Origin of the sequence: Azohydromonas lata NBRC 102462 (assembly GCF_001571085.1) — a bacterium.
In the GTDB taxonomy this organism is placed as follows: domain Bacteria; phylum Pseudomonadota; class Gammaproteobacteria; order Burkholderiales; family Burkholderiaceae_C; genus Azohydromonas; species Azohydromonas lata.
Genome location: NZ_BCTC01000015.1, coordinates 1 through 92,872 on the forward strand (window position 1 = coordinate 1; position 92,872 = coordinate 92,872).

General features: G+C 70.6%; 78 protein-coding genes, 3 tRNA genes and 1 riboswitch. Of the genes, 56 read left to right on the plus strand and 25 right to left on the minus strand.

The annotated features are described in order from the left end of the window. From ALA01S_RS07725 to ALA01S_RS07735, 3 genes are all read right to left on the minus strand, one after another. On the minus strand, nt 1–339 hold a 339-nt coding region (locus ALA01S_RS07725), incomplete at its 3' end, for a PhaM family polyhydroxyalkanoate granule multifunctional regulatory protein (protein ID WP_373862981.1). 107 nt (nt 340–446) lie between these two features. Next, nucleotides 447–932: a retropepsin-like aspartic protease family protein gene (locus ALA01S_RS07730; protein WP_066334361.1), complete on the minus strand. Its 486-nt coding sequence runs from the start codon at nt 930–932 to the stop codon at nt 447–449. Between the two features lie 289 nt (nt 933–1,221). After that, nucleotides 1,222–2,157 carry a fumarylacetoacetate hydrolase family protein gene (locus ALA01S_RS07735; protein WP_066334363.1) on the minus strand — a complete coding sequence of 312 codons (936 nt, stop codon included), beginning with the start codon at nt 2,155–2,157 and terminating at the stop codon, nt 1,222–1,224. Nucleotides 2,158–2,186: 29 nt separating this feature from the next. On the opposite strand from ALA01S_RS07735, the gene ALA01S_RS07740 reads away from it, so the two are divergent. The 6 genes from ALA01S_RS07740 to ALA01S_RS07765 all read left to right on the plus strand — a co-directional run bounded on the left by ALA01S_RS07740 (nt 2,187) and on the right by ALA01S_RS07765 (nt 10,995). Continuing rightward, nucleotides 2,187–3,326, plus strand: coding sequence for a DUF3108 domain-containing protein (locus ALA01S_RS07740; protein ID WP_066334365.1), 1,140 nt, complete (start codon nt 2,187–2,189; stop codon nt 3,324–3,326). 82 nt (nt 3,327–3,408) lie between these two features. Beyond that, nucleotides 3,409–3,678 carry a BTH_I0359 family protein gene (locus ALA01S_RS07745; protein WP_066334367.1) on the plus strand — a complete coding sequence of 90 codons (270 nt, stop codon included), beginning with the start codon at nt 3,409–3,411 and terminating at the stop codon, nt 3,676–3,678. A 190-nt stretch (nt 3,679–3,868) separates the two neighbouring features. Then, nucleotides 3,869–6,163 carry an ATP-binding protein gene (locus tag ALA01S_RS07750; protein WP_066334372.1) on the plus strand — a complete coding sequence of 765 codons (2,295 nt, stop codon included), beginning with the start codon at nt 3,869–3,871 and terminating at the stop codon, nt 6,161–6,163. A gap of 74 nt (nt 6,164–6,237) precedes the next feature. Continuing rightward, nucleotides 6,238–7,290, plus strand: a complete 1,053-nt coding sequence (locus tag ALA01S_RS07755; protein ID WP_066334374.1) for a homocysteine S-methyltransferase family protein — start codon at nt 6,238–6,240, stop codon at nt 7,288–7,290. 29 nt (nt 7,291–7,319) lie between these two features. Further along, a complete protein-coding gene (gene metH / locus ALA01S_RS07760; protein ID WP_084267321.1) occupies nt 7,320–10,043 on the plus strand; it encodes a methionine synthase in 2,724 nt (907 codons plus the stop codon). Nucleotides 10,044–10,236: 193 nt separating this feature from the next. Then, nucleotides 10,237–10,995, plus strand: a complete 759-nt coding sequence (locus ALA01S_RS07765; protein ID WP_066334376.1) for a glycine zipper 2TM domain-containing protein — start codon at nt 10,237–10,239, stop codon at nt 10,993–10,995. 71 nt (nt 10,996–11,066) lie between these two features. Here the strand turns inward: ALA01S_RS07765 and ALA01S_RS07770 are convergent, their stop codons facing one another. Beyond that, nucleotides 11,067–12,590, minus strand: a complete 1,524-nt coding sequence (locus tag ALA01S_RS07770; RefSeq protein WP_066334379.1) for a YifB family Mg chelatase-like AAA ATPase — start codon at nt 12,588–12,590, stop codon at nt 11,067–11,069. 226 nt (nt 12,591–12,816) lie between these two features. On the opposite strand from ALA01S_RS07770, the gene ALA01S_RS07775 reads away from it, so the two are divergent. From ALA01S_RS07775 to ALA01S_RS07810, 8 genes are all read left to right on the plus strand, one after another. Next, on the plus strand, nt 12,817–13,578 hold the full coding sequence (locus ALA01S_RS07775) for a TorF family putative porin (protein ID WP_084267322.1): 762 nt from the start codon (nt 12,817–12,819) through the stop codon (nt 13,576–13,578). Between the two features lie 12 nt (nt 13,579–13,590). After that, nucleotides 13,591–13,929, plus strand: a complete 339-nt coding sequence (locus ALA01S_RS07780) for a P-II family nitrogen regulator (RefSeq protein ID WP_028997364.1) — start codon at nt 13,591–13,593, stop codon at nt 13,927–13,929. A 33-nt stretch (nt 13,930–13,962) separates the two neighbouring features. Continuing rightward, complete coding sequence (locus tag ALA01S_RS07785) at nt 13,963–15,441, plus strand: ammonium transporter (protein WP_066334380.1); 1,479 nt, start codon at nt 13,963–13,965, stop codon at nt 15,439–15,441. 314 nt (nt 15,442–15,755) lie between these two features. Next, entirely contained in the window at nt 15,756–17,051 is a 1,296-nt protein-coding gene (gene gshA / locus ALA01S_RS07790) for a glutamate--cysteine ligase (protein WP_066334383.1), read from the plus strand. Between the two features lie 95 nt (nt 17,052–17,146). Continuing rightward, nucleotides 17,147–19,030, plus strand: coding sequence for a potassium transporter Kup (locus ALA01S_RS07795; protein ID WP_066334385.1), 1,884 nt, complete (start codon nt 17,147–17,149; stop codon nt 19,028–19,030). Between the two features lie 28 nt (nt 19,031–19,058). Next, complete coding sequence (locus ALA01S_RS07800; protein WP_066334387.1) at nt 19,059–20,222, plus strand: benzoate/H(+) symporter BenE family transporter; 1,164 nt, start codon at nt 19,059–19,061, stop codon at nt 20,220–20,222. Nucleotides 20,223–20,236: 14 nt separating this feature from the next. Continuing rightward, nucleotides 20,237–21,190, plus strand: coding sequence for a glutathione synthase (gshB, locus tag ALA01S_RS07805; RefSeq protein WP_066334391.1), 954 nt, complete (start codon nt 20,237–20,239; stop codon nt 21,188–21,190). Nucleotides 21,191–21,221: 31 nt separating this feature from the next. After that, nucleotides 21,222–23,105, plus strand: a complete 1,884-nt coding sequence (locus tag ALA01S_RS07810; RefSeq protein WP_066334392.1) for an ATP-binding cassette domain-containing protein — start codon at nt 21,222–21,224, stop codon at nt 23,103–23,105. Between the two features lie 16 nt (nt 23,106–23,121). Here the strand turns inward: ALA01S_RS07810 and ALA01S_RS07815 are convergent, their stop codons facing one another. After that, nucleotides 23,122–23,844, minus strand: a complete 723-nt coding sequence (locus ALA01S_RS07815) for a hypothetical protein (protein ID WP_238455724.1) — start codon at nt 23,842–23,844, stop codon at nt 23,122–23,124. A 240-nt stretch (nt 23,845–24,084) separates the two neighbouring features. On the opposite strand from ALA01S_RS07815, the gene ALA01S_RS07820 reads away from it, so the two are divergent. The 4 genes from ALA01S_RS07820 (at nt 24,085) to ALA01S_RS07835 (ending at nt 27,353) form a co-directional block, all read left to right on the plus strand. After that, entirely contained in the window at nt 24,085–24,576 is a 492-nt protein-coding gene (locus ALA01S_RS07820; RefSeq protein WP_066334514.1) for a GNAT family N-acetyltransferase, read from the plus strand. Nucleotides 24,577–24,688: 112 nt separating this feature from the next. After that, nucleotides 24,689–25,498, plus strand: coding sequence for an HpcH/HpaI aldolase family protein (locus ALA01S_RS07825; RefSeq protein WP_066334394.1), 810 nt, complete (start codon nt 24,689–24,691; stop codon nt 25,496–25,498). Nucleotides 25,499–25,559: 61 nt separating this feature from the next. Next, nucleotides 25,560–26,405, plus strand: coding sequence for an aldose 1-epimerase (locus ALA01S_RS07830; RefSeq protein ID WP_066334396.1), 846 nt, complete (start codon nt 25,560–25,562; stop codon nt 26,403–26,405). Between the two features lie 48 nt (nt 26,406–26,453). Further along, nucleotides 26,454–27,353 (plus strand): SMP-30/gluconolactonase/LRE family protein, encoded by a 900-nt coding sequence (locus ALA01S_RS07835; protein ID WP_066334398.1) that lies wholly within the window; start codon nt 26,454–26,456, stop codon nt 27,351–27,353. 49 nt (nt 27,354–27,402) lie between these two features. Here ALA01S_RS07835 and ALA01S_RS07840 read toward each other — a convergent pair whose 3' ends face one another. Next, nucleotides 27,403–29,553 carry a protein-disulfide reductase DsbD family protein gene (locus tag ALA01S_RS07840; RefSeq protein WP_238455725.1) on the minus strand — a complete coding sequence of 717 codons (2,151 nt, stop codon included), beginning with the start codon at nt 29,551–29,553 and terminating at the stop codon, nt 27,403–27,405. A gap of 238 nt (nt 29,554–29,791) precedes the next feature. On the opposite strand from ALA01S_RS07840, the gene ALA01S_RS07845 reads away from it, so the two are divergent. The 10 genes from ALA01S_RS07845 to ALA01S_RS07890 all read left to right on the plus strand — a co-directional run bounded on the left by ALA01S_RS07845 (nt 29,792) and on the right by ALA01S_RS07890 (nt 39,177). Further along, the gene (locus ALA01S_RS07845; protein ID WP_066334400.1) at nt 29,792–30,298 is read left to right on the plus strand and encodes an ATP synthase subunit I; all 507 of its coding nucleotides are present in this window, start codon (nt 29,792–29,794) and stop codon (nt 30,296–30,298) included. Nucleotide 30,299: 1 nt separating this feature from the next. Further along, on the plus strand, nt 30,300–31,184 hold the full coding sequence (gene atpB / locus ALA01S_RS07850) for a F0F1 ATP synthase subunit A (protein WP_066334403.1): 885 nt from the start codon (nt 30,300–30,302) through the stop codon (nt 31,182–31,184). A 58-nt stretch (nt 31,185–31,242) separates the two neighbouring features. Beyond that, a complete protein-coding gene (atpE, locus tag ALA01S_RS07855; protein WP_028997348.1) occupies nt 31,243–31,491 on the plus strand; it encodes a F0F1 ATP synthase subunit C in 249 nt (82 codons plus the stop codon). Between the two features lie 55 nt (nt 31,492–31,546). Next, complete coding sequence (locus tag ALA01S_RS07860) at nt 31,547–32,017, plus strand: F0F1 ATP synthase subunit B (protein ID WP_066334406.1); 471 nt, start codon at nt 31,547–31,549, stop codon at nt 32,015–32,017. A gap of 4 nt (nt 32,018–32,021) precedes the next feature. Then, nucleotides 32,022–32,555 carry a F0F1 ATP synthase subunit delta gene (locus ALA01S_RS07865; protein ID WP_066334408.1) on the plus strand — a complete coding sequence of 178 codons (534 nt, stop codon included), beginning with the start codon at nt 32,022–32,024 and terminating at the stop codon, nt 32,553–32,555. Nucleotides 32,556–32,664: 109 nt separating this feature from the next. Then, entirely contained in the window at nt 32,665–34,218 is a 1,554-nt protein-coding gene (atpA, locus tag ALA01S_RS07870; protein WP_066334410.1) for a F0F1 ATP synthase subunit alpha, read from the plus strand. A 38-nt stretch (nt 34,219–34,256) separates the two neighbouring features. Continuing rightward, complete coding sequence (gene atpG / locus ALA01S_RS07875) at nt 34,257–35,135, plus strand: F0F1 ATP synthase subunit gamma (RefSeq protein ID WP_066334412.1); 879 nt, start codon at nt 34,257–34,259, stop codon at nt 35,133–35,135. 28 nt (nt 35,136–35,163) lie between these two features. Continuing rightward, nucleotides 35,164–36,567 carry a F0F1 ATP synthase subunit beta gene (atpD, locus tag ALA01S_RS07880; RefSeq protein ID WP_066334413.1) on the plus strand — a complete coding sequence of 468 codons (1,404 nt, stop codon included), beginning with the start codon at nt 35,164–35,166 and terminating at the stop codon, nt 36,565–36,567. An 84-nt stretch (nt 36,568–36,651) separates the two neighbouring features. Beyond that, the gene (locus ALA01S_RS07885; protein ID WP_066334415.1) at nt 36,652–37,068 is read left to right on the plus strand and encodes a F0F1 ATP synthase subunit epsilon; all 417 of its coding nucleotides are present in this window, start codon (nt 36,652–36,654) and stop codon (nt 37,066–37,068) included. A gap of 180 nt (nt 37,069–37,248) precedes the next feature. Beyond that, entirely contained in the window at nt 37,249–39,177 is a 1,929-nt protein-coding gene (locus ALA01S_RS07890; protein WP_066334417.1) for a B12-binding domain-containing radical SAM protein, read from the plus strand. A gap of 15 nt (nt 39,178–39,192) precedes the next feature. Here the strand turns inward: ALA01S_RS07890 and ALA01S_RS07895 are convergent, their stop codons facing one another. From ALA01S_RS07895 to ALA01S_RS07905, 3 genes are read right to left on the minus strand one after another with little or no spacing between them, the layout of a single operon-like run. Continuing rightward, nucleotides 39,193–39,699, minus strand: a complete 507-nt coding sequence (locus ALA01S_RS07895) for a TPM domain-containing protein (protein WP_066334419.1) — start codon at nt 39,697–39,699, stop codon at nt 39,193–39,195. Next, the gene (locus ALA01S_RS07900) at nt 39,699–40,679 is read right to left on the minus strand and encodes a TPM domain-containing protein (protein WP_066334422.1); all 981 of its coding nucleotides are present in this window, start codon (nt 40,677–40,679) and stop codon (nt 39,699–39,701) included. Before ALA01S_RS07900 ends, ALA01S_RS07895 begins: the two co-directional genes overlap by 1 nt. Nucleotides 40,680–40,686: 7 nt before the next feature. Next, complete coding sequence (locus ALA01S_RS07905) at nt 40,687–41,349, minus strand: LemA family protein (RefSeq protein ID WP_066334520.1); 663 nt, start codon at nt 41,347–41,349, stop codon at nt 40,687–40,689. A gap of 96 nt (nt 41,350–41,445) precedes the next feature. On the opposite strand from ALA01S_RS07905, the gene hemE reads away from it, so the two are divergent. Next, on the plus strand, nt 41,446–42,543 hold the full coding sequence (gene hemE, locus ALA01S_RS07910) for a uroporphyrinogen decarboxylase (protein WP_066334424.1): 1,098 nt from the start codon (nt 41,446–41,448) through the stop codon (nt 42,541–42,543). 259 nt (nt 42,544–42,802) lie between these two features. Next, entirely contained in the window at nt 42,803–44,953 is a 2,151-nt protein-coding gene (locus tag ALA01S_RS07915; protein ID WP_066334427.1) for a primosomal protein N', read from the plus strand. Nucleotides 44,954–45,582: 629 nt separating this feature from the next. On the opposite strand, the gene ALA01S_RS32635 is transcribed toward ALA01S_RS07915, so the two are convergent. Then, on the minus strand, nt 45,583–46,032 hold the full coding sequence (locus ALA01S_RS32635; RefSeq protein WP_157118810.1) for a hypothetical protein: 450 nt from the start codon (nt 46,030–46,032) through the stop codon (nt 45,583–45,585). A gap of 440 nt (nt 46,033–46,472) precedes the next feature. Here ALA01S_RS32635 and ALA01S_RS07920 point away from each other — a divergent pair, with 440 nt between their 5' ends. The 4 genes from ALA01S_RS07920 to ALA01S_RS07935 all read left to right on the plus strand — a co-directional run bounded on the left by ALA01S_RS07920 (nt 46,473) and on the right by ALA01S_RS07935 (nt 53,218). After that, nucleotides 46,473–48,521, plus strand: a complete 2,049-nt coding sequence (locus tag ALA01S_RS07920) for an ATP-dependent helicase (RefSeq protein WP_066334429.1) — start codon at nt 46,473–46,475, stop codon at nt 48,519–48,521. 280 nt (nt 48,522–48,801) lie between these two features. Continuing rightward, nucleotides 48,802–50,748, plus strand: coding sequence for a TonB-dependent receptor plug domain-containing protein (locus ALA01S_RS07925; RefSeq protein ID WP_066334430.1), 1,947 nt, complete (start codon nt 48,802–48,804; stop codon nt 50,746–50,748). Between the two features lie 20 nt (nt 50,749–50,768). Beyond that, entirely contained in the window at nt 50,769–51,296 is a 528-nt protein-coding gene (locus ALA01S_RS07930; protein WP_066334432.1) for a YfiR family protein, read from the plus strand. 2 nt (nt 51,297–51,298) lie between these two features. Beyond that, nucleotides 51,299–53,218 (plus strand): putative bifunctional diguanylate cyclase/phosphodiesterase, encoded by a 1,920-nt coding sequence (locus tag ALA01S_RS07935; RefSeq protein ID WP_066334436.1) that lies wholly within the window; start codon nt 51,299–51,301, stop codon nt 53,216–53,218. A gap of 40 nt (nt 53,219–53,258) precedes the next feature. On the opposite strand, the gene ALA01S_RS32640 is transcribed toward ALA01S_RS07935, so the two are convergent. From ALA01S_RS32640 to ALA01S_RS07950, 4 genes are all read right to left on the minus strand, one after another. Continuing rightward, the gene (locus ALA01S_RS32640) at nt 53,259–53,417 is read right to left on the minus strand and encodes a hypothetical protein (RefSeq protein ID WP_157118812.1); all 159 of its coding nucleotides are present in this window, start codon (nt 53,415–53,417) and stop codon (nt 53,259–53,261) included. Between the two features lie 196 nt (nt 53,418–53,613). Then, entirely contained in the window at nt 53,614–54,189 is a 576-nt protein-coding gene (locus tag ALA01S_RS07940; RefSeq protein ID WP_066334439.1) for a YceI family protein, read from the minus strand. Nucleotides 54,190–54,295: 106 nt separating this feature from the next. After that, the gene (locus ALA01S_RS07945; protein WP_066334442.1) at nt 54,296–54,937 is read right to left on the minus strand and encodes a YceI family protein; all 642 of its coding nucleotides are present in this window, start codon (nt 54,935–54,937) and stop codon (nt 54,296–54,298) included. Nucleotides 54,938–54,982: 45 nt separating this feature from the next. After that, nucleotides 54,983–55,525, minus strand: a complete 543-nt coding sequence (locus ALA01S_RS07950; protein WP_066334445.1) for a cytochrome b — start codon at nt 55,523–55,525, stop codon at nt 54,983–54,985. A gap of 220 nt (nt 55,526–55,745) precedes the next feature. On the opposite strand from ALA01S_RS07950, the gene ALA01S_RS07955 reads away from it, so the two are divergent. After that, nucleotides 55,746–56,351 carry a BON domain-containing protein gene (locus tag ALA01S_RS07955; protein WP_066334446.1) on the plus strand — a complete coding sequence of 202 codons (606 nt, stop codon included), beginning with the start codon at nt 55,746–55,748 and terminating at the stop codon, nt 56,349–56,351. Between the two features lie 146 nt (nt 56,352–56,497). Here the strand turns inward: ALA01S_RS07955 and ALA01S_RS07960 are convergent, their stop codons facing one another. Further along, nucleotides 56,498–60,061, minus strand: a complete 3,564-nt coding sequence (locus ALA01S_RS07960; protein WP_066334448.1) for an indolepyruvate ferredoxin oxidoreductase family protein — start codon at nt 60,059–60,061, stop codon at nt 56,498–56,500. A 138-nt stretch (nt 60,062–60,199) separates the two neighbouring features. Here ALA01S_RS07960 and ALA01S_RS07965 point away from each other — a divergent pair, with 138 nt between their 5' ends. The 3 genes from ALA01S_RS07965 to ALA01S_RS07975 all read left to right on the plus strand — a co-directional run bounded on the left by ALA01S_RS07965 (nt 60,200) and on the right by ALA01S_RS07975 (nt 62,437). After that, nucleotides 60,200–60,805 carry an Lrp/AsnC family transcriptional regulator gene (locus tag ALA01S_RS07965; protein ID WP_084267325.1) on the plus strand — a complete coding sequence of 202 codons (606 nt, stop codon included), beginning with the start codon at nt 60,200–60,202 and terminating at the stop codon, nt 60,803–60,805. A 229-nt stretch (nt 60,806–61,034) separates the two neighbouring features. Then, nucleotides 61,035–61,745 (plus strand): sensor histidine kinase, encoded by a 711-nt coding sequence (locus ALA01S_RS07970; protein WP_066334452.1) that lies wholly within the window; start codon nt 61,035–61,037, stop codon nt 61,743–61,745. Further along, nucleotides 61,742–62,437 carry a response regulator gene (locus ALA01S_RS07975; RefSeq protein ID WP_238455727.1) on the plus strand — a complete coding sequence of 232 codons (696 nt, stop codon included), beginning with the start codon at nt 61,742–61,744 and terminating at the stop codon, nt 62,435–62,437. Before ALA01S_RS07970 ends, ALA01S_RS07975 begins: the two co-directional genes overlap by 4 nt. Before the next feature lie 7 nt (nt 62,438–62,444). Here ALA01S_RS07975 and ALA01S_RS07980 read toward each other — a convergent pair whose 3' ends face one another. The 10 genes from ALA01S_RS07980 to ALA01S_RS35440 all read right to left on the minus strand — a co-directional run bounded on the left by ALA01S_RS07980 (nt 62,445) and on the right by ALA01S_RS35440 (nt 76,686). Beyond that, nucleotides 62,445–63,710 (minus strand): MFS transporter, encoded by a 1,266-nt coding sequence (locus ALA01S_RS07980; protein ID WP_157118813.1) that lies wholly within the window; start codon nt 63,708–63,710, stop codon nt 62,445–62,447. Nucleotides 63,711–63,807: 97 nt separating this feature from the next. Further along, nucleotides 63,808–65,808: a sensor histidine kinase, YfiR-like protein-associated gene (locus ALA01S_RS07985; RefSeq protein ID WP_066334456.1), complete on the minus strand. Its 2,001-nt coding sequence runs from the start codon at nt 65,806–65,808 to the stop codon at nt 63,808–63,810. Nucleotides 65,809–65,812: 4 nt separating this feature from the next. Then, the gene (locus ALA01S_RS07990) at nt 65,813–66,430 is read right to left on the minus strand and encodes a TOL_0243 family YfiR-like periplasmic protein (RefSeq protein WP_066334457.1); all 618 of its coding nucleotides are present in this window, start codon (nt 66,428–66,430) and stop codon (nt 65,813–65,815) included. Between the two features lie 3 nt (nt 66,431–66,433). Next, nucleotides 66,434–68,437 (minus strand): TOL_0244 family TonB-dependent receptor, encoded by a 2,004-nt coding sequence (locus ALA01S_RS07995; RefSeq protein WP_066334460.1) that lies wholly within the window; start codon nt 68,435–68,437, stop codon nt 66,434–66,436. 196 nt (nt 68,438–68,633) lie between these two features. Next, nucleotides 68,634–69,827, minus strand: a complete 1,194-nt coding sequence (mltA, locus tag ALA01S_RS08000) for a murein transglycosylase A (protein WP_066334463.1) — start codon at nt 69,825–69,827, stop codon at nt 68,634–68,636. A 100-nt stretch (nt 69,828–69,927) separates the two neighbouring features. After that, on the minus strand, nt 69,928–70,632 hold the full coding sequence (locus ALA01S_RS08005; RefSeq protein WP_066334465.1) for a PEP-CTERM/exosortase system-associated acyltransferase: 705 nt from the start codon (nt 70,630–70,632) through the stop codon (nt 69,928–69,930). A gap of 242 nt (nt 70,633–70,874) precedes the next feature. Further along, complete coding sequence (tlpB, locus tag ALA01S_RS08010) at nt 70,875–72,941, minus strand: transporter-like protein TlpB (protein WP_066334524.1); 2,067 nt, start codon at nt 72,939–72,941, stop codon at nt 70,875–70,877. A 58-nt stretch (nt 72,942–72,999) separates the two neighbouring features. Then, nucleotides 73,000–73,368 (minus strand): Co2+/Mg2+ efflux facilitator ApaG/CorD, encoded by a 369-nt coding sequence (apaG, locus tag ALA01S_RS08015; RefSeq protein WP_066334466.1) that lies wholly within the window; start codon nt 73,366–73,368, stop codon nt 73,000–73,002. Nucleotides 73,369–73,410: 42 nt separating this feature from the next. Then, complete coding sequence (locus ALA01S_RS08020) at nt 73,411–75,972, minus strand: MORN repeat-containing protein (protein ID WP_157118814.1); 2,562 nt, start codon at nt 75,970–75,972, stop codon at nt 73,411–73,413. Nucleotides 75,973–76,299: 327 nt separating this feature from the next. Beyond that, a complete protein-coding gene (locus ALA01S_RS35440) occupies nt 76,300–76,686 on the minus strand; it encodes a hypothetical protein (RefSeq protein WP_157118815.1) in 387 nt (128 codons plus the stop codon). On the opposite strand from ALA01S_RS35440, the gene rpe reads away from it, so the two are divergent. The 18 genes from rpe to ALA01S_RS08110 all read left to right on the plus strand — a co-directional run bounded on the left by rpe (nt 76,582) and on the right by ALA01S_RS08110 (nt 92,778). Beyond that, nucleotides 76,582–77,265: a ribulose-phosphate 3-epimerase gene (gene rpe / locus ALA01S_RS08025; protein ID WP_066334476.1), complete on the plus strand. Its 684-nt coding sequence runs from the start codon at nt 76,582–76,584 to the stop codon at nt 77,263–77,265. The two genes, ALA01S_RS35440 and rpe, sit on opposite strands and share 105 nt — an antisense overlap. 88 nt (nt 77,266–77,353) lie before the next feature. Continuing rightward, nucleotides 77,354–77,464: riboswitch (TPP riboswitch) on the plus strand. Nucleotides 77,465–77,535: 71 nt separating this feature from the next. Beyond that, nucleotides 77,536–79,401 carry a phosphomethylpyrimidine synthase ThiC gene (thiC, locus tag ALA01S_RS08030; RefSeq protein ID WP_066334478.1) on the plus strand — a complete coding sequence of 622 codons (1,866 nt, stop codon included), beginning with the start codon at nt 77,536–77,538 and terminating at the stop codon, nt 79,399–79,401. Nucleotides 79,402–79,406: 5 nt separating this feature from the next. Next, entirely contained in the window at nt 79,407–80,471 is a 1,065-nt protein-coding gene (locus ALA01S_RS08035; RefSeq protein WP_066334528.1) for an FAD-dependent oxidoreductase, read from the plus strand. Further along, complete coding sequence (gene thiS / locus ALA01S_RS08040; protein ID WP_066334481.1) at nt 80,468–80,689, plus strand: sulfur carrier protein ThiS; 222 nt, start codon at nt 80,468–80,470, stop codon at nt 80,687–80,689. Before ALA01S_RS08035 ends, thiS begins: the two co-directional genes overlap by 4 nt. A 49-nt stretch (nt 80,690–80,738) precedes the next feature. After that, entirely contained in the window at nt 80,739–81,569 is an 831-nt protein-coding gene (locus tag ALA01S_RS08045; protein ID WP_066334483.1) for a thiazole synthase, read from the plus strand. Next, the gene (locus ALA01S_RS08050; protein ID WP_066334486.1) at nt 81,566–83,155 is read left to right on the plus strand and encodes a bifunctional hydroxymethylpyrimidine kinase/phosphomethylpyrimidine kinase; all 1,590 of its coding nucleotides are present in this window, start codon (nt 81,566–81,568) and stop codon (nt 83,153–83,155) included. The genes ALA01S_RS08045 and ALA01S_RS08050 overlap by 4 nt, the downstream gene beginning before the upstream one ends. A gap of 118 nt (nt 83,156–83,273) precedes the next feature. Then, nucleotides 83,274–83,696, plus strand: a complete 423-nt coding sequence (locus ALA01S_RS08055; RefSeq protein ID WP_084267328.1) for a DUF2382 domain-containing protein — start codon at nt 83,274–83,276, stop codon at nt 83,694–83,696. A 76-nt stretch (nt 83,697–83,772) separates the two neighbouring features. Continuing rightward, on the plus strand, nt 83,773–85,197 hold the full coding sequence (locus ALA01S_RS34385; protein ID WP_066334489.1) for a YsnF/AvaK domain-containing protein: 1,425 nt from the start codon (nt 83,773–83,775) through the stop codon (nt 85,195–85,197). Nucleotides 85,198–85,459: 262 nt separating this feature from the next. Continuing rightward, entirely contained in the window at nt 85,460–86,086 is a 627-nt protein-coding gene (gene gph, locus ALA01S_RS08065; RefSeq protein WP_238455729.1) for a phosphoglycolate phosphatase, read from the plus strand. A 302-nt stretch (nt 86,087–86,388) separates the two neighbouring features. Next, nucleotides 86,389–87,864, plus strand: a complete 1,476-nt coding sequence (gene trpE / locus ALA01S_RS08070) for an anthranilate synthase component I (protein ID WP_066334493.1) — start codon at nt 86,389–86,391, stop codon at nt 87,862–87,864. An 11-nt stretch (nt 87,865–87,875) separates the two neighbouring features. After that, entirely contained in the window at nt 87,876–88,463 is a 588-nt protein-coding gene (locus ALA01S_RS08075) for an anthranilate synthase component II (RefSeq protein WP_066334496.1), read from the plus strand. Next, a complete protein-coding gene (ltaE, locus tag ALA01S_RS08080; protein WP_066334498.1) occupies nt 88,460–89,524 on the plus strand; it encodes a low-specificity L-threonine aldolase in 1,065 nt (354 codons plus the stop codon). Before ALA01S_RS08075 ends, ltaE begins: the two co-directional genes overlap by 4 nt. A gap of 35 nt (nt 89,525–89,559) precedes the next feature. After that, a complete protein-coding gene (trpD, locus tag ALA01S_RS08085; protein ID WP_066334500.1) occupies nt 89,560–90,597 on the plus strand; it encodes an anthranilate phosphoribosyltransferase in 1,038 nt (345 codons plus the stop codon). Beyond that, complete coding sequence (gene trpC / locus ALA01S_RS08090; protein ID WP_066334503.1) at nt 90,594–91,382, plus strand: indole-3-glycerol phosphate synthase TrpC; 789 nt, start codon at nt 90,594–90,596, stop codon at nt 91,380–91,382. The genes trpD and trpC overlap by 4 nt, the downstream gene beginning before the upstream one ends. 162 nt (nt 91,383–91,544) lie before the next feature. Further along, the gene (locus ALA01S_RS08095) at nt 91,545–92,267 is read left to right on the plus strand and encodes a uracil-DNA glycosylase (RefSeq protein WP_066334506.1); all 723 of its coding nucleotides are present in this window, start codon (nt 91,545–91,547) and stop codon (nt 92,265–92,267) included. Between the two features lie 107 nt (nt 92,268–92,374). Then, nucleotides 92,375–92,460: transfer RNA gene (locus ALA01S_RS08100), tRNA-Tyr, on the plus strand. A gap of 112 nt (nt 92,461–92,572) precedes the next feature. Then, a tRNA-Gly gene (locus tag ALA01S_RS08105) sits at nt 92,573–92,646 on the plus strand. A gap of 57 nt (nt 92,647–92,703) precedes the next feature. Next, nucleotides 92,704–92,778: transfer RNA gene (locus ALA01S_RS08110), tRNA-Thr, on the plus strand. The last annotated feature ends 94 nt before the right edge of the window (nt 92,779–92,872 follow it).

Genomic DNA, 92,872 nt, shown 5'->3' on the forward strand with positions numbered 1-92,872 from the left:
GGGCGTGGGCGTCGGCGCGGGGGTGGGTGTGGGGGCGGCGGGGCGGATGGTGAGCGCGTCGCGCAGGTCGCCCATTTGCACGTTCATGGTCTTGAGCGTGGTCAGCGTCATGCGCTGCACTTCCAGGGCCTGGATGGTGGCGCCGAGCATGCGGGCGTTCTGCTCCAGCCAGAACTGCACGGCGCGCAGCTCGTTGATGCGCTTTTCCAGCTCCTCGGGGTTGAGCGTGGGCGCCACCCACTGGCCCATGGACGGCATGGCCGCGCCGGCGCTGCCCACGAGCTTCTGCAGGAAATCGAATCCCGGAACGAGCTTGGAAAAATCGGGCTGTTCAGCCATGTCTTTGTCTCCCACGACGAACCGGCGATTGTGCCTGCCGGGCATGACGGATCGCGCAGCAGGAAGGTGGCGCAGGCAACGCGGGGCGGGCCGCGGCCGCGGCGCCGTCAGCGCCCCTGCAGCTCGATGCGCAGCACCCCTTGGCGCTGCTGCCAGTGCAGCCGGCCCAGCACGTCCATGCCCAGCAGCGGGCGGTCGCCCAGCCCCGGCAGGGCGGCCATGCGCAGGCGCTGCACCTGCACGCCGCCGTCCAGCGCCACGTCGGCCAGCACCACCGTGCCCATGACCTCGCCGCCGGCTGTCTGCGTGCGCACGCGGCCGACCTCGTCGAGCTCCAGCCGCCGCGCCAGCGCCAGCGGCAGCGCGCTGCTGGTGGCGCCGGTGTCCACCAGGAAATCCACCGGCTGGTTGCCTATGCGCCCGGGCCAGTGGTAGTGCCCGTCCGGCCCGCGGCGCAGCTCCACCACGCCCTCCTGCAACGTGAAGCGCGTGCGCTGCTGCTGGTTCTGCCACCACTGCACGCCCAGGAACAGCACCGCGCCCAGGAGCAGCCAGACGGTGGCGAATTTCAGGGAGCGGGGGAAATCGGACATGGCGCTGGAGGTGGCGTTGAGGGCAGGGAAGGCAAGAGCGCATCGTCCAATGTTTTGGCCGGCGCCGCGCGGGAGCCCGGCCGTCCGGCAAACGCCGGCGGGACCCGGCCTCCCGCCAGCCAAGACGCTCCGGCCTCTACGCCGTCATGCCCGCGAAAGCGGGCATCCACGAATGCCGGGATGTGGGCTTCGATTCGATCGGCATCACGCAGGGCCGGCGTTGGTGCAGGGCGGATTCCCTTGTGGAACAGCGCAATCCCGCCCCTGCGCCTCAAGCGCCTCTTGAAAATCACCCCCGGCCAATCGCCACGGCCTGCTCGATGGCGCCCAGCGGTGCCTGCCCGCGCGCGTCCAGCAGCTCCAGCCGCAGCCGGTCGCCGTGGCGCAGCCAGCCGCCGGTGGGGGCGTCGCCGGACGCTGGCTCGTGCGCGCGCAGTGCCTGCACGCTGAAGCTCGCGCCCGCCGCCTCGGCCTGTGCCGCGCAGCCCACCACGCTGCCGGCCTGCAGCATGCGCGTGTGCGCCAGCCGCGCCAGTGCCTGGCCGAAGTGCCAGGGCAGGGCCTCGGCGGCGTTGCACCGTGCCAGGCGGCGCTGGTTCCAGGTGAGCTGCAAGTCGGCGTGCAGCCGCCCGCCTTCCCAGGCCGTGCCCAGCTCGTCCGGCGTCACCGCGACCGGGCCCAGGGCCGGCGGCGGGCTGAAGCCGGCGTCCGACGCGTCCAGCGCGCGCAGCCGCCAGCGGCTCATGAGCGTGAGCAGCCGCACGCCCTCCAGCGCTTCCAGCGCCGGGGTGCCGGCGGCGATGTCGCCCGTGACCACGGCGATGCCGGCTTCGGCGTCCAGGTCCCAGCCGTCGCTGGCGAACTCGGCCACGTCGCGGGGGCCCAGCAGCGCGTCGCCCGCGCACAGCTCCAGGCGCAGCGGGGCGGGGGCGTCCGGCTCGGCTTCAGGCCGCACTGGCGACGGCCGCGTGGCCCAGGCCAGTTGAAAAGCGCGGGGCAGCGGGGCGGCGCACAGGCGCGGGTCGAAATCGAAGGCGTGGCGCACCTGGCCGCGGTTGAGCGCTTCGTAGAGCTGCTGCAGCTGCGGCGCCATGTAGTTCCAGTCGTCGAGCACCTGCTGCAGCCGGGTGGCGATGCCGGTCGCAAAATGCGCGCGTGTGAGGTCGCGCGACACCACGACGAGCTGTCCGTCGCGCGAACCGTCCTTGTAAGTCGCCAGTTTCATAGCCCTTGTCACCGTTGCGGAACCTGCCATTGTCGGCGCCGCGCCGACGCCGGGTCGCGCTGCTGCTCACGGTGGCAGGCGTGACGCTGCTGCATGCCTGGCTGCTGTTCGGCCGCGCCGGTGAACCCGAGGAAGCCTTGCCGGAGCGCACGGCCGCGGTGCCCTTCCAGTTGCAGGCCGTGCCGGCGCCCCCGCCGCCTCCGCCGCCTCCGCCTCCGCGGGCCGTGGCGCCCAAGCCGGCGCTCAAACCCAAGCCCGCGCCCAAGCCGCGCCCGGCCGAGCCGGCACCGCCGCCGGCCGAGATGGCGCCGCCCGTGGTGGCCGAGGCCGCCTCGGCGCCGGACGCGGTGCCGGACGTGCCCGCGGCGGCGTCCGCGCCGGCATCGGCCGCCGCCGAGACGGCTGTTGCCGCGGCCTCGGTGCCGCCGGCTTCCGAAGTGGCCTCCGAAGCGGCCTCTGCCCCGGCCGCGCCCGCGTCCGCCGCCTCGGACGCGCCGCAGGCCCAGCCGGCGCCGCCCGTGTACGCCACCGAGCTGCCACCGCCCGTGCTGCGCCGCTATCGGCTGGAGCGCGGCCTGCTGTGGGGCACGGGTGTGCTGCGCTGGCAGCCCGGGGCGGGACAGTACGCGGCCTCGCTCACGGGCGACGTGGCCGGCATCAACGTGCTGGACTGGCGCAGCCAGGGCGTGCTGGACGGCGCGGGCATCGCCCCCGAGCGCTACGAGGTGCGCCGCCGCGGCCGCGACGCGCAGGCCGCCAACTTCCAGCGCGACGCGGGCAAGCTCACCTTCTCCGGGCCCACCACCGAGTTCCCGCTGCTGGCCGGCGCGCAGGACCGCCTGAGCGTGCTGCTGCAGATTCCCGCCATCGTCGCGGCCGATCCGCGCCGCTTCGTGGCGGGGGCCAGCGTGCGCGTCTTCGTCACCGGCTCGCGCGCCGATGCCGACGTCTGGACCTTCAAGGTCGAGGGCGAGCAGACGGTGGAGGGCCCCACCGGGCCCCTGCGCACGCTGAAGCTCTCGCGCGAGCCGCGCAAGCAGTACGACACGCGCGTGGAGTTCTGGCTGGACCCGCTGTCGCACTACCTGCCCGTGCGCGCGCGGCTGTCCACCGCGGGGGGCGGCGAAGCGTTGGAACTGGTGCTGGAGTCCGAGGAACGGCTGCCCTGAAGCGTCTTGAAGCAGGTGCCGCGGGGCCGATGGGCTTGAAACTTGCCTCAACCACCTCAACTGCGGCCCAGGAGGTTTGAAGATGCTCATGCTCTACAACTCGGACAGTTTCGCGGTGCTGCAGTTCGATCTGCCCGCCGTGCAGGACAACGACATCCAGGCGCAAACGCGCGGCGGTTACGAAATCGTCGACAAGTTCGCCCGCAAGGAAATCTTCCTCGAAGGCCCGCTGGCCCAGCGCTTTCGCGAAGGCGTGGACCGGCTGGTCGAAACCGAGCCCACCGAGGAGGCGCTGGACGAGTTCATCGCCGGCTACACGCAGCTCGCGCAGCAGCCCGTGACCCTGCACTGAGCGGCGCACCGCCCAACGCGGGCGGGAGGCCTTCCCGCCTGCCCAAGCCCTACGGGCCCGCCGCGTGCGGGCCCGGTTTTTTGTCACATCCCACGGGCTGCGGGCTTGAAATCTTCAAGCCCATGGGGCTTGCTGGTGCGAAGGGCCTGCGACAAGATCGCGCGCACCCTGGAAAGCGCAAGGAGTTGCGGTGAGAAGTCGAACCGATGCGCGCCTGCTGCCCTCACCCGGGCTGACCGAGGCCCCGGTACTCGATCTGATGTGCTCTCAGTTCGTCCTGGCCCTGACCATGAAGCAGGCCGGGCGATTCAACCTGCGCCGCGACTGGAGCAGCCTGTTGTCGCTGGTGGGCCGCCATCTGGTGTGGCCCGCTCCGGCGCTGGCGCGGCTGCGGCAGTTCCTGGGCAGGCGCTGCCGCGACAACGAGCTCTGGCGCGGCCACGAGGCGCTCGCCGACGCGGCCTTCCTGCAGCGCCACGGCTGCTGGCGGGGCCCGTATGAGGAAGGCACGCTCTTCTTCTACATCGACGAATACATCAAGGACGCGCCCAAGGACCTGCTGGCCGTGTTGGGCGCCACCGCCGAGTGGCTGGAGCGCAGCCTGAAGAAGCAGCCCATCCGCGTGCAGCAGAACATCGACGCGCTGGCCGCGCTGCTGCAGCTCAACCCCGCGGAGCGCGCGCTGCTGCTCTACGGGACGCTCGCGCGCTACCAGCGCGACCTGCGCGGGCTGCTGGTGGAGTTCAAGGTCTCCAGCGCGCAGGAGGCGCACGCGGCCATTGCCGCGGTGGCCGGCGTCAACGAGCAGGAGGTGGCCGAGGCGCTGCGTGCCGGATCGCGCCTGGAGCGCATCGGCATGGTCGAGAACCTCATCTCCGAGCACAACATCACCGACCTGGCCGACCTCATGAAGGTCAGCGAGCAACTGCCGCCGGTGCTCATGCGCGAGTACCGCGAGCCCAGCGAGCTCATGGCCGTGTTCACCCGCCCGGCGCGGCGCACCGATCTCACGGCCGAGGATTTCCACTTCGTGGGCGACGACGTGCAGATGCTCACCGCGCTGCTCAAGAACGCCGTGGCGCAGCGCGAGCCCGGCGTCAACGTGCTCATGTACGGCCCGCCCGGCACGGGCAAGACGGAGCTGGCCAAGGTGGTGGCGCAGGCCGCGGGGCTGGAGCTCTACGAGGTGGAATACGCCGACCGCGACGGCAACTCGCTCTCCGGGCGCGACCGCTACCGCTCGCTGCAGATCAGCCAGGTCTTCCTCAAGAGCAGCGGCCACGTGGCGCTGCTGTTCGACGAGGTGGAGGACGTCTTCCCGCCCATTTCCACCGACACCGCGCAGCTCATGGCGCGGCTGGACAGCGGCGACGCGCCGCTGTCGGGCAGCGTCAGCGGCAAGGCCTGGGTCAACCAGATCCTGGAAACCAACCCCGTGCCCGTGCTGTGGGTGACCAACCGCATCGAACAGATCGACCCGGCCTTCCGCCGCCGCTTCCAGTACCACCTGGAGCTGAAGTCGCCCCCGCCGGGCGCGCGCGAAGGGCTGGTGGCGCGGGCGCTGGAAGGCGCCGCCGTGTCGCCGGGCTTCGTGGCGCGGCTGGCCGAGCGGCGCAGCCTCACGCCGGCGCAGATCCGCACCGCGGTGCGCTTCGCCCGCCTGGCGGCCAACGAGGCCACGGGCATGGAAGCGCTCATCGAGCGCCAGCTCGCCAACGCCGACCGCGCCCTGGGCCAGAGCGCCGGCAGCGCCGCGCGCGTGAGCGTCACGCGCTACGTGCTGGAACTGCTCAACGTGGAGTGCCGCTTCGAGCTGCCGCGCATCGTGGAGGCGCTGCGCCGCCGCGGCCACGGCACGCTGTGCCTGCACGGCGTGCCCGGCAGCGGCAAGACGGCGCTGGCCGAGCACCTGGCGCAGCAGCTTGGGCGCCCGCTGATGATTCGCCAGGCCAGCGACCTCATGAGCAAGTTCGTCGGCGAGACCGAGGCCAACATGGCGCGCATGTTCGAGGAGGCGCAGTCCGAGGGCGCGCTGCTGCTGCTGGACGAGGCCGACAGCTTCCTGCGCAGCCGCCGCATGGCCGAGCGCAGCTACGAGGTCAGCGAAGTCAACGAGATGCTGCAGGGCATGGAGCGCTTCGCCGGCATTTTTGTTTGCACCACCAACCTGTTCGACGACCTGGACGAGGCCGCGCTGCGGCGCTTCACCTTCAAGATCCGCTTCCATCCCTTGCGGCCGGAGCAGCGCGTGCGCATGTTCGCCAACGAGGCGCTGGAGGGCGACGCCGCGCGCATGACGGACGAGCAGCGCCAGCGCCTGGCGCAACTGGACCTGCTCACGCCGGGCGACTTTGCCGCCGTGCGCCGCCAGGTGGAGCTGTTGGGCGAGAGCTTCGAGCCGGACGAGTTCCTGAGCCAGTTGGAGAGCGAGCACCGGGTCAAGCCCGAGGCGCGGCAGCGGCGCGGCATGGGCTTTCGCGCGTGATTCACGCGTGACGTAGGCACGCCGGCGCACCCGTGCGGCGGCGCCGGAAAGGGTCCCCTTTCTACAATCGGGGGATGAACGCACCGCACTACACCCGGGGCGCCGCGCTGGCGGCGCTGCTGCCGCAGCGCATCGTCGTCATCGACGGCGCCATGGGCACCATGATCCAGCGCTGGAAACTCACCGAGTCCGACTACCGGGGCGAGCGCTTCAAGGACCACCCCAAGGACCTCAAGGGCAACAACGAGCTGCTGCAGTTCACGCGCCCGGACGTCATCCGCCAGATCCACGAGCAGTACCTGGCCGCGGGCGCCGACATCATCGAGACCAACACCTTCGGCGCCACCTCCATCGCGCAGGAGGACTACGACCTGGCCCCGCTGGCGCGCGAGATGAACGTGGCCGCGGCCCGCCTCGCCCGCGAGGCGGCCGACAAGTACGCCACGCCCGAGAAGCCCCGCTTCGTGGCCGGCGCCGTGGGGCCCACGCCGCGCACGGCCAGCATCAGCCCCGACGTCAACGACCCGGGCGCGCGCAACGTGAGCTTCGACGAGCTGCGCGCGGCCTACCGCGAGCAGGCCGAGGGGCTGCTCGAAGGCGGCTGCGACCTCTTCCTGGTCGAGACCATCTTCGACACGCTCAACGCCAAGGCGGCGCTGTTCGCGCTGGACGAGCTGATGGAGGACACCGGCGAGCGGCTGCCCGTCATCATCTCCGGCACCGTCACCGACGCCTCCGGCCGCATCCTCTCCGGCCAGACCGTGGGCGCCTTCTGGCACTCGGTGCGCCATGCCAAGCCCATCGCCATCGGCCTCAATTGCGCGCTGGGCGCGGCGCTGATGCGGCCCTACGTCGAGGAGCTCTCGCGCATCGCGGGCGACACCGCCATCAGCTGCTATCCCAACGCGGGCCTGCCCAACCCCATGAGCGACACCGGCTTCGACGAGACGCCGGACGTCACCGCGGGGCTGATGGAGGAGTTCGCCAAGAGCGGCTTCCTCAACATCGTGGGCGGCTGCTGCGGCACCACGCCGGACCACATCGCCGCCATTGCGCGCAAGGTCAGCGCCTACCGCCCGCGCGGCAAGGCCGACCCGCTGTTCACTTCCCTGGTCGCCGCCGCCTGAGCCCGCCTGAGCCTGAATCCGGACTATTCATGAACGACGCCAACATTTCCGTGCCGCCCATGCGGCTCTCAGGCCTGGAGCCCGTGTCCATCGGCGAGGGGCACCTCTTCGTCAACATCGGCGAGCGCACCAACGTCACCGGCTCCAAGGCCTTCGCCCGCATGGTCCTGGCCGGCCAGTTCGAGCAGGCCCTGGCCGTGGCGCGCCAGCAGGTGGAAAACGGTGCGCAGATCATCGACGTGAACATGGACGAGGCCATGCTGGACAGCCAGGCCGCCATGGTCCGCTTCCTCAACCTCATCGCCTCCGACCCCGAGATCGCGCGCGTGCCCATCATGATCGACAGCTCCAAGTGGAGCGTGATCGAGGCGGGCCTCAAGTGCATCCAGGGCAAGGGCATCGTCAACTCCATCTCGCTCAAGGAGGGCGAGGCCGAGTTCAAGCGCCAGGCGAAGCTGATCAGGCGCTACGGCGCCGCCAGCGTGGTGATGGCCTTCGACGAGAAGGGCCAGGCCGACACGTTCCAGCGCAAGACCGAGATCTGCGAGCGGGCCTACCGCATCCTGGTCGATGAGGTCGGCTTCCCTGCAGAGGACATCGTCTTCGACCCCAACATCTTCGCCATCGCCACCGGCATCGAGGAGCACGACAACTACGCCGTGGACTTCATCGAGGCCACGCGCTGGATCAAGCGGCACCTGCCTGGCGCCAAGGTGTCCGGCGGCGTCTCCAACGTCTCCTTCAGCTTCCGCGGCAACGAGCCGGTGCGCGAGGCCATACACACCGTGTTCCTCTACCACGCCATCCAGGCGGGGATGGACATGGGCATCGTCAACGCCGGCATGGTGGGCGTGTACGACCAGCTCGACGCCGAGCTGCGCGAGCGCGTGGAGGACGTGGTGCTCAACCGCCGCCCGGACGCGACCGAGCGGCTGCTGGCCATCGCCGACCAGGTGCGCGGCCTGGCCAAGGACGACAGCGCGCGCCTGGCCTGGCGCGCGCTGCCCGTGCGCCAGCGCCTGTCGCACGCGCTGGTGCAGGGCATCAACGAGTTCATAGAAGCCGACACCGAGGAGGTGTGGCAGCAGGTGAGCGCCGAGGGCGGGCGCCCGCTGCACGTCATCGAAGGCCCGCTCATGGACGGCATGAACGTGGTGGGCGACCTCTTCGGCCAGGGCAAGATGTTCCTGCCCCAGGTGGTCAAGTCCGCCCGCGTCATGAAGCAGGCCGTGGCCCACCTGCTGCCCTACATCGAGGCGGAAAAGCAGGCGCTCATGGCGGCCGGCAGCGACGTGAGGTCCAAGGGCCGCATCGTGATCGCCACCGTCAAGGGCGACGTGCACGACATCGGCAAGAACATCGTCAGCGTCGTCCTGCAGTGCAACAACTTCGAGGTCGTCAACATGGGCGTGATGGTCCCGTGCCAGGACATCCTCGCCAAGGCGAAGGAGGAGGGGGCCGACATCATCGGCCTGTCCGGCCTGATCACGCCCAGCCTCGAAGAGATGCAGTACGTGGCTGCCGAGATGCAGCGCGATGCGCATTTCCGCGGCAAGAAGACGCCGCTGCTCATTGGCGGCGCCACCACCAGCCGCGTGCACACGGCGGTGAAGATCGCGCCGCACTACGAGGGGCCGGTGGTGTACGTGCCCGATGCCTCGCGCAGCGTGGGCGTGTGCTCGGAGCTGCTGAGCGACGAGCGGGCCGCCAAGTACATCGCCGAGCTGGAAGCCGACTACGCCAAGGTGCGCGAGCAGCACGCCAACAAGAAGGCCACGCCGCTGGTCAGCCTGGAGGCCGCGCGCGCCAACCCCACGCCCATCGAATGGGCCGCCTACGAGGCGACGGCGCCGAAGTTCGTCGGCAAGCGCGTGTTCCGCAACCAGGACCTGTCGGAGCTGGTGGCCTGCATCGACTGGACGCCCTTCTTCCAGACCTGGGACCTGGCCGGGCGCTACCCCGACATCCTCCAGGACCCGGTGGTGGGCGACTCCGCCTCGCGCGTGTTCGAGGACGCGCAGCGCATGCTGCAGCGCCTGGTGGAGGGGCGCTGGCTGCAGGCGCATGGCGTCATCGGCCTGTACCCGGCCAATGCCGTGGGCGACGACATCGCCTTCTACGCCGACGAGTCGCGCGCCGAGCCGCTGATGACCTGGCATGGGCTGCGCATGCAGTCCGAGCGCCCGGTGATAGACGGCGTGCGCCGGCCCAACCGCTGCCTGTCGGACTTCGTGGCGCCGCGCGGCGTGAAGGCCGACTACGCGGGCATGTTCGCCGTGAGCGTGCAGGGCGTGGAGAAGAAGGAGGCCGAGTTCCTGGCCGCGCACGACGACTACTCGGCCATCCTGCTCAAGGCCCTGGCCGACCGGCTGGCCGAAGCCTTCGCCGAGCGGCTGCACCAGCGCGTGCGCACGGAGCTGTGGGGCTACGCGGCGGACGAGGCGCTGTCCAACGAGGCGCTGATCGCCGAGAAGTACCGCGGCATACGCCCGGCGCCGGGCTACCCGGCCTGCCCGGACCACCTGCCCAAGCGCGAGATCTTCCGCGTGCTGGACGCCCCGGCCATCGGCATGGGCCTGACCGAGAGCCTGGCCATGACGCCGGCCTCCAGCGTCAGCGGTTTCTACATTGCGCACCCGCAGGCGGCCTACTTCAACGTCGGCAAGATCGGCGAGGACCAGCTTGCCGATTGGGCCGCCCGCAACGGGCTGGACGAGGCCGCGGCCAAGCGCGCGCTGGCGCCGCTGCTCTGACGGCTTGAATTGGGCGGCCTGCGCGCCGCTCCGGGGGCCTGCTCCATCGAACGCCCGGCTCCGCCCGGGCGTTTGTATTTCGTTGCACATCCGCCGCCACAGGCGTCCGCCGTGGGCATGGCTCGATCGTTGCCTAGACAGGGACTGCCCTTCGGCGGTCCGGAAGAGCAAGGCAATGCAAGGGACGAACGACATGACGATGGCAAAGCCGGCTTCGCCGCTGCGCTCGCCCGCGGCGCTGGTGGGCGGCGCGGTGCTGGTGGCGGTGCTGGGCGTGGGCGGCGGCTGGATGCTGCGCGGGACCTCGTCCGGCGCGCCGGCCGCGCCCGTGGTCACGGCGCCGGGCCAGGCGCTGTCGAACGGTGTGCAGCAGGGGCAGATGCCCGCCAACGGCGCGCCGGTGTACACGCCGGGTGGCGCCAACAACGTCAACACCGCGCGGCTGGCGCCGCAGGCGCAGGAGCTGCCGGCCGACGAGGTGCAGCGTCCAGCGCCGCCGCCCGCCGCCCCGGTGCAGCACGCACCGGCGCCGGCGCCGCGACACGTGGCCCGCGCCCCGGCGCCGGCACCGGCCGTGCAGCCGCCGGTGAGCGTGGCGCCGCAGCCCGTGGCGCAGGCCGCGGTGTGCCGCAGTTGCGGCGTGGTGGAGTCGGTGCAGGCCGTGCGCCAGGAAGGTCCGGCCCAGGGCATAGGCGCCGTGGCTGGTGGCGTGCTGGGCGGCGTGCTGGGCAACCGGGTGGGTGGCGGCACGGGCCGCAAGGTGGCGACGGTGCTGGGTGCCGTGGGCGGCGGTTTCGCCGGCCACGAGATCGAAAAGCGCGTGCGCTCCGAAACGGTCTACGACGTGCGCGTGCGCATGGAGGACGGCAGCGTGCGCCGCTTCAGCCAGCAGCAGCCCGTCGCCACGGGCACGCGCGTGGTGGACGAGGGCGGCCGGCTGCGCGTGCAGTAAGGCGCGGCCGGGCCGGCCGTGCGGCGTGCGGACGAGGCCGCGGCGCGTGCCGGCGGGCTTGTCGGCCCGCCTCAGCCGGGCAAGGCGCGCCGGTATTGCAGGGCCTCGGCGACGTGGGGCACGTCCGGCTGCTCGGCGCCGGCCAGGTCGGCGATGGTGCGGGCCACTTTCATGGCGCGGTGCAGGCTGCGGCCGGACCAGCCCAGCCGCGTGGCGGCCTGTTCAATGAAGCGCAGCGCCGCGGCCGAGGGGCGCACGTGGCGGTCCAGCCCCGCGGCGTCCAGCTCGGCGTTGGCAAGGCCCTGGCGCTCAAGGGCGCGCTCGCGCGCCGCAGCCACGCGCCGTATCACCACGGCACTGGGCTCGCCCGCGGGCGCGGCCAGCAGCTCGGCCGGTTTCACGGCGGGCACTTCCAATTGCAGGTCTATGCGGTCCAGCAGCGGGCCGGAGAGCCGCCCCTGGTAGCGGGCAATGGCCTGCGCCGTGCAGCGGCAGGGCTTGCCTGTGGCGGCGAAGGAGCCCAGCCAGCCGCAGGGGCAGGGGTTCATGGCGGCCACGAGCTGGAAGCGCGCGGGGTAGCTGGCCTGGCGCCCGGCGCGCGAGAGCGTGATGCGGCCGTTTTCCAGCGGCTCGCGCAGGGCCTCCAGGGCGGCGCGCGGGAACTCCGGCAACTCGTCCAGGAAGAGCACGCCGCCGTGGGCCAGTGAAATTTCGCCCGGCTTGGGCGGCGAGCCCCCGCCCACCAGCGCCACGGCGCTGGCCGAGTGGTGGGGCGCGCGCACCGGGCGCTGGCCCCAGTGCGCGACGTTGAAGCCGCTGCTGGATAAACCCTGCAGCGCGGCGCTGGAGAGGGCCTCGTCCTCGCCCATGGGCGGCAGCAGGGCGGGCAGCCGGTGCGCCAGCATGGACTTGCCGCTGCCGGGCGAGCCGACCATCAAAAGCGAATGCGCGCCAGCCGCAGCGATCTCCAGCACGCGCTTGGCGGCGCTTTGGCCGCGCACTTCCAGCAGGTCCGGCAGCGCCGCGGCGGCCGGCGGCGTCATGGCCCGCGCGCGGGGCAGGGGCACGGCGGCGTCGCCCGGGCGCAGGGCGGCCACCACGTCCAGCAGGTGGCGGGCGCAGCGCACGTCCACGCCCTGCACCAGCGCGGCCTGCTCGGCGCTTTCCGGCGGCAGCACCAGCGTGCGCGTGCTGCCCGCGCGGCGCAGCGCCAGCGCCAGCGCGACGGCGCCGCGCACCGGGCGCAGGTCGCCGGCCAGCGACAGCTCGCCCGCGAACTCGAAGCGCGCAAGCGCCGCCGCGTCCAGCTCGCCGGAGGCCGCCACGATGCCCAGCGCGATGGGCAGGTCAAATCGTCCGGACTCCTTGGGCAGGTCTGCCGGCGCCAGGTTCACCGTGATGCGCTTGTTGTGCGGGAAGGGCAGCCCGCTGTGGCCGAGCGCGGCGCGCACGCGCTCGCGCGCTTCCTTGACCTCGGTGTCGGCCAGGCCCACCAGCGTGAAGCTGGGCAGCCCGTTGGCCAGATGCACTTCCACGCGTACTTCCGGAGCTTCAAGGGCGTCCAGCGCCCGGCTGCTGAGCACGGCCAAAGACATTCGCATCCTCCCGGCGGAGTCAAAGGGGTCGGCCCATTGTGGGGTGCCGTCAACAAGCTGTAACGCCCCGCGTGAAGGCGCACCAATGACGGGCGGCGGCCTGTTCATTCACCAGATTGGTGCGCTTGAGCATGACCGTGGATAAGTGGCCCCCGGGGGCTAACGAGAACTTCCCTGGCACGGAAGGTGCAGTTCATTGTTTGCATTTCAAATCAGCGGAGCAACCATGATCAAAAAAGCCCTTCTCGCCACGGCGACCCTGGCTTCCCTGTGCAGCCTGCCTGCGCATGCCGATGTGAGCTTCAACGTTGGCGCGGTCACTGATTACCGTTACCGCGGCATCTCGCAGAGCCGCCTGGACCCGGCCCTGCAGGGGGGTGCCGACTGGGTGCAAAGCGCCGACGGTGGTTTCTACGCCGGCGTTTGGGGCTCCACGATCAGGTGGATCAAGGACGCCGGTCGCATTGCCGGCACCGACGTGGGCAATGCCCGCGTGGAGGTTGACCTCTATGGTGGCTACAAGGGCTCCATCGTCGAGGGCCTGGGCTATGACGTGGGCCTGCTGCAGTACTGGTACCCGCGCAACAAGCTCGACCGCATCTCCGGCGCCGAGAAGGCCGACACCACCGAGGTCTATGGCGCCCTGACCTACGGTCCCGTGACGGCCAAGTACTCGCACGCGTTGACCGACACCTTCGGCAACGGCGACAGCAAGAACAGCTACTACCTGGACCTCTCCGCCAGCTTTGAGATCACCGACGGCTGGATGCTGGTGCCTCATGTGGGCCGCCAGAAGATCAAGGGCCCGGCTGACGACCTGGGCGCCTCCTACACCGACTACTCCCTGGGCGTTTCCAAGGACTTCAGCGGTTTCGTGGTCAGTGCCACCGCCGTCGGCACGAATGCCGACAAAAGCTTCTACGTCACGCCCGCGGGCAAGTTCACGGGTAAGAATGCGCTCGTGGTCGGCGTGAAGTACAACTTTTGAAAGGAATCAGCCATGAAGATGGTTACTGCCATCGTCAAGCCATTCAAGCTTGACGAAGTGCGTGAAGCGTTGAGCGCCATTGGCGTTCAGGGCATCACGGTGACGGAGGTCAAGGGCTTTGGCCGCCAGAAGGGCCACACCGAGCTCTATCGCGGCGCTGAGTACGTGGTCGACTTCCTGCCCAAGGTCAAGATCGAAGCCGCGGTGGATGACGAGGTTGTCGAGCGCGTGATCGAAGCCATCGAGGGCTCGGCCCGCACCGGCAAGATCGGCGACGGCAAGATTTTCGTGTGCCCGCTGGAGCAGGTGGTGCGCATCCGTACCGGCGAGACCGGTCCCGACGCGCTCTAAGCACGCAGTCCGACCACAAGTAGCGACAAAACCATGAGAAAACTTCTTCTGCCCCTGCTCGCCGGTCTGGCGGGCCTGGGCGTGGCCAGCGGGGTGCTGGCGCAGGACACCGCTGCCGTGGCGGCGCAAGCTGCCAGCAGCGTGGCCCAAGCGGCCAGCGGTGTGGCCGAAGCCGCCAGCGCTGCCGCCGCGGCGGCGCCGGTGCCCAACAAGGGCGACACGGCCTTCCTGATGATTTCCACGGCGCTGGTCATCCTGATGACCATCCCGGGCCTGGCGCTGTTCTACGGCGGCCTGGTGCGCAGCAAGAACATGTTGTCCGTGCTGATGCAGGTCTTCATGGTCTTCGCCCTGATTTCCGTGCTGTGGGTGGTTTACGGCTACTCCGCAGCCTTCACCGCCGGCAACCCGTTCATCGGCACGCTGGACAAGCTCTTCCTCAAGGGCGTCACGCCTGAGTCCGTGGGCGCGACCTTCAGCAAGGGCGTGGTGCTGCCGGAGCTGAGCTTCGTGAGCTTCCAGGGTGCCTTCGCCGCCATCACCGTGGCGCTGATCGTGGGGGCCTTCGCCGAGCGCATCAAGTTCTCGGCGGTGCTGGCCTTCTCGGTGCTGTGGTTCACCTTCAGCTACCTGCCGGTGGCGCACATGGTCTGGTACTGGGACGGCCCGGACGCGATCACCAGCGAGGAAACGCTGGCGGCCGTGACCAACAACGCCGGCTGGCTTTGGGCCAAGGGCGCGCTGGACTTCGCCGGCGGCACGGTGGTGCACATCAACGCCGCGGTGGCGGGCCTGGTGGGCGCGATCATGGTGGGCAAGCGTGTCGGCTACGGCCGCGAGTCCATGGCGCCGCACAGCCTGACGCTGACCATGGTCGGTGCCTCGCTGCTGTGGGTGGGCTGGTTCGGCTTCAACGCCGGCTCCAACCTGGAAGCCAACGGCACGGCGGCTCTGGCCTTCATCAACACGGTGGTGGCCACGGCGGCTGCGGCGCTGAGCTGGTGCGCTGGTGAAGCGCTGATGCGCGGCAAGGCTTCCATGCTGGGTGCGGCTTCCGGTGCGGTGGCGGGCCTGGTGGCCATCACCCCGGCCTGCGGCTTCGTGGGCGTGGGCGGTGCCCTGGTGATGGGCCTGCTGGCCGGCTTCGTGTGCCTGTGGGGCGTCAACGGCCTCAAGCGCATGCTGGGCGCTGACGACTCGCTGGACGTGTTCGGCGTGCACGGCGTGGGCGGCATCCTGGGTGCGCTGCTGACCGGCGTGTTCGCTTCGCCTGACCTGGGCGGCACGGGCATCTGCAATTACGTCAGCGACAAGTGCGGCGAGTGGGGCGGCATCGGCGCCCAGGTGTGGGTGCAAGCCCAGGCCGTGGGCACGACCATCGTGTGGTCGGCCGTGGTCGCGTTCATCGCCTACAAGCTGGTGGACCTGGTGATCGGCCTGCGCGTGTCCGAAGAGGAAGAGCGCGAGGGCCTGGACATCACCTCGCACGGCGAAACGGCCTACAACCGCTGATCCGCCGTCAGGCAAGAAGGAAGTTCGCGGGCGGCGCCTCCCGTCAGGCGCCCCCGCTCAAGAGCAGTCTCTTCGCTGCGGTTGCGGTAGCGAACTTGAGCCACCCCTCGGGGTGGCTTTTTTTATGGGCGTGGGCGGGGCTTGCGCTGTCTGCGCTCGTCCCCATTTGTCTCTTTCGCAAGCCTTTTGCGGACGGGGCGGCAATACCCTGGGGTTGCTTTTGCACAGGGCGCAAGCTCCGTGACCGGCGCACGCATGGTTGGGTATGCCGCCTGCCTAGAATCGACGGATCGAATCCAAGAAGTCACCACACCATGGTCCCGCATCTCATCACGGCGCTCAACGGGCCGATCAACGAGTTGGAACAGCGCATCCTGGAGTCGATGCCGGCCATTGAGCGCTGGTTCCGGCTGGAGTGGATGGAGCACACACCGCCGTTTTATTCATCGGTGGACGTGCGCAACGCCGGCTTCAAGCTCGCGCCGGTGGACACCAACCTCTACCCCGGCGGCTGGAACAACCTCACCACCGAGATGCTGCCGCTGGCGGTGCAGGCGGCCATGGCGGCCATCGAGAAGATCTGCCCCGAGGCCAAGAACCTGCTGCTCATCCCGGAGAAGCACACGCGCAACAGCTTCTACCTGAGCAACGTGCAGCGGCTGATGCAGATCTTCAATCAGGCCGGCCTGAACGTGCGGCTGGGCACGCTGGACGAGACCATCACCAAGCCCACCACGCTGACGCTTACCGACGGCAGCACGCTCACGCTGGAGCCGCTGGTGCGCACGCCGCGGCGCCTGGGGCTCAAGGACTTCGATCCCTGCACCATCCTGCTCAACAACGACCTCTCCGGCGGCATCCCGTCCGTGCTGGAGAGCCTGCACGAGCAGTACCTGCTGCCGCCGCTGCATGCGGGCTGGGCCGTGCGGCGCAAGAGCAACCACTTCCAGAGCTACGAGGAGGTGGCCAAGAAGTTCGCCAAGCTGCTGGGCATGGACCCGTGGCTGATCAACCCCATGTACACCCAGTGCGGGCAGGTCAACTTCGCCGACGGCACCGGGCTGGAGTGCGTGCAGTCCAACGCCGAGGCGCTGCTGGCCAAGGTGCGGCGCAAGTACAAGGAGTACGGCATCAACGAGAAGCCCTTCGTGGTGGTGAAGGCTGATGCCGGCACCTACGGCATGGGCATCATGACGGTGCGCGACCCCAAGGACCTGGAAGACCTCAACCGCCGCACGCGCAACAAGATGAGCGTGATCAAGGAGGGCCAGGAGGTCAGCGAGGTCATCATCCAGGAGGGCGTACCCACCTACGAGCGCATGAACGACGCGGTGGCCGAGCCCGTGGTGTACATGCTCGACCGCTACGTGGTGGGTGGCTTCTACCGGGTGCATGCCGAGCGCGGCATCGACGAGAACCTCAACGCCCCCGGCTCCGCTTTCGTCCCGCTGGCTTTCGCCGAGGCCAGCCACATGCCGCGCCCGGGCGAGAAACCCGGCGTGAGCGCACCCAACCGCTTCTACATGTACGGCGTGATCGGCCGTCTGGCCATGCTGGCGGCCAGCTACGAGCTGGAAGCGACCGACCCGGACGCGGAAATCTACGAGTGAGCGTGAGGCAGTGCCGCCACGGCGGCGGTGCTGCACTGCACAAGCCGGGAGACAATAAGGACTTTGCGTAACGGGCCCCCGGTGGGTCCCAATCCGTGAGCTCTTCTTCATCACGCACGCCCGCCGCCCTGGCCGCCCTCACGCTGGCTGCCTTGGGCGTCGTCTATGGCGACATCGGCACCAGCCCGCTGTACGCCCTCAAGGAAGTCTTCCACGCCGGCCATGTCGAGGTCACGCCCGCCAACATCCTGGGCGTGCTGTCGCTGATCTTCTGGACGATGACGGTCATCGTCTCGCTGAAGTACGTGCTGCTCATCCTGCGCGCGGACAACAACGGCGAGGGCGGCCTGATCGCCATGCTGGCGCTGGCCACGCACGCCGTGCGCGAGCGCCCGCGGCTGCGCCAGGTGCTGATGGCGGTGGGCATGTTCGGCACGGCCATCTTTTATGGCGACGGCGTCATCACGCCGGCCATCTCGGTGCTGTCGGCGGTGGAGGGCCTGGAAGTGGCCTCGGACAGCCTGCATCCGTTCGTGGTGCCCATCACGCTGGTGGTGCTCACGGGGCTGTTCGCGGTGCAGCGCTTCGGCACGGCCGACATCGGCCGCTTCTTTGGCCCCATCACGCTGGTGTGGTTCTTCGTCCTGGTGGCGCTTGGGCTGCCGCACGTCATAGCCAACCCCACCGTGCTGGTGGCGCTCAACCCGGCCTACGCCATCGACTTCTGGATGCACCACAAGCTGGTGGCCTTCATCGCGCTGGGCGCGGTGGTGCTGTGCGTCACGGGCGGCGAGGCGCTCTATGCCGACCTGGGCCACTTCGGCAAGCGGCCCATTCGCATTGCCTGGTACGGGCTGGTGATGCCCTCGCTGGTGGTGAACTACTTCGGCCAGGGCGCACTGCTGCTGGGCGATCCGGCGGCCATAGAGAACCCGTTCTACCTGCTGGCGCCGGAGTGGGCGCGGCTGCCGCTGGTGTTCCTGGCCACGGCGGCCACGGTGATCGCCTCGCAGGCGCTGATCACGGCGGCCTTCTCCGTGACCAAGCAGGCCATCCAGATGGGCCTGCTGCCGCGCATGCACATCAAGCACACCTCGGTGAAGGACACGGGGCAGATCTACGTGCCCTTCGTGAACTGGGGGCTGTACGTGTTCATCCTGCTGGCGGTGGCGCTGTTCGGCTCGTCCTCGCGGCTGGCCTCGGCCTACGGCATCGCCGTGACGCTGGACATGACCATCACCACGGTCATGACCTTCTTCGTCATCCGCTACGGCTGGCGCTACCCGCTGTGGCTGTGCATCGGTTCCACGGGCTTCTTCTTCGTCATCGACGTGCTGTTCTTCTCCTCCAACATGCTCAAGCTGGTGGCAGGCGGCTGGTTCCCACTGGCCATAGGCATCGGCATGTTCACGCTCATGACCACCTGGCGGCGCGGCCGCGCGCTGGTGGCCGAGCGGCTGCGCGACGACTCGATCGACCTCGAAGGCTTCCTGGAGGCCGTGTTCATGAGCCCGCCCAAGCGCGTGCCCGGCACGGCAGTGTTCCTCTCGGCCGAGCAGGGGCTCACGCCCAGCGCGCTCATGCACAACCTCAAGCACAACAAGGTGCTGCACGAGTACAACCTGTTCGTCTCGGTGCAGCACCACGACGTGCCCTGGATAGGCTTCGACAAGCGCGTGAGCGTGAAGTCGCTGGGCCACGACTGCTGGCAGGTGGTGCTGCACTTCGGCTTCAAGAACGACCCGGACGTGCCCGAGGCGCTGCAGTCGCTCAAGGGCCGCGGCGTGCCGCTGGACGACATGGACACCAGCTACTTCCTCAGCCGCGACGTGGTGATCCCCACCATTGCGCAGCAGGGCATGGCCATGTGGCGGGAAAAGCTCTTTGCCAGCATGCACCGCAACGCCTCGGCGGCGGCGGACTTCCTGAACCTGCCGGCCAACCGCATCGTGGAGCTGGGCTCCAAGGTCGAAATCTGATTCCTTTTCCGCTTCCTTTCCTGCCGCCGTGTCCCTGAAAGATTTGTCGCTGTCCGCTGTCGTGGCGGGCTTCGTGGCCGTGCTGGTGGGCTTCACCAGCTCGGTCGTCATCGTCTTCCATGCCGCCGAGGCCTTGGGTGCCACGCCGGCGCAGACGACCTCGTGGATGTGGGCGCTGGGCCTGGGCATGGGCCTGACCAGTGCGGGCTTGAGCCTGTGGTACCGCCAGCCCGTGCTCACGGCCTGGAGCACGCCCGGGGCGGCGCTGATCGCGGGCACCAGCGGGTTGACCATGGCCGAAGGCGTGGGCGCCTTCGTGGTGTGCGCGGTGCTGATCACGCTGGCTGGCGCCAGCGGCTTCTTCGCCCGCGTGATGGACCGCATTCCGCGCGCGCTGGCCGCGGCGCTGCTGGCCGGGGTGCTGGCGCGCTTTGGCTTTGATGCCTGCCTGGCCATCAAGGGCAGCCCGCTGATGGTGGGCGCCATGCTGGCGGCTTACCTGTTTGGGCGGCGCCTGTGGCCGCGCTACGCCGTGCCGGGCGTGCTGCTGGCGGGCATGGCGGTGGCGGCGGGGCAGGGCGCGCTGCACCTGGACGCCGTGCAGTGGCGCCTGGCGCAGCCGGTGTGGACGACGCCGGCCTTCAGCCTGCAGGCGCTCATAGGCCTGGCGCTGCCGCTGTTCGTGGTGACCATGGCCTCGCAGAACCTCCCCGGCGTGGCGGCGCAGCGCGCGGCGGGCTACGACACGCCGGTGTCGCCGCCGGTGGCGGTGACGGGACTGGCCTCGCTGCTGCTGGCGCCTTTTGGCGGCTACGCGCTCAACCTGGCGGCCATCACGGCGGCCATCTGCATGGGGCGCGAGGCGCATGCCGACCCGCACCGGCGCTACATGGCCGCCGTCATGGCGGGCTGTTTCTACATCGCGCTGGGCCTGGCGGGCGGGGCGGTGGTCGGGTTGATCGCGGCTTTCCCCAAGGGGCTGGTGCTGGCCGTGGCGGGGCTGGCGCTGCTGTCCACCATTGGCGGCTCGCTGGCCATTGGGCTGCAGGACGAGAAGACGCGCGACGCGGCGCTGCTGACCTTCCTCGTGACCGCCAGCGGCCTGTCCCTCTTCGGCATTGCCTCGGCTTTCTGGGGTTTGGTGGCCGGGGTGCTGGCACTGGCTGTGCAACACTGGCGCCCCAATCGCTGAAGCCCCTGCGCACCATGGATTTGCTGTTTGTCGCCGACCCGCTGGTGACCTTCAAGACCTACAAGGACACCACCTTTTCCATGATGCGCGAGGCCCTCTCGCGTGGCCACAAGGTCTGGGCCTGCGAGCAGGCCGACCTGGTGTGGCGCCGCGGCGCGCGCGTGGTGGCGCGCAGCGCCCGTGCGATTGCGCTCACGGGCAGCAGCGGCAAGGACTGGTTCGAGGTCGTGGCCGAGCAGGAGATGGCGCTGGCCGACGCGAGCGCCGTGCTCATGCGCAAGGACCCGCCCTTCGACAGCGAGTATTTCTACGCCACGCACCTGCTGCAGCAGGCCGAGCGCGAGGGTGCGCGGGTGTTCAACAAGCCCGCGGCGCTGCGCGAACACCCGGAAAAGCTCTCCATCCTGGAGTTTCCGGACCTGATCGGCCCAACGCTGGTGACGCGCGACGCGCAGGCCGTGCGGGCGTTTCACGACGAGCACCGCGACATCATCCTGAAGCCGCTGGACGGCATGGGGGGGATGGGCATCTTCCGCGTCGGCGCCGACGGGCTGAACCTGGGCTCCATCATCGAGACGCTCAACGCCCACGGCACGCGCACGGTGATGGTCCAGCGCTACCTGCCCGAGATCGTGAAGGGCGACAAGCGCGTGCTGCTCATAGGCGGCAAGCCGGTGCCCTTCTGCCTGGCGCGCATTCCGCAGGGCAGCGAGATACGCGGCAACCTGGCCGCCGGGGGCAAGGGCGTGGCGCAGGAGCTTTCCGCGCGCGACCGCGAGATCGCCGAGACCCTGGCGCCGGTGCTGGCCGCGCGCGGGCTGCTGCTGGTTGGGCTGGACGTGATCGGCGACTGCCTCACCGAGATCAACGTCACCAGTCCGACGGGCTTCCAGGAAATCAGCAACCAGACGGGCCTCAACGTGCCGGGCTTGTTCGTCGACGCGCTGGAAGCGGCCGTCGCGGCCTGAGGGGACTGCCGGGCAGGGGACAATCCGCCCCATGGCCCTGCTCACTCTCACCAATGCCCACCTCGCCTTTGGCCATGTGCCGCTGCTGGACGGCGCCGGCTTCTCCCTGGAAGCCGGCGAGCGCGTCGCGCTCATAGGCCGCAACGGCGCCGGCAAATCGTCGCTTCTGAAAATCCTGGCCGGGCTGGACAGGCCTGACGACGGCCTGCTGCAGCAGCAGCAAGGGCTGCGGCGCTTCTACGTCGCGCAGGAGCCCGCGTTCGCGCCCGGCGCCACGGTGTTCCAGGCCGTGGGCGAGGGCGTGGCCGAGGCGCGCAGCCTGCGCGAGCGCTACGAGCGCCACGCGCCCGGCGACGACCTGGACGCGTTGCAGACGCGCATCGAGCAGCTCGGTGGCTGGACCTGGGAGCAGCGCGTGGAGCAGACGCTGCAGCACCTCAACCTGGACGCCACGGCGCAGGTGGATGCCCTCTCCGGCGGCACCAAGAAGCGCGTGGCGCTGGCGCAGGCGCTGGTGGCCGCGCCCGACGTGCTGCTGCTGGACGAGCCCACGAACCACCTGGACCTGGACGCCATCGAGTGGCTGCAGGAGCTGCTCAACGCCTGGAAGGGCGCGCTGGTGCTCATCTCCCACGACCGCGCCTTCATAGACGCCGTGGCCACCCGCATCGTCGAGCTCGACCGCGGCGTGCTGCGCAGCTACCCGGGCAACTTCTCCACGTTCGAGGCCACCAAGGCGCGCGAGCTGGAGTCCGAGGCCCTGGCCAACGCGCGCGCCGACAAGCTGCTGGCGCAGGAGGAGGTGTGGATCCGCAAGGGCGTGGAGGCGCGGCGCACGCGCAGCGTCAGCCGCGTCAACCGGCTGCACGTGCTGCGCGAGCAGCGGGCGCAGCGGCGCGAGTCGCTGGGCCAGGTGCGGCTGGAGCTGGACACCGGCGTGCCCACCGGCAAGATCGTCGCGGAGCTGCAGCGCGTGGGCATGCGCTACGGCGACCGGGAGCTGATCAAGGATTTCAGCGCCACCATCCTGCGCGGCGACAAGGTGGGCCTGATCGGCCCCAACGGCGTGGGCAAGACGACGCTGTTGAAGCTCATCCTGGGCCAGTTGGAGCCCACATCCGGCAGCGTGCGCCGCGGCAGCAACCTGCAGGTGGCCTACTTCGACCAGATGCGCGGCGGCCTGAACCTCGACGCCACGCTGGCCGACACCATCAGCCCTGGCAGCGAGTGGGTGGAAATCGGCGGGCAGCGCAAGCACGTCATGAGCTACCTGGGCGACTTCCTCTTCGCTCCGGCGCGCGCCAATTCGCCCGTGCGCACGCTCTCCGGCGGCGAGCGCAACCGGCTGCTGCTGGCCCGGCTCTTCGCCCTGCCGGCCAACGTGCTGGTGCTGGACGAGCCCACCAACGACCTCGACATCGACACGCTGGAGCTGCTGGAAGAGTTGCTGCAGTCCTATGGCGGCACGGTGTTCCTGGTGAGCCACGACCGGCGCTTCCTGGACAACGTGGTCACCAGCACCATCGCCTGGGAGGGCGACGTGTCGCCGGGCCGCTGGCGCGAGTACGAAGGCGGCTACGAGGACTGGAAGCTGCAGAAGGCGCGCTCGCTGGCGGCGGCCGAGGCGGCGGCGCCCAGGCCCGCCGCGGCACCCGCGCCCGCGCCTGCCGCGGTGGCCGTGCCGGCCAAGCCGCCGCGCAAGCTGGGCTACAAGGAGCAGCGCGAGCTTGACGCGCTGCCCGCGCGCATCGAGGCGCTGGAAGCGGAGCAAAAGACGCTCACCGAGCAGCTCAGCGATCCCGAGCTGTACGTGCGCGACGCGCAGCGCGCCACGCAGATGCACGAGCGCGTGGCGCAGATCGAGGAAGAGCTCATGGCCGCGCTGGAGCGCTGGGAGGAGCTGGGCTCGCGCTGAGGCGGCCGCGCTTTCTTCAGAACCAGCCGTCCGTGTCCGCCGCCGGGTGCGAGCGGCTGACGATCAAGCCGGCCTGCAGGTACAGCGCGTTGAGCAGCCGCGACGCCAGGGCGCGGTCCATGCCCGGCCACTCGGACAGGCCGCGCAGGTTGGTCGTCTCGCGCTGCAGCCGCCGCACGCAGTTGCGCAGCAGTGGCGGGATGGGCAGCGGCCTCAAATCCAGCACCGCCGAGGCGCGGTACGCGGCGTAGCCCGCGATCTCGGGCAGCAACTGCTCCCTCGCCCCGCGCATGGACAGCTCCCAGCTCAGCAGCGGCAGCGGGTGGTAGAGGTGCAGCGCCTTGACCAGGCCGCGCTGCGGGTCGCCGGGCGGGCGCAGCACCGCGGGCTCCACGTGCAGCACCTGCAGCGCCTGCAGCCGCAACTGCAGCAGCTCCGGCAGGGGCAGCGGGCAGTGGGCCAGGCGCTGGCGAGGGAAGAGGGTCAGCGGCAGCACGCGCTCACCGTCCTGCATGTGCACCACCACGTTGCGCAGGTGGCGCATGGAGGCGGCCAGCACTTCCAGCAGCTCGGTGTGGCGGCCGTGCTCCTCGAAGCGGCGCAGGTCTTGCAGGAGCGAAGGCGGCAACTGCTGCGGATCGGCGTCGTCGAGCTGGGCCAGGTCGTCCAGGTAGCGCTTGAACGCGCTCACCCGCATCAGCTCCGGGGCACCCAATGGAAGGGTCGATTCGAAGCTCACCTGCCTTGCTCCCCCAATCCTGATGTTGACGCGGGATGTTAAGGCACCGGCCGTTCACGCTCTGCGCCATCACCGCGCCCACGGCAGAGCAAGAAACCGTCCCGCAGCGCGTTGCTGAGGCTTTGCTTGGAGCCGGAGCGGGGACGGGGTTATCTTTGTACCCCTTGCATGGATGCCGCCTGAATCGATGAGCTGCTGTTTTCCGGCGCTGCCCGGCTGCGACGCATGAATGCACGCACCATGGCGCCGCCGCAGGTCGAGCTGTTGATGCCCGACTCCCCCGAACTGTTGCAGGCCACGCGCGAGATTTTTCGCGAGTACGCCGCAGGCCTGGGCATAGACCTCTCCTTCCAGAACTTCGAGCAGGAGCTGGCCGGGCTGCCCGGCGACTACGCCGCGCCGCAGGGCGTGCTGCTGCTGGCCTTCGTGGACGGTGCGCTGGCGGGCTGCGGCGCGCTGCGGCCCCTTCCGGAAGCCGATGTGCCCAATGCCTGCGAAATGAAGCGGCTGTACGTGCGCCGTCCCTTCCGCCGCTTCGGCCTGGGCCGGCTGCTGGCGCAGGCGTTGATGGATCGCGCCACCGAGGCCGGCTACTCCAGCATGCTGCTGGACACGCTGGACGAGATGGAAGCCGCGCGCGGCCTCTACGCCAGCCTGGGCTTCGCGGACGTGCCGCCCTACTACTACAACCCCGTACCCGGCGCGCATTACCTGTGCGCCTCTCTGGACTGAGCGGGTCGTTGCGAATGCGGGCGGCCCCTGATCCGCCGGCCCGCCGCCTGCCCCCACACTGGACCGCCCTTCGTTCACAACGCCGCCCCCTGCGGGCGACAAGGAGCCGTCGATGAACAACTTCCGCCACCTGCTCAAGGCCGCCGGCGGCCATCCGCCCATCGGGACGTGGATCACCTCCGCCAGTCCCATCGTGGCCGAGGCCGTGGGCCACGCCGGGTTCGACTGGGGTCTGGTGGACATGGCGCACGCGCCGCTGGACTACATGGATCTGGTGCACCTGCTGCAGGCCATAGGCAACACCAAGATGACGCCCGTGGTGCGCGTGCCGGCCAATGAGCCGGTGGCGGTGCAGCGCGTGCTGGACGCCGGCGCGCAGACGCTGCTGTTCCCGCTGGTGGAGTCCGCCGCCGACGCGCGCCGCGCCGTGGCCGCCACGCGCCACGCGCCGCAGGGCGTGCGCAGCATGGCCACGCTCAGCCGCGCCACGCGCTACGGCGCCGCCGCGGGCACGCCGGCGCCGGTGGGCGTGATCGTGGAGCTGGAGACGCCCAAGGCGTTGTCGCAGTTGGAGGAGGTGGTGCAGGTGGACGGCGTGGACGCCATCTTCATCGGCCCGGCCGACCTTTCCGCGCAGTTGGGCCATGCCGGCCACACCATGCACCCGGAGGTGATGCGGCTCATGGGCGACGCGGCGCAGCGTTGCCGCCATGCGGGCATCCCGGTCGGGACCGTGGGCGCGACGCCGGATGTGGTGACGCAGTTCCGCGCCATGGGATTCAGCTTCGTCGCCGTGGCTTCGGACCTGGCGCTGCTCATGCGCGGCGCGCAGGCCGTGGTGCAATCGCTGCGCACCCCCGACGGCGAGCTGCACGTCCACTCGCTGAGCGCGGGCACCCGCACCGAGTCCTCCGCGGCCTGACGCCAGGCCTGCACCGCAGGGGCCGGCATCCCTTCGTCACCGACAGCAGTAAGAGCAGTTGATGAGCTCCGTGATCGAACTCCACGCCGGCCCGCTGCGCCTGGCCCTGCGCCCGGATCTGGGTGGCTGCGTCGCCGGGCTGTGGCACGGCACGCAGCCGGTGCTGCACAGCTTTGACCCGGCCCAACTTGGCGGGCCGCGCCCTTCGGCCTGCTTTCCGCTCGTCCCGTACTCCAATCGCATCGGCCAGCGGCGCTTTCGCTGGCAGGGGCAGGACATCGAGCTGGCCGCCAACGTGGACGAGCCCAACACGCTGCACGGCGTGGGTTGGCAGCGGCCCTGGGACGTCGTCGACGCCGACGCCACGCGCGCCGAGCTGCGCTGCGCGCACCAGGCCGACGCCTTCTGGCCCTTCAACTTCGAGGCGCGCCAGCACTTCGAGCTCACGCCGCAGGCGCTGCGCATGCACATGTCGGTGCGCAACACCGACGACCGCGTGCAGCCGCTGGGCTTGGGCTGGCACCCTTACTTCACCAAGCGGCCGGGCTGCCGGCTGCAGGCCCGCGTGACGCAGCGCTGGGAGCCCGACCCCACGCTGCTGCCCGTGCGCCGCGTGGCGCAGGACGCACTGGACGGCGACGTGACGCTGATGGACTACGACAACGTCTTCGAGGGTTGGGACGGCGTGGCCGTGGTCACCGAAGAGCCTTTCACCGTGCGCATCACGTCCGACCAGCCTTACCTCGTGGTCTTCGCCAAGGCCGTGCGCGACCACTTCTGCGTCGAGCCGGTGAGCCACCTCAACAACGCCATCCAGCAGCCTGATCCCGAGGCACATGGACTGCGCGCCGTGGCGCCGGGGCAGGCCATCGCCGGCTGGATGAACCTCGACATCTCCCTTGCCTGAGAGCCCCGCGCCGCGCCGGCCGTGCGCGGCGCGGGCGCTGGAGCCGACATGACCGCTGAACGCCTGTTCGACATCCAACCGCTGCCCCTGCCGCCGTCGCGCCTGGGCGAGTCGCCGTTCTGGCATCCGCACGAGGGTGCGCTGTGGTGGGTGGACATTCCTGGACAGCGCCTCAACCGCTGGGACCCGCGCCACGGCCGCCACGACCATTGGAGCTTCGACAGCGAACCCGGTTGCGCCGCGCCGCTGCAGGGTGGGCGCGTGCTGCTGGGCATGCGCGACGGGCTGTGGTGCTTCGACCCGCACAGCGGCCAGCGCCAGCGTGTCAGCCCACCACCTTACGACCCAGCGCAGCAGCGCTTCAACGACGGCAAGGCCGATCCGCTGGGCCGCTTTTGGGCCGGCACGCTGGACGACCAGCGCCAGCCCCGTGCCGCGCTCTACCGCTTCGACCACGGCGAGCTGCAGCGCATGGCCGAGGGCATCACCACCAGCAACGGCCTGGGCTGGAGCCCGGACGGCCGCACGATGTACTGGAGCGACACCCGAGCCCATGAGATCCGCGCCCTGGACTTCGACTTGAACCAGGGCACGCTCTCGCGCCAGCGCGTGTTCGCACGCTTTGCGCCGCGCCAGGAGGGCCAGGCCTACGGCGGCCGCCCCGACGGCGCCGCCGTGGACAGCGAGGGCGCCTACTGGGTGGCCATGTACGAGGGCTGCCGGCTGCTGCGCCTGTCGCCCACGGGCGAGCTGCTGCAGGAGGTACGGTTGCCGGTGCACTGTCCGACCATGCCGTGCTTTGGCGGGCCGGACCTGCGCACGCTCTACGTCACCACCGCGCGCGACCACCGCCCGGCCGACGAGCTGGCTCGCGAGCCCTGGGCCGGCTGCATGTTGCAGATGCGCGTGCCGGTGCCGGGCCTGCCGGTGAACTTCGCCCGGCTGTAAGAGAAGAAGAAGGGGAGGCGGGCGCCGAGCGGCGCCGCCTCAGGGCGCCTCAAGGCTTGCCGGGCAAGGCCGCCAGCGCCTCGCGCACTTCGCCGACGGACAGCACTTCCGTGAGCAGCCGCGGCGCACCGCCGCCGGCCGGGTAGAGGGCGTAGACGGGCACGCCGCTGCGGCCCAAGCGGGCCAGCTCGGCGCCAATGGCGGCGTCGCGGCGCGTCCAGTCTGCTCGCAGCAGGGAGACGTCGTGCAGCTCGAAGTCGGCCAGCACGGTAGCGTCGGCCAGCGTGCCGCGCTTGTTGATCTGGCAGGTCACGCACCAGGCGGCGGTGAAGTCCACGAACACGGGCCGTCCCTGGGCCTGCAGCGCCTGCACGCGCTCGGTGCTCCAAGGCTCCCAGCCGTGGCCGGCCGTGGCCGAGGTGCCGCCTGCTGAGGCAGGTGCCGGCTCGTTCCAGGCCGGCAGCGCCCAACGCAGCGTCAGCCCAAGCACCACGACCGCCAGCAGTGCCACGCCCGCGCGCGCGCCTCGCCGCGAGGTTTGAAAAGTCGGGCTGGCCAAGGCCCACAAGGCGAAAGCCAGCGCAACGAGCAGGCCCAGCAGCGCCACGGCGCCGTCCAGCCCGGTCTGCTGGCCCAGCACCCACAGCAGCCACACCACGGTGGCGAAGATGGGAAAAGCCAGCAGCGTGCGCAGTTGCGCCATCCAGGCGCCGGGGCGGGGGAGGGCGCGCGCCATCCCCGGCCAGGCGGCAGCGGCCAGGTAGGGCAGGGCCATGCCCAGCCCAAGCACGGCAAAGACGCTGAGCGCCTGCGCCGTGGGCAGCGTGGCCGCCGCACCCAGCGAGGCGCCCATGAAGGGCGCGGTGCACGGCGAGGCCACGGCCACGGCCAGCACGCCGGTAAGGGCGTGGTCCAGCAGCGGGTGGCGCAGTTGCAGCCCGGCCAGGCTGGAGGGCAGCACGCCACGGAACTCGAACTGCCCGGCCAGGTTCAGCCCAATGACCGTGAACAGCACGGCCAGCGCCGCCACGAAGGCCGGCGACTGCAGTTGAAAACCCCAGCCCAGTTGCTGGCCACCGGCGCGCAGCGCCAGCATCAGGGCCGCCAGCGACACGAAGGACAGCAGCACGCCGCCCGTGTAGGCCAGCGCCGCCGCCACGCGTTCGCGCCGCCCGTGGTGGGCCACGAAGCCCAGCAGCTTGAGCGAGAGCACCGGGAACACGCAAGGCATGAGGTTGAGCAGCATGCCGCCGCCCAGGGCCAGCAGCAGCGCCAAGCCGAAGGCGGGCGAATCCGCGGTGCCGGCCGCCGGCGTGGCTTGCGGACTTTCATGCTCGATGGCCGGCGTGCGCCGCGGCGTGGTGCCGGGCGCGGGCCAGGGGCCGGCGACCTCAAAGCCCAGTTGCACGCCGCCGCCCTGGCCGTCGGCCAGCACCGCGTCCAGCCGCGGCGGGCTCTGGTCGCGCTCCGGCGACAGCGGCGCCTTCACTTGCCATGTGGCGCCGTCCCAACGCGCCTGCAGCGCCGCGGCGTTGTCCAGGATGCCAGGCAGCTCGGGGAAGAAGTCCAGCGGCTTGCCTTGCAGCGCTGCGGGCAGGCCTTTGACGTCCACGACCAGATCGTGGCCTTCGATGCGTGCCGTCGCCGCCGTGCCCGGCAGGGCCTGAGGCAGCCGGCGCTGCGCCTCGTCGAAGAGGGCGGCGTTCACGGACGTGGCCGCATGGCTGGGCAGTTGCAGGCTGAAGCGGCCGCTTTGCGGCAGGCAGACTTCCTTGCAGACCAGCCAGTCCGCCTGCAGTTGCACGCTCAACGACGTGGCGTCGAAGCCCGCGGGCACCTGCACGCGCACGGGCAGCAGCACGCGGCCCTCGTAGCCGTAGTTCATCAGCGGGCCCACGGGCAGCCGCTTGGGCACGGGCCAGTCGATCTCGCCCACGTCCAGGCCCGGGGGCAGCGTCCATTGCAGCTTGGTGGGCAAGCCGGAGTCACCCGGGTTCTTCCAGTAGGTATGCCAGTGCGGTGCGTGCTCCAGCAACAGTCCCAGCCACAGTGGCTTGCCCGGGGCCACGCCGTCGGGCGCATGGGCCAGAAGTTCCGCGCGCAACTGCTCGGTGCGCACTTCGGTTTGCGCCGTCGCGCTGATCAGCGGCGACAGCAACAGCGAAAAAGCCGCGATGCGGCGCAGGGTTTTTGACAGCACGGACAGCTCGACAGCGGACGTGGCGTGATTGTGATCCGTGCCCGGCGGGATACGGTGCCGCGTGGTCACTGCTGCAGCGCAGCAAGCTGCAAGTGCTGTGCAAGATTGAGCTGGCTCAATCCGTGCGCCTTTGCAAGCCATGCCGGAGCGTGACGTCGGGGCATGAGTTGTAAGTGGAGGCTAAGGGTTTTCCACCTATAATCCGGTGGTTTTGCGCATAGAGACGGTCTGAAGCCAGATGCAAGAGCGGTCCCGGCGTCCCGAGTTCCGCGACAGCTGGGCTGAGGACGAATACGAGAAGGAGCTGGACGAGCGAGCGCCGTTGACGCGTGAGCAAGTGCTGGCCCTGCGCGAACAACACCCGCTGATGTCGCCATGGCGGGTCATTGCGGTTCAGGCCGCAGTGGGTCTGGTGGTGTCCGTCCTTGCGGCGGTGATCACGGGACGAGGGGCGGTCGGCTGGTCGGCGCTGTATGGCGCGGCTGCCGTGGTGTTGCCGGGGGCATTGATGGTCCGCGGTCTCACCAAGTCCAAGGACATGAAACCCGGCGCGGCAGTGTTCGGCTTCATGTTCTGGGAGTTCATCAAGATCGGTGTCGCGGCCGCCATGCTGGTGGCGGCGGCGGTGGTCGTGCGCGACTTGAGCTGGCCGGCTTTGCTGGTGGCGATGGTCTTGTGCATGAAAGTCAACTGGCTGGCGCTGCTTTGGCAGGGCCGGGCCCGAGCAAGGAAAAAGAGAAGCTGACATGGCTGCCGAAGGACACGGACCTACCGCGGGTGAATACATCCAGCACCACCTGCAGCACTGGACCACGCGTGAGCAAACCGGCATTGCCGACTTCTCGCTGGCCGACCCGGTGCTCAAGCTGGACTCTCTGTTCTGGTCGATCCTGCTGGGCGTGGTCGGCTGCTTCCTGCTCTGGCGCGTGGCCAAGAGCGTGACCTCGGGCGTGCCGGGCCGCATGCAGGCTGCCGTTGAATTCCTGGTCGAGATGGTGGACACGCAGGCCCGCGGCATCGTGCACAACGAGCAGTCGCGCAAGGCCGTGGCCCCGCTGGCGCTGACCGCCTTCGTGTGGATCTTCCTCATGAACGCGATGGACCTGCTGCCGCTGGACCTGATTCCCAACATCTGGGCCGCCATCTACGGCGGCATGGGCCATGACCCGCACCACGCCTACATGCGCGTCGTGCCCTCTGCCGACCTGTCCACCACGCTGGCGCTGTCGGTGACGGTGCTGCTGTCGTGCCTGTACTACAACATCAAGATGAAGGGCCTGGGCGGCTGGGTCAAGGAGCTGTTCTCGGCTCCGTTCCATGCGCACGGTCCGATGGCCATTGCCCTGGCCCCGATCAATTTCCTCATGCAGATGATCGAGTTCGTCGCCAAGACGGTCTCTCACGGCATGCGGCTGTTCGGCAACATGTTTGCCGGCGAACTGGTGTTCATGCTGATCGCGCTGATGGGCGCGGTGGGCTTCGGTTCCCTGGGTGGTGTCGCCCTGTGGATCGGCCACGTGCTGGCCGGTTCCGCGTGGGCCATCTTCCACATCCTGATCATCACGCTGCAGGCCTTCATTTTCATGATGCTGACGCTGGTGTACGTGGGCCAGGCGCACGACGCGCACTGACCGGCGGCTTTCCCTCCCGTTCTTTTTCCCAACTCAATCAACTCATCTAGGAGTAGTCATGGAAAACATCCTCGGTCTGGTCGCTCTGGCTTGCGGCGTCATCATCGGTCTGGGCGCCATCGGTGCTTGTATCGGTATCGGCCTGATGGGCGGCAAGTACCTGGAAGCCTCTGCTCGTCAGCCTGAGCTGATGAACGAGCTGCAAACCAAGATGTTCCTGCTGGCCGGTCTGATCGACGCCGCCTTCCTGATCGGCGTGGGTATCGCGATGCTGTTCGCGTTCGCCAACCCGTTCGTCCTGCGCTGATCCGGCTCTTTCTCGTCCGTCCCCGAGTAGTCTTTCAACGAGAAAGGTCCGAGCCGTGAATCTGAACGCAACGTTGTTGGCGCAGATCGTCGTCTTCGTGATCTTGTGGTGGTTCACGATGAAATTCGTGTGGCCGCCGATCACCAAGGCGCTCGATGAGCGCGCCCGGAAGGTCGCCGACGGTCTGGCTGCGGCTGACAAGGCCAAGGCCGAACTGGCCACGGCCAACAAGCGTGTCGAGGCCCAATTGGCCGAAGCGCGTGATGACGCCGCCCGCCGCCTGGCTGATGCCGAGCGCCTGGCCCAGTCCATGGTCGAAGAGGCCAAGGGCCGTGCCAATGAAGAGGCCGCCAAGATCGTCGCCGCGGCCCGGGCCGAGGCCGAGCAGGCCAGCGTCCGTGCCCGCGAAGCGCTGCGCGACGAAGTCGCCGCGCTGGCTGTCAAGGGTGCCGAAGCGATCCTGCGCCGCGAAGTGAACCCGGCCGTGCACGGCGAACTGCTGTCACGCCTCAAGAGCGAGCTCTGACACCATGGCTGAGCTTGCAACCATCGCCCGCCCCTATGCGGAGGCGCTGTTCAAGACCATCATGGTCCAGGAGCAGCCCGGCGCCATCGAGCAGCTCGATCTGCTCGCGTCGCTGACCTCCGACCCCGAGCTGCGCCAGTTCGCCTCCGATCCCCGCGTGAGCACCGAGCAGGTCCTCGGCGTGGTGACCGGTGCGCTGCCCGCGCCGCTGTGGCCCGCGCTGCAGAACCTGCTGCGCACCATGCTGGAAAACGGCCGCCTGGTGGCGCTGCCCGAAGTGGCCGCGCAGTTCCGCGCGCTGGTCAACGCCGGCAGCGGGGTCTCCGATGCGCTGGTCTACAGCGCCTTCCCGATCGACGAGGCGCAGGGCGCCGAGGTGCTGGCCGCGCTGGAAAAGCGCTTCGGTCGCAAGCTCAACGCCACGGTGCAGATCGATCCCTCGCTCATCGGCGGCATCCGCGTGGTGGTCGGCGACGAGGTCTATGACGGCTCGGTCAAGGCCCGTCTGGAACAGATGAAGGTGGCGCTTACGGCCTAAAGCAGCAGGAGAGTGAGGGGCGAGCCGCCCCGATCCCGCCCGTCAAGCCCACAGCCGCCACCCCTGCCACCGCTGTCCGCCTTGTATGGAGGCAGCCTGGGAGAACACGATGCAACTGAATCCCGCAGAAATTTCCGAACTGATCAAGAGCCGTATTCAAGGCCTGCAAGCCTCGACGGACATCCGCAACCAAGGCACCGTGGTCTCGGTGACGGACGGCATCGTGCGCGTGCACGGCCTGTCGGACGTGATGCAGGGCGAAATGCTCGAATTCCCGGCCAGCCCCTCCGGCGCGCAGACCTTCGGCCTGGCGCTGAACCTCGAGCGTGACTCGGTGGGCGCGGTGATCCTGGGCGAGTACGAGCACATCTCCGAAGGCGACACCGTCAAGTGCACGGGCCGCATTCTGGAAGTGCCCGTCGGCCCTGAGCTGATTGGTCGCGTGGTCAACGCCCTGGGCCAGCCCATTGACGGCAAGGGTCCGATCAACGCCAAGATGACGGACGTGATCGAGAAGGTCGCCCCGGGCGTGATCGCGCGCCAGTCGGTGAGCCAGCCCGTGCAGACCGGCATCAAGTCCATCGACTCGATGGTGCCCGTCGGCCGTGGCCAGCGCGAGCTGATCATCGGCGACCGTCAGACCGGCAAGACCGCCGTGGCGCTGGACGCGATCATCGCCCAGAAGGGCCAGAACATGGTCTGCGTCTACGTCGCCATCGGCCAGAAGGCGTCGTCGATCAAGAACGTGGTGCGTGCCCTGGAGCAGCACGGCGCGATGGAGTACACCATCGTCGTCGCGGCTTCCGCTTCCGAGTCCGCCGCCATGCAGTACGTGTCGGCCTACTCCGGCTGCACGATGGGCGAGTACTTCCGCGACCGCGGCGAAGACGCGCTGATCGTGTATGACGACCTGTCCAAGCAGGCCGTTGCCTACCGCCAGGTGTCGCTGCTGCTGCGCCGTCCCCCGGGCCGCGAAGCCTTCCCCGGCGACGTGTTCTATCTCCACAGCCGTCTGCTGGAGCGTGCCGCCCGCGTGAACGCCGACTACGTCGAGAAGTTCACCAACGGCGCCGTCAAGGGCAAGACCGGTTCGCTGACCGCGCTGCCCGTGATTGAAACGCAGGCCGGCGACGTGTCCGCCTTCGTGCCGACCAACGTGATCTCGATCACCGACGGTCAGATCTTCCTGGAAACCAGCCTGTTCAACGCCGGTATCCGCCCCGCCATCAACGCCGGTATCTCGGTGTCGCGCGTCGGTGGTGCTGCCCAGACCAAGCTGATCAAGGGCCTGTCCGGCGGCATCCGTACCGACCTGGCGCAGTACCGTGAACTGGCTGCGTTCGCGCAGTTCGCCTCGGACCTGGACGAAGCCACCCGCAAGCAGCTCGACCGCGGTGCCCGCGTGACCGAACTGCTCAAGCAGCCCCAGTACCAGCCGCTGCCCATCAGCCTGATGGGTGCCACGCTGTTCGCGGTGAACAAGGGCTTCATGGACGACATCGACGTCAAGAAGATCCTGGCGTTCGAGAGCGGCCTGCACCAGTTCCTCAAGACCAGCCACGCTGCCCTGCTGAACAAGCTGGAGACCGACAAGGCCATGGACAAGGACGCCGAAGCCCAGCTCAACGCTGCGGTCACCGCGTTCAAGAAGTCCTTCGCCTGAGTCCCGCCTAAAGCACAAGTCCGAGAAGGAGTCAGTCCATGGCGGCAGGCAAGGAAATACGCGGCAAGATCAAATCGGTGGAGAACACCAAGAAGATCACCAAGGCCATGGAAATGGTCGCCGCCTCCAAGATGCGCAAGGCGCAGGAGCGGATGCGTTCGGCGCGTCCGTACGCCGACAAGATCCGCAACATCACGGCCAATCTGTCGCAGGCCAATCCTGAGTACCGGTCGGCCTACATGCGGGCTGACGGTTCCTCCAAGGTGACCGGCTTCGTGGTCGTGACCACCGACAAGGGCTTGTGCGGCGGCCTCAACACCAACGTGCTGCGCGCGATCACGAACAAGATGCGTGATCTGCAGGCCGACGGTGTGAAGGTGCAGGCGGTTGCGGTCGGCAACAAGGGTCTGGGCTTTTTGAACCGCGTTGGCGTGCCGGTGATCTCGCACGCCACGCAGCTGGGCGACACGCCCCAGCTCGAGAAGCTCATCGGCCCGGTCAAGGTGATGCTCGATGCCTTCGTCGAGGGCAAGGTGGACTCGGTCTACCTCTGCTACACGAAGTTCATCAACACGATGAAGCAGGAGCCGGTGGTGGAGCAGTTGCTGCCGCTGGCCGCCTCGCGCCTGGAGCAGACCGCCGCCGAGCGTCAAGCCGGTGGTTGGGACTACATCTATGAGCCGGACGCGGCCACCGTCATCGACGAGCTGCTCACGCGCTACATCGAGGCGCTGGTGTACCAGGCCGTGGCCGAGAACATGGCCTCGGAGCAGTCCGCACGCATGGTGGCCATGAAGTCCGCCACCGACAACGCCGGCAACCTGATCGGTGAGCTCAAGCTGGTCTACAACAAGACCCGCCAGGCCGCGATCACCAAGGAGCTGAGCGAGATCGTCAGCGGCGCCGCCGCGGTTTGACCGATTCGTTGAATTCAAGGAAATACAAATGGCACAAGGCAAGATTGTTCAGTGCATCGGCGCCGTGGTGGACGTGGAGTTCCCGCGCGATCAGATGCCCAAGGTGTACGACGCCCTGAAGATGGAAGGCTCGGCGCTGACGCTGGAAGTCCAGCAGCAGCTGGGCGACGGCGTGGTGCGTACCATTGCTCTGGGTTCCTCCGACGGCCTGCGCCGCGGCATGATGGTGACCAACACCGCCAACCCCATCATGGTGCCGGTGGGCCAAGCCACCCTGGGCCGCATCATGGACGTGCTGGGCACGCCCATCGACGAGCGTGGCCCGGTCAGCCAGGAACACACGGCTTCCATCCACCGCAAGGCCCCGGCCTACGACGAGCTGTCGCCGTCGCAAGAGCTGCTGGAAACCGGCATCAAGGTTATCGACCTGATCTGCCCGTTCGCCAAGGGCGGTAAGGTGGGCCTGTTCGGTGGCGCCGGCGTGGGCAAGACCGTGAACATGATGGAGCTCATCAACAACATCGCCAAGGCGCACTCGGGTCTGTCCGTGTTCGCCGGCGTGGGTGAGCGTACCCGTGAGGGCAACGACTTCTATCACGAAATGATGGAGTCGGGCGTGGTGGTGGACGAGGACCTGTCCAAGTCCAAGGTCGCCATGGTGTACGGCCAGATGAACGAGCCGCCGGGCAACCGTCTGCGCGTGGCCCTGACCGGCCTGACCATCGCCGAGTCGTTCCGCGACGAAGGCCGTGACGTGCTGTTCTTCGTGGACAACATCTACCGCTACACGCTGGCCGGTACCGAAGTGTCCGCTCTGCTGGGCCGTATGCCTTCGGCCGTGGGCTACCAGCCGACGCTGGCCGAGGAAATGGGCCGCCTGCAAGAGCGCATCACGTCCACCAAGGTGGGCTCGATCACCTCGATCCAGGCCGTGTACGTCCCTGCGGACGACTTGACCGACCCGTCGCCTGCCACGACCTTCGCCCACTTGGACGCCACCGTGGTGCTGTCGCGTGACATCGCCTCGCTGGGCATCTACCCGGCCGTGGACCCGCTGGACTCGACCTCGCGCCAGATCGACCCCAACGTCATCGGCGAAGAGCACTACACGACGACGCGTTCGGTGCAGGGCATCCTGCAGCGCTACAAGGAACTGCGCGACATCATCGCCATTCTGGGCATGGACGAGCTGGCCCCCGAGGACAAGCTCACCGTGGCCCGCGCCCGCAAGATCCAGCGCTTCCTGTCGCAGCCCTTCCACGTGGCCGAAATCTTCACGGGCTCGCCCGGCAAGTACGTGCCGCTGAAGGAAACCATCCGCGGCTTCAAGATGATCGTGGCCGGCGAGTGCGACCACCTGCCCGAGCAGGCGTTCTACATGGTCGGCACCATCGACGAGGCCTTCGAGAAGGCCAAGAAGCTGGCGTCGTAATGGCCGTCGCGGCTGCAACCTGACGGGTTGTGGCCGCAACGCTCCCGACGCAGCCTCTTCCTTTTCGCATCAAGGACCCCGCACATGGCAACCATTCACGTCGACGTCGTCTCCGCCGAAGAGCTGATCTTCAGCGGCGAGGCGAAGTTCGTCGCGCTGCCGGGCGAGAACGGCGAGCTGGGCATCCTGCCCCGCCACACGCCGCTGATCACCCGCATCAAGCCCGGCGCGGTGCGCATCGAGCGTGCCGACAACGGTGAAGAAGAGTTCGTGTTCGTGGCCGGCGGCATCCTGGAGGTGCAGCCCAACACGGTCACCGTGCTCGCCGACACCGCCATCCGCGGCCATGACCTCGACGAGGCCAAGGCCAACGAGGCCAAGCGCCTGGCCGAGGAAGCGATGAAGAACGCCAAGAGCGACATCGACTTCGCCACCGCGCAAAGCGAATTCGCCGCCATGGCTGCCCAACTCGCCGCGCTGCGCAAGTTCCGCCGCAAGTAAGCCGCCTGACCGGCGCGCCGGCGCAACTGCCCCTGGCAGCCGCACCGGCACCGCAACGAATCAAGTAAAAAGCCCGCCCGGCGCATGCCCGGCGGGCTTCGTGTTTACTGGCGGCCGTTTTTCCAAGCGCCGCCGCGGCCGTTTCCACGGGCCGCCCGCGCGGCCGCCACGCCAGCTCCCATGTCCGCCATCACCGACTCCGCCGCAGGTTGCCGCGTGCTGTCGCTCATCCCGCCGATGACGCAGCTCAACACGCCGTACCCCTCCACCGCCTACCTGACCGGCTTTTTGCGCAGCCGCGGCATCCCGGCGGCGCAGGACGACCTGGCGCTCAAGCTCGTCCTGCGCCTGCTCTCGCGCCCCGGGCTGCTGCGCCTGCGCGAGGTGGCCGAGGCGCTGCCGCCCAAGAAGCGCAGCGAGCGCGTGGCGGCCTTCCTGGAGCAGTTCGACGCCTACGCCGGCACGGTGGAGCGGGCCCTCAGCTTCCTGCAGGGGCGCGACCCCACGCTGGCCCACCGCATCGCCTCGCGCGGGCTGCTGCCCGAGGGGCCGCGCTTCCAGCAGCTCGACGCCTACGACGCGGACGAGGAGGGCGGCGATGGCCTCGCCTGGGCCTTCGGGGCGCTGGGCCTGCAGGACCGCGCCAAGCACCTCGCCACGCTCTACCTCGACGACCTGGCCGACGTGCTGCGCGAGGCAGTGGACGGGCGGTTCGAGTTCGTCCGCTACGCCGAGTCCCTGGCCGCCGCGCAGGCCAGTTTCGACCCGCTGGCCGACGCGCTGGCGGCGCCGCTCAACCTGATAGACGAGACGCTGCGCGACCTGGCGCTGGAAGCGGTCGAACGGCACCAGCCGAACGTGGTGCTGCTCTCCGTCCCGTTCCCGGGCTCGGTGTACGGCGCGCTGCGCATCGCGCAGGCGGTGAAGGCGGCGCATCCGGGGCTGGCCGTCGTGTTGGGCGGCGGCTACGTCAACACCGAGCTGCGCGAGCTGCGCGAGCCGCGGGTCTTCGACGTCGTGGATTTCGTGACCCTGGACGCCGGCGAGCGCCCGCTGCTCGCGCTGCTGGAGCACCTGCAGGGCCGCCGCTCGAAGCAGCGCCTGGTGCGGACCTTCATCCGCGACGACGCGGGCGCCGTGCGCTACGTGAACTTCCCGGAGCCGGACGTCCCCTTTGCCGAGGTCGGCACACCGACCTGGGACGGGTTGCCGCTGGGCCAGTACCTCTCGCTGCTGGACATGCTCAACCCCATGCACCGGCTCTGGAGCGACGGGCGCTGGAACAAGCTCACCGTGGCCCACGGCTGCTACTGGAAAAAGTGCAGCTTCTGCGACGTCAGCCTGGACTACATCGCGCGCTACGAGGGCGCGGAGGCCTCGGTGCTGGCCGACCGCATCCAGGCCATCGTCGAGGAAACCGGCCAGACCGGTTTCCATTTCGTGGACGAAGCCGCCCCGCCCAAGGCGCTCAAGGCGCTGGCCACCGAGCTGCTGCGCCGCGACCTGCGCATCTCCTGGTGGGGCAACGTGCGCTTCGAAAAGACGTTCACGCCGGAGCTGTGCGAGCTGCTGGCCGAGAGTGGCTGCATTGCCATCTCCGGCGGGCTGGAGGTGGCCTCGGACCGGCTTTTGAAACTCATGAACAAGGGCGTGTCCGTGGCCCAGGTGGCGCGGGTGACGCGGGCCTTTGCCGAGTCCGGCGTGATGGTGCACGCCTACCTGATGTACGGCTTTCCCACGCAGACGGCACAGGACACGGTGGACGCGCTGGAGTACGTGCGCCAGCTCTTCGAGAACGGCTGCATCCACTCCGGCTTCTTCCACCGCTTCGCCTGCACGGTGCATTCGCCGGTGGGCCTGGACCCGCAGGCCTTCGGCATCACGCTCAAGCCACTGCCGGAAGGCGCCTTCGCGCGCAACGACGTCGGCTTCATCGACCCCACCGGCACCGACCACGACGCCCTGGGCCGCGCGCTGAAGAAGGCCATCTACAACTTCATGCACGGCAACCTGGTGGAGGCCGACGTGCGCAGCTGGTTCGACGTGCGGGTGCCCAAGTCCACGGTGCCGAAGAGCTTCATTCGCCGGGCGCTGGAGCAGGGCGGCTGAGCGGGGGCGGCCGCATCAAGCGCGCCAGGGCGCGTCCGGCAACTCGTTGGGATTGGCTTGGCCCGGCTGCAGCGCGAAGTGGCGCACCAGCAAGCCATCGACGGCATCCACGGCCGCCAGCAGGCCGGCTTCGAAGTCACCCCCGCGCAGCCGCTCGCGCATGCCGTCCAGGATGCCGTGCCAGCCGTCCGTGCCCACGTGGCGGTGGATGCCGCGGTCAGCGACGATTTCAATGGCGTGCTCGGCCAGCAGCAGGTAGATGAGCACGCCGTTGTTGGCCTCGGTGTCCCACACCCGCAGCTTGCCGAACAGGGTCACCGCGCGCTCGCGCGCCGTGGCGCCGCGCCAGAGGTAGGACAGCGGCAACCCCGCCTCCACGCACACGCGTATCTCGCCGCTGTGCCGGGTTTCGCTCTCGCGCACGCGCGCCTCTATGCGCGCCATGGCCGCGTCGCCCAGGGTGCGCCGCGCGTCGCCCTCGTCGAGCAGCCGGTGTTTCAACAGCCGCAGCACACGGTTCATCACCAGCTCCCCGAGGCGCCGCCGCCGCCGAAATCCCCACCGCCACCGGAGCGGAAGCCGCCACCGCCGCCACCGCCGCCGCCCCAACCGCCACCACCGCCTCCCCAGCCGCCGCCGGGGAAGATGATGGGCGGCCCGCCAAAGCCGCCGCCGCCCCGGCCACCACGACCGCCGCCGCCGCGACGCCCGGACGAGCCGATGCCCAGCACGCCCACCAGCACCAGCGCCAGCAGGGCGGCCGCGCCGGCCAGCATCAGGCTCGCGCTGAACAGCCACGCCAGGCCGCCGGCCGCGCCGCCCGTGGCCAGCGCGCCCAGCTTGCGGCCCAGCATGGCGGTGAGCACGGCCCCCAGCACCGGCACGCCTATGAAGAAGAACAGCGCCAGGTCTTCGAGCTGAAACCCCTGCTCGCCGCCGCGCTGCGCGGTGGAGCTGGAGCCGCTCCAGCCTTCGGGCGCCGAGGCCGGCGCGGGCAGCTTCTCGGCCTTCACCAGCGCCTGCAGCTCGTCCACCGCGGCCAGCAGGCCGCCCGCGAAATTGCCGGCGCGGAAGGCCGGGGTGATGGCCTGGTCGATCACGCGCTTGGCCGCCAGGTCGGGAATCGCGCCCTCCAGCGCCTTGGCGACTTCTATGCGCACGTGGCGGTCGTTCTTGGCCACCACCAGCAGCAGCCCGTCGCCCACGTCGCGCCGGCCCAGCTTCCACTGGTCGGCCACGCGGAAGGCGTAGCTGGCAATGTCCTCCGGCGCCGTGGTCGGCACCAGCAGCATGACGAGCTGCGTGCCCGCCTCGCGCTCGAAGTCCGCCAGCCGCGCTTCGAGCTGCCCGCGCTGCGAGGCGTTGAGGGTGCCGGTCTGGTCGATGACGCGGGCGTTGAGCGCGGGGATGGGCAGCACGTCCTGCGCGCCGGCGACGGGAGTCAACAGCAGCGCGGCCAGCGCCAGCAGCAGGCCGCGCAGCGCGGAGGTGAGGCCGCGCATGGCCGCCTCAGCGCGAGGCCGGGCTGGCCGGCAGTGACGGGGCCACGGGCGAGGTCGGCGTGGTCGTGGCCGGCGGCGCGTTGCGCGAAGGCGTGCCGAAATCCACCGTGGGCGGCCGCGAAATCTCCGCCTCGTTCTGCACCGTGAAGCTGGGCTTGGGCTTGTAGCCGAAGACCATGGCGGTGAGGTTGGTCGGGAAGCTGCGGGCGAGCACGTTGTAGTCGGTCACCGTCTTGATGTAGCGGTTGCGGGCGACGGTGATGCGGTTCTCCGTGCCTTCGAGCTGCACGCGCAGGTCCTGGAAGCCGCGGTTGGCCTTGAGGTCCGGGTAGCGCTCGCTCACCACCAGCAGCCGCGACAGCGCGCTGGAGAGCTCGCCTTGCGCCTGTTGGAAACGCTGCATGGCCTGCGGGTCGTTGAGCGTCTCGGGCGTGACCTGCACGCTGGTCGCCTTGGCGCGGGCCTCGACCACGCGCGTGAGTGTTTCCTGCTCGAAGTTGGCCTCGCCGCGCACGGTGTTGACGAGGTTGGGAATCAGGTCGGCGCGGCGCTGGTACTGGTTGAGCACCTCGGCCCACGCGGCCTTGCTCTGTTCGTCCAGTTGCTGGAACTGGTTGTAGCCGCAGCCTGAGAGAAGGAAGGCCGCGAAGAAGGCGATCAGCCAGCGCATGCGCATATCCACTGCTCCGTGAAGGGTTTGCTTGGGGATGCTAGCTCAGCACATGGCGCACCTGACCAAGGGATAGCCGCACGGGATAATCGCGGGATGACCGCACCGCTCGCCAACGACACCTTCCTGCGCGCCTGTCTGCGCCAGCCGACCGACTACACGCCCGTGTGGCTGATGCGCCAGGCCGGGCGCTATTTGCCCGAGTACTGCGCCACGCGCGCGCGCGCGGGCAGCTTCATGGGGCTGGCCACCAACCCGGACTTCGCCACGGAAGTGACGCTGCAGCCACTGGACCGCTACGCGCTGGACGCCGCCATCCTGTTCAGCGACATCCTCACCGTCCCCGACGCCATGGGCCTGGGCCTGAGCTTCGCTGCCGGCGAGGGTCCGCGCTTCGCCACGCCCGTGCGCGACGAGGCCGCGGTGATGAAGCTGGAAGTGCCCGACATGGCCAAGCTGCAGTACGTGTTCGACGCGGTGAGCTCCATCCGCAAGGCGCTCAACGGGCGCGTGCCGCTCATCGGCTTCTCCGGCAGCCCGTGGACGCTGGCCTGCTACATGGTCGAAGGCAGCGGCAGCGACGACTACCGCCTGGTGAAGTCCATGCTGTATTCGCGCCCCGACCTGATGCACCGCATCCTGGCCCTCAACGCCGACACCGTGGCCGCCTACCTCAACGCGCAGATCGAGGCCGGCGCGCAGGCCGTGATGGTGTTCGACAGCTGGGGCGGGGTGCTGGCCGACGGCGCCTTCCAGCAGTTCAGCCTGGCCTACACGCAGCGCGTGCTGAAGCAGCTCAAGCGCGAGCACGACGGGCAGCGCATCCCGCACATCGTCTTCACCAAGGGCGGCGGCCTGTGGCTGGAAGACATGCTCGGCGGCGAGTCCGTGCCTGACGTGCTGGGCGTGGACTGGACGGTCAACCTGGCCCGCGCCCGCGAGCGCGTGGGCGACCGCGTCGCCCTGCAGGGCAACCTGGACCCCAACATCCTGTTCGCCCCGCCGGCCGCTATAGAGGCCGAAGCCAAGCGCGTGCTGGACAGCTTCGGCAACCCGCAGCGCGCCGACGGCGGCTTGGGCGGCCACGTGTTCAACCTGGGCCATGGCATCAGCCAGTACACGCCGCCTGAGCACGTGCAGGTGCTGGTGGACACCGTGCACGAGCACTCGCGCCGCCTGCGCGCCACGGCCTGAAAGCCTGGAGCCTGCGCAAGCTGGGCGTCTTTGATGCGCGGGGCTTGACTTGTCCACGGAATCAGCTCTGCGGCCTGACGCCGCCGAAAGCATCATTTCCGGCTGCGCCGGCCCTGTGGAATAGCGTTAAGCCGTTGATCTCATTGATGAATTTCCCCGTGTTGCAACTCCGTGCACGGTGGAAACCCGCGCTGCGCACAGGCTGTGAACGGCTCGCGCGCAGTTTCCCCACAAAGTTATCCACAGCGGCGGCCCATCCATGACGTACCGACTGGCGGTGGCCGTGGAGGCGCCGCAATACAGCGGCCTGGGCGGGGCGCTGGATTACTTGAGCGAGCTGCCCCTGCCGCCCGGCACGCTGGTGCGCGTGCCGCTGGGCCGGCGCGAGGTGCCCGGCCTGGTGTGGGACGCGCCCGCCGAAGCGGCGGACACCGGCCGTCCCCCCCTGTCCGACGACGCCCTGCGCCCCGTGGCGCAGGTGCTCACCGCGCTGCCGCCCCTGGGCGATGCCTGGCGCGACCTGGTGGCTTTCACGGCCGCCTACTACCAGCGCGGCTTGGGCGAGGTGGCGCTGTCGGTGCTGCCGCCGGAGCTGCGCAAGCTGGACGACACCAAGCTCGCGCGCCGCATCGCCCGGCTGCGCAAGGCGCTGGAGCAGGGTGGTGCCGATGCCGCGGACGCCGATGAGGACGACGGCGACGGCCTCGAACCCGCAGATCCGGCAAATCCGGCGGCCGCCGCGACGCCCCATCCGGCCGGGCACGCCAACGAGCCACCCGCACTGACGCCGGACCAGCAGGCCGCGGTGGAGGCCGTGACGGCTGCGGCTTCGGACGGCACCTTCCTGCTGCACGGCGTCACCGGCAGCGGCAAGACCGAGGTGTATTTGCAGGCCGCCGCCCACACCCTGGCCGCCGGTCGGCAGGCGCTGGTGCTGGTGCCCGAGATCAACCTCACGCCGCAACTGGAGGCGCGCTTTGCCGAGCGTTTCAAGGGCCGGCGCCTCGTCTCGCTGCACAGCGGCCTCACCCCGGCGCAGCGGCTGAAGCACTGGCTGATGGCGCACCTGGGCCTGGCGGACCTGGTGCTGGGCACGCGGCTGGCGGTGTTCGCGCCGCTGCCGCGGTTGGGCCTCATCGTCGTGGACGAGGAGCACGACCCCTCCTACAAGCAGCAGGAGGGCGCCCGCTACTCCGCGCGCGACCTGGCCGTCTACCGCGGCCGGCTGGAGCGCGCTCCCGTGCTGCTGGGCTCGGCCACGCCCTCGCTGGAGAGCTGGCATCGCGCGCAGCAGGGCCGCTACAAGCGCCTGGACCTGGCCAGCCGCATCGGCGGCGGCGTGCTGCCGCAAGTCAGGCTGGTGGACATGAATTTGCTGCCGCGCACGCATGGCGTGACGGTGGCGCTGTCGCCGCAACTGGTGGACGCGCTGCGCGAGCGCCTGGCCCTGGGCGAGCAAAGCCTCTTGTTCCTCAACCGCCGCGGCTATGCCCCGGTGCTGCACTGCACCGAGTGCGGCTGGAAGAGCGGCTGTCCGCACTGCAGCGCCTGGCGCGTGTTCCACCGCGGCGACCGCACGCTGCGCTGCCACCACTGCGGCTTCACCGAGCGCGTGCCGCGTGCCTGCCCGCAGTGCGGCAACCTCGACCTGCAGCCCCTGGGCCGCGGCACCGAGCGGCTGGAGGAGCAGATCGCCCAGGCGTTGCCCGCCGCCCGCGTGGCCCGCATAGACGCCGACACCACGCGCGCCGCCGGTGCGCTGCAGGAGCGCTTGGCGGCCGTGCATGCCGGCGAGGTGGACGTGCTGGTGGGCACGCAGATGGTCGCCAAGGGCCACGACTTCCGGCGCATCACGCTGGTGGCAGCGGTCAACCCGGACAGCGCGCTCTTCGCCAGCGACTTCCGCGCGCCGGAGCGCCTTTTCGCGCTGCTCATGCAGGCCGCGGGCCGCGCGGGGCGCGACGCCCGCCAGGCCGCACGCAGCCAGATGTGGCTGCAGACCTGGCACCCCACGCACCCGCTGTACGCCGCGCTGCGGCGGCACGACTTCGAGAGCTTCGCCGCCTCGCAGCTGGCCGAGCGCGAGAGCGCCGGGCTGCCGCCCTACACGCACCTGGCGCTGCTGCGGGCCGAGGCGCGCACGCCGGAGGCGGCCAGCGCCTTCCTGGACGACGCGGCCGCCTGCGCCAACGAATTTCCCGAGGCCGAGCAGGTGCTGGTTTACCCGGCCGTGCCCCCGCCCGTGGCGCGCGTGGCCGATGTGGAGCGCATGCAGATGCTGGTGGAGTCGCCCTCGCGCGCCGCGCTGCAGCGGCTGCTGGCGCAGTGGCTGCCCAAGCTCCATGCGTTGCGCGCGGCGCACAAGGGGCTCATCCGTTGGGCGGTGGACGTGGATCCGCTGGGAATTTGAAGAGGGGCGTCCTCCCGTTTATTCCTCGTTGGCGAATGCGCACTGCGCGATGCCGTACCGCCACGGCGCTGAGAACGCACGCAAGTTGCGCAACCGCCTGTAGTCCCAGGCCTGTCGCCTGCAGACCGCTTTGCCGGGTCGCCGCATCCATGGGCGTTTGGCTTCCAAGCCCGCCGGATCAAGCACTTGGGCGTTCCACCAGCAGCTTGCCCACAGAGTTGTCCACAGCTTGGAGGGCCGGTTTGGGAAAAACCGCCTGGAATCAGCCGCTTGCGCAATTTCCCTCAGACGGTGCATGAGGCGCATGTCACACCGGCGCCGTTGCCGCAACCGCTTGACACGTTTGCGCCAACGTGATGGCCGTTTTGTGGGGCTTGACAAGCCCCCTTGTCCCCACTTCGGAAACAGCGGTGCAAGCCGTGCGAGGCCGGCGCGCGCCGCACCGAAGCGGGGCGGGCACGATTTTCTAAATCCTTGATTCACAAGATTTATTTGAACCGCGCACAGGCCGCATGCGAGCACCCACCCTCCTGATGCGACAAGCACTTGCGCCACTCTTGTGCAGCTTGCGCACAAAGTTATCCACAGCGCTTGAAGGCTGCCGGGAAAACAAATGGACAGGGTTTTCGTTACATCCCAGCCGAGGTTTGCAGGACGTCAAAAGGAAATTCCACACCGGGGACGCCCGATTTGGCTGAAGACGCATCGAAGGGCTTGACCCGTACCAAAAATGCGCCAAGTGCTTGATTCTTCTCCAGGTCCGGCGCACTGCGCAAAAAATAGGCAGCCGACGTTTGTTCTTGGCGCATCAAGGACTTAAGGCAGTCATGGCCAGCTTGCTCACTGACTTGTCCACAGAAACGGTGCATGGAGCGATGAGTGTGCGGCCGGGGCTTGATAAGGCTCTTCCGCTCCTCTGCGAAATCATGGGCGCCAGTCGGGTGAAGCCCAATTTGAATTTGTTCTGGACGCCGCCCGGCAATATCGGCTGCGTCACCATGCCTGCAAGGCCGGGCTTTTATCCCCAAGGCCGACATACTCCGCCGCCGTCTGCCGTGCGGGGTGGCGAGCACTTCCAAGGTAGGGGTTGCTTCTTGAGGGTTGAGCTAAGTCATTGATTTTTATGAGTGGGGCACCGTTGCCTCAAGGGCGGGCAGCCGGGCCGCGGCCTTGTGGAATCAAGCACTTGGCGCAGTCGCCGGCACCTTGCCCACAAAGTTGTCCACAGCTCGGGTGGACAGCTGGAAAAACACGGCCTGCTTCAAGCACTTGGCGTGAGAAGCTCACATGCCTGCCAGGAGCGGCCGGCCCGCGGCCGTGCAGTGCCTACACCACGGCGGCCCGGTGCGTGATGCGCGTCGCGGCCGGGGGCGCTGCGGTGTCGGACATGCGGCGCGGCGGTGGGACGGCTGGCTATCATGCGCGCCGCTTTCGCGGACCGCCGCCGTCCGCCGCCTGCGCGTCCCACGCGCACTTTCCGTACGCTTCCCGCGTCCGCTGCTTCCCGTTTCCCGCTCCCATGGCCGACACCCTCAATCCCGCCCAGCTCGAAGCCGTCCACCACCTCGCAGGCCCATGCCTCGTGCTGGCCGGCGCGGGGTCGGGCAAGACCCGGGTGATCACGCACAAGATCGCCCGGCTGCTGCAGGCCGGGCTGGAGCCCAAGCAGATCGCGGCCATCACCTTCACCAACAAGGCCGCGCAGGAAATGCGCGAGCGCGCCAAGAGCCTGGTTGGGCCGCGCGCGGCCAAGGACCTGGTGGTCAGCACCTTCCACTCCCTGGGCGTGCGCATGCTGCGCGAGGACGGCCAGCGCCTGGGCCTGAAGGCGCAGTTCTCCATCCTGGACGCCGACGACGTGCTGGGCGTGCTGCGCGACGTGGGCGGCAGCACCGACAACAAGACCGCGCGCCAGTGGCAATGGACCATCAGCCTCTGGAAGAACCAGGGCTTCAACAGCGACACCGTGCGCTCGGCCGTGCAGAACGCGGAAGAGGAGCTGGTCGCCCGCGTGATGAAGCTCTACGAGGAGCGCCTCTCGGCCTACCAGGCCGTGGACTTCGACGACCTCATCGGCCTGCCTTTGAAACTGCTCACCAGCGACGACGAGGCGCGGCGCAAGTGGCAGGACACCTTCCGCCACGTGCTGGTGGACGAGTACCAGGACACCAACTCCGTCCAGTACGAGCTGCTCAAGGCGCTGGTGGACCACCCGGACGACCGTTTGCGCGGCCACTTCACGGCCGTGGGCGACGACGACCAGAGCATCTACGGCTGGCGCGGCGCCACCATCGAGAACCTGCGCCGGCTGCCCGAGGACTTCACCCAGCTCAAGATCATTGCGCTGGAGCAGAACTACCGCTCCACCGGCGCCATCCTGCGCGCGGCCAACAACGTCATCGCCGCCAATCCCAAGCTGTTCGAAAAGAAGCTGTGGAGCGAGTTCGGCGACGGCGAGCCCGTGCGCGTCATGGAGTGCGACGGCGAGGAGCACGAGGCCGAGCGCGCCGTGGCCTTCATACAAGGCATCCGTGCGCAGGGCGGGGCGGAGCTGAAGTTCGCCGACTTCGCCATCCTCTACCGCGCCAACCACCAGGCGCGCGTGTTCGAGCAGAAGCTGCGCGCGGCGCAGATCCCCTACAAGGTCTCCGGCGGCCAGAGCTTCTTCGACCGCGCGGAAATCAAGGACCTCTGCGCCTGGCTGCGGCTGCTGGTCAACCAGGACGACGATCCCGCCTTCCTGCGCGCCGTCACCACGCCCAAGCGCGGCATAGGCCATCAGACGCTGGCCGCGTTGGGCGAGTTCGCCGGCAAGTGGAAGCTCTCCATGTTCGAGGCCCTGTTCGCCGAGAGCCTGCCCGCCGCGCTCAACCGCAAGGCCATAGACGGCCTCCACGAGTTCGGCCGCTACGTCAACGAGTTCGAATACCGCGCCCGCCACACCAGCGGCAACGAGGACGCGCGCAAGCTCCTGCTGGAGTGGCTCACCGACATCGGCTACGAAAAGCACCTGCACGACGGCGAGGACAGCGAAAAGCTCGCCGCCGCGCGCTGGAACAACGTCATGGACTTCGTGGACTGGGTGGCGCGGCGCTGCGGCGGCGAGATCACGCAGGAGGGCGGCACCTTCGAGAGCGAGAAGAAGACGGTGCTGGAGGTGGCGCAGAGCATCAGCGTCATCATCAGCCTGGCCGAGCGCGGCACCGAGCAGGACGTGGTGATCCTCTCCACGCTGCACGCCTCCAAGGGCCTGGAGTGGCCGCACGTGGTGCTGGCCGGCGTCAACGAGGGGCTGCTGCCCTTTCGCAGCGAGGACGAGGACATGACCGCGGAGCGGCTGCAGGAGGAGCGCCGCCTGATGTACGTGGGCATCACCCGCGCGCGCCGCACCCTGGCCGTGAGCGTGCTGCGCCGGCGCAAGCGCGGGCGCGAGACCGTGGCCGCGCAGCCCAGCCGCTTCATTGCCGAGATGAAGCTGCACGAGAGCGCCACCAAGGAAGACCCGCGCGAGCGGCTCAAGAAGCTGCGCGCCCAGCTCGCGGCCCGCACGGCGCAAACGCCCGTGTAAAGCGGCTGCCAGGGCCGGCACGGGGCAGGCACCGCGGCGCCCGCCCCGGTGAGCGGCACGGCGCACGCGCGGCACGTGCCGCGCCGTGGCCGCTTTTTTGTCCTCTTGCCCATTTGCCGTGTGCCCCGGCCTGCTGATCCGGTCTCGGATGTGGATTTGCGCACGGCATCAGACACCAGCGCTTGCGCTCAGGCAGGCCCGCCTGATGAAGGAGAATGGAAACTATTGGTTTCATATCCTCGGATTTCCTGTGCCTTCTGCTGCCCGCACTGCAAACCTTTTGCGCCCAAGTGCCGTCGCGCTGGGGCTGGCGCTGGCGGCGGGCCTGGCTGCCGCGCAGTCGCCGGATGCGTTGCACGACCTGGAGGCGCTGCTGGGCACGGAGGTGGAGGGCGCGTCGCGCCAACTGGAGTCGGCGCTGGACGCGCCGGCCGTGGTGAGCTCCATCAACCATGCGGAGGCCAACGCGCTGGGCCACCGCACCTTGGGCGACATGCTCTCGCTGCTGCCGGGCATCTACATCGGCACCATCCGCGGCTACAGCACCGTGGGCATGCGCGGCCTCAATCCGCAGGGCGGCGTCAACAACTCGCGCCTGTTCATGAGCGTGGACGGTTACCACGTCAACGATGCCGTGTACGACCAGGCCCTGCCGGTGTGGGAATTCCCCATCGTGGCCGACTGGATCAAGCGGGTGGAGCTGGTGAGCGGGCCGGCCTCCTCGGTGTATGGCGGCAACGCGCTGCTGGGCGTGGTCAACGCCGTCACGCTGGAAGGGCGTGACGCGCCGGGGCTGCGCGTGCGCGCCGGGGCGGGCAGTTGGGGCACGCGCAACGCGGTGCTCAACTACGGCTGGAACGAAGGCGGCAACGACCTCTTCGTGGGCCTGGCGCTCAACGACAGCACGGGCGAGACGCTGAACGACGCGGCCTTGCGCAGCCCAACCACCCCCGACGGCCGCCTGGCCGGGCAGGACGGCCTGCGCTACCACAGCCTGTTCCTGAAGTGGCGCGTGGACGAGTGGCGGTTGAGCGTGGCCAGCCAGGAGCGCGTCAAGGGCATGCCCGTCACCCCCTACGCGGCCATGCAGGGCGTGCCGGGCAACCGATACGACGACACCTACGACTACGCCGAGCTGGCCTGGGACGGCGCCTGGCGCGAGGACTGGCGCGGCACCTTGCGCGTGAACGTCTCGCGCAGCACCGCGACGGGCCGCTACATGACCGGCACGGTGGACGCGCCCGTGGTCAAGCACGACGAAGGCAGCGGCAACTGGGCCGCCATGGATGCCCGGCTGCAGTGGCGCGGCTGGATCAACCACGAGCTCACCATGGGCGCCGAGGCGCGGCGCATGTACAACGCCCGCCAGAACGTCTACGACGTCGAGCCCTACAGCGTGTACCTCGCCAAGAAAAACACGCAGAACCAGGCCGCGCTGTTTGCGCAGGACCACTGGCGCTTGGCCGAGCGCTGGTCGCTGACCACCGGCGCACGCGTGGACCAGGTGCAGGGCTACGCCGCAGCCTTCTCGCCGCGGCTGGCGCTGGTGGTGAGGCCCAACGAGCACGAGGCCTTCAAGCTGCTGTACGGGCAGGGCTTTCGCGTGCCCAGCCTGGCCGAGCGCTATTACCAGGACGCCAGCGGCTCGCAGCCCGGCAACCCCGAGCTGCAGCCCGAGCGGCTGCGTTCCGTGGCGCTGGCCTGGGAGCGTGCCGTGGGCAAGCGCAGCCGCGTGTCCGTGCACCTGTACCGCGACCGCATGCGCGAGCTCATCGAATTCATGCCCGTGGTGGGCGTGGAGTCGCAATACCGCAACCTGTCCCAGGTGCGCACGCACGGGCTGGACCTGGAGGCGCAGGGCCTGCTCGACGCCGGCGTGCAGTGGCGCGCCAGCGTGTCGCTGCAGAGCGCCCGCTCGGAGGAGGGACGGCTGGCCAACACGCCGCGCTGGCTCTCCAAGGGCCTGCTCATCGTTCCGCTGCCTCAGCCGTGCTGGTCCACGGCGCTGCAGTGGATGTCGCTGGGCCGCCGCTCCGACGACGTGCCCGCGCGCCACACGGTCGATGGCGTGCTGCGCTGGGAGCCGCAGCGCGATCGCAGCCTGTCCTTGCGCATCCAGAACCTGCTGGATACGGCCTCCTGGGATCCCTCGCCGCCAGGGGTGCCGCTGTCCCGCATTCCGCTGGAGCGCCGGCGCGTGAGCATCGACTGGCAACAGGCCTTTTGAGGCCGGGCCGCAGTTCCGTCATGTTGCTTCACCCTCTGCGCTGCTGTGCATTCCTGCTGCTGAGCCTGCTGGGCTGGGCGGCCGGGGCGCAGCCGCTGGCGGAGGCCGATCTCAAGGCCCAGATCCTGTGGCGCGCGCTGCAGTTCGTGGAGTGGCCGGGCGAGGTGTCGCCCTCGCAGCCGCTGCAGCTTTGCCTGACGGTGCAGGGGCCGCTGGCCGATGCGCTGCGCGATTGGGATCAGCGCGCGCTCAACGGGCGGCGCCTGGAGCTGCGCCGCGTGGCCGGCGCGACCGCGGCCGCGACCGCGGGCTGCCACATCGTTTATGTCGGCGCCGACGCCAGCGTGCCGGCCCAGCTCCCGCGCGGCCTGCTGTGGGTGGGCGACAACATGGGCCTCACCGAGCGCGGCGTGATGATCAACCTGCAACCGCAGCAGGGCCGCATCGTGTTCGACGTGGACCTGCATTCCGCACGCCGCGCCGGGCTGGACATCAATGCCCGGCTGCTGCGGCTGGCGCGCTACGTGCGTACGGAGGGCATGCCTTGAAGATGAATCAGGCGCCGGCGCATGAAGCCGTGCCGGTGGGAGACCCGCGCACCGCGCCGCACGTCAGTGGGCTGGCCCTGCGCCGTCGCAGCGACACGGTGCTGGCCTGCGCGGCCATGGCCATCGTGGTGCTGCTGCTGGGCCTGTTCGAGTTCCTGCAGCTGGACCTGCGCCAGCGCGACGGGCTGCGCACGCAGGCCGCGCTGGTGGGCCGCACGGCCGCCGCGGCGCTGCTGTTCGAGGACGCGACCGAGGCCCGCACCCTGCTCAATGCCTTCGAGGCCGCGCCGGCGGTGTCCTCGGCGCAACTGCTGAACGCCGGGGGCCGCGCGCTGGCGCAGTTCCGCCGCGCCGTGCCGCCGAGCTGGCTGGAGCGCTACGGCGGGCACATCGCCACGGAAATCGACGTGCTGGGCACCGACGGCCAGGTCGTCGGCCGGTTGCAGGTGCAGGCCTGGCGCGCGCCGACCTGGCGCGCCCTGGGCACGGTGCTGACGGCGGCCGTGGTCATCATGGCGCTGGCCCTGGGCGCGGTGGCCCTGGCCTCGCGCCGCCAGCGCGCGCAACTGCGCGCGGCCGACGCACGCACGCGCTACCTCGCCCACCACGACGTGCTCACCGGGCTGGCCAACCGCGAGTCCTTCGCCTCCGCGCTGGCGCAGGCCGCCGGCTCCGGCGCGCCCGCGGTGCTGATGTGCGTGGACGTGGACGACTTCAAGCTCGTCAACGACAGCCGCGGCCACGCCGCGGGCGACGCGGTGCTGCGCACCGTGGCGCAGCGGCTGCAGTCGCTGGTGCGCACGCAGGACGTGGTCGGCCGCTTGGGCGGTGACGAGTTCGCGCTGCTGCTGCGCGCGCCCGTGGACGGACCCACCACCGAGGCCATGGCGCAGCGCATCGTCGAGCAGTTGCCGCGGCGCATCGAATTCGAGGGCTCCTCGCTGAAGGTGGGCGTGTCGATGGGCCTGGTGCGGCTGCCCGACGACGCCACCACCGCCGAGGGCGCCATGGCCTGCGCCGACACGGCCATGTACCAGGCCAAGCGCGCCGGCAAGGGCGTGTGGAGCCGCTACACCGCCGCGTTGGGCGAGGCGCAGCGCGAGCGCCTGGCGCTGGTGCAGGCGCTGCGCGGGGCGCTGGCGCGTGAGGAGTTCGAGCTGGCCTACCAGCCCGTGTTCGACGCCGAGGGCCGCCTCATGAGCCTGGAAGGCCTGGCGCGCTGGCACAGCGCCAGCCGCGGCCAGGTGCCGCCCATGCAGTTCGTCCCCGTGCTGGAAGAGGCCGGGCTCGTGGCCGATCTCGGCCTGGTGCTGCTCAAGCGACTGCGCATGGACCTGGACGCTTGGGCCGAGCAGGGCCTGCGTTGCCCACCCGTGGCGCTGAACCTGAGCTCACAGCAGTGCCGCCTGGAGTCGCAGCGCGAGCGCTTCCTGCAGCAGCTCTGCACGCTTGGGCTCACGCCGGACGAGGTCGAGTTCGAGCTCACCGAGAGCACCGTGTTCGAGGATTTCGACAGCCCCGGCTCCATCGTCCGCGCGCTGCAGTCCGGCGGCTACCGGCTGGCCATAGACGACTTCGGCACCGGCTACAGCTCGCTGGCCTATCTGCTGCGCCTGCGCTGCGCCAAGCTCAAGATAGACCGCGTCTTCGTCGACGGCGTGGCCCGCCGCGACGATGCCGCGCTGCTGGTGGAAACCATGGTGCGCGTGGCCCATGCCATGGGCATGCACGTGGTCGCCGAGGGCGTGGAAAAGGAAGAGGACCTGTTCAAGCTCCAGGCGCTGGGCTGCGACCTCTACCAGGGCTTCCTGCTGGCGCATCCGCTGCCCACGCAGCGCGTGGCGGCCCTGCTGCGCGATGGCGGCAACGTTTCGCCGCCGCAGCCTGCGTTCAGCGCTCCCCGCCTGACCAGGACGGCCTGAGCGGTGCAGCGCACGGCGCCCCGGGCGCCGCTCCCGTGCGTCAACCCGTGAAGGCCTGCACCACCACCAGGCCCAGCGCGGCCAGCATCACGGCAAATTGAACCCAACCTTGGTCGCTCATCGCTTTGTCCTTTGGCCTCCGCAAAAGAAAGAGGCATTTGCGACGAAGCTTATGCGCAAGGCGCAGACCCTTATTCATGTTGGACCCCGTGTAGGTGGGGAGAACCCTTACTGGGAATACCGCTTGCTGCTCTCTTGGGCTACCTGTAGCACGCATCCCCGCCGTGCCTCCCCCTGTCGGGTAACGGTCCACCAAACACGGGACGGCAAAAAGCCCCGCGGCCTCACGGCGGCGGGGCTGTCGAGAAGCGCTTTGAGCCAGGCTCGGCCGCTTCTTACTGCTTGATCGCCTCGACCTGCACGACCAGCTTCACGTTGTCGGGCATGCCCATGTTCAGGCCGAAGTTCACGCCCCACAGGCTGCGCTGCATCGTGGCCTCGAAGTCGCCGCCGCAGACTTCGCGCTTGAGCATGGGGTTCACGTAGCAGTTGAAGTTGCGGGCCTTCAGGACGATGGGGTTGGTCTTGCCGCGCAGCGTCAGCGAGCCGGCGATCTCGGTGACCTTGTCGCCGTCGAAGGTGAACTTGTCAGCCACGAACTTGGCCGTGGGGAACTGCTCGGCGGCGAAGAAATCGTCGCTGCGCAGGTGCTTGTCGAAAGCCGGCGTGCCGCTGCTCACGGAGGCCGTCTCCAGCGTCAGCTCCACGCGGCCGGTGCGCGCGGCGCGGTCGAACTCCACGGTGCCTTCCTTCTTGTCGAAGCGGCCGCGGTTGGTCGAGGTGCCGAAGTGCGGGAACTCGAAGGTCACGAAGGTGTGGCTGGGATCGATGGCGTAGGTGGCGGCCTGCGCGGGCAGCACGGTGGTGGCGGCCATGGTGGCCAGGGCGGAGAGGGCGAGGAGCTTTTTCATGGCTTGGGCAGGGGGTCGGAAAACCGGGTTGAGGAGATGAGCCGCGCGCGGCCGCCGGGGCCGGCGCGGCAAGGAACTGCTGGGTGCGGCGCGAAGGCCGCGGCGTTCACTGCGCGGGGATGCCGCTGAAGGTGAGCTTGAACTTGACGGCCACGTCGTTGGCGACCATGGAGGTGTCGCTCCACTCGCCTTCGCCGATGCGGTGGTCCAGCCGCTTGAGCGTGAAGCCGCCCGTGGCCACGGTGTTGGCGCCGGCCGCGGCCAGCGTCACCGGCACCACGATGTCGCGCGTCACGCCCTTGAGCGCGAACTGCCCGGCGACGTCAAAGCGCCCGCCGCCCAGCGCCTTGACGGCGGTGGACGTGAACGTGGCCTGCGGGAACTTGGCCGTGTTGAACCACTCCGGCTTGACCACCTCGGCCTCGCTCTCCGGCGCGCCCATGCTGATGCTGGCCAGGTCCACCTTGAGCGCGATGCGGGCGGTCTCGGGCTTCTTGGGGTCGAACTGCACCTGCGCGTCGAAGCGGCGGAAGCGCCCGTCCACCGGCACGCCCATCTGGCGGCTGGTGAAGGTGACCTCGCTTTGCGCCGCCACGAGCTGCGCCGGGGCCGGCGCGGCGGCGGCCGGGGCCGGCTTGGCGGCGGTTGCGGCATTGGCGGCGGCCGGCTTGGCCGGCGACTGGGCCCAGGCGGCCGGGGCGGCCAGCGCCGCGGCCAGTGCCAGCAGGGAAAGGGTTCGCGGGGTCATGGAAGGCATGTCCTGGGGTCGTGTGGGGAAGGGAGGTGAGGAGGATCAGGCGCGGCCCAGGCCCATGCGGGCGAGCAGGCCGTCGCGGTCGATGAGCTGATGCTTGAGCACCGCCGCCAGGTGCAGCAGCACCAGGGCGCCCAACGCGAAGGCCAGGCCCTTGTGCCAGGGCTTGAGCAGGGCGGCCAGCGCCTTGTCCACCGGGACGAAGTCCGGCAGCGGCAGCACGCCGAACAGCACCACCGGGAAGCCCGCGGCCGAGCTGTAGGCCCAGCCCACCAGCGGCACGGCGAAGAACAGCAGGTACAGCGCGTGGTGCGTGCCGTGCGCGGCGGCGCGCTGCCAGGCCGGCATGTGCATGTCGTGCGGGCGCGCCGAGCGCAGCCGCACCAGCAGCCGCACGGCCGACAGCGCCAGCACCACCACGCCGGCCCACTTGTGCCAGCTGTAGAGCTTCAGCCGCGTCGGCGACACCGGCAGGTCGGCCATGTACAGGCCCAGCGCGAAGGTGCCGGTGATCAACAGGGCCAGCAGCCAGTGCAGTGCCACGGCCGGCGTGCTGTAGCGGGAAACGGTGAGCTTGGTCATGGGCAGGGGGCGAAAGCGGGCGGGGCGGGACGTCGTGTCGATCTAGGGAGTATCCCGGAGTGCCTGGGGGTGCCGGCTTCAGCAGGCTTGAGGCGGTATTTCAGAAAAAGTGAATGCCCCGCCTTGATGGCGCGCAAGGAATGTGCATGCCGGAGGCCCCAACCGCCTGGGCGCACGGTTTGCCCGGAGCCCGGACCATCCCACTCAAGGAGTTTTTGCGATGTCCGACCTGCGCCTGCGTCCCGTTGTCCTGGCCGCTGCCGTCCTTGCCGGCGCACTGGCCGCCTGCAGCCCGCGTTCCGAGAACAAGCCGGCCGAGGCGGTGGTGACCAACCAGACCGCGCCCGCGCCGGTGACCACCGCGTCCGACGCCGCGGCCACCGCCTCCGCCGCGATGGGCAACGCCGCCGACAACATCAAGCAAGCCGCCGGCGAGGCCAAGGACAAGGCCGCTGCCGCGGCAGACACCGCGGGCGACAAGGCCGCTGCCGCGGCAGACACCGCGGGCGACAAGGCCGCCGCGGCCGCCGACACCGCCGGCGACAAGATCGCCGCCGCCGCGGCCGCCACCAAGGAAAAGGCCGGCGAGCTGGCCACCGACGCCAAGGAGCTGGCCGGCGACGCCGCCGTCACCGCCCGCGTCAAGACCACGCTGGCCGCCGACGCCAAGCTCAGCGCGCTGGACATCAACGTGAACACCAAGGACGGCGTGGTCACCCTCAAGGGCACCGCCCCCGACGCCGCGGCCCGCAAGCACGCCACCGACCTCGTCAAGGGCGTCAAGGGCGTGAGCAAGGTGGACAACCAGCTCCAGGCGTCGTCTTAAGGCGGGGCAGGGGGCTGCCGCAAAACCCCCATCGTTCAGTTTTCTGAACCCTCGCCTCCCATTCGATGGGGCTCATCGTTCAGAAATCTGAACGGTGAAGGCGGCGCACCCGCCGCCTTCACCGTCAAACCGCTCTCAACCAGCCCTCAAGCCGCCTTCCTCGCCTCGCGCTCGCGCCACTGCCGCATCAGCGCGTCCCACTCCTGCCGCGCCTGCGCCAGGTGGCGCGCCTTCACGTGGCCGTAGCCGCGGATCTGCTGCGGGATGCGCGCGATCTGCACCGCCAGCGCCAGCCGCCCGGCCGTCAGGCCGCCCAACAGCTCCTCGATGCAGGCGCGGTACTCCTCGATCAAGGCCCGCTCCTCGCGCCGCTCCGCCGTGCGGCCGAACGGGTCCAGCGCCGAGCCGCGCAGCCCCTTGAGCTTGGCCAGCCAGGTGAAGGCGGTGCGCATCCACGGGCCGTAGGCCTGCTTGACCAGCTCGCCGCGCTCGTTCTTGCGGGCCATCAGCGGCGGCGCCAGGTGGTGCACCACCTTGAAGTCGCCCTCGAACATCGCGCCCAACTGGGCCTGGAAAGCCGGGTCGGTGTGCAGCCGCGCCACCTCGTACTCGTCCTTGTAGGCCATGAGCTTGAAGAGGCCCTGCGCCACCGCCTCGGTCAGCCGCGTGGAGCCCAGCGGCTGCTCGGCCTGGCGCACGCGCTGGACGAAGTCGCTGTAGCGCTGCGCGTAGGCCGCGTCCTGGTAGCCGGTGAGGAAGTCCACGCGGCGCTGGAGGGTCTCCTCCAGCGCCGGGCGGCGCACGATGCTGATCACCTGCGCCGCCTGGAACAGCGCCTGCACCGAGGCCAGGTCGTGCGCGCAGTGCCGGCCCAACTCGAAGGCGCGCAGGTTCTTGTCCACCTGCACGCCGTTGAGCTCGATGGCGCGGCGCAGCGAGTCCAGCCGCAGCGGCACGCGCCCCATCTGCCAGGCGCAGCCCAGCAGCAGCGGGTTGGCGTAGATGGAGTCGCCCAACAGCTTCACCGCCACCTGCTCCGCGTCGAAGGCCAGCAGCCGCTCGCGGCCCACGGCCTGCGCAATCGTGTCCTGGCAGGGCCCAAGCGGGAACTGCCAGTCCGGCTGATGCACGAAGGCCGCCGTCGGCGCGGTGTGGGTGTTCAGGGCCACCGCGGTGCGCCCGGGGTGCATGACGGCCAGCGTCGCCGGCAGCGCGGCCACGATGGCGTCGCAGGCGATCACGAGATCGGCCGCGGCCATGTCCACCTTGGTGGTGTGGATGGCGCTGGCCGTGTCGGCGATCTGCACGTGGCTCCAGGTCGCGCCGCCTTTCTGCGCCAGCCCGGCCGCGTCCTGCGTGACGATGCCCTTGCCCTCCAGGTGCGCCGCCATGCCCAGCAACTGGCCGATGGTGATCACGCCCGTGCCGCCCACGCCCGCCACCACGATGCCCCAGGCCTGCGCCGCCGCCGGCAGCGCGGGCTCGGGAATGGGCGGCAGCGCCGCCGTGTCCTGCGCCTGGTCGGCCTTGGGCTTCTTCAGCGTGCCGCCTTCCACCGTCACGAAGCTCGGGCAGAAGCCCTGCACGCAGGAGAAGTCCAGGTTGCAGCTGTTCTGGTTGATGCGGCGCTTGCGGCCGAACTCGGTCTCCACCGGCTCCACCGACAGGCAGTTGCTCTTGTCGCTGCAGTCGCCGCAGCCTTCGCACACGGCCTCGTTGATCACCACGCGCTGGGCCGGCGCCTGCATCGTCCCGCGCTTGCGGCGGCGGCGCTTTTCGGTGGCGCACATCTGGGCGTAGATCAGCACCGTGCAGCCGGCCGTCTCGCGCAGCTCGCGCTGCACGGCGTCGAGCTCGCCGCGCTCGCGCACCGTCACGCCCTCGGCCATGCCCGGCATGGCGCGGTAGGCGTCGGGCGTGTCGGTGACGAGCACGATGCGCTTGACCCCTTCGGCGCGCAGCTCCTGCGTCATCTCCGGCACGCGCATCTGGCCTTCCACCGGCTGGCCGCCCGTCATGGCCACCGCGTCGTTGAACAGGATCTTGTAAGTGATGTTCACCCCCGCCGCGATGGCCTGGCGGATCGCCAGCAGCCCGGAGTGCTGGTAGGTGCCGTCGCCCAGGTTGGCGAACACGTGCGGCTCGGTCGTGAAGGCCGCCTGGCCCACCCAGGGCACGCCTTCGCCGCCCATCTGCGTGAAGGTGCTGGTGGCGCGGTCCATCCAGGTGACCATGTAGTGGCAGCCGATGCCCGCCACGGCGCGCGAGCCCTCCGGCACGCGGGTGCTGGTGTTGTGCGGGCAGCCGCTGCAGAACCACGCCTTGCGCTCCACCGGCGCCGCCGCGCCCGGGAGCTGCAGCGCGGCCAGGCCTCTTTCCTTGGCTTCGATCACGGCCAGCCGCGCGTCCATGCGCGCGGCGGTGTCGGCGTCCACGCCCAGCTTTTTCAGCCGCTTGGCGATGGCCTTGGCGATGAGGGCCGGCGTCAGGTCGGCCTGCGCGCGCAGCAGCCAGCTCCCGCTCGGGTTGGGCCGGCTCCACTCGCCGCCGCTCAGGTCGCCCTCGGGCTCCTCGAACTTGCCCAGCACGTTGGGCCGCACGTCCGGGCGCCAGTTGTAGAGCTCTTCCTTGAGCTGGTACTCGATGATCTGGCGCTTCTCCTCGACCACCAGGATTTCCTGCAGCCCAAGGGCGAACTGGCGCGTGATGTCGGCTTCCAGCGGCCACACCACGTTGACCTTGTGCAGCCGGATGCCGAGCCGGCGGCAGGTGGCGTCGTCCAGCCCCAGGTCGGCCAGCGCCTGGCGTGTGTCGTTGAACGCCTTGCCGCTGGCGATGATGCCGAAGCGGTCGCTGGGCGTGCTGATCACGTCGTGGTTGAGCCGGTTGGCGCGCACGTAGGCCAGGGCCGCGTACCACTTGTGGTCCATCAGCCGCGCCTCCTGCGCCAGCGGCGGGTCCGGCCAGCGGATGTGCAGGCCGCCCGGGGGCATCTCGAAGTCCTCCGGCAGGACGATGCGCACCCGGTCAGGGTCGATGTCCACCGTGGTGCTGGACTCCACCACCTCCTGGATGGTCTTCATGCCGGCCCACAGCCCCGAGAAGCGGCTGAGCGCGAAGGCGTGCAGCCCCATGTCCAGGATGTCCTGCACGCTGGACGGGAAGAACACCGGCAGCCCGCAGGCCTTGAAGACGTGGTCGCTCTGGTGCGGCGCGGTGGAGCTCTTGGACACGTGGTCGTCGCCGGCCACCGCGATCACGCCGCCGTGGCGCGCCGTGCCGGCCAGGTTGGCGTGCTTGAACACGTCCACGCTGCGGTCCACCCCCGGGCCCTTGCCGTACCACAGGCCGAACACGCCGTCGAACTTGTTCTTGTCCGGGTACAGGTCCAACTGCTGCGAGCCCCACACCGCCGTGGCCGCCAGCTCCTCGTTCACGCCGGGCTGGAAGACGATGTGCTGCTGCGCCAGGTGCTTCTTCGCCGCCCACAGCGCCTGGTCCACGCCGCCCAAGGGGCTGCCGCGGTAGCCGCTGATGAAGCCGGCCGTGTTCAGCCCCGCGGCCGCGTCGCGCTGGCGCTGCAGCATGGGCAGCCGCACCAGCGCCTGCACGCCGCTCATGAAGGCGCGGCCGCGCGCGAGCGCGTACTTGTCCTCCAGCGTCACTTGCTCCAGCGCCTTGCGCACGGCTTCCGGCAGGGGGGCATTCATGGCGGCTTGCTCCTCGAAAAAGGGATGGCGTGAATGCGGGCAGTCTAGGTTTGGACCCCAGGCAAAGGCTTTCGTTCTTTGCCGGCATGCCCAGGTCTTGAGCAACAATCTTTCTTCAAATAAGGAACTGGAGAACGGATGACGCCGAAAAATCAAAAATCAGGGAAAACCCGTGCTTCGAGTGGCGAGGCGGCGGTCCCGTCCGCACCCACCGGGGCCGGGGCATCGGACGTGCCGGCCGCCGGCAGTGGGCTGGACCGTTACGACGTGGCCATCCTGGAGGAGCTGCAGCGCGACGCGCGGCTGTCCAACGCCGAGCTGGCCGAGCGCATCGGCCTGTCGGCAGCGCCGACCTGGCGACGCGTCAAGGCGCTGGAGCAGCGCGGCGTGATCACCGGCTACCGCGCGGTCATCGACCGGCGCCGCATCGGCCTGGGCGTGTTCGCCTTCGTCCGCGTGGATGCCGACCGCAACACCGGCAGCGCCACGCGCGAGCTGGAGGAGGCGCTGTGCGCGCTGCCGGAGGTGTCCTCCTGCCACTACATCAGCGGCGCGGGCACGTTCGAGCTGCAGGTGCTGGCCACCGACCTCGACGCCTTCGCCCGCTTTGCCACCCACACCCTGCTCAACCTGCCCAACGTGAAGGACGTCCACACCAGTTTTTCGCTCGGGGAAGTGAAGGCGGGCGGGGCGCTGCCGCTGTCGCACCTGGGCGCGCGGGCTTCGGCCTCCAGGACGGCCTGACACGGTCTTCGCGCGGATGAAAGCCCGCTGGCATGGGGTTTGCGCTGTGTATACACATGTTTCCCCCCGCCACTTGTGCCCTTCATCCCGCGCTGAGCATTCAGCAATCTGAAATTGCATCCCGTGCTCATGGCTGCACCGTGCTGGGCCGCCGTGCCGCACGCTGGCAGGGCGAGGGCACCTTGGCGGTGCCGTGGAACAAGGCGAAGGCATTCACGGGAGCGTGCGCATGAACAACATGGTCCATCCCGAAGGCAACGAGCTGGCCCGGCTGCGTGGCCTGCTGCAGCACACCGAGGCGCAGCAGGCGCGGCAGCAGGCGCGGCTGGCGCAGCAGCTCCATGGCGACCTGGGTGCGCTGCTGGTGGCTGTGAAGCTGGAGCTGGGCTGGGTGGAGCGCCGCTTGGGCGAGCAGCCCGACCTGGGGGCCAAGTGCGCCAGCTTGGGCGGGCTGCTGGACGCCGCCGTGGACAACCTCAACCGCCTGGCCACCTCGCTGCGCCCGCGGCTGCTGGAGTGGCCGGGGCTGTGGTCGGCGCTGGAGTGGCTGGCACAGGACTTCGCGCAGCGCGAGAACCTGCACGCCGACGTGCGCATGCATGTGCAGGCCGGCGTGGCGCTGCCCGCGTCGGCGCAGGACTGGGCCGATGCCGTCTACCGCAGCGCCGAGGAGCTGCTCACCAACGTCGCGCGCCATGCCCAGGCCCGCACCCTGCGCGTGCGCCTGTACGTGGAGGAGCCGCCCGAGGGCGTGATGCTGCTGGAGGTGGGCGACGACGGCGTGGGTTTCGAGCCTGCCGCGCTGGAGCACGGCTGGGGCCTGCTGGCCCTGCGCGAGCGCGTGGCCCATTGGGGCGGCCGCCTGACGCTGGCCAGCGCGCCGGGCGGCGGCACCACGGTGCGATTGAAGCTGCCTTTGCCGCGGGGAGAGGACGCATGAACGACCGCACCGTCCTGGGTCCCAGCCACGAGCCGCTGCCCGGCAGCGTGCCGCACATGCGCGTGCTGCTGTGCGACGGCCATCCGCTGGTGCGCCGTGCGCTGCGCCAGATGCTGGAGGAAGTGGGGATCGTTCTGGCCGGCGAGGCCGGCAGCGGCGCCGAAGTGCTGCTCAAGGTGCGCCAGGCCAGCGCCTGCCAGCCCTACGACGTGGTGCTCATGGACATCGAGATGCCCTACCGCGACGGGCTGGACCTGCTGCGGCTGCTGCGCAACGAATGCCCGCACCTGCCCGTGCTCATGCTCTCGGCCTTCCAGGACAAGCAGTACGCCGTGCGCAGCCTCAAGCTGGGTGCGGCGGGCTGCCTGAGCAAGAGCGCCGACGGGCACCAGTTCCTGCAGGCCCTCTCCACCGTCATGAAGGGCGGGTTGCACATTCCGCCGGACGTGGGCGCGCAGCTCGACGGCGCGCTGGAGCGCCGCGGCCGCGCCCCGCTGCGCGAGCGGCTGTCGCCGCGCGAGCTCGACGTCTTCAAGCTCCTGACCTCCGGCCGCAGCGTGACCGAGATCGCCGCGCAGCTCGACCTGCCCCCGCAGGACGTGGCCGAGTGCCGCGCCCAACTGCTGGAGCTCACCGGCATGCGCAACGAGGTGGAGCTCACGCTGTACGCGGTGCGGGAGGCCATGGTTTGAATCCGGGTCACCCCTCCAGCCGCACATCCCTGCACGCCCGCCACAGCGTCAGGTCGTAGGCGATCTTCAAGCCCCCGCACAGCAGCAGCGGCCAGGCCGTGAGCCCGGCGGCCAGCAGTGCCGCGCTCAGGGCGGGGCTCAGCGCCGCGGCCAGGCTGCGCGGCACGGCCGTGAAGCTGGCCGCCGCCGTGCGCTCCGGCGGCGTCACGGCCGCCATCACGTAGGCGCCGCGCGCGGGCACGTCCATTTGCGACAGCGCCGCGCGCACCAGCAGCAGCGCCAGCGCGCTCCACAGGCCCGGCGCCAGCGCCGCCAGCACCAGGCACACGTTGGCCGGCAGGTGCGTGAACACCATGGTGTTGAGCAGGCCGATGCGCGCGGCCAGCCGCGGCGCCGCCAGTTGCGAGGCCGCGCTCAACAGCCCCGTGGCGAAGAAGAACACCCCCGCCTGCGCCGGCTGCAGGTTGAAGCGCTGCAGCAGCCACAGGCTCAGCAGCGAGTTCACCAGCAGCCCGCCCGCGAACGAGTCCACGCTGAACAGCAGCGCCAGCCGCACCACCAGCGGCCGCGACGGGCCCAGCGCGCCGCGGCCTTCGCCGGCACTCGCCGCCGCCGCATCGCCCGCGGGCTGCGCCTCCTGTGCCCGCGGCAACCGTCCATACAGCCCCCACAGCACCAGGCCCAGCAGCCCGTACAGGCCGAACATCAGCCGCAGCGCCGCCAGCGGCTCCAGCCCAACGCGCGCGAGCCACTGCGGCAGCCCCGCGCCCAACGCGCCCACGGCGGCGCAGACGGCGGCCAGCACGCTGTAGCGGGCGAACAGCGCCGTGCGCGCCGGCCCGCGCGCGGCTTGCGCCAGCCGTGCGTGCTCCAGCGGCAGGAACACGCTCACGTCCCCCGAGCTGGGATTGAGCGTGCCCACGAAAGCCACGAGCAGCAGCGCAACAAAGCCGTCCAGCAGCGCGAAGCCCGCGCCCGTGGCCGCCATCAGCAGCGCCGCGCCGCGCAGCAGGCCGCGCGGGCTGAAGCGGTGCCCCCACGCGCCCACGGCCAGCGTCGCCAGCGCCGAGCCCAGCAGCGTGGCCGTGCTGATCAGGCCCACCGACAGGGCGTCGAAACCCAGGGCCAGCAGCCAGGCCGGCAGCAGCACCGCCATGGCGCCATCGGCCAGCGCCCGCAGCGCGCGCGCCAGCAGCAGCGTGCGCGCCCAAGGGCTGGCGCCGGCGGGCAGCAGCGTTGGGCGCGGCATGGAGGAGGGGGCAGGAGGCGGCATGGGGCAACGCGGCAAAGGGTGGTGAGGACGGCGGCGCAGCCCTGTGCCGCGGCTCGCGCACCAGGGCCGGCTCCTTGCGCCGCGCGCCGTGCCGCCCTCAGGCCGGCTGCTGCGAACGCGCGTGCGCCAGCGCGTCGTCCAATGCCGCGAGCAGGTCGGCCGGATCGACGGGCTTGGTGAGGTAGCGGAAATAGCCGCGCGCCAGCCCCTGCTCCACGGCGTCGGGCATGGCGTCGGCCGTGAGCGCGATGACGGGGATGTGCGCCGTGGCCGGGTCGGCGTGCAGCAGCGCCTGCGCCTCGTGCCCGCTCATGCCGGGCATGTGGTTGTCCATCAGGATGGCCTGCGGCTTGTGCGCGCGCGCCAGCGCCACGCCGGACTCGCCGTCGCGCGCCGTCAGCAGCCGCAGCCCCGGGCGCGAGGACAGGATGGCCTCCACCAGTTGCAAGTTGGTCGGGTTGTCCTCCACGCACAGCACCGTGGCGACCTGGGCGCCGGCGCTCACCGGGCCCGTGGCCGCCAGGGCCGGCGCGTCCGGCACCGCCTGCGGCGCGGCCAGCGGCAGCTCCACCCAGAACTCGCTGCCCTGGCCCGGCACGCTGTCCACGCCGATGTTGCCGCCCATGAGCTCCACCAGCCGCCGCGTCACCACCAGCCCTATGCCCGTGCCCTCCTGCGGGCCACCTTCCTGGCCCAGGCGGTTGAAGGGCTGGAACAACTGGCTCAACTGCTCGGGGCGCAGCCCCGCACCGGTGTCGCGCACGGTGATGCGCAGCATGGCCTCGGTGCGGCGGCAGCTCACGGCCACCAGGCCGTCGTCGCGGTTGTACTTGACGGCGTTGGACAGCAGGTTGAGCAGCACCTGCTTGAGCCGCGTGCGGTCGGCCATCACCGCCTCGGACGCGCCGGCCGGGAAGTCCAGCGTGATGCCGCGGCGCGAGGCCAGCGGCTCCACCATGGTGCGGCACTCGACCAGCACCTCGCCGGCCAGCACCGGCTCCAGCGACAGCGACACGCGCCCGGCCTCGATCTGCGCCAGGTTCAGGATCTCGTTGATCAGCGTGAGCAGGTGCCGCCCCGCGCCCACGATGTGCTCGGTGAAGAGCTTGAGCCGCTGCGGCGGCGCGCCCGTGTCGGCCGACAGCAGCTGGCCGAAGCCGATGATGGCGTTGAGCGGCGTGCGCAGCTCGTGGCTCATGCTGGAGAGGAACTCGCTCTTGGCGCGGTTGGCGCGCTGCGCCGCTTCGCTGGCCGCGGCCAGCTCCTGGTTGGAGGCCTCCAGTTGCGCCGTGCGCTCCTGCACGCGCTGCTCCAGCTCCTGGTTCAGGCGCATCACCTCCTGCTGCGCCTGGCGCCGCTCTTCCACCTCGCGCGCCTTGTCGCGGTTGGAGTCCTCCAGCGCGCGGGTGCGCATCTCGATCTCGGCCAGCATCTCGTTGAAGGCCTGCGCCAGCGCGCCGGTCTCGTCGTCGCTGAGCTGGCGCGCGCGGCGCGAATAGTTGCGCTGGCGCACCACGTCCTGCGCCACGGAGGCGATCTCCAGCACCGGCCCCGTGACCAGCCGCTGCAGCCACGACGACAGCACCAGCGCCACCAGCATGGCCACCAGCGCCACCACCACCGCGATGCCGGCGTAGTTGAGCAACCGGTCGTGCAGCTCGTAGCGCGCGCGGACGAACACCGTGCCCACGCGGCGCCCGTTCTCGCGCACGGGCTTGAACACCAGCAGCTCGCCGCCGTCCACGCGCTCGCCGTCGGCCTCGGGCCTGTCGGGCACGCGCGGCGGCGCGTTGTCCGCGCCGTAGCTGGCGAAGAGCTGGCCTTGCGCCGTGTACAGGGCTGCGGCGCGCACCTTGGGCTGCAGCCGCAGCAGCGCCAGGTTCTCGGTGGCCACGCGCTCGTCGTCGAAGCTCAGCGCCGCGGTGCTGGCGCTGCCCACCAGCTCGGCCTGCGCCGTCACGTCGTCCACCCAGCCCTGGTGGTAGGCACGCAGGTCGTAGCCGATCATCGCGCCCAACGCCACGACCACCGCCACCAGCGTGGTCAGCAGCATCACGGCCAGCAGCTTGCGCCGCAGAGTGGGTCGCCAGGACAGCATCGCCTCAGCTCCTGAGCACGCGGCGCGCCACGGCCAGCAGCCGCGCGCTGATCTTGAGCTGGCTGGCCTCCGCCGGCGCCAGGGCGATGTCGAAACGAACTTTGTTCTCCACGATCACGAAATTGATCATCCCGCCCAACGCCAGCCCCTGATCCGACTCGGTCACGATCAGCAGCGGGCGGCCGCGCAACAGCAGCAGGGTATCGGCGAGCTGGCCGTTGCGCGATTGGTCCATGAACAGCAGGTGTGCGCCCAGGCCGGCGTCAAGCCGTTCCACCCGGCGCACCTGCACGGGGTGGCCATCCACCGTGGCCGTGGCCGCGGCGCGCTCCACCTCCTCGGCCACGATGTCCTGCGCGGCCACGGCGATGACGAAAGGGCTTTCGCGGGTGTCGAAGGCCAGGGCCGGCCACTCCACGTAGCCGCCGAACTTCACCAGGAAGGCCGCCTTGACCTGGTACTCCGCCGCCGAGGCGGGCTGCGCAGCGGCCCGCGGCGAGGTCAGCGCCTGGCAGGACAGCGCCGCGGCCATCATCAGCGGCAGGCCAAGCCGGCGCAGGGCGCGCCGCCGCGTGCCCTGGCCCTGCGGAGCGTGGCACCCCGGGCCACGGTACTGCGCCATCTCCTAAGGGGCCTCGTGCCGCAGCACCAGTTGCAGGAACGCGCTGCGACCGATCTCGGTGCGCGTGGCGGCGGGGCCGAACTCGCCGTGGCCCGCGTCCAGCAGGTTTTGCAGCGTCAGCGACCACTCCACGTTGGCGCTGGGCCGCCAGCCCAGGCGCAGGTCCAGCGCGGTGTAGGCGGGCACGGCCGGCAGCTCCAGCCGCGAGACGCCGCGCAGCGTCACGTCCAGCTCGGTGCGCCGCGGCAGGTCCAGTTGGGAGCGCAGCATCCACTGCCACGACGGGTTGGCGCCCTCGGTCAGGCCGAGCTGGTTGCTCAGGTCCGCGTAGCCCGGCGACACGCGCAGGTGCTGCCACATGCGGCTGGCGCCCGCGTGCAGCCGCCAGTTGGGCTGCGCCTGCCAACTGCCCCAGGTTTCCAGGCCCTGCACGCGGCCCTTCAGGCCATTGACCAGTTGGGCGCTGGCCGGCCCCGTGATCTCGGCCGAGCGCAGCCCCTCGTAGTCGGCGCGGTAGAGCGTGGCCGAGGCGCTGGTGTCGGTCCAGGGCTGGCCACGCCAGCCCAGCTCCAGCACCCTGGCCACCTCGCCGTTGAAGCCGCTGCTGCCCGTGACGGTGGGAACGCCCGTGGGCGCGGCGGGCGAGGGCGGCACGCCGGGGTTGAGCAGGTCGCGGTCCAGCCGCGTCGGGCTGCGCACCGTGCGCGAGGCCGCCGCCCACAGCAGTTGCGTCGGCGCCGCCTGCCAGGCCAGCCGCGCGCTGGGCAGGTATTCCATGCCCGTGTAGGCGTTGTGCTCGGCGCGCGCGCCCAACGTGAGCTTCAGGTCGTCGCGCAGCGTGACCTCGTCCTGGCCGAAGAGGCTGTAGCTCATCTGGCGCAGCAGCGGCGGCAGCATCTGCAGCGTTGGGCCGCTGAAGCGGTCGGTGTCCCGGCGCACCTGCATGCCCCACACCACGGCGTGGCGGCTCGTGGGGGCCAGCGCGTGCTGCAACTGCAAGTCCGCCGTGTCCAGCCGGTCGTGGTAGCCCAGGCGGCGCTCGGTGCGGTCCAGGTAGCCCTGCACGGACAAGGAGCCGCCGCCGCCCAGGCGGTGGTCCCAGCGCGCGAGCACGTGGCCGCCGCTGTAGGTGGTCTGGCCCACCTCCAGCGGCCGCCCGGGCACCTCCACCGCGCCGGGAATGGGCGGCTCGCGCCGGCCGCGGTAGAGCTGTGCCTGCGCCATGAGGCTGTCGCCCCCGGCCAGCGACCAGTCGGTGCGTGCGCCCGCCTGCTCCACGTGCGCGCGGTCGCCCGCGGATTCGCCCAGCAGCGTGCGCGTGCGCTGCTCCGTGATGTGGCGTGCCCACAGCCGCAGCGGCCGCTGCCCGGCGCCGTCGTTCTTGCCCTCGCCCCCGCTGCCGCCCAGATCCAGGCCCTGGCGCACGGACACCATGCGCTCGCGGTTGCCCGTGCCCGCGGACAGCTCCGAGCCCGGCGTCTGCGACGCGGGCCGCGTGATGACGTTGATGACGCCGTTGACCGCGTTGACGCCCCACAGCGTGCCGGCCGGGCCGCTGATGACCTCGATGCGCTCCACGTCCTGCAGCGGCAGTTGCTGCGCGTCCCAGAACACGCCGCCGAAGAGCGGCGTGTACACCGAGCGCCCGTCGATGAGGACCAGCAGCTTGTTGGCCAGGTTGCCGTTGAAGCCGCGGCTGGTGACGGCGTGGAAGGACGAGCTGATGCGCGCCACTTGCAGGTTGGGTGCCAGGCGCAACGCCTCCGGCAGCGAGGTGGCGCCGCTGCGGCGTATGTCTTCGGCCGTGATCACGAACACCGAGGCCGGCGCCTCCGACAGCCGCTCGGCCCGCTTGGACACCGAGGTGATCTCGATGTTGCCCAGCTCCTCCAGGCTCAGCTCCGACAGCCGCGGCGCTCCCGGCTGGGGCTCGGCCGCCCAAGCGACCGATACGGCCAGCGCCAGAGCGGCGCAGCACCCACCACTGCGTTGACTTGGACCCACCATGAGCTTCCCCGGCTGCCGTGTCGCGCTGTGCCGTCCGGCCGACGGTTCGCGCCCACCGGCGGGTGCATGGCCCGCCCTCCAGGGATCATACGTTTGAGCCCGCGCAAGGTGGCCGCCGCGTCGCCGTGTTGCAACGAATTGTTTGCCCGCGGCGAGCACTGGCGGCCAGGGCAGTCGAGGCATGAAGCGTGCGCCCTCAGCTTTGCGGGCCGCGTGGCCACAGCACCCACAGCCGCAGCGGCTGCTTCATGCGTCCGGCCTGCTGTTCGGCCTGCTCGCCCCATCCCCAGAAGAAGTCGGCGCGCACGGCGCCGACGATGGCGCTGCCCGTGTCCTGCGCCACCACCAGGCGCTGCAGCGCCTGCGTGCTCAGCGGCTCGGTGCTGGAGAGCCACACGGGCGTGCCGTAGGGGATGCTTTGCGGATCGACGGCGATGGAGCGCCCGGGCGTGAGCGCCACGCCCTGCGCGCCGCGCGGGCCGGCCTGCGGGTCCGGCAGCGGCTCCTCGCGGAAGAACACCACGCGCGGGTTGCTCCACAGCAGCTCCTGCACGCGCCTGGGGTTGGCGCGGGCCCAGGCCTTGATGCCGGGCCAGGACGCCTGCTCGGCGCGGATCTCGCCCTGCTCTATGAGCCAGCGGCCGACGGACTTGTAGGGCTGGTCGTTGTGGCCGGCGAAGGCCAGGCGCACGGTGCGCTGGCGGCCGTCGGCCTCGGTGATGCGCAGCCGCCCCGAGCCCTGGATCTGCAGCACCAGCGCGTCCAGCGGGTCGGCCACGTAGGCGATCTCGCGCCCGCGCAGCGCCGCGGCGGCTGCGGGCAGGCTGTCGAGCTGCTGGCGCGTCCAGTAGGGCTTGCGCGTGCCCAGGTCCGCGGGCGGGCGGTGCAGCGGCACGGCAAAGCCGCCGCGGGGCATGCGGCTGGCCTCGATCAGCGGCTCGTAGTAGCCCGTGACCAGCCCCTCGGTGGCGCCCTCGGGGCTTTCCACGCGGTAGGGCTGCAGCCGTGCCTGCAGCCACGCGCGCGCTGCGCTCTCGTCGGCCGGGGGCGTGAGCAGCACTTCGGCGCACAGGGCCGACCAGCCTTGAGGCGGTCGTTCGCAACTGCGGTAGAGCGCGCTCCAGGCCTCCAGCACGCGGTCGCTTTCCCAGCCGGGAAGCTCGGACCAGTCCACGGGCTGCCAGCGCGAGCGCGGGCGCAGCAGCGCCGCGCCGGGGGCGGAAGGGGCCAGCACGTCCGAAGGCGTGCCGCCCGGAGGCACGGCCGAGGGGGCGGGGCGGGGCGGATTCAGCGGCACGCCGGCGCAGCCGGCCAGCAGTGCCGCCAGCGCGGCGGCCGATGCGGCCCAGGCCGCGCCGCGGCGGCGCACAGAAGCGAGCGGTAAAGACATGGGCGCGATTGTGGCCGTGCGCGGCGCGCCTGGGCCAGTCGGCGGCGACCCCAGCGCATCCGGCCCCTGCCTGCGCCCCCGCAGCCGCAAGCCGCGGCCGTCAGCGCAGGGCGTGCTGCATGTGCTCCAGCAGCGCGCGGCCCTCGGGGCGCAGGTAATGCAGGATCTCGTGGCGCTGCGTGCGGTAGGGGCCGCGCCGGCCGTGGTGCTCCACGATTTCGCCCACCAGCGTGTAGTTCAGCCCGCAGCTGTGCAGCAGCCGCGACAGCCGCGGCTCCACCATCACGAAGCTCTGGTGGCTGCCGTGGTTGATGATCATGGCCGTGGCCGCCAGGAACAGCCCCATGGCGATGAGCGGGTAGTGGCGGTCGTTGGTGTCCGCCACGGAGTTGCCGCCGCCCTCGGGGCTGTCGTACTCGCCGCGGCGGCGGCGGAAGTCCTGGTGCACGGCCAGGCGCGAGACCTCGGTGGCGTCTTGCCGCCAGGCCGGGTCCAGGTAGTCCGGCTGCAGCCGCTCGCCGCAGGCGTGCTCGAAGGGAAAGCGCCAGTCCGGCGGGCCCGGGTGCTTGATCAGCCGCACGCAGCCCGCGGCGCGGCCGCTGGCGCGGTGGCGCACCAGCGCGAACTCGGAATGCGCGTCGTGCTCGTCGCTTTCCACCCCGCTGGGCGACACCGGCTCGTAAGCCAGCTCCTCGCAATACACCGCGTGTCGCAGTTGCAGAACTTCCAGCCGGGAGGCCTCGGTGCGGGCCGGCAGGATGTCGAAGTGCGTGGTGAATCTGTCTATGAGCGTGACGTTTTCCATGGGCTCGTTCCGGCGTAATGCAAAGTGCCGGCCCATTGGTTATCGGACGCCGACGCCTTAACTGTATCGACGTATATCAATGACGCTGCTCATGCTCGAAGCTCTTGGCGCGCTGGCGCTGCTCGTGTTCATCGTCTGGTGGACCATGTTCAGCGGCCGCCGCCGCGGCGAGCGGCGCGAGGACGAGGAGGATTGAGGCGCCCAAGGGCGCCCAAGGGCGCCCAAAGACGCCCCAGGCGCCCTCAGCGCCCCGGCACCAGCAGGCTCAGCGGCTGGCGCAGCAGCCGCCGCCGGATGGCCGCGGCCAGGTGCGCGCGCTCCTTGAGGTGCAGCCCGCGCGCGCGCAGCGCCAGGCGCAAGGCCAGGTAGAAGCTCACGCCCACGTTGAGCAGCCCGGTGGCGACGATGCCCGCCACGCACCACCAGAAGGCCGGCTCGGCCAGGATGGCCACGCCCATTGACCCGGCCGCCGCGGCGAGCTGCCCGGTGGAGAGGGTGACGTGGCGCACGTCCAGCGGCAGCGCGAAAAAGCCCGCCAGCGCCGGCGTGAGGCCCAGCATCAGCCCAAGCGAGACGTTGGCCGCCAGCCCCGAGACGTTGGCGCGCGCCCACGCCGCCCAACGTGCTGCCCGCGCGGCACCCAGCCGCGCGACGATGCGCGGGTTCCAGGCGATGGCGCTGTCCAGCCGGTTGAAGACGAACCAGTTCTCCACCCAGCCCGCGATCACCGAGCTGCCGAACAGCAGCACGCCGGTGAAGGCCGCGTACAGCGGCGTGGGCCCCAGCAGCGTGAGGCTGTGCAGCACGTGGCCGGCCTTGCCGGCGTCCACCAGCGGCTCGTCCATCACTCCCCAGGCCAGCGCCTGCACGGCCAGCACCACGGGCGCCACCAGCGTGAGGTTGCCCAGGATGCCGGCGGCCTGCGAGCGGATGAGGTGCACCACCTCGTCCACGAAGGCCTCCTCGTCGCGGTGGCTGCCGCGCAGCCGCGCGGCCATGGCCGGCGCCGTCATGGCCGGCTGCTTGGTGGCCACGGTCCAGTGCAGCAGCATGATCAGCACGAAGCTGGCGGCGTAGTTGAAGCCGGCCAGCAGCCCGCTCCAGAAGGCCGTGAGGCCCAGCCCCGTGATGGCGAATTTCATGAAGGTGGTGAGCGCCATCACCAGCCCGCCGCCGGCCGCGCGCCGGTACATGTCCAGGTACTCGGTGCGGGTGCGGGCGATGTAGTGCTCGCCGGTCTCGGCGCTGCGCTCGGTCATCTTGCGCGCGAGCTGCCCGTACTGCGCCTTGAGCAGCGAGCGCACGCCCTCGCGCTCGGTGAGGCCCTGGACGAGCTGCAGCGTGAGCAGTTGCAGCTCGCGCGCGGGCGCGGGGCTGAGCAGGCAGTCCAGCAGCCGCTCGATGCGCAGCGTGCGCTCGCGCAGCTGCTGCACGCCGTAGACGATGTCCACCGAGACGCCGAACTCCTCCAGGTGCTCCTCGATGCTGTCGGCCGCGCGGCGGCAGGCGTCCAGCAGCGCGCGCAGGTAGTGCGCCTCGTGCAGCAGCGCGGCGGTGTCGCCGGCGTGCTCGGCGTCGCGCAGCCGCTCGCTGGCGCGGGTGAGCTGCCGGAAGGGCTCCTCCACCAGCAGCGCCGGGCTCATGCGCCGGCGCAGCAGCGGCGACAGCCCCGCGCCGTGCACGGCGCTCACCAGCAGCGTGACGGCGTCGGCCATGGTGTCGCGCCAGCGCGGCACGGACAGCGGCGTGGCCGCGGGATCGGCGGCCGCCGCCTCGACGTGTGCCTGCACCGCCCGGCCGGCCTCGCCTTCCAGCGCTTGCCCTTCGCCGCGCGGAGCCAGCAGCGCGGCCAGGCGCTGCAGCGTGGGCTCGTCGATGGCGGCGATCCACTCGGCGTCGCTGCTGTCGAACAGCAGCGGGAACAGCTCGGCGAGGTCGGTGGTGTCGGGCGTGCTGGGCAGCACGCGCTCGCGCACGCGGCGCACCAGCTCGCCGGCCAGGTGCACGCGCTGCGGGAAGCCGAACTCGGCGAACAGCGCCGCGGCGTCGATCTCGGACCAGAAGCGCTGCACCAGCGCCTGCAGGGCCTGGCGGTGCGGCGGGTGCTGGTCCAGCACGTTGAGCAGGTGGCGCAGCCGCAGCAGCGGCGCGGGGGTGGCGCCCTCGGCGGGGCGGCGGGGCGGGTCGTGGCGCAGCCATTCCAGCAGCCGCGCCAGCCACAGGTGGCGCTCGGCCAGCGGGGCGCGTGCGTCGGCGGCGTTGAGCAGCGCGGTGAGGTCCCAGGCCGAGGTGGACTGGGCGGCACCCATGCGGCTCAGCAAACGCGGCGGCGGCGCGGGGCCGCGGGCATTGCCTTCGAGGCCGCCATCAATGCAGCGCGCCCGGGTGGGCGAGCATGAACTCGGCCACCTCGGCCTCGAAGGGGCGGGCCTCCTCGGTCATGCAGTAGAAGGTGCCGCGCATGGTGCCCTGGGGCGTGGCGAGGCTGGTCCAGCTCGTGTACTCGAAGGACTCGCCGGGCTTGAGCACGGGCTGGTGGCCGACCACGGCCAGGCCGCGGACTTCCTCCTCGTGCCCGGTGGCATCGGTGATGAGCCAGCGCCGCGCCACGAGCTGTGCCGTGACGTCGCCGCTGTTGGTGATGGTGATGGTGTAGGCCCAGGCGTGCTGGCCGCCTTGGGACTGCTCCGGCAGGAACTGCACCTTGACACTGCAGTTGAATTCGGGTTTGGCCATGGCGGCGATTCTAGGGACCGCCGCCATGGCCCCCCATCACCGTCAGGGCTTGGGCGCGGCGGCCTCGGCCCTGGGCGTGTCCGGCGCGGCGGCGCTGCGCCCGGCCGCGCCCGCGGGCTGCGGCTGGGGCTGCGCGGCCATCGCGGGCGGCGCCAGGGTGGGTTTGAGGGCTGCGGCCGGCGGCGTGGCGGCCTGGGCGACGGGTACGGCGGGCGCGGTGCCGGCGGCCGTGAACTCGCCCGCGTCGTACTGCTCGTCGTTGTCGAACTCGCCTTCCCAGCGGTCGCCGTTGCGCCAGGTGAGCGTGCCGTGGCCCTGCTTGCGCCCGGCCTTGAAGGCGCCGACGTAGACGTCGCCGTTCTTCCACGCGTAGCGGCCCTGGCCCTTGGCCAGCCCGGCCACGAAGGGGCCGCTGTAGACGTCGCCCGTGGCGTAGCGCATGCGGCCTTCGCCCTGGGGCTGGCCGGCGTGCAGCGGGCCTTCGTAGACGTCGCCGTTGGCAAAGCGCAGCGCGCCGGTGCCGTGCGGGCGCTCGCCCTGGAAGCTGCCCTCGTAGCGCTGGCCGTTGCGCCAGACGTACTCGCCGCGCCCGGCGGGCAGGCCGCGCTGGAACTGGCCGCTGTAGACGTCGCCGCTGGCGTAGGCCATGCGGCCCTGGCCGTGGGGCTGGCCGGCCACGAGCTGGCCCTCGTAGACATTGCCGTCGGCCAGGCGCATGCGGCCCTGGCCGTTGGGCTTGTCCTGCGCCCACTCGCCCTCGTAGCGCAGGCCCGTGGCGCTGATGAAGCGGCCCTGGCCGTGGCGCTGGTTGCGTTGCAGCGCGCCTTCGTAGACGTCGCCGTTGGACCAGCTCACCCGTCCCTGGCCGGACCAGGTGGTGCCGGGCCGGCCTGCGGGGCTGTCCGGCGCGAAGCGGCCCGTCAGGCGCATGCCGCCCAGGTCCACGTCCACCGGCGCCGCCGCGCCGCCGGCCGGCGGTGTGGCGCTGCCGGCCTCACCCGGCTGCACGGCGGGCAGCGGCACCGGGGCCGGCGCGGTCGGTACGGCCGTGGCCGCCGGGGCGGGGGATGCAGGCGCGGCGGCGGGAGGTGCCGCGGTCGGCGCGGATGGGGCCGTGTTCGCCGTGCCTGCCGTGGCAACCGGCCCAGCCGGCGCCACGGTGGTGGTGGCGGGCGTCGTGGCCACGGTCGCCGCCTTGGCGGGTGTGGCAGGGACCTGGGGCGCCGTGGCCGCAGCCGCCGCAGGCTGCAGGGCCATGGGTTGGGGCGCCGCGGTCGCTGAGGCCGCTGGAGCCACGCCCGCGCCCACGGTGGCGGCGGCGGTGGCCGTGGCGGAGGTGGCGTCCTGGACCTGCGGGACGGCTGCGGCCGCTGCACGCGCTGCCGGCTGCGCCGCCTCGCGGCGCTGGCGGGCGACGGCATCGGCCTCCTGCAGCGCCATGGTTTGCTCCGGGCCGCGGCAGCGCGCGGCCGCGGCGCGCCACAGCGATTCGCTTTGCAGCCACTGCTGCTGGCGCTGCGCCGGGGTGAGGACGGCCGTGTCGGCGCCCGCCGCCGCGGCTTGGGCGCGCTCCAGGCGCGGCGCGCAGTGCTCGGCGTTGTAGCCGGCCACTTCGGCCTGCTCGCGCTGGCTGCGCGCGAGCTCCTGCTGCGGGCCGCGGCAGCGCTCGGCCGCCTCTTCCCACATGCCCTCGGTCTTGCGGAAGAGCCGGGCCGCGTCGCCCCAGCGCTGTTCCTGTGCGGCCTGGCGGGCCAGGGCCTGCAGCGCGTCGGCGCTGTCGTGCGCGGCGTCGCAGGCGGGGCCGGTCTCCATCTGGTCCTGCGCCGTGACGGCGGCCTTGCGGCTGTCGGCCAGGTTGCGCAGAGCACGCTCGCGGGCGCGGCCGTCGCAGCCGGCGGCCGCGGCCTCCCAGGCGCGGGCCGTGTCCTCGTACAGGCCGGCCATCTCGCGCAGGTTTTGCCGCTGCGCCTGCGCCGAGGCCACGCCCAGCTCGGCCTGCATGGCCTGATCCGTCAGCGCCCGGCACTCGGAGGCCGAGGCCACGGGCTGCTTCTGGACGGGCGTGCCCACCGGTGCATCGGCCGCGGCGGGGGCCGCCAGGGCACGGGCGGCGGGCACGGCGGCGTCGCGGCGCGCGGGCGGCGGCGTGGGAGCCGCCTCGGCGGGCTCGCCCTCGCCCTCGTCGTCAAGGCTGGCGGCGCCCTGCGCCGCGGCCACGGGTTGCAGCACCTGCACGGGCTGCGGCGACTGGGTGGACCACACGGTCCAGCTGCGCACGGAGGAGGGCACCAGCGGCGCCTGCTGAGCGGAGGACGGCGCAGCTTCGGCCGGCTGCGTCCGCGGCGACGGTTGGGCCCGGTGTGCCGGCTGCGCCGCCACCGGGGGGGCGACGCCGCGCACGGGCGGGGGCAGCGGGGTGCCGTCGCCCACGGCCAGGACCGGCAGGGCAGCCAGGGCCAGGGCCAGGGCGAGCGCCACGGCGCAGAGGGCGGCTTCTCGGCGGCGCGGCGCGGGTCCGGGTGGACGGCCCAAGCGGCGCGACGCGGGCAACACCCGCCGGCCGTTCGGGTTCAGGAGCATCCTCGACGGAGGAAGAGTCTTCATGCGCGCACCCCTTTGCGAACAGCGTCCCGGCGTCCGTGGCCTTGGCGCAGGAGCGGCGGGACGGCTCCCATTGCACCCACGGGCTCCCGGCCACTGCAAGCGCAGGACGGCCGTTCCGCCCTGCGAATCGGGTAGGCGGCAACCACCTGAATCAGTGGGTGTTGCCTGAAAGCCACGCGCCGAAGGGCCTATGCGGGTTTGTGCCGCTCGAATGAGGGGGTGTGATCCAGGGAATGCGGCGGCTTGCTTGCCCAGCGTTGGAGATCGAAGCGGGCGGGCACGGGCGGTGGCTCGCTCGCAGCGCTCCCCGAACCGTCAAGCCGGCATTCAAGAGCACTGAGGTGCGGCTTTGCGGCTGCCGATGCAGTCCGCAAGGCCGTTCTCCGCGGCGCTCAAAGCAGGCGGCCGACGGCGGGCTGCCGCTTCGCCGTTGGCGAATTTCATCTTGCCGCGGCCCTGGGCGCGGTCCTGCACCCATTCGCCTTCGTACACCTGGCCGTCGGCCCAGGCGAAGCGTCCCTGGCCATGGCGCTGGCCGTCATCCCAGCTGACGGCCAGAGGCCGCGCCCTAGAATTCCGCCCCCGTTTCACCCCGCTTGCGCCGCCGCCATGTCCACCACTTTCCGCATCGCTCCCTCCATCCTGTCCGCCGACTTCGCACGCTTGGGCGAGGAGGTGCGCAACGTGATCGCCGCGGGCGCCGACTGGATTCACTTCGACGTGATGGACAACCATTACGTGCCCAACCTGACGTTCGGCCCCATGGTGTGCCAGGCGCTGCGCCCGCACGCCGTCACGCCTGAAGGCCAGCGCGTGCCCATCGACGTGCACCTCATGGTCCAGCCCGTGGACGCCCTGGCGCAAGCCTTCGCCCGCTCCGGCGCCGACCTGGTGAGCTTTCACCCCGACGCCAGCGCCCACGTGGACCGCACGCTGCAGCTCATCAAGGCCGAGGGCTGCCAGGCCGGCCTGGTGTTCAACCCGGCCACGCCCATCGACGTGCTGGAGTGGGTCATCGACAAGGTGGACCTGGTGCTGGTGATGAGCGTGAACCCGGGCTTCGGCGGCCAAAGCTTCATCGACAGCGCGCTGCGCAAGGTGGAGAAGCTGCGCAAGGTGATCGACGCCAGCGGGCGCGACATCCGGCTGGAAGTGGACGGCGGCATCAAGGTGGACAACATCCGCCGCGTGGCCGATGCCGGTGCCGACACCTTCGTGGCCGGCAGCGCCATCTTCGGCCAGCCCTCCTACAAGGACGTGATAGACGCCATGCGCGCGCAGCTCGCCCGCTGACTGCGTGCGCGCGCAACGAGGAGGTGCAGCCGGGCCGCAGGCACTTGAAATTTCCGCTTGACGCGCCTCACGCGGCGCGGTGACACTGCGACCCGCTCCGGGGTGCAGGGCCTGTTGGCCTTGCTGAGATGGTGAATTCAGCCAAACCCGCGAACTTGAACCGGTTAGTACCGGCGGAAGAAGAGCCCTCCTCCTGTTGTCCGTCCTGCCCAAGGTGGCTGGCCGGGCCCCGGGACGACCTTCGGAGCACCCACTTGCGAAGGAGTCCCGATGAACGCACCCCACGACCTGCCCGGCCTGGCCCAGCGCCTGGGCCTCACGCGCGAGCCGCTGCCGGCCTCCCGCAAGGCCTACGTCACGGGCTCGCGGCCTGACCTGCGCGTGCCCCAGCGCGACATCCAGCTCACCAACGGCGAGCTGGTGTCCGTCTACGACACCTCCGGCCCCTACACCGACCCCGAGGCCGACATCGACGTGCGCCGCGGCCTGCCCAGCGTGCGCGCGGGCTGGATCGCAGAGCGCGGCGACAGCGAGGTCTATGCCGGGCGCCAGCGCCAGGCCATGGACGACGGCGGCAAGGCCCGCGACGGCGAGCACATCGCCGCCATCCGCGAGCAGGCCGCCGGGCTGCAGCGCCAGCCGCGCCGCGCCAAGGCCGGCGCCAACGTCTCGCAGATGCACTACGCGCGCCGCGGCATCGTCACGCCGGAGATGGAGTACGTGGCCCTCCGCGAGAACGGCCGCCGCGAGTGGATGGCCGAGTACCTCACGGACGCCGAGCGCGAGCGCCGCCGCCGCGGCAACCCCATGGGCGCTCACATCCCGGACCTGATCACGCCGGAGTTCGTCCGCGACGAGGTGGCCCGCGGCCGCGCCATCATCCCGGCCAACATCAACCACCCCGAGGTGGAGCCGATGGCCATCGGCCGCAACTTCCGCGTGAAGATCAACGCCAACATCGGCAACTCGGCCGTGACCTCCAGCATCGAGGAGGAAGTGGACAAGCTGGTGTGGGCCATCCGCTGGGGCGCGGACAACGTGATGGACCTCTCCACCGGGCGGGACATCCACACCACGCGCGACTGGATCCTGCGCAACTCGCCCGTGCCCATCGGCACGGTGCCCATCTACCAGGCGCTGGAGAAGGTGGGCGGCATCGCCGAGGACCTGACCTGGGAGATCTTCCGCGACACGCTGATCGAGCAGGCCGAGCAGGGCGTGGACTACTTCACCATCCACGCCGGCGTGCGGCTGCCCTTCGTCCCCATGACGGTGAACCGGCGCACGGGCATCGTCTCGCGCGGCGGCTCCATCATGGCCAAGTGGTGCATCGCCCACCACCGCGAGAGCTTCCTGTACGAGCACTTCGAGGACATCTGCGAAATCATGAAGGCCTACGACGTGGCCTTCTCGCTGGGCGACGGCCTGCGCCCGGGCTGCGCCTCGGACGCCAACGACGAGGCCCAGTTCGCCGAGCTGCGCACCTTGGGCGAGCTCACGCAGATCGCCTGGAAGCACGACGTGCAGACCATGATCGAAGGCCCCGGCCATGTGCCCATGCACATGATCCAGGCCAACATGGACGAGCAGCTCAAGCACTGCCACGAGGCGCCGTTCTACACGCTGGGCCCGCTGACCATCGACATCGCCCCGGGCTACGACCACATCGCCTCGGCCATTGGCGCCGCGATGATCGGCTGGATGGGCACGGCCATGCTGTGCTACGTCACGCCCAAGGAGCACCTGGGCCTGCCGGACCGCGAGGACGTCAAGCAGGGGATCATCGCCTACAAGATCGCCGCGCATGCCGCGGACGTGGCCAAGGGCCATCCGGCCGCCCGCGCCCGCGACGACGCCATCTCCAAGGCCCGCTTCGAATTCCGCTGGACCGACCAGTTCAACCTCGGCCTGGACCCGGACACCGCGCGCGAATTCCACGACGAGACGCTGCCCAAGGACGCGTCCAAGGTGGCGCACTTCTGCAGCATGTGCGGCCCCAAGTTTTGCTCCATGAAGATCACGCAGGAAGTGCGCGACTACGCGGCGCAGCAGCAGGCCGACGCGGGCATGGCGCAGAAGTCGGCGGAGTTCAAGGCCGCGGGCGGCGAGCTCTACATCCCCATCGCGAAGGGGTGACGGCCATGGCGGCTCTTTCCATCGGCATTGCCGGGGCGGGGCTGCTGGGCCGGCTGCTGGCGTGGCGGCTCTCGCGGGCCGGACACCGCGTGACGGTGTTCGACCCGGCCGAGGGCCCGGCGCCCAGCTTCGACGGCACGCAGGCCGCCGGCTTCACCGCCGCGGGCATGCTCAGCCCGCTGGCCGAGCTGGACAACGCCACGCCGGCCACGGCCGCCCAGGGCTGGCGCGCCATCGGCCTGTGGCAGGGTGTGGCGCAGGCGCTGGACGCGCCGTCCCTCGTGCGCCGCCGCGGCAGCCTGATGCTGGCGCACCGCAGCGACCTGGGCAGCGCGCAGCGCGTGCTCTCGCGGCTGGAGATCGCCCCGCCGGGCTTTCCCACGCCGAAGGCGCTGCCTTCCGGCAGCCTGGCCGAGCTGGAACCGGCGCTGCAGGCCTCCCACGCCTGGCTGCTGCCGCAAGAGGGCCAGGTGGACAGCGTCGCCATGCTGGAGCAGTTGCACCGTCAGGCGCGCGGCGCCGAGTGGCGCTGGCAGCGGCGCGCGGCGGACGTGTCCAGCGGCCGCATCGCGCTGGAGGGGGGCGAGGTCGAAACCTTCGACCTCGCCATCGACGTGCGCGGTGCCGGCGCGCGGCCGGCGCTGCCGGTGCGCGGCGTGCGTGGCGAGACGGTGTGGCTGCGGCTGCCCGCGCACGGGCTCACGCGCCCGGTGCGGCTGCTGCATCCGCGCCACCGCGTCTACCTCGTCCCGCGCACGGCGGATTTGCTCATCCTGGGCGCCAGCGAAGTGGAGAGCGAGGACCGCTCGCCCGTCTCGCTCAAGAGCGCCGTGGAGCTGATGAGCGCCGCCCACAGCGTGATGCCCGCGCTGGCCGAGGCGCGCATCGAGCGGCTGGACCGCAACCTGCGCCCGGCGCTGCCGGACAACGAGGCGCGCATCGAGGCCAGCGGTGGGCTGCTGCGCGTCAACGGCCTGTTCCGCCACGGCTGGTTGCTCGCGCCCGCGCTGGTGGAGGACGCGCTGGCGGCGGCTTGCCTGCCGGTGCCGGCGCTGGAGGCCGCGGCATGAGCAGCGAGGCCACCACCTCCCGCATCGAGATCCAGCTCGACGGCGCCCCGCACCACGTCGCCCCCTGCACGCTGGCCGAGTTGATCGCGCAACTCGGCCACGCGCCGGAGGGCGTGGGCACGGCGCTCAACGGCCGGTTCGTCCCGCGCACCCAGCGCGAACGGCCGCTGCAAAGCGGCGACGCGGTGCTGCTGTTCAAACCCATCGTCGGCGGCTGAGCCTTCCCGGCCGGCCGCCGTTTACTTTCCCTGCACGCCAGGAGTCGTCATGTTTTCCCACGACGCCACTTCCTCTCCGACCCCCGACGGCGACGCGCTGCGCATAGGCGACGCGGTGCTGCAAAGCCGCTTCTTCCTGGGCAGCGCGGGCTACCCCTCGCCGCAGGTGCTGCACGACGCGCTGCGCGCCTCGCGCACGCAGGTGGTGACGGTGGGCCTCAAGCGCACGCTGCACGCCGCGGGCGACAACGGCTTCATCCAACTGCTGCAGCAGGCCATGCGCGCCAACGGTGCGCGGCTGCTGCCCAACACCGCCGGCTGCCGCAGCGCGCGCGAGGCGGTGCAGCTCTCGCACATGGCGCGCGAGGTCTACGGCACGCCCTGGGTCAAGCTGGAAGTCACGGGTGACGACCACACGCTGCAGCCCGACCCCTTCGAGCTGCTCTCGGCCGCCACCGAGCTGGTGAAGGAAGGCTTCACGGTCTTCCCCTACTGCACGGACGACCTCGTGCTCTGCCGCCGGCTGCTGGACGCCGGCTGCGCGGTGCTCATGCCCTGGGGAGCGCCCATAGGCTCGGGGCAGGGCCTGCTGAACCCCTTTGCGCTGCGCACGCTGCGCGAGCGGCTGCCGGACGCCGTCCTGATCGTCGATGCCGGCATAGGCGCGCCCTCGCACGCCGCGCAGGCGCTGGAGCTGGGTTTCGACGCCGTGCTGCTCAACTCCGCCGTGGCCCAGGCGCGCGACCCCGTGCGCATGGCCGGCGCCTTCCGCGACGCGGTGCAGGCCGGGCGCGACGCCTGGCGGGCCGGCGTGATGGCCAAGCAGGACTTCGCCGTGCCCAGCACCCCCGTGGGCAGCGAGCCGGTGCTGCTGGGATGAGCGCGGACGCATCCCCGGCGCGTCCCGTCGTCTGGAGCATCGCCGGCAGCGACAGCGGCGGCGGCGCGGGTTTAGCCGCCGACCAGCGCATGGCCGACGCGTTCGGCCTGCACCTCTGCCCGGTGGTGGCCTGTGTCACGGCGCAAAGCTCGGTGGCGGTCACAAGGGTGGAGCCGCTGCCGGCCGAGCTGATCGAGGCCCAGTTGCTGGCGCTGGAAGGCGACATGCCGCCGGCCGCCATCAAGACCGGGCTGCTGGGCGGCGCGGCCCAGGTGGAGGTGGTGGCGCGCTGGGTGGACCGGCTGCGCGCGCGCGGCCCCGTCGCGCTGGTGGTGGACCCGGTGCTGCGCTCCAGCACGGGCGCGGGCTTCGCCGACGCGGCCACGCTGCGCGCCTACCGCGAGCTGCTGCTGCCGCGCGCCACGGCGCTCACGCCCAACCGGCGCGAGGCCGTCGCGCTGCTGGGCGACGGCGACGACCAGGCCGCCGCCGCGGCGCCCGCGCTTGGGCGCGCGCTGCGGGACGGTTTCAACGTGCGCAGCGTCTGCATCACCGGCGGCGACAGCCTGCAGGACGGTGCGCTGGCCCTGGACTGGCTTGCCACGCCCAACGCCCAGGGCTGGCTGGCGCTGCCTCGGTTGAGCACTCGCCACACCCACGGCACGGGCTGCAGCTTCGCCACGGCGCTGGCCTGTGCGCTGGCGCTGGGTTTCGTGGAGGCCGACGCCGCGGTGCTGGCCAAGATGGCCACCACGCAGGCGCTGCGCCACGGCGCGGCGGCCGGGCAGGGCGCCGGGCCGGTGCGGGCGCAACCCGGTTTTGGCCTGGACCGTTCGCTGCTGCCGCGCCTGAGCTGGGGCGAGGCGGCAGAGTTTGGCGCCTTGGCGGCGGCTGCTGACGCGCCGCGGCGGCTGGACCTCTACGGCATCGTGGACAGCGCCGCGCTGGCGCGCCGCACGCTGGACGCGGGCGTGCGCACGCTGCAGTTGCGCATCAAGACCCCGGCCGCGCCGGACGCGGCCTGGCAGGCGCGGCTGGCCGACGAGATGCGCGACACCATCGCCGCCTGCCGGGAGGCGGGGGCGGAGCTCTTCGTCAACGACCACTGGCAGCTCGCGCGCGAGCTGGGCGCCGAGGGCGTGCACCTGGGCCAGGAAGATTTATCAGCGCTGGGCGCCGAGGGCCGGCGCGCGCTGCGGGCCAGCGGGTTGCGCCTGGGCATCAGCACGCACAGCCTGTGGGAGCTCTGTCGGGCCGCGACGCTGTCGCCCCGCTACCTGGCCTGCGGCCCGGTGTGGCCCACGCTGACCAAGGCCATGCCCTGGCGCCCGCAGGGGCTGGACAACCTGGCCTGGTGGTGCGCCATGGCGCCCGCGCCCGTGGTGGCCATCGGCGGGATGCTGGAAGCCGCGCAGTTCGAAGTGGCCGCGCGCTGCGGGGCCGACGGCCTGTGCGCCGTGCGCGTGCTGGGCGCCGAGCCCGCGCGCGCGGTGCCGGGGCTGGAAGGGGCGATCAGGCAGGGCCGGGAGGCCGCGCCGCTGTCGCCGCCCGCGTTGCCGCACGCAAGCCTCGCGCGCGAGGGCTGAAGCGAAGCGGCGGCCGGGTGGGCCTCACCCGGCCGCTACCCGGACGTCTCCAAGCCCGCCCAGGACCACCCCTGGGCACAGGGCTTGCCGGATATGGGCTCCCAAAGCTGGTGTTGCGATGAGCCCTTCAAACCCCTCTTCTCCCGATCCCGAGCTGCCGGTGACCTTGCCGGTGGTGCGGGAAGAGCTGCACGTCGGAACGCGGACCGAAGAGGTCGGCGCGCTGCGCGTGCGCGTGCTCACGGAAGAGCACGGTGAGCTGCTGGAGCAGCCGCTGGTGCAGGAGAGCGTGGTCGTGGAACGCGTGCCCATGGGCGTGCCGGTCGCGCAGCCGCGCGAGCCGTGGCACGAGGGCGAGGTTCTGGTGGTGCCGGTCTACGAAGAAGTGATCGAGCGCCGCCTGGTCCTCAAGGAGGAAATCCGCCTGCACCGCCAGCGCACGAGCACGCCGCACACCCAGGAGGTGTTGTTGCGGCGACAGCGTGCGGTGGTGGAGCGCCGCCAGGCCGACGGCTCTTGGGCCGAGGTCGACCACGGCTGACCCAGGCTCAGCGCAACCCCTGCTGCAACCGTCCGCGGGCCCGGCCCGCTTCGATAGAGACAAAAGGAGTCCGAAAATGAGACAGACCGTCGTTGGCGTATTCGATTCGGATGCCGAGGCCCAGCGCGCAGCGCAAGCCCTGGCCAACACCGGCATCGACCCGGCCTGCGTGCACGTCACGCACGGCACCGACAGCGCCGTGGCCGACAGCTCGCTCAGCAGCACGCCGGCCACCACGCACCACGAAACCGGCGTGATGGGCCGGGTGCGCAATTTCTTCGCCGACCTGTTCGGCCCCGATGACGAGCGCGAGGTGGGCCACTACGCCGAAGCCATGCGCCGCGGCGCCGCCGTGGTGAAGGTGGACGTGGAGGACGACATGCGCCTGGACGAGGTGCGCGACGCGCTGCAGAACGCGGGCGCGGTGGACATCGACGAGCGCGTCGAGTCCTGGCGCACCGAGGGCTGGAGCGACGACAGCCTCTCCACGCCCAGCACGGCAGCCTCCTCGCTCAACACCACGCTGGACGACGACCTGCGCACCCGCGGGACGACCGCCACCGGCACCACCAGCCTGCGCGCCGCGGGCGACACCGAGGACGTGATCCCCGTGGTGCGCGAGGACCTGCAGGTCGGCAAGCGCGCGGTGAGCACGGGCGGCGTGCGCGTGTACGCCCGCACGGTGGAAACGCCGGTCAACGAGACGGTGCAACTGCGCGAGGAGCATGCGCAGGTGGAACGCCGCCCGGTGGACCGCCCGGCCACGGCCGCGGACTTGGCCGACCTGAAGGACCGCACCATCGAAGTGGTGGAAACCGCCGAGCAGGCCGTGGTGCAGAAGACCGCGCGCGTGGTGGAAGAGGTGCGTGTGGGCAAGACGGTGGAGCAGCGCACGGAGCAGGTGCGCGACACGCTGCGCAGCACGGAAGTGGAGGTCGAGCACATCCCGGGCAGCACGGCCACGAGCGCCTTCGACAGCGACTACTACCGCAACGACTGGCAGAGCAACTACGCCGCGGCCGGCGGTACCTACGACGACTACGAGCCCGCCTACCGCTACGGCCACTCGCTGCGCAGCGACCCGCGCTACGCCGACCGCAACTGGGACGACATCGAGACCACCGCGCGCAGCGACTGGGACACGCGTTATCCCGGCGGCACCTGGGACCGCATGAAGTCCGCCGTGCGCCGCGGCTGGGAGCGCACCAAGGACGCGGTGACGCCGGACAGCACGGCGCCGCGCCAGCTCTCCGCTTTCGATGACGGCTACTACCGCCGCGACTGGCAGACCAACTACAGCAGCCTGGGCGGCCGCTACGAGGACTACGAGCCCGCCTACCGCTACGGCTACGGCCTGCGCGACGACCCGCGCTACGCGGGCCGCGACTGGAGCGCCATCGAGCCCGACATCCGCCGCGACTACGAGACGCGCTATCCCGGCGGGACGTGGGAACGCATGAAGGCCGCGGTGCGCCGCGGTTGGGACCGCGTGACGTCTTAAGCGCGCCGCGTCTCAAGGAGGAAGGCGCCGGGTTGCCCAGTGGGGCGCCCGGGCCTTTTCCAGGCTTTCGATGCCCGCAGCCCGGCCTTCGCGCCGGGCTTTTCGTTGGTCCTCGGGTTGGGACAACAGGCCGCAGCCCAAGGCCTTTCCGGGCGGGCGGCAAGCAGCGAACGGCTACATTGCGCCCCGTTTGCAGCAGCCCTGGACTCTTGCCGTGACCTCTTTGCGTTTGGACGCCGCCATCATCGACCTCGACGGGACCATGGTGGACACGCTGGGCGACTTCGTCGTCGCCCTGAACCTCATGCTGGCCGACCTGGCCCTGCCCGCGGTGGAGCGCGGCTTCGTCGAGCAGACGATTGGCAAGGGCTCGGAACACCTCATCCGCCGCACCCTGGCCCACGCGGGCGGCGCGCCGGAGCGCTTCCATGACGCCTTCGAGCGCTACCAGCACCACTACCTGGCCATCAACGGCCGCCACGCCGAGGTTTATCCCGGGGTGGTGGAGGGTTTGCGGCAATTGCAGGCAGCGGGCTTGAAGCTGGCCTGCCTGACCAACAAGCCCGGCGCCTTCGCCCGCCCGCTGCTGGCGGCCAAGGGGCTGGACGGGTTCTTCTCGCTGGTCTTCGGCGGCGACGCCTTCGCGGCCAAGAAGCCGGACCCGCTGCCGCTGCTCAAGACCTGCGAAGCCCTGGGCACGCAGCCGGCGCGCACGCTCATGGTGGGCGACTCCAGCAACGACGCCGAGGCCGCCCACGCCGCGGGCTGCGCGCTGGCGCTGGTGAGCTACGGCTACAACCACGGCCAGCCGGTGCGCGCGGTGCGCGCCCACGCGCACGTGGACCGGCTGGACGCGCTGGACCTCTCCACGCTCCTCCTCAAACCCTGATCCGGCGGGGGCTTCAACCCCGCCCAACCCCGCCAGTCAGGCTTGCGCTGCGCGCGCCTGCTAGACTGGAGCAATCATGTTTTTGGCGCGCAAATTCACGAAGGGGTCGTTCGACCGGGGAGCCTGGCCCTGGCGACGCTGGCCCGTCTCTTCCTGACTTTGCCGCCGGGTGCGTCGTGATGACGCGCCCACGGCGCCTGCCCCAGCCGGCCGCCTTCGCCTAGACACCGCAGGCGGCCCTGAACCACCGACCTTACGGGCCGCCCGCCGCGGGCGCCCGCCGGGCCTGGAGGGCCCGCACCGTGATCACTGAACTCGAATTCAAGAGCCTCGCCGCCGAAGGTTTCAACCGCATTCCGCTCATCGCGGAAGCTTTTGCTGATCTCGAAACGCCGCTGTCGCTGTACCTGAAACTGGCCGGGGGCCGTCCGCACAGCTTCCTGCTGGAATCGGTCGTCGGCGGCGAGCGCTTCGGCCGCTACTCCTTCATCGGCCTGCCCGCCCGCACGCTGCTGCGCGCCACGGGGCAGAAGACCGAAATCGTCACCGACGGCCAGGTCGTCGAGACGCATGAAGGCAACCCGCTGGATTTCATCGCCGCCTACCAGCAGCGCTTCAAGCCGGCGCTGCGCCCGGGCCTGCCGCGCTTTTGCGGCGGGCTGGCGGGCTACTTCGGCTACGACGCCGTGCGCTTCATGGAGTCCAAGCTCGCGCGCACGGTGAAGGAGGGCGGCATCGGCACGCCCGACATCCTGCTGCTGCAGACCGAAGAGATCGCCGTGATCGACAACCTGTCGGGGCGGCTGTACCTCATCGTGTGGGCCGACCCGTCGCAGCCGGAAGCGTTCTTCCGCGCCAAGAAGCGGCTGACCGAGCTGGCGGACCAGCTGCGCTACAGCGTCAGCGCTCCCTCGGTGAAGCGCGGGCAGTCGCACGCGGTGGAGCGCGAGTTCGCCAAGGCCGACTTCGAGGCCGCCGTGCTGCGCTGCAAGGAGTACATCGCCGCGGGCGACTGCATGCAGGTCGTCCTGGGCCAGCGCCTGAAGAAGCGCTACACGGAAAGTCCGCTGTCGCTGTACCGCGCGCTGCGCTCGCTCAACCCGTCGCCCTACATGTACTTCTACGACTTGGGCGACTTCCAGATCGTGGGCTCGTCGCCTGAAATCCTGGTGCGCCACGAGCACGTGGCCGAGGGCGAGAAGGTGACGATCCGCCCGCTGGCCGGCACCCGGCCGCGCGGCGCCACGCCGGAGAAGGACGCCGCCAACGAGAAGGAGCTGCTGGCCGACCCCAAGGAGCGCGCCGAGCACCTCATGCTCATCGACCTGGCGCGCAACGACATCGGCCGCATCGCCAAGACCGGCAGCGTCAATGTGACGGAAGCCTTTGCCGTGGAGCGCTACTCGCACGTGATGCACATCGTCTCCAACGTGGAAGGGCTGCTGAAGCCGGGCACCAACAACCTGGACGTGCTGCGCGCCACCTTCCCGGCGGGCACGCTCTCGGGCGCGCCCAAGATCCGCGCCATGGAAATCATCGACGAGCTGGAGCCCGTGCAGCGTGGCATCTACGGCGGCGCCTGCGGCTACCTGAGCTTCGCGGGCGACATGGACGTGGCCATCGCCATCCGCACCGGCATCGTCAAGGACCAGGTGCTGTACGTGCAGGCCGCCGCCGGCGTGGTGGCCGACTCGGTGCCTGAGCTGGAATGGAAGGAAACCGAGGTCAAGGCGCGGGCCGTGCTGCGCGCCGCCGAGCTCGTTGAAGAAGGCTTCTGAGGGAGACCGCCATGCTGCTGATGATCGACAACTACGACTCCTTCACCTTCAACCTCGTGCAGTACTTCGGCGAGTTGGGCGAGGAAGTGCGCGTGTTCCGCAATGACGAGATCACGCTGGAAGGCATCAATGAGCTGAAACCCGACCAGCTCATCCTGTCGCCCGGGCCGTGCTCGCCCAACGAGGCGGGCATCTGCGTGCCCTCCATCCGGCACTTCGCGGGCAAGCTGCCCATCCTGGGCGTGTGCCTGGGGCACCAGAGCATTGGGGCGGCGCTGGGCGGCAACATCATCCGCGCCAAGGTGCAGATGCACGGCAAGGTGAGCACCATCCACACCGACCAGGCGGGCGTCTACGCCGGGCTGCCGCAGGACTTCGACGTGGTGCGCTACCACTCGCTGGCCATCGAGCGCGAGACCCTGCCGGCGGAGCTGCTCGTCACCTCCCAGACCGACGACGGCGAGATCATGGGCGTGCGCCACCGCGACCTCGCCGGCACGCGCACGCCGCTGGAAGGGGTGCAGTTCCACCCGGAATCCATCCTCTCCGAGCACGGCCACGCCATGCTGCGCAACTTCATCGAGATGAGCCGCGCATGAGCACCGTCAGCTACGGCAGCGCGCAGGCTGCGGCGCCGGTGGGCGCACCGGACGTGGTGGACCTGCGCAGCGACACCGTCACCCGCCCCACGGCCGCCATGCGCGCGGCCATGGCCGCGGCGACCGTGGGCGACGACGTGTTCGGCGACGACCCCACGGTCAACGCGCTGCAGGCGCGCGTGGCGGCGCTGCTGGGCAAGGAAGACGCGCTCTTCATGGCCAGCGGCACGCAGAGCAACCTGTGCGCGCTGCTGTCGCATTGCGGCCGGGGCGACGAGTACATCGCCGGCAACCTGGCGCACTGCTACCGCTACGAGGGCGGCGGCGGGGCGGTGTTGGGCGGCATTCAGCCCCAGCCGCTGCCGCAGCAGGCCGACGGCACGCTGCTGATCGCCGACATCGCAGCGGCCATCAAGCCCGACGACGAGCACTTCGCGCGCAGCCGCCTGCTGTGTCTGGAAAACACCTGGAACGGCAACGTGCTGCCGGCGGCCTTCGTCGAAGAGGCCACGGCGCTGGCGCACGGGCGCGGCCTGTCCACGCACCTGGACGGCGCGCGCTTCTTCAACGCGGCGGTGGCCTCCGGCGTGGCGCCGCGGGAGCTGGCGCGGCACTTCGACTCGGTCTCCGTCTGCTTCAGCAAGGGCCTCGGTGCGCCGGTGGGCTCCATGCTGGTGGGCTCGCGGGAGCTGATCAAGCGCGCGCGGCGCGTGCGCAAGATGGTGGGCGGCGGCATGCGGCAGGTCGGCGTGCTGGCCGCGGCGGCGGACCACGCGCTCACGCACCACGTGGAGCGGCTGGCCGACGACCACGCCCTGGCCGCACGGCTGGCGCGCGGGCTCTCCGGCCTGCCGGGGCTGCGGGTGAAGATGCCGCAGACCAACATCGTGTTCGTGGACGTGGAAGGCGGCCGCGGCGAGGCGCTGCTGGAGCACCTGCGCTCGCGCGGCGTGCTGGCCACGGGGCTGATCGGCCTGCGCTTCGTCACCCACCTCGACGTGGACGCGGCCGGCGTGGACCGCGCAATTGCCGCCGCGCGCGAGTTCTGCGAACGCACCTGACGGCACACAACAACTGACTTCCTGGAGGCTGGCCCATGCCCATCACCGACACCGAGGCGCTGACCCGCGTCATCGAGCACCGCGAGATCTTCCACGACGAGATGCTGGCCCTCATGCGCCGCATCATGAGCGGCGAGATGAGCGCGCCCATGATGGCCGCGCTGCTCACCGGCCTGCGCGTGAAGAAGGAAACCATTGGCGAGATCACCGCCGCGGCGCAGGTGATGCGCGAGTTCTCCACCAAGGTGCCGGTGGCCAACCGCGAGCACCTGGTGGACATCGTGGGCACGGGCGGCGACGGGGCGCACACCTTCAACATCTCCACCTGCACCATGTTCGTGGTCGCGGCGGCGGGCGGCCGGGTCTCCAAGCACGGCGGCCGCAGCGTCTCCAGCAAGAGCGGCAGCGCCGACGTGCTCGAAGCCCTGGGCGTGCGTCTGGACCTGGCGCCGGCGCAGATCTCGCGCTGCATCGAGCAGGTCGGCATCGGCTTCATGTTCGCGCCGAACCACCACCCGGCCATGAAGAACGTGGCGCCGGTGCGCCGGGAGTTGGGCGTTCGCACCATCTTCAACATCCTTGGGCCGCTGACCAACCCGGCCGACGCGCCCAACATCCTCATGGGCGTGTTCCACCCGGACCTGGTCGGCATCCAGGTGCGCGCGCTGCAGCGCTTGGGCGCGAAGCACGCCATGGTGGTGTACGGCCGCGACGGCATGGACGAGGTGTCGCTGGGCGGCGCGACGCTGGTGGGCGAGTACCGCGACGGCGGCATCGAGGAGTACGAGATCCATCCCGAGGACTTCGGCTTCTCCATGGCCAGCAATCGGGCCCTGCGCGTGGAAACGCCGCAGCAGTCGCTGGAGATGCTGCGCGGCGTGCTGGACAACCGGGGCGGCGCGGCACGCGACATCGTGCTGCTCAACGCGGGCGTGGCGCTGTACGCGGCGGACGTGTCGGCCTCCATCGCCGAGGGCATCGAGAAGGCGCGCGAGGCGCTGGCCAGCGGCGCGGCCAAGGCCAAGATGGAAGCCTTCGTCGCTGCCACGCAACAAGCCGGGAGCGTGGCATGAGCGACATCCTGAACAAGATCGTTGCCGTCAAGCACGAGGAGGTGGCCGCGGCGCGCGCCGTGCGCCCGCTGGAAGCAGTGCGGCGCGAGGCTGAAGCCCTGGGCGGCCAGCGTGACTTCACCGGCGCGCTGCGCGCCAAGGTGGCGGCGGGGCGGGCGGCGGTGATCGCCGAGGTCAAGAAGGCCAGTCCGAGCAAGGGCGTGCTGCGCGAGAACTTCGCGCCGGCCGAGATCGCGGCCAGCTACGAGCGGCATGGCGCGGCCTGCCTGTCGGTGCTCACCGACGAGCGCTTCTTCCAGGGCCATGCCGACTACCTGCGCCAGGCGCGCGCGGCCTGCGCGCTGCCGGTGCTGCGCAAGGACTTCATGGTCGATGCCTACCAGGTGTTCGACGCGCGGGCCATGGGGGCGGATTGCATCCTGCTCATCGCCGCCTGCCTGGACGACGCGTTGATGGCCGATCTGGAGGCGCAGGCCCAGGCGCTGGGCATGGCGGTGCTGGTGGAGGTGCACGACGGCGAAGAGCTGGACCGCGCGCTGAAGCTCAAGACGCCGCTGGTGGGCGTCAACAACCGCAACCTGCGCACCTTCGAGGTGTCGCTGGACGCGACGCTTGGGCTGCTGCCGCGCGTGCCGGCGGACCGGCTGCTGGTGACGGAGTCCGGCATCCTGGCGCCGGAGGACGTGCGGCGCATGCGCGGCGCGGACGTGCACGCCTTCCTCGTGGGCGAGGCCTTCATGCGCGCGCCGGACCCGGGCGCGGCGCTGCAGGCGCTGTTCGGCTGAGGCGGCGCTTTACTTTCCTGATCCGGATGCCGGCGCACGCCTTTGGGCGTGGGGCCGGCATTCGCTTTTTCGGGGCTCGCGATGCCGCGCCGGCCCATGTGTCGGCGTGGAGATGGGCCTCGCCATCCGGCGGCACGTCGTCGCCACCCCTAGGCTTGTGCCATGGACAACCAACAACTCAATCGACTGCAGCCGCCGCTGGAGGCGCAGCTGCATGGCATAGACCCGGGCTGGCAGCCGGTGGTGGATGCGTGGCTGGAATCGCTGCCGGGGCAGGCGCTGGTGGGCTTTGTCGATCAACGGCTGGCCGCGGGGGCGACCGTCTTTCCGGCGCGGCCGCTGCGGGCGCTGGAGCTCACGCCGCTGGCGCAGGTGCGCGTGGTGCTGCTGGGCCAGGACCCATACCACGGGGCGGGGCAGGCGGAGGGGCTGGCCTTCTCCGTGCCTGAAGGCGTGCCGCTGCCGCCCAGCCTGCGCAACGTCTACAAGGAGCTGCAGCGTGACCTGGGCGTCAAGCCGCCGCGCAACGGCCACTTGGTGGCCTGGGCGCAGCGCGGCGTGCTGCTGCTCAACACCACGCTGACGGTGGAGGAGGGCAAGCCGGCCAGCCATGCCAAGCGCGGCTGGGAGGCGCTCACGGATGCGCTCATCCGCGCGGCGGCGGCGGATGCGAATCCGAAAGTCTTCATGCTGTGGGGCGCGCATGCGCAGGCGAAGCGGCCGCTGATAGAGGCCGCGGGCGGTGACCACCTAGTGCTGGTGAGCAACCACCCCTCGCCGCTGGCGGCGACCAAGCCGCCGATCCCGTTCATGGGCAACGGGCACTTCGGCCAGGCCAGTGCCTTTCTGGCCGAGCGGGGGCGGCCTATCGACTGGCAGCTTTGAGCCGAAGAGGAGAGGGCGGCTACGGCGACGCCCGCGCCTTTTTCAAATTTTTCTTTGAAAAGGTTTGCATCCCCCAAAAACCGGTGTTATAGTCTTGGTCTTGCCTCGGAGGGGTGCCCGAGTGGCTAAAGGGGGCAGACTGTAAATCTGTTGGCTTACGCCTACGCTGGTTCGAATCCAGCCTCCTCCACCAAGGCAAACACACAAGGCTGCATTGCGACTCGCTGGCGCAATGCGGCAAGGCCCGGCGGGTCTGCTGCAGTTCGAAGTTGAGACTGCAGTGGGGCCGCTGGTCCGGCTCCTAAGCGGGAGTAGTTCAATGGTAGAACCCCAGCCTTCCAAGCTGATGACGCGGGTTCGATTCCCGTCTCCCGCTCCAGCGATCGCGCCTCGGCAGTGGTGTGGGCTCAGTCAAAGAGTCTAGACCTGTGCCGATGCCCATGTGGCTCAGTGGTAGAGCACTCCCTTGGTAAGGGAGAGGTCGCGCGTTCGATCCGCGCCATGGGCACCACCTAACAGTGACACTTGTTTGATCGCCAGGAGAGCTGAGCATGGCAAAGGGTAAGTTCGAGCGGACCAAGCCGCACGTCAACGTGGGCACGATC

What these genes read in the sequence shown, in the direction of transcription:
- ALA01S_RS07730 (WP_066334361.1), bottom strand. Translation starts at nt 932, where the DNA reads ATGTCCGATTTCCCCCGCTCCCTGAAATTCGCCACCGTCTGGCTGCTC.
- ALA01S_RS07735 (WP_066334363.1), bottom strand. Translation starts at nt 2,157, where the DNA reads ATGAAACTGGCGACTTACAAGGACGGTTCGCGCGACGGACAGCTCGTC.
- ALA01S_RS07745 (WP_066334367.1), top strand. Translation starts at nt 3,409, where the DNA reads ATGCTCATGCTCTACAACTCGGACAGTTTCGCGGTGCTGCAGTTCGAT.
- ALA01S_RS07755 (WP_066334374.1), top strand. Translation starts at nt 6,238, where the DNA reads ATGAACGCACCGCACTACACCCGGGGCGCCGCGCTGGCGGCGCTGCTG.
- metH (WP_084267321.1), top strand. Translation starts at nt 7,320, where the DNA reads ATGAACGACGCCAACATTTCCGTGCCGCCCATGCGGCTCTCAGGCCTG.
- ALA01S_RS07765 (WP_066334376.1), top strand. Translation starts at nt 10,237, where the DNA reads ATGACGATGGCAAAGCCGGCTTCGCCGCTGCGCTCGCCCGCGGCGCTG.
- ALA01S_RS07770 (WP_066334379.1), bottom strand. Translation starts at nt 12,590, where the DNA reads ATGTCTTTGGCCGTGCTCAGCAGCCGGGCGCTGGACGCCCTTGAAGCT.
- ALA01S_RS07775 (WP_084267322.1), top strand. Translation starts at nt 12,817, where the DNA reads ATGATCAAAAAAGCCCTTCTCGCCACGGCGACCCTGGCTTCCCTGTGC.
- ALA01S_RS07780 (WP_028997364.1), top strand. Translation starts at nt 13,591, where the DNA reads ATGAAGATGGTTACTGCCATCGTCAAGCCATTCAAGCTTGACGAAGTG.
- ALA01S_RS07785 (WP_066334380.1), top strand. Translation starts at nt 13,963, where the DNA reads ATGAGAAAACTTCTTCTGCCCCTGCTCGCCGGTCTGGCGGGCCTGGGC.
- gshA (WP_066334383.1), top strand. Translation starts at nt 15,756, where the DNA reads ATGGTCCCGCATCTCATCACGGCGCTCAACGGGCCGATCAACGAGTTG.
- gshB (WP_066334391.1), top strand. Translation starts at nt 20,237, where the DNA reads ATGGATTTGCTGTTTGTCGCCGACCCGCTGGTGACCTTCAAGACCTAC.
- ALA01S_RS07810 (WP_066334392.1), top strand. Translation starts at nt 21,222, where the DNA reads ATGGCCCTGCTCACTCTCACCAATGCCCACCTCGCCTTTGGCCATGTG.
- ALA01S_RS07820 (WP_066334514.1), top strand. Translation starts at nt 24,085, where the DNA reads ATGGCGCCGCCGCAGGTCGAGCTGTTGATGCCCGACTCCCCCGAACTG.
- ALA01S_RS07825 (WP_066334394.1), top strand. Translation starts at nt 24,689, where the DNA reads ATGAACAACTTCCGCCACCTGCTCAAGGCCGCCGGCGGCCATCCGCCC.
- ALA01S_RS07830 (WP_066334396.1), top strand. Translation starts at nt 25,560, where the DNA reads ATGAGCTCCGTGATCGAACTCCACGCCGGCCCGCTGCGCCTGGCCCTG.
- ALA01S_RS07835 (WP_066334398.1), top strand. Translation starts at nt 26,454, where the DNA reads ATGACCGCTGAACGCCTGTTCGACATCCAACCGCTGCCCCTGCCGCCG.
- ALA01S_RS07845 (WP_066334400.1), top strand. Translation starts at nt 29,792, where the DNA reads ATGCAAGAGCGGTCCCGGCGTCCCGAGTTCCGCGACAGCTGGGCTGAG.
- atpB (WP_066334403.1), top strand. Translation starts at nt 30,300, where the DNA reads ATGGCTGCCGAAGGACACGGACCTACCGCGGGTGAATACATCCAGCAC.
- atpE (WP_028997348.1), top strand. Translation starts at nt 31,243, where the DNA reads ATGGAAAACATCCTCGGTCTGGTCGCTCTGGCTTGCGGCGTCATCATC.
- ALA01S_RS07865 (WP_066334408.1), top strand. Translation starts at nt 32,022, where the DNA reads ATGGCTGAGCTTGCAACCATCGCCCGCCCCTATGCGGAGGCGCTGTTC.
- atpA (WP_066334410.1), top strand. Translation starts at nt 32,665, where the DNA reads ATGCAACTGAATCCCGCAGAAATTTCCGAACTGATCAAGAGCCGTATT.
- atpG (WP_066334412.1), top strand. Translation starts at nt 34,257, where the DNA reads ATGGCGGCAGGCAAGGAAATACGCGGCAAGATCAAATCGGTGGAGAAC.
- atpD (WP_066334413.1), top strand. Translation starts at nt 35,164, where the DNA reads ATGGCACAAGGCAAGATTGTTCAGTGCATCGGCGCCGTGGTGGACGTG.
- ALA01S_RS07885 (WP_066334415.1), top strand. Translation starts at nt 36,652, where the DNA reads ATGGCAACCATTCACGTCGACGTCGTCTCCGCCGAAGAGCTGATCTTC.
- ALA01S_RS07890 (WP_066334417.1), top strand. Translation starts at nt 37,249, where the DNA reads ATGTCCGCCATCACCGACTCCGCCGCAGGTTGCCGCGTGCTGTCGCTC.
- ALA01S_RS07895 (WP_066334419.1), bottom strand. Translation starts at nt 39,699, where the DNA reads ATGAACCGTGTGCTGCGGCTGTTGAAACACCGGCTGCTCGACGAGGGC.
- ALA01S_RS07900 (WP_066334422.1), bottom strand. Translation starts at nt 40,679, where the DNA reads ATGCGCGGCCTCACCTCCGCGCTGCGCGGCCTGCTGCTGGCGCTGGCC.
- ALA01S_RS07905 (WP_066334520.1), bottom strand. Translation starts at nt 41,349, where the DNA reads ATGCGCTGGCTGATCGCCTTCTTCGCGGCCTTCCTTCTCTCAGGCTGC.
- hemE (WP_066334424.1), top strand. Translation starts at nt 41,446, where the DNA reads ATGACCGCACCGCTCGCCAACGACACCTTCCTGCGCGCCTGTCTGCGC.
- ALA01S_RS07915 (WP_066334427.1), top strand. Translation starts at nt 42,803, where the DNA reads ATGACGTACCGACTGGCGGTGGCCGTGGAGGCGCCGCAATACAGCGGC.
- ALA01S_RS07920 (WP_066334429.1), top strand. Translation starts at nt 46,473, where the DNA reads ATGGCCGACACCCTCAATCCCGCCCAGCTCGAAGCCGTCCACCACCTC.
- ALA01S_RS07930 (WP_066334432.1), top strand. Translation starts at nt 50,769, where the DNA reads ATGTTGCTTCACCCTCTGCGCTGCTGTGCATTCCTGCTGCTGAGCCTG.
- ALA01S_RS07935 (WP_066334436.1), top strand. Translation starts at nt 51,299, where the DNA reads ATGAATCAGGCGCCGGCGCATGAAGCCGTGCCGGTGGGAGACCCGCGC.
- ALA01S_RS32640 (WP_157118812.1), bottom strand. Translation starts at nt 53,417, where the DNA reads ATGAATAAGGGTCTGCGCCTTGCGCATAAGCTTCGTCGCAAATGCCTC.
- ALA01S_RS07940 (WP_066334439.1), bottom strand. Translation starts at nt 54,189, where the DNA reads ATGAAAAAGCTCCTCGCCCTCTCCGCCCTGGCCACCATGGCCGCCACC.
- ALA01S_RS07945 (WP_066334442.1), bottom strand. Translation starts at nt 54,937, where the DNA reads ATGACCCCGCGAACCCTTTCCCTGCTGGCACTGGCCGCGGCGCTGGCC.
- ALA01S_RS07950 (WP_066334445.1), bottom strand. Translation starts at nt 55,525, where the DNA reads ATGACCAAGCTCACCGTTTCCCGCTACAGCACGCCGGCCGTGGCACTG.
- ALA01S_RS07955 (WP_066334446.1), top strand. Translation starts at nt 55,746, where the DNA reads ATGTCCGACCTGCGCCTGCGTCCCGTTGTCCTGGCCGCTGCCGTCCTT.
- ALA01S_RS07960 (WP_066334448.1), bottom strand. Translation starts at nt 60,061, where the DNA reads ATGAATGCCCCCCTGCCGGAAGCCGTGCGCAAGGCGCTGGAGCAAGTG.
- ALA01S_RS07965 (WP_084267325.1), top strand. Translation starts at nt 60,200, where the DNA reads ATGACGCCGAAAAATCAAAAATCAGGGAAAACCCGTGCTTCGAGTGGC.
- ALA01S_RS07970 (WP_066334452.1), top strand. Translation starts at nt 61,035, where the DNA reads ATGAACAACATGGTCCATCCCGAAGGCAACGAGCTGGCCCGGCTGCGT.
- ALA01S_RS07975 (WP_238455727.1), top strand. Translation starts at nt 61,742, where the DNA reads ATGAACGACCGCACCGTCCTGGGTCCCAGCCACGAGCCGCTGCCCGGC.
- ALA01S_RS07980 (WP_157118813.1), bottom strand. Translation starts at nt 63,710, where the DNA reads ATGCCGCCTCCTGCCCCCTCCTCCATGCCGCGCCCAACGCTGCTGCCC.
- ALA01S_RS07985 (WP_066334456.1), bottom strand. Translation starts at nt 65,808, where the DNA reads ATGCTGTCCTGGCGACCCACTCTGCGGCGCAAGCTGCTGGCCGTGATG.
- ALA01S_RS07990 (WP_066334457.1), bottom strand. Translation starts at nt 66,430, where the DNA reads ATGGCGCAGTACCGTGGCCCGGGGTGCCACGCTCCGCAGGGCCAGGGC.
- ALA01S_RS07995 (WP_066334460.1), bottom strand. Translation starts at nt 68,437, where the DNA reads ATGGTGGGTCCAAGTCAACGCAGTGGTGGGTGCTGCGCCGCTCTGGCG.
- mltA (WP_066334463.1), bottom strand. Translation starts at nt 69,827, where the DNA reads ATGTCTTTACCGCTCGCTTCTGTGCGCCGCCGCGGCGCGGCCTGGGCC.
- ALA01S_RS08005 (WP_066334465.1), bottom strand. Translation starts at nt 70,632, where the DNA reads ATGGAAAACGTCACGCTCATAGACAGATTCACCACGCACTTCGACATC.
- tlpB (WP_066334524.1), bottom strand. Translation starts at nt 72,941, where the DNA reads ATGGGTGCCGCCCAGTCCACCTCGGCCTGGGACCTCACCGCGCTGCTC.
- apaG (WP_066334466.1), bottom strand. Translation starts at nt 73,368, where the DNA reads ATGGCCAAACCCGAATTCAACTGCAGTGTCAAGGTGCAGTTCCTGCCG.
- ALA01S_RS08020 (WP_157118814.1), bottom strand. Translation starts at nt 75,972, where the DNA reads ATGAAGACTCTTCCTCCGTCGAGGATGCTCCTGAACCCGAACGGCCGG.
- rpe (WP_066334476.1), top strand. Translation starts at nt 76,582, where the DNA reads ATGTCCACCACTTTCCGCATCGCTCCCTCCATCCTGTCCGCCGACTTC.
- thiC (WP_066334478.1), top strand. Translation starts at nt 77,536, where the DNA reads ATGAACGCACCCCACGACCTGCCCGGCCTGGCCCAGCGCCTGGGCCTC.
- ALA01S_RS08035 (WP_066334528.1), top strand. Translation starts at nt 79,407, where the DNA reads ATGGCGGCTCTTTCCATCGGCATTGCCGGGGCGGGGCTGCTGGGCCGG.
- thiS (WP_066334481.1), top strand. Translation starts at nt 80,468, where the DNA reads ATGAGCAGCGAGGCCACCACCTCCCGCATCGAGATCCAGCTCGACGGC.
- ALA01S_RS08045 (WP_066334483.1), top strand. Translation starts at nt 80,739, where the DNA reads ATGTTTTCCCACGACGCCACTTCCTCTCCGACCCCCGACGGCGACGCG.
- ALA01S_RS08050 (WP_066334486.1), top strand. Translation starts at nt 81,566, where the DNA reads ATGAGCGCGGACGCATCCCCGGCGCGTCCCGTCGTCTGGAGCATCGCC.
- ALA01S_RS08055 (WP_084267328.1), top strand. Translation starts at nt 83,274, where the DNA reads ATGAGCCCTTCAAACCCCTCTTCTCCCGATCCCGAGCTGCCGGTGACC.
- ALA01S_RS34385 (WP_066334489.1), top strand. Translation starts at nt 83,773, where the DNA reads ATGAGACAGACCGTCGTTGGCGTATTCGATTCGGATGCCGAGGCCCAG.
- gph (WP_238455729.1), top strand. Translation starts at nt 85,460, where the DNA reads ATGGTGGACACGCTGGGCGACTTCGTCGTCGCCCTGAACCTCATGCTG.
- ALA01S_RS08075 (WP_066334496.1), top strand. Translation starts at nt 87,876, where the DNA reads ATGCTGCTGATGATCGACAACTACGACTCCTTCACCTTCAACCTCGTG.
- ltaE (WP_066334498.1), top strand. Translation starts at nt 88,460, where the DNA reads ATGAGCACCGTCAGCTACGGCAGCGCGCAGGCTGCGGCGCCGGTGGGC.
- trpD (WP_066334500.1), top strand. Translation starts at nt 89,560, where the DNA reads ATGCCCATCACCGACACCGAGGCGCTGACCCGCGTCATCGAGCACCGC.
- trpC (WP_066334503.1), top strand. Translation starts at nt 90,594, where the DNA reads ATGAGCGACATCCTGAACAAGATCGTTGCCGTCAAGCACGAGGAGGTG.
- ALA01S_RS08095 (WP_066334506.1), top strand. Translation starts at nt 91,545, where the DNA reads ATGGACAACCAACAACTCAATCGACTGCAGCCGCCGCTGGAGGCGCAG.